At 43.8% G+C, this 97,865-nt stretch carries 99 protein-coding genes and 1 tRNA gene; 50 read left to right on the top strand and 50 right to left on the bottom strand.

From position 1 onward, the window contains the following. Window positions 1–20: 20 nt before the first annotated feature. Entirely contained in the window at window positions 21–416 is a 396-nt protein-coding gene (locus WG943_RS19490) for a VOC family protein (RefSeq protein WP_340411541.1), read from the bottom strand. A 138-nt stretch (window positions 417–554) separates the two neighbouring features. On the opposite strand from WG943_RS19490, the gene WG943_RS19485 reads away from it, so the two are divergent. Then, window positions 555–1,406 carry a hypothetical protein gene (locus WG943_RS19485; RefSeq protein ID WP_340411540.1) on the top strand — a complete coding sequence of 284 codons (852 nt, stop codon included), beginning with the start codon at window positions 555–557 and terminating at the stop codon, window positions 1,404–1,406. 60 nt (window positions 1,407–1,466) lie between these two features. Here WG943_RS19485 and lgt read toward each other — a convergent pair whose 3' ends face one another. The 5 genes from lgt to WG943_RS19460 form a co-directional block, all read right to left on the bottom strand. After that, window positions 1,467–2,306 (bottom strand): prolipoprotein diacylglyceryl transferase, encoded by an 840-nt coding sequence (gene lgt / locus WG943_RS19480; protein WP_340411546.1) that lies wholly within the window; start codon window positions 2,304–2,306, stop codon window positions 1,467–1,469. 149 nt (window positions 2,307–2,455) lie between these two features. Further along, window positions 2,456–4,342 carry an NAD(+) synthase gene (gene nadE, locus WG943_RS19475; protein ID WP_340411539.1) on the bottom strand — a complete coding sequence of 629 codons (1,887 nt, stop codon included), beginning with the start codon at window positions 4,340–4,342 and terminating at the stop codon, window positions 2,456–2,458. A gap of 291 nt (window positions 4,343–4,633) precedes the next feature. Continuing rightward, window positions 4,634–5,374, bottom strand: coding sequence for a ribonuclease III (gene rnc / locus WG943_RS19470; RefSeq protein WP_340411538.1), 741 nt, complete (start codon window positions 5,372–5,374; stop codon window positions 4,634–4,636). A gap of 3 nt (window positions 5,375–5,377) precedes the next feature. Then, a complete protein-coding gene (gene fabF, locus WG943_RS19465; RefSeq protein ID WP_340411537.1) occupies window positions 5,378–6,631 on the bottom strand; it encodes a beta-ketoacyl-ACP synthase II in 1,254 nt (417 codons plus the stop codon). 59 nt (window positions 6,632–6,690) lie between these two features. After that, a complete protein-coding gene (locus WG943_RS19460; protein WP_025609494.1) occupies window positions 6,691–6,927 on the bottom strand; it encodes an acyl carrier protein in 237 nt (78 codons plus the stop codon). Between the two features lie 157 nt (window positions 6,928–7,084). Here WG943_RS19460 and WG943_RS19455 point away from each other — a divergent pair, with 157 nt between their 5' ends. Next, on the top strand, window positions 7,085–7,513 hold the full coding sequence (locus WG943_RS19455) for an IPExxxVDY family protein (RefSeq protein WP_340411533.1): 429 nt from the start codon (window positions 7,085–7,087) through the stop codon (window positions 7,511–7,513). 2 nt (window positions 7,514–7,515) lie between these two features. Next, window positions 7,516–8,943: a pyruvate kinase gene (pyk, locus tag WG943_RS19450; protein WP_340411531.1), complete on the top strand. Its 1,428-nt coding sequence runs from the start codon at window positions 7,516–7,518 to the stop codon at window positions 8,941–8,943. Window positions 8,944–9,222: 279 nt separating this feature from the next. On the opposite strand, the gene rpsT is transcribed toward pyk, so the two are convergent. Next, window positions 9,223–9,483 (bottom strand): 30S ribosomal protein S20, encoded by a 261-nt coding sequence (rpsT, locus tag WG943_RS19445; protein WP_340411529.1) that lies wholly within the window; start codon window positions 9,481–9,483, stop codon window positions 9,223–9,225. Window positions 9,484–9,766: 283 nt separating this feature from the next. Beyond that, complete coding sequence (locus tag WG943_RS19440) at window positions 9,767–10,180, bottom strand: hypothetical protein (protein ID WP_340411528.1); 414 nt, start codon at window positions 10,178–10,180, stop codon at window positions 9,767–9,769. Window positions 10,181–10,310: 130 nt separating this feature from the next. Here WG943_RS19440 and WG943_RS19435 point away from each other — a divergent pair, with 130 nt between their 5' ends. Next, window positions 10,311–11,261 carry a YheT family hydrolase gene (locus tag WG943_RS19435; RefSeq protein WP_340411526.1) on the top strand — a complete coding sequence of 317 codons (951 nt, stop codon included), beginning with the start codon at window positions 10,311–10,313 and terminating at the stop codon, window positions 11,259–11,261. Between the two features lie 134 nt (window positions 11,262–11,395). On the opposite strand, the gene rsmG is transcribed toward WG943_RS19435, so the two are convergent. The 4 genes from rsmG to WG943_RS19415 all read right to left on the bottom strand — a co-directional run bounded on the left by rsmG (window position 11,396) and on the right by WG943_RS19415 (window position 14,178). Beyond that, window positions 11,396–12,034 (bottom strand): 16S rRNA (guanine(527)-N(7))-methyltransferase RsmG, encoded by a 639-nt coding sequence (gene rsmG / locus WG943_RS19430; protein WP_340411525.1) that lies wholly within the window; start codon window positions 12,032–12,034, stop codon window positions 11,396–11,398. A gap of 44 nt (window positions 12,035–12,078) precedes the next feature. Further along, window positions 12,079–12,300: a hypothetical protein gene (locus WG943_RS19425; RefSeq protein ID WP_340411523.1), complete on the bottom strand. Its 222-nt coding sequence runs from the start codon at window positions 12,298–12,300 to the stop codon at window positions 12,079–12,081. A gap of 175 nt (window positions 12,301–12,475) precedes the next feature. Beyond that, entirely contained in the window at window positions 12,476–13,084 is a 609-nt protein-coding gene (locus WG943_RS19420) for an RNA polymerase sigma factor (protein WP_007659731.1), read from the bottom strand. Beyond that, window positions 13,075–14,178 carry a glycosyltransferase gene (locus WG943_RS19415; protein WP_340411519.1) on the bottom strand — a complete coding sequence of 368 codons (1,104 nt, stop codon included), beginning with the start codon at window positions 14,176–14,178 and terminating at the stop codon, window positions 13,075–13,077. The genes WG943_RS19420 and WG943_RS19415 overlap by 10 nt, the downstream gene beginning before the upstream one ends. A 316-nt stretch (window positions 14,179–14,494) precedes the next feature. On the opposite strand from WG943_RS19415, the gene tgt reads away from it, so the two are divergent. From tgt to WG943_RS19400, 3 genes are all read left to right on the top strand, one after another. Continuing rightward, complete coding sequence (gene tgt / locus WG943_RS19410) at window positions 14,495–15,625, top strand: tRNA guanosine(34) transglycosylase Tgt (RefSeq protein ID WP_340411518.1); 1,131 nt, start codon at window positions 14,495–14,497, stop codon at window positions 15,623–15,625. 65 nt (window positions 15,626–15,690) lie between these two features. Beyond that, on the top strand, window positions 15,691–16,767 hold the full coding sequence (locus tag WG943_RS19405) for an LptF/LptG family permease (protein WP_340411516.1): 1,077 nt from the start codon (window positions 15,691–15,693) through the stop codon (window positions 16,765–16,767). 1 nt (window position 16,768) lies between these two features. Beyond that, window positions 16,769–17,710, top strand: coding sequence for a DMT family transporter (locus tag WG943_RS19400; protein ID WP_340411514.1), 942 nt, complete (start codon window positions 16,769–16,771; stop codon window positions 17,708–17,710). Here the strand turns inward: WG943_RS19400 and ispE are convergent. After that, window positions 17,666–18,472: a 4-(cytidine 5'-diphospho)-2-C-methyl-D-erythritol kinase gene (gene ispE / locus WG943_RS19395; RefSeq protein WP_445323655.1), complete on the bottom strand. Its 807-nt coding sequence runs from the start codon at window positions 18,470–18,472 to the stop codon at window positions 17,666–17,668. The two genes, WG943_RS19400 and ispE, sit on opposite strands and share 45 nt — an antisense overlap. 239 nt (window positions 18,473–18,711) lie before the next feature. Here ispE and WG943_RS19390 point away from each other — a divergent pair, with 239 nt between their 5' ends. After that, window positions 18,712–19,845, top strand: coding sequence for a DegT/DnrJ/EryC1/StrS family aminotransferase (locus WG943_RS19390; protein WP_340411511.1), 1,134 nt, complete (start codon window positions 18,712–18,714; stop codon window positions 19,843–19,845). A gap of 264 nt (window positions 19,846–20,109) precedes the next feature. On the opposite strand, the gene WG943_RS19385 is transcribed toward WG943_RS19390, so the two are convergent. After that, window positions 20,110–21,240 (bottom strand): trans-sulfuration enzyme family protein, encoded by a 1,131-nt coding sequence (locus tag WG943_RS19385; protein ID WP_340411510.1) that lies wholly within the window; start codon window positions 21,238–21,240, stop codon window positions 20,110–20,112. Window positions 21,241–21,726: 486 nt separating this feature from the next. Between WG943_RS19385 and WG943_RS19380 the strand changes: the two genes are divergently transcribed. Both WG943_RS19380 and WG943_RS19375 read left to right on the top strand, forming a co-directional pair. Beyond that, the gene (locus WG943_RS19380; protein ID WP_340411508.1) at window positions 21,727–22,113 is read left to right on the top strand and encodes a hypothetical protein; all 387 of its coding nucleotides are present in this window, start codon (window positions 21,727–21,729) and stop codon (window positions 22,111–22,113) included. Between the two features lie 232 nt (window positions 22,114–22,345). After that, entirely contained in the window at window positions 22,346–22,852 is a 507-nt protein-coding gene (locus WG943_RS19375; RefSeq protein ID WP_340411506.1) for a GNAT family N-acetyltransferase, read from the top strand. Window positions 22,853–22,940: 88 nt separating this feature from the next. On the opposite strand, the gene atpC is transcribed toward WG943_RS19375, so the two are convergent. The 4 genes from atpC to WG943_RS19355 form a co-directional block, all read right to left on the bottom strand. Then, entirely contained in the window at window positions 22,941–23,186 is a 246-nt protein-coding gene (gene atpC / locus WG943_RS19370) for an ATP synthase F1 subunit epsilon (protein ID WP_219877637.1), read from the bottom strand. A gap of 93 nt (window positions 23,187–23,279) precedes the next feature. Further along, the gene (gene atpD / locus WG943_RS19365; RefSeq protein ID WP_340411504.1) at window positions 23,280–24,791 is read right to left on the bottom strand and encodes a F0F1 ATP synthase subunit beta; all 1,512 of its coding nucleotides are present in this window, start codon (window positions 24,789–24,791) and stop codon (window positions 23,280–23,282) included. A gap of 480 nt (window positions 24,792–25,271) precedes the next feature. After that, window positions 25,272–25,781: a hypothetical protein gene (locus WG943_RS19360; protein WP_340411503.1), complete on the bottom strand. Its 510-nt coding sequence runs from the start codon at window positions 25,779–25,781 to the stop codon at window positions 25,272–25,274. Between the two features lie 272 nt (window positions 25,782–26,053). Beyond that, window positions 26,054–26,284 carry a hypothetical protein gene (locus tag WG943_RS19355; RefSeq protein WP_340411502.1) on the bottom strand — a complete coding sequence of 77 codons (231 nt, stop codon included), beginning with the start codon at window positions 26,282–26,284 and terminating at the stop codon, window positions 26,054–26,056. Window positions 26,285–27,069: 785 nt separating this feature from the next. Between WG943_RS19355 and WG943_RS19350 the strand changes: the two genes are divergently transcribed. From WG943_RS19350 to WG943_RS19330, 5 genes are all read left to right on the top strand, one after another. Next, window positions 27,070–27,142 (top strand) — tRNA-Gln (locus WG943_RS19350). A gap of 163 nt (window positions 27,143–27,305) precedes the next feature. Further along, window positions 27,306–28,235: a ribose-phosphate pyrophosphokinase gene (locus tag WG943_RS19345; RefSeq protein WP_340411501.1), complete on the top strand. Its 930-nt coding sequence runs from the start codon at window positions 27,306–27,308 to the stop codon at window positions 28,233–28,235. 198 nt (window positions 28,236–28,433) lie between these two features. Next, window positions 28,434–29,018 carry a 50S ribosomal protein L25/general stress protein Ctc gene (locus WG943_RS19340; RefSeq protein ID WP_340411500.1) on the top strand — a complete coding sequence of 195 codons (585 nt, stop codon included), beginning with the start codon at window positions 28,434–28,436 and terminating at the stop codon, window positions 29,016–29,018. Between the two features lie 306 nt (window positions 29,019–29,324). Then, window positions 29,325–29,888, top strand: coding sequence for an aminoacyl-tRNA hydrolase (gene pth, locus WG943_RS19335; RefSeq protein WP_340411545.1), 564 nt, complete (start codon window positions 29,325–29,327; stop codon window positions 29,886–29,888). A 147-nt stretch (window positions 29,889–30,035) separates the two neighbouring features. Further along, a complete protein-coding gene (locus WG943_RS19330) occupies window positions 30,036–31,292 on the top strand; it encodes an MFS transporter (protein ID WP_340411499.1) in 1,257 nt (418 codons plus the stop codon). Between the two features lie 6 nt (window positions 31,293–31,298). Here WG943_RS19330 and WG943_RS19325 read toward each other — a convergent pair whose 3' ends face one another. Together WG943_RS19325 and metG are read right to left on the bottom strand one after the other, a co-directional pair. Next, on the bottom strand, window positions 31,299–32,486 hold the full coding sequence (locus WG943_RS19325) for a sensor histidine kinase (RefSeq protein ID WP_340411498.1): 1,188 nt from the start codon (window positions 32,484–32,486) through the stop codon (window positions 31,299–31,301). Window positions 32,487–32,697: 211 nt separating this feature from the next. Beyond that, on the bottom strand, window positions 32,698–34,740 hold the full coding sequence (gene metG / locus WG943_RS19320; RefSeq protein ID WP_340411497.1) for a methionine--tRNA ligase: 2,043 nt from the start codon (window positions 34,738–34,740) through the stop codon (window positions 32,698–32,700). A 139-nt stretch (window positions 34,741–34,879) separates the two neighbouring features. Between metG and WG943_RS19315 the strand changes: the two genes are divergently transcribed. Continuing rightward, window positions 34,880–35,104: a hypothetical protein gene (locus WG943_RS19315; protein ID WP_340411496.1), complete on the top strand. Its 225-nt coding sequence runs from the start codon at window positions 34,880–34,882 to the stop codon at window positions 35,102–35,104. A gap of 38 nt (window positions 35,105–35,142) precedes the next feature. Here the strand turns inward: WG943_RS19315 and WG943_RS19310 are convergent, their stop codons facing one another. The 4 genes from WG943_RS19310 to msrB form a co-directional block, all read right to left on the bottom strand. Then, the gene (locus WG943_RS19310; RefSeq protein ID WP_340411495.1) at window positions 35,143–35,484 is read right to left on the bottom strand and encodes a hypothetical protein; all 342 of its coding nucleotides are present in this window, start codon (window positions 35,482–35,484) and stop codon (window positions 35,143–35,145) included. 164 nt (window positions 35,485–35,648) lie between these two features. Continuing rightward, window positions 35,649–35,912 (bottom strand): hypothetical protein, encoded by a 264-nt coding sequence (locus WG943_RS19305; RefSeq protein WP_340411494.1) that lies wholly within the window; start codon window positions 35,910–35,912, stop codon window positions 35,649–35,651. Between the two features lie 178 nt (window positions 35,913–36,090). Then, window positions 36,091–36,873, bottom strand: a complete 783-nt coding sequence (locus tag WG943_RS19300; RefSeq protein ID WP_340411493.1) for a DUF3050 domain-containing protein — start codon at window positions 36,871–36,873, stop codon at window positions 36,091–36,093. A 96-nt stretch (window positions 36,874–36,969) separates the two neighbouring features. Further along, window positions 36,970–37,515, bottom strand: coding sequence for a peptide-methionine (R)-S-oxide reductase MsrB (gene msrB, locus WG943_RS19295; protein WP_340411492.1), 546 nt, complete (start codon window positions 37,513–37,515; stop codon window positions 36,970–36,972). 218 nt (window positions 37,516–37,733) lie between these two features. On the opposite strand from msrB, the gene typA reads away from it, so the two are divergent. Together typA and WG943_RS19285 are read left to right on the top strand one after the other, a co-directional pair. Continuing rightward, the gene (gene typA, locus WG943_RS19290; RefSeq protein WP_340411490.1) at window positions 37,734–39,545 is read left to right on the top strand and encodes a translational GTPase TypA; all 1,812 of its coding nucleotides are present in this window, start codon (window positions 37,734–37,736) and stop codon (window positions 39,543–39,545) included. Window positions 39,546–39,814: 269 nt separating this feature from the next. Beyond that, window positions 39,815–41,008, top strand: coding sequence for an OmpA family protein (locus WG943_RS19285; RefSeq protein ID WP_340411489.1), 1,194 nt, complete (start codon window positions 39,815–39,817; stop codon window positions 41,006–41,008). 94 nt (window positions 41,009–41,102) lie between these two features. On the opposite strand, the gene WG943_RS19280 is transcribed toward WG943_RS19285, so the two are convergent. Then, window positions 41,103–43,592, bottom strand: a complete 2,490-nt coding sequence (locus WG943_RS19280; RefSeq protein WP_340411487.1) for a DUF5686 and carboxypeptidase-like regulatory domain-containing protein — start codon at window positions 43,590–43,592, stop codon at window positions 41,103–41,105. 218 nt (window positions 43,593–43,810) lie between these two features. On the opposite strand from WG943_RS19280, the gene WG943_RS19275 reads away from it, so the two are divergent. The 3 genes from WG943_RS19275 (at window position 43,811) to WG943_RS19265 (ending at window position 47,911) form a co-directional block, all read left to right on the top strand. Further along, window positions 43,811–45,406 (top strand): hypothetical protein, encoded by a 1,596-nt coding sequence (locus tag WG943_RS19275; RefSeq protein WP_340411486.1) that lies wholly within the window; start codon window positions 43,811–43,813, stop codon window positions 45,404–45,406. Window positions 45,407–45,480: 74 nt separating this feature from the next. Then, a complete protein-coding gene (locus WG943_RS19270) occupies window positions 45,481–47,109 on the top strand; it encodes a hypothetical protein (protein ID WP_340411485.1) in 1,629 nt (542 codons plus the stop codon). A gap of 196 nt (window positions 47,110–47,305) precedes the next feature. Then, entirely contained in the window at window positions 47,306–47,911 is a 606-nt protein-coding gene (locus WG943_RS19265) for a toxin-antitoxin system YwqK family antitoxin (protein ID WP_340411484.1), read from the top strand. A gap of 130 nt (window positions 47,912–48,041) precedes the next feature. Here the strand turns inward: WG943_RS19265 and WG943_RS19260 are convergent, their stop codons facing one another. The 5 genes from WG943_RS19260 to WG943_RS19240 all read right to left on the bottom strand — a co-directional run bounded on the left by WG943_RS19260 (window position 48,042) and on the right by WG943_RS19240 (window position 54,145). Further along, the gene (locus WG943_RS19260; protein WP_340411483.1) at window positions 48,042–48,791 is read right to left on the bottom strand and encodes an SDR family NAD(P)-dependent oxidoreductase; all 750 of its coding nucleotides are present in this window, start codon (window positions 48,789–48,791) and stop codon (window positions 48,042–48,044) included. A 3-nt stretch (window positions 48,792–48,794) separates the two neighbouring features. After that, entirely contained in the window at window positions 48,795–49,568 is a 774-nt protein-coding gene (porT, locus tag WG943_RS19255; protein WP_340411482.1) for a type IX secretion/gliding motility protein PorT/SprT, read from the bottom strand. Continuing rightward, window positions 49,517–50,239 carry a bifunctional demethylmenaquinone methyltransferase/2-methoxy-6-polyprenyl-1,4-benzoquinol methylase UbiE gene (ubiE, locus tag WG943_RS19250; protein ID WP_340411480.1) on the bottom strand — a complete coding sequence of 241 codons (723 nt, stop codon included), beginning with the start codon at window positions 50,237–50,239 and terminating at the stop codon, window positions 49,517–49,519. The genes porT and ubiE overlap by 52 nt, the downstream gene beginning before the upstream one ends. A gap of 148 nt (window positions 50,240–50,387) precedes the next feature. Beyond that, window positions 50,388–52,379: an OmpA family protein gene (locus tag WG943_RS19245; protein ID WP_340411478.1), complete on the bottom strand. Its 1,992-nt coding sequence runs from the start codon at window positions 52,377–52,379 to the stop codon at window positions 50,388–50,390. Window positions 52,380–52,804: 425 nt separating this feature from the next. After that, window positions 52,805–54,145: a tetratricopeptide repeat protein gene (locus WG943_RS19240; protein WP_340411476.1), complete on the bottom strand. Its 1,341-nt coding sequence runs from the start codon at window positions 54,143–54,145 to the stop codon at window positions 52,805–52,807. Window positions 54,146–54,268: 123 nt separating this feature from the next. Between WG943_RS19240 and yihA the strand changes: the two genes are divergently transcribed. The 4 genes from yihA (at window position 54,269) to WG943_RS19220 (ending at window position 56,321) form a co-directional block, all read left to right on the top strand. Continuing rightward, a complete protein-coding gene (gene yihA, locus WG943_RS19235) occupies window positions 54,269–54,889 on the top strand; it encodes a ribosome biogenesis GTP-binding protein YihA/YsxC (RefSeq protein ID WP_340411475.1) in 621 nt (206 codons plus the stop codon). 68 nt (window positions 54,890–54,957) lie between these two features. Then, window positions 54,958–55,368: an energy transducer TonB gene (locus WG943_RS19230; protein WP_340411473.1), complete on the top strand. Its 411-nt coding sequence runs from the start codon at window positions 54,958–54,960 to the stop codon at window positions 55,366–55,368. 21 nt (window positions 55,369–55,389) lie between these two features. Next, window positions 55,390–55,923, top strand: a complete 534-nt coding sequence (locus WG943_RS19225; RefSeq protein WP_340411471.1) for a DUF5606 family protein — start codon at window positions 55,390–55,392, stop codon at window positions 55,921–55,923. A gap of 89 nt (window positions 55,924–56,012) precedes the next feature. Next, window positions 56,013–56,321, top strand: a complete 309-nt coding sequence (locus WG943_RS19220; protein WP_340411470.1) for a hypothetical protein — start codon at window positions 56,013–56,015, stop codon at window positions 56,319–56,321. A gap of 110 nt (window positions 56,322–56,431) precedes the next feature. On the opposite strand, the gene fbp is transcribed toward WG943_RS19220, so the two are convergent. Further along, window positions 56,432–57,439, bottom strand: a complete 1,008-nt coding sequence (gene fbp, locus WG943_RS19215) for a class 1 fructose-bisphosphatase (protein WP_340411468.1) — start codon at window positions 57,437–57,439, stop codon at window positions 56,432–56,434. An 89-nt stretch (window positions 57,440–57,528) separates the two neighbouring features. On the opposite strand from fbp, the gene WG943_RS19210 reads away from it, so the two are divergent. The 5 genes from WG943_RS19210 (at window position 57,529) to WG943_RS19190 (ending at window position 61,350) form a co-directional block, all read left to right on the top strand. Further along, window positions 57,529–58,788 carry an aspartate kinase gene (locus WG943_RS19210; protein WP_340411466.1) on the top strand — a complete coding sequence of 420 codons (1,260 nt, stop codon included), beginning with the start codon at window positions 57,529–57,531 and terminating at the stop codon, window positions 58,786–58,788. Between the two features lie 130 nt (window positions 58,789–58,918). After that, complete coding sequence (locus WG943_RS19205; RefSeq protein WP_340411465.1) at window positions 58,919–59,137, top strand: hypothetical protein; 219 nt, start codon at window positions 58,919–58,921, stop codon at window positions 59,135–59,137. Window positions 59,138–59,228: 91 nt separating this feature from the next. Continuing rightward, on the top strand, window positions 59,229–60,002 hold the full coding sequence (locus tag WG943_RS19200; protein ID WP_340411543.1) for an enoyl-CoA hydratase-related protein: 774 nt from the start codon (window positions 59,229–59,231) through the stop codon (window positions 60,000–60,002). 222 nt (window positions 60,003–60,224) lie between these two features. Continuing rightward, window positions 60,225–60,692 carry a Fur family transcriptional regulator gene (locus tag WG943_RS19195; RefSeq protein ID WP_340411463.1) on the top strand — a complete coding sequence of 156 codons (468 nt, stop codon included), beginning with the start codon at window positions 60,225–60,227 and terminating at the stop codon, window positions 60,690–60,692. Between the two features lie 28 nt (window positions 60,693–60,720). Further along, window positions 60,721–61,350 (top strand): peroxiredoxin, encoded by a 630-nt coding sequence (locus WG943_RS19190; protein WP_340411462.1) that lies wholly within the window; start codon window positions 60,721–60,723, stop codon window positions 61,348–61,350. A 72-nt stretch (window positions 61,351–61,422) separates the two neighbouring features. Here the strand turns inward: WG943_RS19190 and crcB are convergent, their stop codons facing one another. Genes crcB through WG943_RS19175 form a run of 3 tightly spaced genes read right to left on the bottom strand, consistent with a single transcriptional unit; the run spans window position 61,423 to window position 62,735 of the window. After that, window positions 61,423–61,794, bottom strand: a complete 372-nt coding sequence (crcB, locus tag WG943_RS19185; protein WP_340411460.1) for a fluoride efflux transporter CrcB — start codon at window positions 61,792–61,794, stop codon at window positions 61,423–61,425. Window positions 61,795–61,841: 47 nt separating this feature from the next. Then, the gene (locus WG943_RS19180; protein ID WP_340411458.1) at window positions 61,842–62,468 is read right to left on the bottom strand and encodes a class I SAM-dependent methyltransferase; all 627 of its coding nucleotides are present in this window, start codon (window positions 62,466–62,468) and stop codon (window positions 61,842–61,844) included. Window positions 62,469–62,498: 30 nt separating this feature from the next. Then, window positions 62,499–62,735, bottom strand: a complete 237-nt coding sequence (locus WG943_RS19175) for a hypothetical protein (RefSeq protein ID WP_340411457.1) — start codon at window positions 62,733–62,735, stop codon at window positions 62,499–62,501. Window positions 62,736–63,101: 366 nt separating this feature from the next. On the opposite strand from WG943_RS19175, the gene WG943_RS19170 reads away from it, so the two are divergent. The 3 genes from WG943_RS19170 (at window position 63,102) to WG943_RS19160 (ending at window position 66,117) form a co-directional block, all read left to right on the top strand. Next, window positions 63,102–64,355 carry a 3-deoxy-D-manno-octulosonic acid transferase gene (locus WG943_RS19170; protein ID WP_340411455.1) on the top strand — a complete coding sequence of 418 codons (1,254 nt, stop codon included), beginning with the start codon at window positions 63,102–63,104 and terminating at the stop codon, window positions 64,353–64,355. After that, window positions 64,352–65,275, top strand: a complete 924-nt coding sequence (rsgA, locus tag WG943_RS19165) for a ribosome small subunit-dependent GTPase A (RefSeq protein ID WP_340411453.1) — start codon at window positions 64,352–64,354, stop codon at window positions 65,273–65,275. The genes WG943_RS19170 and rsgA overlap by 4 nt, the downstream gene beginning before the upstream one ends. Before the next feature lie 140 nt (window positions 65,276–65,415). Then, window positions 65,416–66,117 (top strand): SDR family oxidoreductase, encoded by a 702-nt coding sequence (locus WG943_RS19160; protein ID WP_340411451.1) that lies wholly within the window; start codon window positions 65,416–65,418, stop codon window positions 66,115–66,117. 60 nt (window positions 66,118–66,177) lie between these two features. On the opposite strand, the gene WG943_RS19155 is transcribed toward WG943_RS19160, so the two are convergent. Further along, window positions 66,178–66,858 (bottom strand): fasciclin domain-containing protein, encoded by a 681-nt coding sequence (locus WG943_RS19155; protein ID WP_340411450.1) that lies wholly within the window; start codon window positions 66,856–66,858, stop codon window positions 66,178–66,180. A gap of 115 nt (window positions 66,859–66,973) precedes the next feature. On the opposite strand from WG943_RS19155, the gene WG943_RS19150 reads away from it, so the two are divergent. From WG943_RS19150 to WG943_RS19120, 7 genes are all read left to right on the top strand, one after another. Beyond that, window positions 66,974–67,432 carry a peptidylprolyl isomerase gene (locus WG943_RS19150; protein ID WP_340411448.1) on the top strand — a complete coding sequence of 153 codons (459 nt, stop codon included), beginning with the start codon at window positions 66,974–66,976 and terminating at the stop codon, window positions 67,430–67,432. 344 nt (window positions 67,433–67,776) lie between these two features. Continuing rightward, window positions 67,777–69,078 (top strand): dicarboxylate/amino acid:cation symporter, encoded by a 1,302-nt coding sequence (locus WG943_RS19145; RefSeq protein WP_340411447.1) that lies wholly within the window; start codon window positions 67,777–67,779, stop codon window positions 69,076–69,078. A gap of 412 nt (window positions 69,079–69,490) precedes the next feature. Then, window positions 69,491–70,327 (top strand): hypothetical protein, encoded by an 837-nt coding sequence (locus tag WG943_RS19140; RefSeq protein ID WP_340411446.1) that lies wholly within the window; start codon window positions 69,491–69,493, stop codon window positions 70,325–70,327. 104 nt (window positions 70,328–70,431) lie between these two features. Next, window positions 70,432–72,084 carry a S8 family peptidase gene (locus WG943_RS19135; protein ID WP_340411445.1) on the top strand — a complete coding sequence of 551 codons (1,653 nt, stop codon included), beginning with the start codon at window positions 70,432–70,434 and terminating at the stop codon, window positions 72,082–72,084. 156 nt (window positions 72,085–72,240) lie between these two features. Continuing rightward, window positions 72,241–73,071: a type II CAAX endopeptidase family protein gene (locus tag WG943_RS19130; RefSeq protein ID WP_340411444.1), complete on the top strand. Its 831-nt coding sequence runs from the start codon at window positions 72,241–72,243 to the stop codon at window positions 73,069–73,071. 71 nt (window positions 73,072–73,142) lie between these two features. After that, complete coding sequence (locus tag WG943_RS19125; protein WP_340411442.1) at window positions 73,143–74,063, top strand: ketopantoate reductase family protein; 921 nt, start codon at window positions 73,143–73,145, stop codon at window positions 74,061–74,063. Window positions 74,064–74,087: 24 nt separating this feature from the next. After that, window positions 74,088–74,381, top strand: coding sequence for a hypothetical protein (locus tag WG943_RS19120; RefSeq protein WP_340411441.1), 294 nt, complete (start codon window positions 74,088–74,090; stop codon window positions 74,379–74,381). A 95-nt stretch (window positions 74,382–74,476) separates the two neighbouring features. On the opposite strand, the gene WG943_RS19115 is transcribed toward WG943_RS19120, so the two are convergent. Next, complete coding sequence (locus WG943_RS19115; RefSeq protein ID WP_340411440.1) at window positions 74,477–75,994, bottom strand: sigma 54-interacting transcriptional regulator; 1,518 nt, start codon at window positions 75,992–75,994, stop codon at window positions 74,477–74,479. A gap of 76 nt (window positions 75,995–76,070) precedes the next feature. On the opposite strand from WG943_RS19115, the gene WG943_RS19110 reads away from it, so the two are divergent. Then, on the top strand, window positions 76,071–76,250 hold the full coding sequence (locus WG943_RS19110; protein ID WP_340411438.1) for a hypothetical protein: 180 nt from the start codon (window positions 76,071–76,073) through the stop codon (window positions 76,248–76,250). An 18-nt stretch (window positions 76,251–76,268) separates the two neighbouring features. Here WG943_RS19110 and WG943_RS19105 read toward each other — a convergent pair whose 3' ends face one another. Continuing rightward, complete coding sequence (locus WG943_RS19105) at window positions 76,269–77,369, bottom strand: vWA domain-containing protein (RefSeq protein WP_340411437.1); 1,101 nt, start codon at window positions 77,367–77,369, stop codon at window positions 76,269–76,271. Between the two features lie 132 nt (window positions 77,370–77,501). Between WG943_RS19105 and WG943_RS19100 the strand changes: the two genes are divergently transcribed. Continuing rightward, window positions 77,502–77,783 (top strand): DUF427 domain-containing protein, encoded by a 282-nt coding sequence (locus WG943_RS19100; RefSeq protein WP_340411435.1) that lies wholly within the window; start codon window positions 77,502–77,504, stop codon window positions 77,781–77,783. 88 nt (window positions 77,784–77,871) lie between these two features. Here the strand turns inward: WG943_RS19100 and WG943_RS19095 are convergent, their stop codons facing one another. After that, on the bottom strand, window positions 77,872–78,852 hold the full coding sequence (locus WG943_RS19095; protein WP_340411433.1) for an acyl-ACP desaturase: 981 nt from the start codon (window positions 78,850–78,852) through the stop codon (window positions 77,872–77,874). A 409-nt stretch (window positions 78,853–79,261) separates the two neighbouring features. On the opposite strand from WG943_RS19095, the gene WG943_RS19090 reads away from it, so the two are divergent. Further along, entirely contained in the window at window positions 79,262–80,053 is a 792-nt protein-coding gene (locus WG943_RS19090; protein ID WP_340411431.1) for a phytanoyl-CoA dioxygenase family protein, read from the top strand. A gap of 1 nt (window position 80,054) precedes the next feature. Here the strand turns inward: WG943_RS19090 and WG943_RS19085 are convergent, their stop codons facing one another. The 4 genes from WG943_RS19085 to WG943_RS19070 all read right to left on the bottom strand — a co-directional run bounded on the left by WG943_RS19085 (window position 80,055) and on the right by WG943_RS19070 (window position 83,980). Further along, window positions 80,055–81,005, bottom strand: a complete 951-nt coding sequence (locus tag WG943_RS19085) for a glycosyltransferase (RefSeq protein ID WP_340411429.1) — start codon at window positions 81,003–81,005, stop codon at window positions 80,055–80,057. Next, the gene (locus WG943_RS19080; protein ID WP_340411427.1) at window positions 81,002–82,261 is read right to left on the bottom strand and encodes a hypothetical protein; all 1,260 of its coding nucleotides are present in this window, start codon (window positions 82,259–82,261) and stop codon (window positions 81,002–81,004) included. The genes WG943_RS19085 and WG943_RS19080 overlap by 4 nt, the downstream gene beginning before the upstream one ends. Before the next feature lie 186 nt (window positions 82,262–82,447). Next, entirely contained in the window at window positions 82,448–83,560 is a 1,113-nt protein-coding gene (locus tag WG943_RS19075; RefSeq protein ID WP_340411425.1) for a DegT/DnrJ/EryC1/StrS family aminotransferase, read from the bottom strand. 3 nt (window positions 83,561–83,563) lie between these two features. Beyond that, the gene (locus WG943_RS19070) at window positions 83,564–83,980 is read right to left on the bottom strand and encodes a sugar 3,4-ketoisomerase (RefSeq protein ID WP_340411423.1); all 417 of its coding nucleotides are present in this window, start codon (window positions 83,978–83,980) and stop codon (window positions 83,564–83,566) included. 119 nt (window positions 83,981–84,099) lie between these two features. Here WG943_RS19070 and WG943_RS19065 point away from each other — a divergent pair, with 119 nt between their 5' ends. The 3 genes from WG943_RS19065 to corA all read left to right on the top strand — a co-directional run bounded on the left by WG943_RS19065 (window position 84,100) and on the right by corA (window position 86,847). Beyond that, window positions 84,100–85,008 carry a hypothetical protein gene (locus tag WG943_RS19065; protein WP_340411422.1) on the top strand — a complete coding sequence of 303 codons (909 nt, stop codon included), beginning with the start codon at window positions 84,100–84,102 and terminating at the stop codon, window positions 85,006–85,008. A 3-nt stretch (window positions 85,009–85,011) separates the two neighbouring features. Beyond that, the gene (locus WG943_RS19060) at window positions 85,012–85,614 is read left to right on the top strand and encodes an IMPACT family protein (RefSeq protein WP_340411420.1); all 603 of its coding nucleotides are present in this window, start codon (window positions 85,012–85,014) and stop codon (window positions 85,612–85,614) included. A gap of 102 nt (window positions 85,615–85,716) precedes the next feature. Then, window positions 85,717–86,847 carry a magnesium/cobalt transporter CorA gene (gene corA / locus WG943_RS19055; RefSeq protein ID WP_340411418.1) on the top strand — a complete coding sequence of 377 codons (1,131 nt, stop codon included), beginning with the start codon at window positions 85,717–85,719 and terminating at the stop codon, window positions 86,845–86,847. A gap of 115 nt (window positions 86,848–86,962) precedes the next feature. Here corA and WG943_RS19050 read toward each other — a convergent pair whose 3' ends face one another. From WG943_RS19050 to WG943_RS19020, 7 genes are all read right to left on the bottom strand, one after another. Continuing rightward, a complete protein-coding gene (locus tag WG943_RS19050) occupies window positions 86,963–87,127 on the bottom strand; it encodes a hypothetical protein (protein WP_340411417.1) in 165 nt (54 codons plus the stop codon). A 79-nt stretch (window positions 87,128–87,206) separates the two neighbouring features. After that, window positions 87,207–87,710 carry a DUF2306 domain-containing protein gene (locus WG943_RS19045; RefSeq protein WP_340411415.1) on the bottom strand — a complete coding sequence of 168 codons (504 nt, stop codon included), beginning with the start codon at window positions 87,708–87,710 and terminating at the stop codon, window positions 87,207–87,209. A 158-nt stretch (window positions 87,711–87,868) separates the two neighbouring features. Further along, window positions 87,869–88,615, bottom strand: coding sequence for a CPBP family intramembrane glutamic endopeptidase (locus WG943_RS19040; protein WP_340411414.1), 747 nt, complete (start codon window positions 88,613–88,615; stop codon window positions 87,869–87,871). Between the two features lie 130 nt (window positions 88,616–88,745). Next, the gene (locus WG943_RS19035) at window positions 88,746–89,246 is read right to left on the bottom strand and encodes a hypothetical protein (protein ID WP_340411412.1); all 501 of its coding nucleotides are present in this window, start codon (window positions 89,244–89,246) and stop codon (window positions 88,746–88,748) included. Window positions 89,247–89,372: 126 nt separating this feature from the next. Further along, window positions 89,373–90,491: a TlpA disulfide reductase family protein gene (locus WG943_RS19030; RefSeq protein ID WP_340411410.1), complete on the bottom strand. Its 1,119-nt coding sequence runs from the start codon at window positions 90,489–90,491 to the stop codon at window positions 89,373–89,375. A gap of 77 nt (window positions 90,492–90,568) precedes the next feature. Next, window positions 90,569–90,925, bottom strand: coding sequence for a hypothetical protein (locus WG943_RS19025; RefSeq protein WP_340411408.1), 357 nt, complete (start codon window positions 90,923–90,925; stop codon window positions 90,569–90,571). 396 nt (window positions 90,926–91,321) lie between these two features. Then, the gene (locus WG943_RS19020) at window positions 91,322–94,048 is read right to left on the bottom strand and encodes a hypothetical protein (RefSeq protein ID WP_340411407.1); all 2,727 of its coding nucleotides are present in this window, start codon (window positions 94,046–94,048) and stop codon (window positions 91,322–91,324) included. A 161-nt stretch (window positions 94,049–94,209) separates the two neighbouring features. Between WG943_RS19020 and WG943_RS19015 the strand changes: the two genes are divergently transcribed. After that, window positions 94,210–95,091, top strand: a complete 882-nt coding sequence (locus WG943_RS19015) for a universal stress protein (protein WP_340411406.1) — start codon at window positions 94,210–94,212, stop codon at window positions 95,089–95,091. Between the two features lies 1 nt (window position 95,092). Here the strand turns inward: WG943_RS19015 and WG943_RS19010 are convergent, their stop codons facing one another. Next, the gene (locus WG943_RS19010) at window positions 95,093–95,983 is read right to left on the bottom strand and encodes an ATP-grasp domain-containing protein (RefSeq protein ID WP_340411405.1); all 891 of its coding nucleotides are present in this window, start codon (window positions 95,981–95,983) and stop codon (window positions 95,093–95,095) included. Window positions 95,984–96,119: 136 nt separating this feature from the next. On the opposite strand from WG943_RS19010, the gene WG943_RS19005 reads away from it, so the two are divergent. The 3 genes from WG943_RS19005 (at window position 96,120) to WG943_RS18995 (ending at window position 97,698) form a co-directional block, all read left to right on the top strand. Beyond that, window positions 96,120–96,761 carry a hypothetical protein gene (locus WG943_RS19005; RefSeq protein WP_340411404.1) on the top strand — a complete coding sequence of 214 codons (642 nt, stop codon included), beginning with the start codon at window positions 96,120–96,122 and terminating at the stop codon, window positions 96,759–96,761. A 150-nt stretch (window positions 96,762–96,911) separates the two neighbouring features. Next, window positions 96,912–97,370 carry a D-aminoacyl-tRNA deacylase gene (gene dtd, locus WG943_RS19000; RefSeq protein WP_340411403.1) on the top strand — a complete coding sequence of 153 codons (459 nt, stop codon included), beginning with the start codon at window positions 96,912–96,914 and terminating at the stop codon, window positions 97,368–97,370. A 1-nt stretch (window position 97,371) separates the two neighbouring features. Further along, window positions 97,372–97,698 (top strand): nucleotide pyrophosphohydrolase, encoded by a 327-nt coding sequence (locus WG943_RS18995; RefSeq protein ID WP_340411402.1) that lies wholly within the window; start codon window positions 97,372–97,374, stop codon window positions 97,696–97,698. The last annotated feature ends 167 nt before the right edge of the window (window positions 97,699–97,865 follow it).

The following is a 97,865-nucleotide window of genomic DNA, read 5'->3' as shown; positions in this document are numbered from 1 at the left end:
AGTAGGCTTTTGCGGGCAGCTTATTTTCTCTCCCACATCCCCTCCATCACCACCTCCAGCAGGTGCTTATCCGGGTCACGGAAATAGAACGACAGGTAACCGCCGCCCCAGTCAAACTCCTGCTCAATGGGTATACTAAATTTAGCTATTTTCTCCTTCCAAGTGGGATAATCTGCCTTACTTACCTCAAAGGCCAGGTGCAACTGACCTGCGCCAAAGTGTGGCGGTAAGTTGCCTCCTTTACTAGATGCCTCTGCTATAAAACACAGCAGCACCGACTCGCCTGCTCTGAAAAAAATATGCCGATCCTTTACCTCCCCTATCACCTCAAAGCCCAGTTGGTTATGATAAAAGGCTTTACACTTTTTCAGATCATTTACATACAGGCAAGTTTCTTTAATTTTCTTGATCGTCATGGGGCGGTCTGGTTTATACTTATGGTTACAACAACATCATCAGAAATTTTGCTGAATAAATGTTCTAACGTCTGTTAAAACTTCTCGTTAAGTAAAGTACTGTAACATATGACCTCTCGAAAACAAACTATGAAGCTTATGATCAAAGTTTTAACTGTATTTGTGGTGGCTATAGCCGCTATGCTATACTTTTTACGTCCTCATTTTTTTGCTACAGATGCTGTACCTGCATCAGAAAATAGCCGCACCAGCAGCCTCCAGAGAATAGCCTCGCTACCCAGTGAAATAAGCGAAAGCTCTGGCGTAGTAGTGCTAAAACCTAATAGCTACCTTACCCACAACGATGCTGGCAATAAACCACACCTATACCGGCTAAACAATAAAGCCCAGGTAGAACAAACCTATAAACTGAACCTGCCTAATGTAGACTGGGAAGATTTAGCTAAAGACAAAGAAGGTAACATCTACATTGCCGATACAGGTAATAACGACAATAAGCGTAAAGAACTGGCAGTATATAAAGTTAATTTAAACAACCCGGAGCAGGTGCAGGCTATACGGTATACTTACGAAGATCAGAAGAAATACCCGCCAGCTAAAAAGGAAAGAAACTTCGACTGCGAAGCCATTTTCTGGCACGGCGGCAACATATACTTGGTATCAAAAGACAGAGGCCAGGGAGCGACTGCAAAAGTATACCGCTTACCTGATAAGCCCGGAAATTATAAGGCAAAGCTTATTGGCAGCCATAAACTTAAAGCAGAGGTAACAGGAGCTGCCATTAGCCCGAACACGCAAACTGTATTGCTTATAAGCGAAGGGCAGCTTCACCTCTTTACAGACTATACTTCTGTAGATGCTTTTTATGAAGGAAAGTATCAAAATATAAGCCTGAAAGAAGCCGGCCAAACAGAGGCAGTAGCTTTTGAAGATGATCAAACACTGATTATAACCAGCGAAGGTGGCAATTTGTACCGGTACACCTTATAAAAGCGAAAGCCTCTCTGCCAGTCAGGCAAAGAGGCTTTACAAGCTTTAGTATTTACTATTTTATACTTTAGATTTTTCTTCCAGTCTGCCTCCTGGCAACGCAGGTTTAGGGTTGCGCCATACTTTAAAAAGTATAAACAGCCCGATCAGGATAAGCGGAATACTCAGTTGCTGACCAATATTAAGCGCCATTGTCGCCTCTTTCTCCACCTGATCTTCTTTTAAAAACTCCACAAAGAAACGGAAAGTAAACAAAGCTGTAACGAAAATACCGAAAAGCAAGCCCTTTGGCAGCGCACTTTTATACTTCTTCCAAAGCCAATAAAGCAGCACAAACAGCAGGAAAACACTCAATGATTCGTATAGCTGCGTTGGGTGGCGTGGTACTGTCGGGTTTTCGCCGAGGCGTTCGAACAAGAATGCCCATGGCACGGTGGTCTGGTGTCCGATAATCTCAGAGTTCATCAGGTTGCCTAAACGGATCAAAGCTCCGCCCAATGCAACTACAATTACAATACGATCCAGTACCCACAGGTAATCGAACTTTTGTTTGCGGCTAAACAACCATAACGCTAAAAGTATACCAATGGTGGCGCCGTGGCTGGCTAATCCACCTTCCCATATCTTCAATATCTCGATCGGGTTGCTTAGGTAATATTCTGGCGAGTAAAATAAAGTATGTCCAAGGCGTGCGCCAATTACCGTACCTATAATCATGTACAGCGTGATCACGTCTACGTCGCCTTCGGTGCGGCCCTCAGCTACATATATTTTTGTAAGGATGCGTTGCCCAAATATAAAGGCTAGGGCAAACAGCAAACCGTACCAGCGTACACTTACGGGGCCAATACTGAATATTTCCGGATCAACGTTCCAGGTAATGTAGTTCAGTAGATTCATTAGGGTGATGCTCATGTAGCCAAAGTTACAACAAATCAGATATGGAAAAAACTTGAAGCCTTTCGGGTGCAGCTAATTTGAAACCTACAAGCATAATAATACTTTATAAGAAAGGCGTTGCAATACTTACAACGCCTTTCTTTGTATTTCTATTGCTGGTTTAATGCAGCTAACTCTTCCTTAAACCCTCCACTCAGGATCGGGAAGCGGAGCCAGCTGCGCGGGTCAACGTTATAATCATCAAGATGGAAAGATGGTGCATAGCGTTCACGTTTCCACTGGTTTCTGGACCACAATGTATAAAACTTATTTATCCAGTTTTGTAACTGCTCCGGCGCTGCAACCTTTTGTTCGTTAAGTATGGCAAATACCTCCTTAGGCGAGTACCTGTTATAAAAAGCAAGACGTTCAATCTGATTGAGTACCGGGTAAGGCATCAGGTCTTTCTCGTCGGTCTGCTCCTCAGAAGATGGCCTTAGCTCTGCGGTTGGTTGCAGATTATTTACGTACTGCAACCCTTCATATCCCAGTTCCTGCTGCGCCCAGATCAGGAACTGCCTGATAAAGCTTTTGTCGATGCCTGCTATTGGAGATATACTACCCGCTGTGTCACCATCCATGGTTGCATAGCCCACAGAAGCCTCGCTTCGGTTAGATGTAGCCAAAAGCAGCGCGTTATTAATATTGGCCAGCATCCAGATAGCTGGTGCACGTACCCTGGCTTGTATGTTTTGCAGTGTGATATCATCTTGCTCCCAAGTTAAAGGGCGCTCCAAGGCAGCCTCTATTTTAGAAGTATAACCTATCACTTCATTGTCTATAGTCCAGCTGTAAAACTTTGCCCCTATACTTTCAGCAAGTTGTTTAGCAGAATTAAAGGTATCGTCTGATGAATTGACAGTTCCCTGGTAAGCACAGGTAAGCAGCCTGTTTACTAGTTCCTTCTGCGCATTTTCTGGAGATTGATCCTCAATATAAGCGGCATCACGAATAGAGAACATCTGAAGCTTTGCTACAAAGCCAAGCAAGCCTAAGCTCTCTACACCACGGCGCACCATCTCAGCCACAGCCACAGCACACAACGATGAATCAGCCCCACCACTTAATGAAAGCACAAACCCACGGCTACGGCTCTTGCGCATGTAATCAAACAATCCCAAACTCAGGGCTGCAATCAATTCTTTATTTTCATCAATGGGCGGCAGATAATCAATAACCTCAGCTATTTCAGGTTTGTCGGAAAAACATACTTCGGCATACTCCAGGTCTACATTCTTAAAGCACAGCAACTCATTCCTACGTATTAATTTGCCGTTCTGCGCAATTAGCACCTCTCCGTCGTAGATCACACGGCCTGCTTCGTTGCCTAGCAGGTTCGCGTACATGTAAGCGCACTGGTATTTTTTAGAGGCATCCACCACTAACCTATAACGGACATCGGTTTTGCTTAAGGCAAAGTGACTGGCACTTGGGTTAAGTATAAGCTGTACACCTTTGGGCATGTGGCGTTCTGCTGGTCGGTTAGGTCGCCAGGCATCCTCACATATTTCGAAGGCATACTTTACCCCTTGCTCCTCATAAATGATATCGCCAATCTGGTACGTCTGCCCCTGCATTTCGAACTGCTTTACCTCATTTGCAGGCCAGGGCGTAAACCAACGCGGCTCGTAATGCAGGCCATCGTTTGCTAAGAACTGCTTTGCCGTAAAGCCTTTAATTTCTTTGTTCTTTATGACACAGGCTGTATTGTATACTTTCCCTTCCAGAAAAACAGGTAAGCTAACTGCCACTGTTATGTTCTCGCACCACTCCTTTACTTGCAGTAGCTTCTCAAAAGCCACCTCAGATAACCACGGACTCAGGAACATGTCTTCGCAGCCATAACCGGTAATGCAAAGCTCAGGCAGTAATAGTAGCTGTATCTTGTTGTTTATCGCCTCTGTGATGGCATCCTTTATATTCTGCAGGTTGTTGTCCCAATCCATCGGAGTCTGATTGAGCGCAGCAGCTGCCAGCATTAATCTGGTTTCTTTCATGGAGTTTAATAACGCAAGTAACAGCTGGCAAGTTAATTCTTATTGCTGTATTGTTTGTTGTTCGCCATCAGTTATTCACTGCCAGAAGTTAACTATGGGTTTTTAGAGAGGTATTAGGAAGGTGTTATGGGGAGACGATTTTGAAATAACCAGCAGATGGGGAAGTGATTACTATTCGGAGCAGCACATAATCTATACTTTATACTTAGCACATAATTCTAATGTACTGCATAATAACAAAAAAGACGCGGTATCGCGTCCTTACATGTTCATGCGGTAAGCAAAGATCAACTAAGAAAGGTTCAGGTGAGCAAGGCCTTTCTCAGCAGCAGCCTGATCAGCCTTCTTTTTTGACAGTCCTACGCCAACTGCTATAGGTTCGTCGTTAAGATATACTTCTGATGTAAATTCGGTTGTATTACCGTGCTGTTTGCGCTTTACAATCTCAAATCGAATTTCTTTGTTCTGGCTCTGGGCCCATTCAATCAGCTTACTTTTAAAATTAGCTGTTGTGTTCAGGATGCTGTGCAGGTCAACATGTGGCCTAATAAGCTTCTTAAGTATAAAGTGGCGGGTTCTGTCGTAACCTTTATCTAGGTACACGGCACCTACCAAGGCCTCTAGTGCATTACCGTTTACAGATTTATGCCGCATGCTATGGTTAGAGGTATCTACCTTAACCAGCAGGTTTAAGCCAATTTTAAGGGCAATATGATTCAGCGACTCACGATTTACAATGCGTGAGCGGATCTCTGTTAAAAAGCCTTCGTCTTCGTAAGGAAACTTATTAAAAAGGTGTTCTGCCACTACAGCACCAAGTATAGCATCTCCTAAAAATTCTAGCCGCTCGTTCGTCTCATGTTTGCCAGCAGATGTTTGGCGCGCAAATGAGGTGTGCGTTAAGGCAAGTTTATAAAGGCGAATATTATCTGGCGTTACACCAATTATCCCAGCAATAGCGCGTACTAATTCTCTGTCTCTGGTAAAAAGCTTATGATAGACGCGCCGAACTGGTTTAATAGGCCCAAACACTAATTAATCCTTGAATTGACGGAATAAAACAGATGTATTGTGACCACCAAAGCCGAAAGTATTGCTTAGGGCAACTTTAACTTCACGTTTTTGTGCTTTGTTGAATGTGAAATTCAGTTTTGGATCGAAGGTCTCGTCGTCGGTAAAGTGGTTGATTGTTGGTGGAACCGTCTGGTTTTGAATCGCCATAATAGAAGCTATGGCTTCTATGGCACCAGCAGCACCAAGCAAGTGGCCTGTCATCGACTTCGTTGAGCTGATGTTAAGCTTGTAGGCATGCTCTCCGAAAATCGTTTGGATAGCCTTTACTTCACTCACATCACCAAGTGGTGTAGAAGTACCGTGCACATTAATGTAATCTACGTCTTCCGGCTGTATGCCAGCATCACGAAGCGCATTCTTCATTACGTTCAAGGCACCTAATCCTTCAGGGTGTGGAGCAGTAATATGATAAGCATCAGCAGACATACCGCCACCGATTACCTCAGCATAAATTTTGGCACCACGTGCTTTCGCATGCTCATACTCTTCCAGTATCAGGGCACCGGCTCCCTCTCCCAACACAAAACCGTCACGATCCTTATCAAACGGACGCGATGCAGTCTCAGGAGAATCGTTACGCTCTGAAAGGGCTTTCAGGGCATTAAAGCCACCAATACCAGCCTCTGTTACGGCAGCCTCAGAACCACCTGTTACAATTACATCGGCTATACCCAAACGGATATAGTTGTAAGAGTCCAGGATAGCGTTTGTGGCAGACGCACAAGCCGATACGGTTACAAAGTTTGGCCCTCGGAAACCATACTTAATGGAAATATGGCCCGCGCTGATGTCAGCGATCATCTTTGGGATGAAGAACGGGTTAAAGCGCGGCGTACCGTCGCCGTGGGCAAAATTCACACATTCCTCCTGGAACGTGCGTAAACCACCAATGCCAGATCCCCAAATCACACCAACGCGATCAGGATCATAGTTTCCTTCAACCAGGTTTGCATCGGTAACAGCCTCATCGGCCACTACCATCGCAAACTGCGTAAATAAGTCCATTTTGCGGGCCTCTTTACGGTCGAAGTATTTCTCAGCGTCGTATCCTTTTACTTCGCAGGCAAACTGAGTTTTAAATTTGGTCGCATCAAAGCGGGTTATAGGCGCTGCGCCACTCACGCCATTGACCAAGCCGTTCCAGTATTCCGAAACAGTATTTCCAAGTGGCGTGAGTGCGCCAAGCCCAGTAACTACAACTCTCTTAAGCTCCATAAGCTGCTAGTAGAGGATAGATAGGTAGAGATTTATACTAATAGGTTTAAAAGCAAAAATTACTTTGCGTGCTCCTCCAGATAGCTAACAGCCTGACCTACAGTAGAGATGTTTTCTGCCTGATCATCTGGAATAGACACGTTGAATTCTTTTTCGAATTCCATGATAAGCTCAACTGTATCCAGTGAGTCAGCGCCTAGGTCGTTAGTGAAGCTAGCCTCCGGTGTAACCTCTGACTCTTCAACACCAAGCTTATCGATGATGATAGCTTTTACTTTTTCTGCGATTTCTGACATTTTTCTTATAGTTTATTAAAACACTGTGCAAAGAAATATAATTAGGCAGACAATGTCAAAAAAAATTATACTCTTCGCTGTATGTTGAAAGTTTTTCTGCAACCTTTCGGTTTTGCAGCATTAAGGTTTTACATTTGGGATTATCCATTACCTACTCATGAAAACGCTGCGGTTAGACATTGATTACGAATACGACTTTGATGTTTACGGTGTTGTATCTCCTGTAAAGGATTACAAGTTAGCATGGGCACTTAACAACATTTTTGATTTACGTTTAAGCAGGCAAAAGGACTTGTGTTATGATTTTTTCGGTAAGGACAGACTGATCATCTCAAATTACCAACACATTACAGAGCATACAATTGTGCGTTTGCTTCGTAACAAAGCTTTGGTAACAACAACATTAAAAAAGCCCTTTTTGCTACCTGATATAAAAGAGTATGATTATGTTATACAGATATCAGGTGCTATGCAACAGCTGTACCCACAAGAATTTATCAATAAAATTCTTAAAACACAGTTGGTGCAATACGTTAAAAAATTTGATCCACTTACACTAAAATTCAAAGAGAATCTACTTTTCTAAATATGGAAATCTCATTTAACAAGACTAAGATTCTTGCAACTGTAGGCCCGGCGTGTAACTCACACGACCGCTTGCTGGCTTTAATTAAGGAAGGTGTAGATGCCTTCAGACTAAATTTTTCTCATGGTGAGTATGCCGCACACCAGCAGGTTATTGAGCATGTGCGCGAAATTAACCGCCAGCATAACACAAACGTGTGTCTTGTTCAGGATTTACAGGGCCCTAAAATACGTGTTGGAGAAGTTGAGAACGGTGGCGTAGAGATAAAAGAGGGCCAGATAGTCAGGTTAATTTGCGATGGCTCTACCAGCAACTCAGACCACTTGGCTACCGGCTATACCGAACTTGCCAAAGACGTAAACGTGGGCGATGCAATTCTGCTTGATGACGGCAAACTGGAACTAACTGTTCTTACAACCGATAAAGACTGCACCATTGAGGCAAGAGTACGATATGGCGGAGTAGTAAAGCCAAGAAAAGGTATTAACCTACCAGACACCAAGGTTTCTGCACCATCTTTAACTGAAAAAGATATTCGGGACCTACACTTTGGCTTGGATAATGACGTGGAGTGGGTTGCCCTTTCATTTGTGCGCAAGGTAGAAGACATACAGGAGATCAAACGCATCATCAAAGAACGTGGTAAAGACACCCGTGTAATTGCCAAGATAGAAAAACCGGAGGCCATCAAGAACATTGATGAGATTATACATGCAGCTGATGCCCTCATGGTGGCTCGTGGCGACTTAGGCGTGGAAGTGGGTATGGAGAAGGTGCCGATGATCCAGAAGATGCTTGTAGAGAAAGCAAACAAAGCTGCTAAGCCTGTTATCATTGCCACTCAGATGATGGAAAGTATGATAGAGAACCCGCGTCCTACCCGTGCCGAAACAAACGACATTGCTAATGCTGTGATTGATGGTGCCGACTGCCTTATGCTAAGCGCAGAGACTGCTGTAGGCGCTTATCCTATCGAAACAATCAGAAGTATGAGCCTTACCATTAAAACCGTAGAGACGCACTCTGATATCTTTAATAAAACCTATATACTTAACCCGCACTCTGATACATTCTTCAGCGATAGCCTTGTAGCTAATGCCTGCAACCTTGCCCGCGATACAAATGCTCGTGCGATTATTGGCATGACAAAGTCTGGTTATACTGCTTTCCAATTGGCTAAACACCGTCCTAAATCTGACATTTTCATCTTTACTGAAAATATAAAATTGTTGAGCACTTTAAACCTGGTTTGGGGTGTACGTGGCTTCCACTACGATAAGTTTGAGTCTACTGATGCCACTATCTCAGACATTAAGCAGGCGCTTTTAGACGGTAGCTATATTAACAAAGGCGATGTGTTTATTAACACAGCTAGTATGCCTATAAATGAGCAAAAGCGCACAAACATGATCAAGCTAAGTATAGCTTAAAATTATAATTACAATTACAAAAAAATGGAAATGGCGCAGGTATACTTTATACCTGCGCCATTTCCATTTTTTTGTAATGCTGCAAATTACTTACAAGCTATTTTGACAGCCGTAGTTATTATGATAAACTGCAGCTTATCAAGTATAAAGCTTAACACACAATAGACAAAGATTTATAGCAGCCCACAATGCTTTCTAGTTTACAATTATTAAGCTTTAATAAACACAGAAAGCCTTACACTTTCGTATAAGGCTTTCTTGAAACTGCTTCAGCAAAAATTAAGCTGCGGCCAGGCCGTTTACAAACTTAGCAAGTCTAGACTTGTTGTTTGCAGCTTTCTTTTTGTGAATAATGTTTTTCTTGGCAAGACGGTCAAGCATAGAAGAAACTGTCTTGTAAAGCTCTTGCGCCTCGGCCTGATCAGTAAGGTTTTCTAATCTCTTGATAAAAGTACGAGTAGTTTTCGCCTGATATCTGTTACGAAGACGTTTAGCGTTATTCGCTCTGATTCTCTTTAATGCCGACTTATGGTTAGCCATATTATTTTATACTATTATATCTTTCTTTTTATTCCGTTCTCTAATGAGTTTGCAAAGGTAAATCCTTTACTATTAATTTCCAAAGCACCTCACTATATTTTTTTACAGTACACCTTGGTTTGCAAAGGTAACAAACAGAACCTTTTAGTCCTAACATTTATCTCTGTTTACCTAAAGTATAAACAGTCAGGTTCTCGGGATTAAAATGTACTGTTGCACTGAAATAAAATGGCCACCAAGATTTAACCTAGTGGCCATTTTATAATGAACGGATGTAAGCTAGTTAGTTTTTGTCTACATCAACATCTACGTCTACATCTTCAATATTTCCTAAACGCTGTTGTACCTTGTTTTCAAAGTCGTTCCAGTCAGCCTTTACTTCTTCCCATTCTCTGCGGGTTTCTTCATCCCAGTTGCTGCTTTCAGCTTCCAGTTCAGCGGAACGGCGGTTATATTCGGTACGCATTTCACGGTACTCATCAGCTGTTACTGTCTCGGCACGTTCTGTATTGGTGCTTACCCATGTGGTAAAGTCATTATACTCACGGTCCATTTCATTGCCTGCCTCTGTCATTTCAGCTTGTGCCTCATCAATTTCAGCGTTAGTTTCGTTCTGAGTTTCCTGAGAACAGGCGAAAGTAAACAGACCTATTGTTAATGCTAATGCTATTGTTTTAAACTTTGGTGCAATTTTCATAGTTATAATAATTGATACTGCTATTAATACGCACAAAAGAATAATATTGATATATAAGAAGTTAATAATAGCTTAATTTCGCATCAAGTCGTATATATAACTACAACAGTAGCCATAAATTTCTTTAGCCATGCCTATTGTTCCTTCTAAACACAAAGCGCCCTTTTATCTTTTCAATGGCCATTTGCAAACCATAATTCCCAGTTTGTTCAGGCAAGTGGATGGTGTTTTGTATGAGCGCGAACGTCTGATAACTCCCGATGATGATTTTATTGACATAGACTGGTCCAGGATAGGATCGTCGGACCTGGTTATACTTTCTCATGGACTGGAAGGCGACACAAGCAGGCCTTATATACAAGGCATGGTGAAAGCCTTCAATAAAGAAGGTGTAGATGCACTTGCCTGGAACTACCGCAGCTGTAGTGGTGAGCCAAATAAGCTGCTCCGCTCCTACCACCTGGGCGCCTCCGACGATTTGGATTTTGTAGTGCGCCATGCTTTAGACGCCGGCAATTACGACAATGTGTATTTAGTTGGCTTTAGCGCAGGCGGCAACATTACACTAAAATATCTTGGTGAGTCTCCGGAGCAAGTACCTTCAGAAGTTAGGCGATCAGCTGTCTTTTCTGTTCCAGTAGATCTTAAATCGTCGGCTCAACAAATATCCAGAATATATACACAGCGTTTCTTAAAAACTTTAGGTGCAAAACTGGAGCAGAAAAGACAAATGTATCCCGATGAGGTTGATCTAACGGACTATAGTATACTTTGGTCTTTCCCCGAGTTTGATAACCGTTACACAGCCCCTTTACACGGATTTAAAGATGCTGAAGACTATTATGCACGCGTTAGTTCGCGGCAGTTCATACCAAATATCCAAGTACCAACGCTGCTAGTAAACGCTAAAAACGATCCGTTTTTGGGTAAGCCTTGCTACCCAATGCAGGAAGCAGAAGCAAACCCATACTTCTTTTTTGAGATTCCGGAGGAAGGAGGCCACGTAGGATTTATAGAAGATTTCAGAAAAGATTACTACTACTCTGAAACCCGGGCTGTACGGTTTATACTTGAAGACTAATACTCTACAGAGTATATGCTTTATCATTGCCTACAAGCATTGGCGTATTAATTAGAAGAAGCAGCCTCCATAATAAAAAGAGACGCAAAACATTGCGCCTCTAAGGTAAACTCCATTCATTCTAAAACTTGATTCTACTTTAGCGGCACGTATACCACTTTTTTCGTTTCAAAGAACTCCTCTGTAAAGTAATCTGATAGAGTGTGCACTTTTGTGATCAACCCAGATTCTGCGATCTCTTCTTCCAAATCGCCTCCTTTCAGGTAATACAAGCCTTCTATTGGCAAGCCGGTTTTCTTGAAGCTATTCATAATCCAGGGCCAGAAATTGGCTAGGCGGGTAACAGCACGACTCACAACGAAGTCATACTTGTCGCGCACCTGCTCTGCGCGTGCGTGGCTGGCTGTAACATTATGCAAATGCAGCTCTCTTGCAATTTCCTGCACTACGTGTATTTTTTTACCTATGGAGTCTACCAGGTGAAATTTAACCTCCGGAAACATAACAGCTAATGGCAAACCCGGCAAACCGCCGCCAGTGCCTACATCCATTACCGAAGTATGACCCGGAAACTGCACAACTTTGGCAATGCCCAGCGAATGTAAGATGTGGTGCACCCCCAGTTGGTCCATGTCTTTGCGCGAGATTACGTTTATCTTCTGGTTCCACTCCTGGTACAGTTCTCCCATGTGCTCATACTTTTGCAACTGGTCTTCGGTAAGCTCTGGAAAGTAACCTGACAAAAGTGTGCGGATGGCAGTAGAATGAGGCATATATTCTAAATTATGAATTACGAATTAGAAATTATAAATGAATGTTAAGCGGCAAACAAGTATAAAGTAACTGCAAGTATAGCCACAGCAACTACAACGGCTATTGCCATAAACACATCGAAAAGCAGCGTTAAGCCGGCATTTCGGTACTGCCCTTCATACTTTATACTTAGCTCCCGCTCTATTTTTTCAGGGGTGCGCAGGCGCATCTGCAGGTATAACCTCCCTGTCAGCTCCAGCCACCTCTCTTTCGAAAAAAATCTCATCCCAATATAAAATAGCAGGCTGCAAAAGTATAAAATAAGTACGGTATATGGTGTAAAAGTATAAAACCCCTGCTGCTTACGGGCAACAGGGGTTTCTAACGTAATCAATATTCAACCTTAATTTATACTTTAGTAAGCACTATTTAATCAGGTAATCAATTTTGTGATCAGGCAATTAAATAAGGTGCTTTTTGTTTTTTACCATATCATAGAGCAACTCGCGGGCGCGGTGCAGTTGGGCTTTTACAGTACCTAGCGGTGCGTTAAGTTCTGTGGCAATCTCTTCGTAGCTAAGCTCATTAAAGTAACGCAGTGTAACTAGGCGCTGGTACTTCTCCGGCAACTTAGCCACTACATACTGCATAATCTCGATCTTCTGGTTTTTGATCGCCTCTTCCTGTGGGTTAAGGTTTTTGTCTTTGAAGTCGATGGTAATCTCGTCGCCGTTATCAATTTTAATGGCAGAATCGATAGACATGGTCTTGATCCTGTTTTTGCGGATAAAATCGATACAGTTATTGGTAGCGATTCGGAAAAGCCAGGTACTGAACGCGTACTCCGGGTTAAACTTATGCAGGTTACGGAAAGCTTTGGCAAAAGCCTCTATCGTTAAGTCCTCTGCATCATCAGCGTTGCGCACCATTTTCAGAACCACGTGGTAAACTGGTTTCTTGTAAATGCTCATCAGTTCGGCGTACGCTTTTTCGTCGTTTTCTTCTACCGCTGCCTGAATAAGCTTAAAGTCGTGCTTCGCTTTTGCAGAGAATTGTTTGTTTACTTCCATCTGAGTCGTTTATACATTAATACAGATACCCCAAGAAAGACATAGGTAAAAAAGTACACTACGTCCAGCACAGGCAATAATGGCAGGGATACTGTTTCGTCGAGTCTTCGTGCGGCCAGCACATATACCGGAAACACCGATAAGTAACGTACGCCCACAAGCGCACCTAATATAGCTAAATGGCTATTCAAAACAAGAAGAATAATGAGAAGGATGTAGAAAAAAACGTTTGATGCTACAAATGCTCCTAATCTTCTTCTGTCTGCCGCTTTATAACGTCCCCCGACGGACATATGCCTACGTTTTTGCACAACCCATTCCCAAAACGTCTTTTTAGGAATGCTTACTGTTTGCGCCTCCTTGTCGATAACAATGCTAACCTTACTATTGTTGGCGGCATCACGAACAAAAAGATCGTCATCGCCGCCCATTGTTTTGATGTGAGATGCAAACCCTTTGTTTTTAAAGAAACAAGTTTTTGTGTAAGATAAGTTTCTGCCGACCCCCATGTAGGGTTTCCCTAGGTTTGCAAGAGACAAATACTGAATTCCGGTCAGCAAGGTTTCATATCTGATCAAGCTATTTAAAAAACCTTTAAGCTGTGTGTACGGAGAGTACCCCAATACTACCTCAGCGCCAGTTTCATAGCCACTCTGCATTTTTTCTATCCAATTTAAACTGCAAGGGCGGCAGTCGGCATCTGTGAACAGCATATGCTCATACTTGGCTGCTCTTATGCCAAGAGCTACCGCATATTTTTTAGGGTTTAGATAATCGGGAGTCTTTTTAACCGTTACTACCTTAAAATGCGGAAATTGCTTCTCCAGCTCGAACAGGTAAAATTCAGTATCGTCATCAGAGCGGTCATTTACCACAATCACCTCATACTCCGGATACTCCTGGTCTAGTAGCATGGGCAGCAGTTCGTACAGGTTATCCTGCTCGTTATGCGCCGCTACAATAACCGAAACCGGCCGCTTTGATTCCGACTGCGGATCTGCGTGCCTGGTAAGCGGCAAAAAATAAATAAGCGTAAAATAAAGCTGCACCAGCACACAAAGCCCGAGCAGCACCAGGAGTATAGTTGTAATCAAATTTGTATTGTTAAATAGTTGGACTGCTGAATTGTTGTACTATAAAATTGCCAAAGCCTCTCCTCCCTTTACTGGAAACAACAAATTAGCTAACTAGCAATTAAACAATTCACCTAAAGCCTCCTCAAAAATAACCATTAAAAAGGCATTTCCGAAGCATCGTTGCATTAAAAAAATTGTATGGTTTGTGGCATTACTCTTTGTATCTTTGCCGGTTCTTTTAGAAGTATAAATAAACGCTGAGCTATAGGTTTTTAGCCCTTTGCGCAGCACCTGGTCCTGTTCTTGTTAAAGCCCAGGACTATAAACTACAGATATGCAATTTTCATTAGTAGCCAAAGATCCACAATCTAAAGCCCGTGCCGGTGTAGTGCAAACTGATCACGGAGCCATCGAAACGCCAATCTTTATGCCGGTAGGTACAGCCGGCACTGTAAAAGCAGTACACCAACGTGAGCTAAAGGATGATATCAAAGCTGAAATCATACTTGGCAACACTTACCACCTATACCTGCGCCCCGGTTTAGATGTGCTGGAAAAAGCTGGCGGCTTACATAAATTTAACGGTTGGGACAGGCCTATACTTACCGATAGTGGTGGCTATCAGGTTTTCTCACTCGCTGGTACACGTAAGATAAAAGAAGAGGGCGTAAAGTTTAAATCCCATATTGATGGCTCTACGTTAAACTTCACTCCCGAAAACGTGATGGACACTCAGCGCACTATTGGCGCCGACATTATCATGGCTTTTGATGAGTGCACCCCCTACCCCTGCGACCACACCTATGCCAAGTACTCGATGGAGCGCACACACCGCTGGCTGCAGCGTTGTGTTGATAGGTTTGACAGTACTGAACCAAAGTATGGCTATAACCAGACGCTATTCCCGATTGTGCAGGGCAGTACCTACAAAGATTTACGCATACAGTCTGCTGAGACCATTGCCAGCTTTAACCGTGAAGGCAATGCCATTGGTGGCCTTTCGGTAGGCGAGCCCGCTGAGATGATGTATGAAATGACCGAACTGGTGTGCGATATACTTCCGGCAGACAAGCCACGCTATTTGATGGGGGTAGGTACGCCTGCCAATATACTTGAAAATATCGCTTTGGGTGTAGATATGTTCGACTGCGTGCTACCAACGCGTAATGCCCGAAATGGCATGTTGTTCACCACACAGGGTGTCATTAACATTAAAAACCAAAAGTGGGCAAACGACCACACCCCGATAGATACGGAACTGGGAGGCTATGTAAGCACGTTCTACACCAAGGCTTATTTACGCCACCTGATTCACAGCGGTGAGTACCTGGCCGGGCAAATTGCCAGCGTGCACAACCTTACATTTTACCTGTGGCTGGTAAAGCAAGCCCGTCAGCACATCCTGAACGGAACTTTCCGCGACTGGAAAGATGTGATGGTAAAGAAATTAATGACAAGATTGTAAAGAGTTAGAGAGTTATATTCCTCTAAGCTCTCCAACTCTCTAACTTTTTAACTCGCTAACTTAAGTTGAAGCTCCTCGATAAGTACATATTAAAGAAGTTCCTGACCACATTTGTGTTTGTGGTGCTGATACTTGTATCTGTAATTCTGGTAATTGATTTTACAGAAAAGAACGACGACTTTATCAAGCATAATGTGGCTATTGGTGAGATCATCTTTGATTATTACCTAAACCTGATCCCATACTACGCCAACATGCTTAGCCCGATTACGGTGTTTATTGCGACCGTATTTGTAACGGCTAAGCTGGCATCTCATACCGAGATCGTAGCTATACTTGGCAGTGGCGTAAGCTTTAGAAGGCTGCTGGTACCGTACCTGATCGGTTCTTCGATTATCGCTGCGGTTATCTTTGTGCTTATCGGTTGGGTAATACCTAATGCAAACAAGGAGAGTGTTGCTTTCCAAATAAAGTATACCAAAAGTACCTTTACTTACGATAGCCGTAACATTCATATTAAAGTAGCTCCTGAAACCTACGTGTACATGGAGAGCTACAACGTCACAGCCCACGTTGGGTACAATTTTGCGATTGAGTCTATTGATAAGACCAACCTTAAAAGCAAGCTTACCTCTAATAATGTGCGGTGGGACCCGGAAAAAGAAAAGTGGCACATGGATAACTATGTTCTGCGCACTTTTAACGGCGAGAAGGAGACTATACACAAAGGAGGAGCTTTAGATACTACACTTAACCTCACTCCCAAAGACTTTGAAAGTACCTATAAACTGGAGCAGACCATGACGCTTACAGAACTGAACCGGTTTATTGATGAGAAAAAATCACGGGGAGCAGATGACCTGGAAACATACCTTATCGAAAAGTATGAGCGTTTCAGCTATCCATTCGCTATTATCATACTTACTATAATCGGAGTAATTGTAAGTGCCCGTAAAGCGCGTGGTGGGGTTGGTTTCCAGATTGCACTGGGGTTCTTTCTGGCATTCATCTTTATTATTTTCGTAATCACCAGCCGCAGCCTGGCACAGGTAGGCGATATACCTCCTTCCATAGCCGCCTGGATTCCGACGATCGTATTTACAGGCATAGGTTTTATTTTATACCGTTACGTACCGCGCTAACATGCCCCGGCTTAAAGACTTTATCGAGCTCCATTTTATTGTTTTCCTGTGGGGCTTCACAGCCATACTTGGTAAGCTGATCTCTATACCTGCTGTAGAACTGGTTGCTTTGCGCACTTCAATTACAGCAGTGGCTATAGGAGCCATCATTTACCAGCGCGGCACACCGTTCTGGATGGGCAGAGAACAAGCTCTCAAGCTACTAGGTGTCGGATTTATTATTGCAGCACATTGGATCCTGTTTTTTGCGGCCGCCAGGGTTTCGTCTGTTTCTATTACGTTAGTGGGCATTGCCACCTGTAGTCTCTGGACCGCTTTACTAGACCCACTCTTCAGCAAAAGCAAAATCAAACCGCATGAGGTACTGCTTGCCCTACTGGTGATTTTCGGCTTGTATATTATTTTCCAAAACGAGACAGAATTCGATAGCATACTTGGCATTACTATGGCTATTGGCTCTGCGCTAATGGGCTCCATCTTTACCATCATCAATGCAAAGCTGGTAAAGAAGATACCATCTACCACTATCACAACTTACGAAATGACTGGCGCCTGCCTTGCCACAGTGCTGTTCTTCCCGATTTATACAACCTATTTTGCCGAGGGAGGATCACTTAACTTTAGTATGGGCGCCATGGATTGGGTGTACCTGCTGGTATTGGCGTTGGCTTGTACAGTGTATGCCTACACTGCCTCTGTTAGGCTAATGCAGCGCATCACTGCTTACACCATGAACCTGACTGTAAACCTGGAACCGATCTACGGTATTATACTTGCTCTGTTAATCTTTAAGGAAGATGAGCAAATGTCGTCGGGCTTTTACCTGGGTGCAGCCATTATTCTCCTGAGCGTGTTTATCTACCCCGTTCTAGATGCTTACGACAAGCGCCGCAAAAAACTAAAGCAAGCCTTTCCAGAGCAGGTAGTGGTCGGGGAAGATTAATTCGGCTGGTTCTTCTTTAAATACTCCGTATACAGCCGAGCCCGAGCCCGTCATGGAAGCATATACAGCACCCGCTGCGTAAAGTTTTTCTTTGATCTGCGGCAGCTCAGGGTATTTGGGAAAAAGCGCTTCTTCAAAATCGTTTTTCATCACCTCTTTCCAGGCATGTATATCCTGTTTCAGGAGCATCTCCATGGTGTAGGTTGGCTGCTGCGGTTTTATATTACCGTAAGCCTCTGCGGTAGTTATGTGTATGCCTGGGTACACCACCACACAAGTATAGCCTGATAAATCTAAGTTGGCTGGCGAGAATATATCTCCCTTTTCAGTGGCAATTACAGGCTTGTTTCGAATGAAGAAAGCGCAGTCACTGCCCAGTTGGCGGGCATATTCTTCCAGCTTATCATCCGAAAGGTTTAGTTCGAACAGCTTATTAAGGCTTTTAAGTGTAAAGGCAGCGTCTGCAGAGCCACCTCCCAAACCGGCTCCCATTGGTATTACCTTGTGCAAGTGCATGTGTACCGGCGGCAATTTAAAATCACTCTGAAGAAGCTTATAGGCTTTCAGGCAAAGGTTAGTATCTGGATTTCCGGGCACTGGCAGGCCTGTCATATCAAAGCGTTCTTCTACAGCAGGCAAAATCTCCAGCGCGTCGCACCATTTTACAGGGTAAAAGCAAGACTGCAAGTTATGGAAACCATCAGGTCTTTTAGAAGTAACAAATAAACCTAAGTTGATCTTTGCGTTCGGGAAATCCAGCATCTGTTTGTACAAGAACCGTTGTTAAAGCTGCAATCTATAAAAATGCCCGCAAACCTTTGCGCTATCGCAGCATATTCCAAGCTACTACGTAGAAGGCTCAGATTTAGTAAAGTCTTTTTACTATATTGATTAACATACGTATAGCCTACTTGATATACTGTTACGCTGTACTTTACCGTTGTAGGTAGTAACCGCAGCACTTAAGCATTACAATAACATCACCCTAAAAAAGCAAAGACATGTTGTACAGGCCAGGGCGAATTTTCCTTTCTGTTCCGCATATGGGCGGGCACGAGAAAAACTATGTGCAGAAAGCAATTGAGGACAACTGGGTATCTGCGGTTGGCCCTAACATACCTGGCTTTGAGCACGACATCTGCCAACACACTAATTCTCGCTATGGCGTTGCTCTAAGTTCTGGCACCGCTGCCATTCACCTGGCGCTGCGCCTGCTGGGTATTGGCCCCGGAGATGAGGTGCTGTGTTCTACGTTTACCTTTGTAGCCTCTGCCAACCCAATTTTATACTTAGGAGCTACTCCTGTTTTTATAGAAAGCGAAGCCGAGACCTGGAGTATGTGTCCTGATACACTTCGTGCCGGAATAGAAGAACGTTTGAAGCAAGGCAAAAAGCCTGCTGCCATACTTTTAGTGCATTCGTACGGCATGCCAGCTAAGCTAAAGGAGATTATGGCTATCTCAGAAGAGTTTGCTATACCCGTTATAGAAGATGCAGCAGAGGCTCTAGGATCACGCTATGCTGGCCATCAGGTTGGCACTTTTGGGCTTATGGGTATTTTCTCCTTCAACGGCAACAAGATTATTACTACATCAGCTGGCGGCGCTATCATAACTAATGAGGAAGGCTTGGCTGAAAAGGCAAGATTCCTAGCTACACAAGCTAAAGACCCTGCACCGTACTACCAGCACTCCGAAATGGGCTACAACTATCGCTTGAGCAATATTAGCGCGGGTATTGGCCGTGGCCAGATAGAAGTGCTGGAAATGCGTGTAAAGCAGCGCCGGGAGATCTTTAATTACTATCGTAAACAGCTACAAAGTATAGAAGGTCTTGAATTCGTAACCGAACCCAAAACTAGCTTTGCTAACCGTTGGCTCACGACCATACTTCTACCCGAAGGGCACGGCCCGGAAAGCATAAGACAGGATTTAGAAGAAGAGAACATCGAAACAAGATTACTCTGGAAACCTATGCACCTGCAACCACTGTATGCTAACAATTTATACTTTGGAGATAATTTGAGTGAACGCCTATTCAAACGCGGCCTCTGCCTGCCAAGTAGCAGCAGTTTGCAAGAAGAAGAACTGGAGAAAGTAGTAAAGAACCTGAAGAAGTTGCTGGAGGTGGTGTAAGTTTATACTTTCCAGCTGCCGTACTCCAACCACCCTTAACCAAGGCGGGAAACTATGGCACTACTTTATTAAAAGCGTTAGCACTGTAGCTTGTGCTTAACTTCCCATCCACCAAGATCCTTTCAGGATGACAAAATAAAGGTGCTACTAAAAAGGTAAGAGTATAGCTAAATTGATGGCAGTAGAAGCAGTAAGTACATTTCCCCGCCTTGGTTAAGGAGGGGTTAAGGGTGGTTAGACTACGGCAGCTTTAAAACTAAAAACCTACACCTGTGCCAAAGCTTGCTTCAGATCAGCGATCAACTCCTCCGGCTCCTCTATACCCACCGACAAACGAATAACTCCAGTCGTAATACCCAACTTTTGTTGCTGCTCCCGGCTTAGCGAGCGGTGCGAGGTACCTAACGGATAGGAAATAGAAGTATTCACCCCAGCCAGCGAAGGCGCGAAAGGTATACTTTTTAGTCCCTGCATAAAACGATTCACTGCTTCTGTATCATCTTTTATCCTGAAACTGAGCATACCGCCAAACATACTTTGGCCCTGCTCCTTTGCAAGATTGTGTTGCGGATGCGTTTGTAAACCAGGATACCATACTTGTTCTACCTTCGGGTGCTGCTCCAGAAGCTGTGCTATAGCCATAGCATTGCTGCAGTGCTGCTTCATGCGCAGGTGCAGTGTCTTAAGACCACGCGCAGCCAACCAACCTTCAAACGGACTAAGATTTAAGCCATACGTTCTCATTACCGCTTGCACGCGTTGCAGGTCCTGCTCCTGCTGGCAAACTACCACACCGGCTGTAACATCGCTGTGCCCTGACAGGTATTTGGTTACGCTGTGCATCACCATATCGGCACCTAGTTCAAGTGGCTTAGTAAGTATGGGCGTGGCAAAAGTATTATCAATTACTAGTTTTATACTTTGCTTCTTTGTTTCCCGGGCAAGCCTTGCAACATCCAGCACTTGCAGCAAGGGGTTGCTCATGGTTTCTGCCAGCATCAGGCGGGTATTTGGCTTGATATACTTTGCTAAAGTATAAATATCAGCAGAGGGCACGTAAGTTACTTCTATTCCTATGCGTGTTAGCTCCTGGCTTAGCAGCGCCGCCGATCCTCCGTAAATTTCCTCGGCACATAGCACATGATCGCCGGCCTTGCAAACCGCCAACACTGCCGCCAGTATCGCCGACATACCCGAGGAAGTTACCACTCCTCCTGTACCACCTTCGAGCTTATTTATCTCCTGTGCTAGCTCCTCTGTGTTAGGGTTGCCATAGCGGGTATACATATAGTTCTGTCCCGGCTCCTCAAAGTATAGCTCAAGTGCATTTAGGTCTTCAAACGTAAAAACTGAGGTTTGATAAATCGGGGTAGTTTTAGGGTGGATGTTTGCCATGAGTATTCAGGTTAATCAGCCTAAAGATAAACAGGATTTAGGAATAGATAGAATACGACGATATTTTCTATTAAACATACATTTATTTAGCAACAATAATTTGTTACTTATAACCTGCTTATCATTCTGTAAAATGCCAGAAGGTAGGTGCTAAACTCTTTTAAAGCTGCAAAACAGGTACGTGTGGCAACTCTCTTGTCAGAATATTAAGAGGCAAAGTTTAGGTTTTATACAACGAGATACTAACGAAGCAGGATCTGGAGTAAAGCCTTACTCTTACTTTTGTGGGTTATTCTGTGTGTGAAAATGTGGAGTTGGAAGTTTTATAAAGGTTAAGAGTACTCCTGCTCTATTAGAACTGCTATATTGTTAAAAGATTTTAAATTATATAGTTACTTTCTCTTCGCATAGCTGATAGCAGTTCCATATATAGTGCTGGCAGTAAAAGTAAACACATACTAGCTGGCCGCTCTCATTATAGAAAGTATGAACTTTGAACCTCCAATAGCAGAACGAGAAACAGGCGAACTCATTCAAATAGCCAATTTCCCAGATGATTGGAATCCGTTGGCTATTGAGCAAGCAAAAAAAGAGCTTCTTGTTCGTAATGTCCCAGTAGAATACGAGAATAAGAAAGTAGAGGCTTTAAAACGTTTCAAAAAGAAGAAGAATACGATATCTTCTAAAAGAAGAGCAGACGAAGCTTTTGAATGGCACGAGTTTATTTTTAATTTTTCTGATGTTCTTGTTGTCATGCTCTTTGATTGGGACATGAAGAAGGATGGTTATTTAAGGAAACACAGGCAGAGAAAGTACGTGCTGTCCATCGTCATACTTTTGATCCTGTTGATTTATATTCTTTCAAAACTTTAAAACAAATGCTTAGAACATGATACAACTAGGCTGCGTCTCATTCACAGCCTTTATTAAAAGATGAATGCAATGTAATTTAAACTAGTAGTGTAATACGAATAGCAAGCGTAAACTACTTCTAAAACTGGTTAAGCAGTATGGTAATGAAGCACTACTGACAATTTCATCTCCTGATTTAGTCCTGAAAATTTTATCAAATCCATGTATCCACTGTTCGCCATATAACCTACCTATGAACCAAATTCTAGAAACTGAAAGACTAAAACTGCGTGAGTTCACTATTCATGATACTGGTTTTATCATCGAACTTCTCAACAGCCCCGGATGGCTGCAGTTTATTGGTGACAAAGGCATTAAAACAGAAGAGCAAGCTAAGGCTTATTTAGAGAATGGCCCCTTAAAAAGCTATAGGCATAATGGCTTTGGCTTATTTTTGGTAGAAACAAAAGAGAATAGTCAAGCTATTGGCATGTGCGGGATCATTAGAAGAGATAATTTAGAGAATCCTGACATAGGATTTGCTCTTCTGCCAGCGTACAACGGTAAAGGCTATGCCTATGAAATAGCTAGTGCTACACTAGCTTATGCACACAACCAGCTGGCACTACGCAAGATCTCTGCTATCACCTTACCAAATAACATCAGATCAATTCAGCTATTGGAAAAGCTAGGACTAAGTTATCTGGAAACCATTATCTTACCAGGCAGCGAGGAGGAGTTACTGCTGTACAGTAATTAAAGTATAAAGAACACCTGTCTAAAAAAAGCAAAATCCCCTCCTGCTCATACAAACAGGAGGGGATTTTTTATACTTGTTATACTTACTGTTACTCTATTACAGACTCAGCTAGTACAATAATTTTGTTGTTCAGTACTTCTACCACACCACCGTCAACGGTAAAGAATTCCTGGCTTTTGTTGGTAGTGACACGGATTCTGCCTTGTTCCAGGGTGCTGATAAGTGGAGCGTGAGAATCCAGAACCTCGAACGAACCGTTGGCTCCCGGAAACTGGGCTGATGTTACCTCACCGGCAAAAACCTTTTTATCAGGTGTGATTATTTCTAAATACATCTTTATTAGTTAAGAGTTTAGAGTTAAGAGTTAAAAGCTAAGTGGTAAAACCAACTCTTAACTTTCAACTCTTAACTTTTAACTAATTAAAACTTATTTTGCTTCAGCAAGCATTTTCTCACCTTTCGCAACAGCATCTTCAATAGTACCTACAAGGTTGAAGGCTGCTTCTGGCAGGTGGTCATACTTACCTTCCATGATCTCGTTAAAGCCTTTGATTGTGTCTTTGATATCAACAAGAACACCTTTAAGGCCTGTAAACTGCTCTGCTACGTGGAATGGCTGAGACAGGAAACGCTGCACACGGCGCGCTCTGTGTACTACCATTTTATCTTCGTCAGATAGTTCGTCCATACCAAGGATGGCGATGATATCCTGAAGTTCTTTGTAACGCTGCAGAATCTCTTTCACACGCTGTGCTGTGTTGTAGTGCTCCTCGCCTACTACATCTGGCGTAAGGATACGCGAAGTAGAGTCAAGAGGGTCTACTGCTGGGTAAATACCAAGCTCAGAGATTTTACGTGAAAGTACTGTAGTTGCGTCCAAGTGAGCAAACGTTGTCGCTGGAGCAGGGTCAGTTAAGTCGTCGGCAGGTACGTAAACGGCCTGTACCGATGTAATTGAACCACGCTTTGTAGACGTGATACGCTCTTGCATGGCACCCATTTCAGTTGCCAGCGTTGGCTGGTAACCTACCGCAGATGGCATACGACCAAGAAGGGCTGATACTTCAGAACCTGCCTGCGTGAAACGGAAAATGTTATCCACGAAGAAAAGGATGTCACGACCTGCGTCGCTAGAACCCGGCTCACCATCGCGGTAGTATTCCGCCATAGTCAAACCAGAAAGTGCTACACGTGCACGCGCCCCAGGAGGCTCATTCATCTGACCGAACACGAAGGTAGCCTTAGACTCCTTCAGTTCTTCCTGATCTACTTTAGAAAGATCCCAGCCACCGTGCTCAAGAGACTCTAAGAACTCAGCACCGTAACGTACGATACCAGCCTCAATCATCTCACGAAGAAGGTCGTTACCCTCACGAGTACGCTCACCTACACCGGCAAATACAGAAAGACCACCGTGTGCTTTCGCGATGTTGTTGATCAGTTCCTGGATCAATACAGTTTTACCTACACCGGCACCACCGAAAAGACCAATTTTACCACCTTTTGCATAAGGCTCGATAAGGTCGATTACTTTGATACCTGTGAATAATACTTCAGAAGAAGTAGCAAGATCTTCGAAACGCGGAGCAGGTCTGTGGATTGGCAAACCACCCGTGCTCACAGGCTGCGGAATACCGTCAATGGCTTCGCCGATTACGTTGAAAAGGCGACCTTTGATGCCTTCGCCTGTTGGCATTTTGATCGGGCCTTCCAAGTCAACTACTTCAGCGCCACGAGTAAGACCTTCTGTAGAGTCCATTGCAATGGTACGTACACGGTCCTCGCCAAGGTGCTGCTGACACTCCAGTACTACTACCTGGCCGTTGTCTTTCGTCACTTGTAGGGCATCCAAGATATTTGGTAGCTTAGAGTTTTCACCCGCAAAGCTAACGTCCACAACCGGACCGATAACCTGGGTAATTCTGCCAATATTCGCCATCTGACTTAATTATATTGATTAACTTTTGTTACGGAGTTATTTCAGGGTGCAAAACTAATGTATAAATCTCTTATATCCATACAAGATGTTAAAAAGTTTTGCCCTATGTAGCTTATACAGATGCAGGTTGCTATAAACTGCATCTAAATTGTCTGTAACCACATCTATATCACTGAAATACAACCTGAGATTGTATAACTTAAAAACGTGCGGCTGCAGCTGCCGGAGCAAACTATGCGAAAATATTTTCCAGTTGTAGAGGCTTCAAACAATTATCCTGCTGCACTGAGGCAAACCGCTTTGATTATATGATAATTTACTATTGCCTCTCTGACTCGGAACCAAAGTACTAAGCTTAGCACAACCACGTGCACATGCCTGCAAGTCTCCTGTAACTATAATTTTATACTTGCCATCATACAAACAAAAAGGGCGGCTATTGATAATTTGGCTGCCCTTTTGTTTACTCTAGGTTCAGAACTAGAGATCTATTCTTAATACCCATTTGCCTTCTTCCATTACCGTAAAACGTACTTCACGATCATATGAAACAGTACCAAGCTTATTAGTTGCCTTAAACCGTATAGAGCCTTCGAAGGGAACCGAAATATTCTCAAAACCTATAAATCTGTTGTTGGATAACTGATTACCGCTGTTCCCTACCAATTGCAAATCTTCTAAGTTACGCACAATCTGCCCGGACTGCATCACGATTATATCAACCTGATTACCCTCGGTACTCTGCTTAGATAAGGCTGCACGTTGCACATCTCGTTTAAAGTTTACTCTAGTGGTTTTCACTCGAGCTTTCTTTTTCGTCTTTGGATCATCCTCACGCACATAAGACACCTTAACAGTGTCCTGAGGTGCTATTTGAGAGCTAAAAGCAGAAAACATATCAACCTGCGCCTTGCAGGTTACAGCGCTTTCAAGAGCTCCGGCTCCGGAAAAAGCGCAAAGCAATAGGGGCATTAGTAATACCTGTTTCATAGCCGCACTTTTAAGTTATTATGTATTTGTTATTATTGTATAAACATAATAAAATATTGCATGATCAACAACAAAGGCAGGCACTATTTTACTGAGAACCAAGCATTAATATACAAAAGCAATTCTACAGATTTTGCACTGCAGCATTTCTCAGCACATAAGTTTAGATTTGGAGATTTACCTTACAAGATCTGACTCCAAACTGCTAAGAATAATTTACAAAAAACGAGCTTAATCATTACCTAAAAACTTGACTTCAGCTTAAAACAAAATTAAAGATTTTTCAGCATCTCAATCTGCTCATCGTTAAGCAGGATGTAACGGTTATTGAATGGATTGGCATAAAACTTTTCGCAGATTACATATTCACCTGTCTTAAGTTTGTGAATATTGTAGCTAAAAAGGCTGTTGGATCGTTCAATTACCAACTCAGTAGAACTAAGATCTAGCTGTTGTCCACAGGTGGTAATTATAATATCAGGGTTGAGGGTTGAGGTTGGCATAAACATAATTAATGTATAGAACTCTCATTACGTACAAAGTCAGCTAGAGTGACACTCCCACAGCAGAAAAAGCATTATTTTTTTCTGTGTATATACATAGTGTTACTTTACATGTAAAGCCGAAAATAGTAAGTCCCATTTATACCTTATTTATATAACGTAAAATCCAATCGATATAACCCAAGCCTCATCAAGCGCTACAGAAAACATTATTCAAACCTACACGAAAGCCTAACCTCTAAAAAGAGTACATTAATATACCTTAGCTGATTTCAGAGCTTAGCTATGTTTATACTTTACCCGTTATTTTGCTTTTACCATTTTTCTATCATAGGCTGACTCAGCATACTAATTATATTAATAATTCATACTTGTTGTTGTGCAGATAGCCGTGAATCTTGCATAAAGGCGTTTGAGATAAACGAGATCATCAACTCAGCAACAAACAAATTACTTAATAGCTAATTTTTTATTTAATGATAGCCAGATGCGCGTGTAATTTTTGCAGTACAGGAAAAGTGAGCTAATATTTTCTAAACTCCCAAAAATAACCGAGTGAAATTCACATAATTAGGATACAAAACAGGGTATAACTCTTATCCTTAGAAAGCTATTGCTATTATGTTGCTCTACTCAAAAAACACTATGACACGGCCCTGAAGCAGATTTTATCCTAATATTTTATAAAAAAATTTGCAGCAATTGTTTGCAGTTTAAAATCGTCTCTCTATATTTGCATCACCAAACGACAATAGCACGCAAGTTCTTAAGTCTAGTAGGGAAATTGTCCGATGGTGTAACTGGCAACACGTCTGATTTTGGTTCAGAAGAGTCCAGGTTCGAGCCCTGGTCGGACAACTTAAGAAGAACAATCTGCGATAAGCGGGTTGTTCTTTTTTGCTTTTACACCAGATGTAAGTAATTTAAAATCAGGAATATCTACTACCTATATCAGGATTATTTGGTAGCTTTGCGGGCATAATAACTAAATCTAAACCCTCAATTAGCTTTTAGCACCATTATGCCACAAGTAAAAATATTCTCTGGTTCCGCATCTAAGTACCTAGCGGAGAAGATTGCAGCCGCATACGGCACTACCCTCGGCGACTTAAGCATTTCACGATTCAGCGATGGCGAGATAGGAGTGCACTTTAATGAGTCAGTTCGCGGCGCAGAGGTTTTCATTGTGCAGTCTACATTTCCGCCGGCAGACAACCTGATGGAACTGATGCTGTTAGTAGACGCGGCAAAGCGTGCTTCGGCTCATAAAGTAATTGTGGTGATGCCATACTACGGCTATGCCCGCCAAGACAGGAAAGACAAACCACGTGTATCGATTGGATCTAAAGTATTGGCAAACGCCATTCAGTCTGTTGGTGCCGACCGCCTGATGACCTGCGACCTTCATGCCGGCCAGATACAAGGCTTCTTCGACATTCCAGTGGATCATCTGGATGGTTCTGCCATTTTTGTGCCTTACCTGCGTAGCCTGAACCTAGGCTCTAACCTTATCTTTGCCTCACCAGACGTTGGCGGTGTTGTAAGAACTAGATCGTTTGCTAAGAACTTCGGAGCTGAAATGGTTGTTTGCGACAAACATCGTAAACGCGCTAATGAGATTGCCTCTATGCAGGTAATCGGTGATGTTGAAGGGATGGACGTTGTGTTGGTAGACGACATGGTAGATACAGCAGGCACAATTACAAAAGCAGCTGCACTGTTAAAGGAAAAAGGAGCTAAATCTGTTCGTGCTATTGCTACACACCCAGTGTTATCCGGCCCGGCTTATGAGCGCATAGAAGAGTCTGTACTTGAGGAGTTGGTTGTATCGGATACTATTCCGTTAAAGCAAGAGTGCTCTAAGATTAAAGTACTTTCCTTCTCCGACCTTTTTGCCAGAGCAATAAACAACGTAGTAACACACGAGTCAATCAGCTCGCTGTTTATTTAATTTAATTGCTGGTTGTCAATTGCCTTACTAATTAATTGAAAACCAGCAATTCATACATTCCTAAAGCAGGTCTGGAGATTGTTTTAAAGTTAATTGTCTCAATTGCTTGTACAACGCAAGAAAAAACAATCAACAATTTAACAATCAACAATTAAATCCATACCTTTGTGGCTTCAAAATTTTAACAAATTCATTTATATGAAAACTTTAGAGATTATAGGGTTTAAAAGAGCAAATCTCGGCAAAGCGCAAACAAAAGAATTGCGTAATGAGTCTTATGTACCAGGTGTACTTTATGGCGGTGCTGAGCAAGTTCACTTCTACGCACCAGCTATCCTGTTCAGAGACTTAGTTTATTCTCCAGAAGTATACGAAGTAGACTTGAATATCGAAGGTACGCACTACAGAGCAATCATGCAGGACGTACAGTTCCACCCGGTAAACGAAATGCTGCTGCACGTTGATTTCCTTCAGCTTCAGGAAGACAAGCCAGTAAAAATCGATATCCCGGTTAAAATGGTTGGTAACTCTCCAGGTGTTATGCTAGGTGGTAAGCTTGTTACTAAGCTACGTAAGCTTAAAGTAAAAGCACTTCCAGCTAACCTTCCAGATTATATCGAAGTTGATATCTCTGAGCTTGAGCTTGGTAAATCTATCAAAGTTAGCAAGATCAAAGGTGGTGACTACGAAATCTTAACTAACCCACTTGCACCAGTAGCTACAGTTACTATTCCTCGTGCTCTTAAGAGTGCACAGGCTGAAGAAGCTCGTGGAAAAAAATAAGCTGATACAGCTTTATACATCAAATCCTGTCCTGCCTAAAAGTGGGGCAGGATTTTTTGTTTAAGGTACAAGGCCTTTTTAAATTGGTGGTTGTTAATCGCTTTTAAAATTAAGTATCAGAAGCACCTGACATGATATGAATAACCTAATGTCAGCACTTAATAAGTATCTAGTTATTGCGCTAGATATACTCTGTAAAGGCAGTAACCAAACACAACAACTACATTGGGCAATCTAACAATAACTAAATTGAGACAATGGCTGGGCATGGCTCCTAAAGCTCCTGCCCTACCCGAAGATACAAGTATGAAATACCTTATTGTGGGCCTCGGAAACATTGGCCCAGAGTATGCAGAAACACGCCACAATATTGGCTTTATGGTGCTCGATTACCTTGCTAAAAAGTATGAAGCCAGTTTCGACTCAGGCCGCCATGCATTTGTTGCTGAAATCAAAACAAAGGGCAGAACTTACGTGCTGGTAAAACCCACCACTTACATGAACCTGAGCGGCAAAGCTGTAAGCCATTGGCTAAATTCTTTAAAATTGCCAGTAGAGCAAATGATGGTAATTACAGACGATATTGCCTTACCTTACGGTAAAATTCGCATTAGAACTAAAGGCAGTGCCGGCGGACACAATGGATTAAAGCACATTGAGCAAACGTTGGGGCATAACAATTACCCACGCCTGCGCTTCGGTGTTGGAGATACGTTTCATAAAGGCAAACAGGTAGATTATGTGCTAGGTAAGTTTAGTGAAGACGAGCAAATAGACCTGCAAGGCCTGATTGAGAAAACTGCTGACTCTATAATTGCCTTCGGCACCATAGGATTGGAGCGCACGATGAACCAGTATAATACAAAATAAGCATACTGCACCCGATACGGCATAAAAACTTATTTAATTGTAAATAAAGTACAAAGAGGCGCAAAAGTTTGCGCCTCTTTGTTTATAATGCAATCAGTAAAGTATACTTTTACCTTCTCGCAACCGCTTACCAATGCCCCAACACCTATGAAAAAAATATTACTGCTCTACGGCAATGCCTTTGGAGGCCTTTCTAAACCAGCCTGGATGCTCTCCCTGATCATGTTTATTAACAGAAGCGGGGCTATGGTAATACCATTTTTAGGGGTGTACCTGACGGAGGCATTAAACTGTACTTTAAAAGAGGCTGGCATTATACTTAGCATCTATGGCCTGGGTTCAGTTTGCGGCTCTTTCCTGGGTGGCTGGCTTACAGATAAAATCGGGCATTTTAAGGTGCAGTTTTTTAGCCTTACAGTTGGAGGCAGCTTATACTTTATGTTCCTTTTCCTGGAGCAGTTCACATATATGGCAGCGGCAGTCTTTATACTTAGCCTGATAAATGATATGCTTCGGCCAGCCAATGCCTCTTCGGTTGCCTCTTACGCCAAGCCAGAGAACGTTACCCGTGCCTTCTCCTTAAACCGTATGGCATTAAACCTAGGTTTTTCTGTTGGCCCTGCGCTGGGTGGTTTGTTAGCCGCTATCTCTTATAAGTGGTTATTTATTGCTGATGGCTTTACCTGCATCATGGCTGGCTTGTTCTTTTTTGCGTACTTCAGGAATAGGCAAGGCCATAAGCCAAAAAGAAAAGATGCCGCCGCAGTAGCCCAGACAAAAAAGGCGAAATCTCCCTACTCAGATAGCTTGTTTATACTTTTTGTGATACTGAACTGCGGTTTTGCCATTATTTTTTTCCAGCTGCTCTCTACGTTGCCATTATATTATCGGCAGGTATACATTTTACCCGAAGAGCGGATTGGAGTTTTACTTGCGCTTAACGGATTTATAGTTTTCCTATTCGAGATGATACTGGTGTACGTGCTCGGAGAAAATATCAAGAAGTCGTGGCTAATACCGGTAGGAGTTTTAATAATGGGCTTTTCTTTTGCGGTGTTGAACGTGGGAGAGCATGTAGTTCTGCTTTATATAGCTATGGCGCTTCTGAGTTTTTCGGAAATTTTGGTAATGCCTTTTATGGCAACTATTACCGTAGAACGCTCCAACGATAGTAACCGTGGCTCCTATATGGGCCTTTATACTATATCTTATGCAGCAGCACATGTAATTGCCCCCTACCTTGGCACCACGCTTGCCTCCAGGTATGGCTTCGACACCTTATGGTGGGCATTGGTGGCTTTTTCAGTAGTGGTTGCTGCTGCCTTATACTTTGTAGTTAAAAGAGTTGAGTTTCTGGCTTCTAAACCTACTGTTGCAGCCGGCGAACCTGTTATAATGAGTTAGTTTATACTATACAGGCCATGTAAAATAGAAAGTAGCCCCATTTCCTACTTCTGACTCTACCCAGATTTTGCCGCCTCTTTCCTCCACAATTTTCTTGACAGTGGCGAGGCCAATACCAGAGCCTTCTTTCCTGGAATCACGAACAAGACGCTCAAATAAAGTAAATATCTTCTGATGTGAGTCTGCTGGTATACCAGGGCCGTTGTCTTTTACATAAAACATGTAGCCACCTTGCTTGGCAACTGCGCCTGCTTCTATTTTACCCCGGCCTGTGTGGTGATATTTTATTGCATTGGTTAGTAGATTGGCAAATACCTGCTTTAGTAGCACCCGCTCAGTTTTTATAACCGGCATATCCTGGGCTATGGTGATCTCGAAATGCTCAGCTCCACGTAGTTCGCTTTTGATTTCTTGAAGTAAATCACCTGCGGCTACCTGTTCTTTAGGAAGGCTTTGTACTTGCATGCCTGCATACTCCAGCAAACCTGTCACTAAAGCGTCCATGGCATTTGCTCTTTCTTTTAAAAGTGCCACATTCCCAGCAACATTAGCCACATCACCAGTTGCCAGGTCTTCTTCTATCCATTCGGCAATAGCACTTATGTTGTGAATAGGCTCCCGAAGATCATGCGAGACCATATGCGTAAATCTGTCTAACTTATCGTTTACCAGCAGCAGTTGCTTTTTCTCATTCTCCAGTTGTTGCTTCTTTAGCCGCAGCTCAAACTGCACCATTACCTGTTTAGAGAGCGTTACCAGGGCCTTCTTCTGTTCTTTTGTAAGCTTTTTAGCTACCGCATCAATAACACATAAAGTACCTAACCGATGTCCGTTTTGAGTTATAAGTGGAGCTCCAGCATAAAATCTGATGTTAGGATCTTCTGTAACCAAGGGGTTCTCCCGAAATATTTCTGTCTGTTTGGCGTCAGGCACCTCGTATACATCTTCCTGCTTTATAGCATGATGGCAAAAAGAGATGGAGCGTGGCGTTTCAGAAACAGACAAACCTTTCTTTGACTTAAACCATTGCCGGTTATGAGTAAGAAGTGTTATTAGAGAGATAGGTGTATTACAAATAACAGAAGCTAGCTCGGTAATATCATCAAAATCTTTTTCTGCCTCAGTATCCAACATATGATACCCATATAAAGCTTTTAATCGTGCCTGCTCAACTTTTTCCTGAATTGATTGCATGTTCTATCAGCGTTCAACTAGTGATACAGTTTTGGTTTACTCCCTGCCCTGGCTCAATTTACTTTGATTAGTATAACCAGGACTCCTATAGTATACTTAATTAGAAAATAAACGTCGAATTAAAATTTAGTGTAATGCCATTAAACAAAATTGCCTCTCCTGCTTTTAACAGGAGAGGCAACTAATTTACTTTAAAGCAGACTCTATACTTTTAAGATACAGTGCCGCCATTCGTAATTTGTTTGCTTGGCTGTACAAAGGCTAATGAACCGTCTGCATTTTCTGCCATCAAGATCATTCCCTGGCTAGTGATGCCTTTGATATCACGCGGTGCAAGGTTTACAAGTATACTTACCTGCTGCCCGATGATCTCCTCCGGATTAAAAAACTCAGCAATGCCACTAACCACAGTACGTTGGTCAATGCCTGTGTCAATCTTCAGCTTCAGGAGCTTTTTCGTTTTAGCCACTTTCTCCGCTTCCAAAATAGTACCGATGCGGATATCCATTTTAGTAAACTCATCAAAAGAGATGTTCTCTTTTGCAGGCTCTACTACAGCGTTTGCCATTTCGTTAGCTTTTTTTGTGTCTAGTAATTTCTGCACCTGCGCTTCTACGGCAGCATCTTCTACCTTCTCAAACAGCAGCTCTGGTTTACCGATTACATGCCCTTCCTTCAGGAGATCAGCGGCACCAGCGTCTGACCAACTGTTACCTAAGGCCATGTTAAGCATGTCGCGCAGCTTATCAGCAGATGTAGGCAGGAACGGCTCCATGAGTATAGCCAGGCTACCAGATATCTGCAGCGCTATGTTCATGATAGTTTTTACACGCTCCTCGTCTGTCTTGATTAGCTTCCAAGGCTCTGTATCGGCCAGGTACTTGTTACCCAGGCGTGCCAGGTTCATCAGTTCACTAAGTGCATCCCTGAAGCGGTAGCGCTCGATGTAAGTTGCAATTACCATTGGCATACCCTCCAGCACGCCTAGCACCTCTTTATCATAATCGGTTAACTCACCACGGGTTGGTACAGCACCTTCGTAGTATTTCTGGGTAAGCACCACCGCGCGGTTAATAAAGTTGCCAAGTATGGCCAGTAGTTCGTTGTTGTTGCGGGCCTGGTAATCTTTCCAGGTAAAGTCGTTGTCTTTTGTTTCTGGGGCGTTAGCGCACAAAGTATAACGCAACACGTCGCCTTTGCCCGGGAAGTCCTGCAGGAACTCGTGCAGCCATACTGCCCAGTTACGTGAGGTAGAAATTTTGTCGCCCTCCAAATTCAGAAACTCGTTTGCAGGCACATTGTCCGGAAGTATAAAATCACCATGCGCTTTTAGCATACTCGGGAAGATGATGCAGTGGAACACGATGTTATCCTTACCGATAAAGTGCACCAGCTTCGTGTCTTCGTCTTTCCAGTACTTCTCCCAATCATCTGTAAGCGCTTTGGTGGCCGAGATGTAACCTATTGGCGCATCGAACCATACGTACAGCACTTTGCCTTCTGCACCTTCAACAGGCACCGGCACACCCCAGTCCAGATCGCGGGTTACGGCGCGTGGCTGCAGGCCCTGGTCTATCCACGATTTGCATTGCCCATATACATTCGATTTCCAGTCGCTTTTATGGCCCTCTACAATCCACTCGCGCAGCCATGGTTCATACTCGTTAAGCGGCAAGTACCAGTGCTTTGTTTCGCGCATTACCGGTACGGCTCCGCTTAGTGTACTTTTAGGGTTGATCAGATCAGTGGCGTTAAGGGAGGTACCACAGCTTTCGCACTGATCGCCGTAGGCATTCTCGTTGCCGCACTTAGGGCAGGTGCCCACAATGTAGCGGTCGGCCAGGAATTGCTGCGCCTTCTCATCATAGTACTGCTGCGTTGTCTGCTCTATAAACTTGCCATCCTCGTACAGCTTTTTAAAAAATTCAGAGGCCGTTTCGTGGTGTATCTTCGAAGAAGTGCGGTCATATACATCAAACGATACCTTAAAGTCTTCGAAGGATTCTTTGATTAGTTCATGATACTTATCCACGGCTTGTTGTGGCGTTATACCTTCTTTCTTGGCACGAATAGTAATCGGCACCCCATGCTCATCAGATCCGCAGATAAACTTTACGTCGCGGCCCTGCAGGCGCAGGTAGCGCACATAGATATCGGCTGGCAGGTATACCCCAGCCAGGTGACCGATGTGAACAGGTCCGTTGGCGTAAGGCAAAGCAGCCGTAACAGTATAGCGTTTTGGTGTAGTGGTCATGTTTTGTCTTAAAAATACAAATATACAAATACAGCTCGATTGCACCGCACCTGACAGGTAAATGGCAAAATCAGCACTCTTGCCCGACTTAGGCTAATTTTTCTCGTAAGACAGAGCATCACCTTACCTATACTTTGAGATGAAGAATAAAGATAACTTTAGAACTACAAAACACGACGGAGATAAGCTTGGCGAAAGCGAAAACCACAAAGAGATTGCCAAAAACCCTGCACCCAAAGAAGCAGACCGTGAATCTATGAACACACCCAAGGAAAATGAAGTGTACGTGGACTTGGAGCCGGATGAACTGCATTTAGGTGATGAGCAACCTGAAGAAGTGAAAGAGAAGAAAGAAAAGAAGTAAACAAAAATCCCTGCCGCAATTATGAGGCAGGGATTTTACTATTGCTCAATGCGAATAGGCCTTACAACTGGCCTTATCGGCCAATAAATAGTATGCCGTGTAGAGTCAATAGGTGAGAAAGGCAGCATCCGCGGCCTTAGCGCATTTGGCGTCATTCCTGGTTCATTCCTGTCAAACTCTTCAATATTACGTTTACGGTTAATTTCGCTGGCTTGCTCATTCATGCGTACCCGTACGTCTGTGTTCAATCCTGCTTTATAGCTTACTCTTTGCTGGGTTACTACCCCTGGCGGCAAGTTCTCCTGCCCCTCCGAAAGCGAGGTGCAACCAGCCATACTTAACCAAAGTAAGCCAATTATATAAGTTATGCTTGTCTTCATATCATTAGGTATCATACTTAAAGTTTATTCACTTTGCCTCTGGCCTATAAGTATATACGTAGTATAACAGGAGTTAAATGAAAGTATAACCGCTAAAACAGCAGAGGCGACAAGTATAAATCACCTGCCGCCTCTGCCCTAGTTTACTATTAAATCAGGATGCTCTACTGATTGTTATAAAGATTTGCAGCCCCTACTTGTGTCAGCATTAATCCATCGGGGGCAGGGTTTACAAAACCAGTTTTTGTCAGGTGCTGCTCTGCTTCCTTCTGCACATCCTTGTAATGCGGGTAGTGCTCCTGCAGGTAGGGGTACATTTCCTGGTATTGCAGAATTTCACCCTCTTGTATGTTCTTGGATTTGAAGGCATCCATGATGCACTGCGCCGTGTTCTCTATATTATCAGCTTCGGAATGTAGTTCTACCATCTTTCTATACTTTTATGTTAGTAAGAAGTAGTACGGGAGGCTTTTATTAATTGTTGGTTGGCAATTGTTGCTTTGACCTCGACATGAAAAAGTATAAACTAGCTAAGCCTGCCTGCTAAGTGCCACTACAGCCAATTTACATGTGCCTCCTCAACAATCCATAATCAGCAACCAACAATCAAATTGCTTCTGTTGGTAAAATATTCCGGATTCCGTCCCATAGTGCGATACGCTGCTCAATGCAAGCAATTGACACATCAAGAGCCTCCTGCCATTTCTCATCGTCGTCACCGCAAAGTTCACTAACCATTTGCAGAGCCAGAGGCGTATGCACTTCCTCATCAAGTTGTACATGGCGATCCAGGTAGTACATAAAAGTATCCAATTTACCCGGGAAGCGTTCGTTTAAGTCGGCAATCAGATTACGAAACATGTCTGGGATAAGGTCTTCTCTGCCAAAGGTAAAAGCAGCTGCCAGCGCATGTGTTTTGCCAGAGTTGATGATGCTGAACGTATTTCTTACAAAAAATTTAACAGAGGCATCAACAAGCACATGATCAAGGGCTCCGTTTACGCTCATCCCGCCAGTTATACTTTCGAGCAAAGAGTTTATTTGTGCTCTATCGGCCCCACATTCATCCATAGCACGGATGTACAGTTCAAAATGACTTACTGGGTTACCCTGCTGGTCAACGTCTGTCTCCTCTTCCAGCACAATCTCGTTTATCAGGCGGCGTGTAACAGGACTTCCTTTAGGCATCCAAGGTAATTCTACACTTGTCAGGTCGCGCTGCAGGCCTTTTAGTAAACTCATAAAATCCCATACCGCAAATACATGGTGCTGCATAAACAGCTTCAGATCGTCAAGCGTCTCCAGCGACTGGTAAATGTTGTGCTTCAGTAATTTTTTACGATGGCCGCGTAGCGCATGCTGCAACGCCTCAATGCGAAGGTTATTCATAAAATCGTGTATGGGTTACGATAAAAAAGGTTGCCGCACTGCATATAGCGCAGTACGGCAACCGCAAAAGTATAACAGCAGAAGCTATGAACCGGTTTATTTTTTTTCGAAAATAAGGGCAGCAGAATTAAGGCAATAACGCAGGCCGGTGGGCTCTGGTCCATCTGGAAAAACATGCCCGATATGAGAGCCACATCTGGCACACTCCACCTCTGTTCGTACCATGCCCATAGTTCTGTCTTGTACCTCTTTTACACGTTTTTTATCTACTGGCGCATAGAAGCTGGGCCAGCCGGTGCCGGATTCGAACTTAGTTTCTGAACTAAACATAGGATTACGGCAGGCCGCACAGTAGTAAAGGCCACTCTGTTTGTTATCGTTATACTTGTTGTCAAAAGGTTTTTCAGTGCCCTCTTCACGCAATACATAATATTGCTCGGGTGTCAGGACCTTACGCCACTCCGCTTCCGTTTTCACAACCGTATCTTGTAACGATTCTCTGTTAAGGGCCTCCTGCACATAAGCTGGCAGAGGAGCATCGCCTGCGGCGGCAGTAGTATATTCTGTGCCTGTAGTGTTTTCCTGCTGGGTGCAAGCAGTAATGCTTACCATTACTGTTGCTATAAAATAAATTGCTTTCATACTTATACTTACGGTTACACTTTGCAACCGGCTTTTGCTTAAATAAAAATTCCTAAGTACTTAGGAAACAAACTACAACCCATTTGTGTTTGCCCTTTTAACCTGCCATAATTCTTGGCGTGTAAATAAAATAATAGTAACATAACCTGTTTATTTCGAGCGATCTAGTGAAAATCTAATCCCTTTTTCGTACTTTTGCGGCTCGAAAAACCAATTCAATGCAGAACATTCGTAATATCGCGATTATCGCACACGTAGACCACGGCAAGACAACGCTCGTGGACAAGATCATTCACGCTTCAAAGCTTTTTGCTGATCACCAGCAGTTTGACGACCTTATTCTGGACAACAACGACCTGGAGCGCGAGCGCGGTATCACGATCGTTTCCAAAAACGTATCTGTTCGTTATAAAGACGTTAAGATCAACATCATAGACACTCCTGGTCACGCCGACTTCGGTGGTGAGGTAGAGCGTGTACTAAAGATGGCTGATGGTGTACTACTGCTTGTAGACGCTTTTGAAGGTGCCATGCCACAGACACGTTTCGTACTGGGCAAAGCCATTCAGCTTGGCCTGAAGCCAATTGTAGTGGTAAACAAAGTAGACAAAGAGAACTGCCGCCCAGACGAGGTACACGAGCAGGTTTTCGACCTGATGTTTAACCTGGACGCTACAGAAGACCAGTTGGACTTCACTACGCTATACGGTTCTTCTAAGCAGGGCTGGATGAGCACCGACTGGACTCAGCCAACGGACAACATCACGCCTCTTTTGGATGCTATCATTGATGTGATTCCTGCTGCTCCTTACCGAGAAGGTACGCCGCAAATGCAGATCACGTCGCTTGACTATTCTTCTTTCGTGGGTCGTATTGCGATCGGTCGCGTTCATCGTGGTACACTTAAAGAAGGTATGCCAATCGCACTTTGCAAAGCAGACGGCACTATCAAGAAAGGTCGTATTAAAGAACTTCAGGTGTTTGAAGGTCTTGGCAAGAAAACAGTTCAGGAAGTATCAGCCGGCGAAATTTGCGCTGTAACTGGTATTGAAGGTTTTGACATTGGTGATACCATCGCTGATGCAGAGAACCCAGAGCCACTTACCCGTATCTCTATCGACGAGCCAACGATGAACATGTTGTTCACGATCAACAACTCTCCTTTCTTCGGTAAAGAGGGCAAGTTCGTAACATCACGTCACCTTAGAGATCGTCTGTTTAAAGAAACTGAGAAAAACCTGGCCCTGCGCGTACAGGAAACTGACCGTGAGGATACTTTCTTAGTATTTGGTCGTGGTATCCTGCACTTGTCTGTACTTATCGAGACCATGCGCCGCGAAGGCTATGAGTTACAGGTAGGTCAGCCACAGGTAATTTATAAAGAAATTGACGGCCAGCGCCACGAGCCAATCGAGCACCTGGTAGTTGATGTTCCGGAAGAAACAGCTGGTAAAGTTATTGAGCTTGTAACGCAGCGTAAAGGTGAGCTTACAATTATGGAGCCTAAGGGAGACCTGCAGCACCTGGAGTTCAACATCCCTGCACGTGGCCTTATCGGTCTGCGTAATAACGTTCTTACTGCAACAGCTGGTGAGGCGATCATGAACCACCGTTTCCAGAGCTACGAGCCATACAAAGGTGCTATCCCTGGACGTAACAACGGTTCTATCATCTCTATGGAGACTGGTCCTGGTACTGCATATTCTATCGATAAGCTGCAGGATAGAGGTGTGTTCTTCGTTGATCCGGGTATAGATGTATACATGGGTCAGGTAATCGGTGAGCACAACCGCCAGAATGATATTACAGTGAATATCCAGAAAGGCAAGAAGCTAACAAACATGCGTGCTTCCGGTTCTGATGATAACACCAAGATCGCTCCTGCTAAAAACTTCTCGCTGGAAGAAGCCATGGAATACATCCAAAAGGATGAGTACCTGGAGGTAACGCCTAAGAGCCTGCGTATGCGCAAGATCTACTTAGACGAGAATGAGCGTAACCGTATGCGTAATAAAGAAGAAGTAGCGTAAGCTATACTTTAGCATATTAAAAGCCCCAACCGGTTAATTCTGGTTGGGGCTTTTTGTTTATAATTAAGATGGCCTATACCATTTGATATCGTCTGAGCCCTCTTCCTAATAGTACAATGTGGTTGCCTTATGCTTATCCAAACAGCAGCCTTACCCTTCACTTTATACTTTTCGCTAAAGAGCAAAAGAATCAGATGATTACAAAAGTGCAATTTTATACTTTCATAATTTCATTTTATACTTTTATACTTCAAATTCTTTTTACTGCTATGAAAAAAACAGTACTAACATGTGCCTGCGCTTGCATGCTGGCACTTTTTGCTTTTCCTGCCCATGCACAGTTCGACATCGGCAACAAAATAAAAAACAAGGTAAACCAGAAAGTCGATCAGAAAATTGATAAATCAATTGATGAGACATTAGACGGTAAAAAACCTACAGCTGCCGGCAAAGCTACTGCTGTCGGAACTGCTGCCGGTGAAGAGAAAAGTACGGAGAAAATGAAAGCCTGGACAAAGTATGACTTTGTAGCCGGAGATAAAGTCATGTTTTCAGACAACCTGGCCGGTGAAGAAGTCGGAGAGTTTCCGTCTCGCTGGGACCTAAACAAGGGCAACGCAGAGGTGGCTGTTTTTGGTGATGAGCGGGTGATAAACCTGGTGCAAACGGGCACAAGTATAAAACCGCTGATGAAAGGCGAAAATTGGCTGCCAGAAACCTTCACTATTGAGATGGACCTGTTCTTCGAAAGCGACAATGGAAACGTAGCCTATGAAATATACCTGGTAGATGAGATAAATACCTACAAAGAAGAGGTGCATGGAGACTATTGGGAGCCTATTGATATAAGAGCCAACCAGGCAAGATTTAAGACCTTTGGTTCTGAGTCGGAGGAGCTGGCTGCAAAAGAGGTGAAGGGTGTGTGGCGCCATGTGGCTATCTCGTTCAACAAGCGCAGCATGAAAGTATACTTAGATGAGCACCGCCTGATCAACATCCCGAATGTAAATGGCAAACCAACAGGTTTGCGCATTGAGGTAGATAAACGCATTGATGCCAACACCTTAGTTAAAAATGTAATGATAGCAGAGGGAGGCAAAAAGCTTTACGACCAGGTAATGGCTGACGGTAAGATTATAACCTATGGAATTAAATTTGATATAAACAAAGCCACTATAAAACCAGAGTCAGTTGGTACACTTAACAGCATTGCGAAACTGATGCAAGAGCAAGCCAACCTTAAATTTAGCGTGGAAGGCCACACCGACAGCGATGGTGATGATAAAACTAACCTTAAGCTTAGCCAGCAACGCGCCGAAGCCGTGAAGCAATATTTAACAGAACAAGGCATTGCTGCAGACAGATTACAGGCCAAAGGTATGGGCGAAACAAAACCTATCGATAAGAACAGCACACCAGAAGCAAAATCTAATAACAGACGTGTGGAATTTATAAAAATCTAACAAGGTATTATACTTATATAGCTAGCCCCCTTCTTTTTAAGCTTTAAAGCTAAAGAGAAGGGGGCTATGTCATACTGCACTATCTGGAAACCTGCTAAAGTTTAAACTGCACCGAAAACTTAAGACCAAACTTGCGGGTACTTGGTTCGTTCAGATGCGTAAGTCTGTGGAAAGCATCAACACGCAGCACCTTAAAAATATTTTCTATACCATACCCCACTTCTGCATAAGGAGTATTGCCAAGCACTTTAAAATTATCCTGAGGGGCTCCGTCTGCACCGGTTGTTGGCATTAGCTCCAAATTCTTTTGGCTCAACTGCCCGTAAAGTATATTGCTGGTAGCCAGCAAGCGCCATTTCAACTTTTTGATAAGTGGCAGGTGGTTGAGCAGCAGTCCCTCAAAATACTGTTCATAGTGTAACGAGGCGTACGTATCGCTGGCGAACTCAAAATAATCCATCAGGTTAAAGGTAGCATCGTAGTAAAAAGGGGTTTCATTACCTGTGTGAATCTCCAGCAACGGGTATGGCACAGCAGCAAACACTTTACCTGCTTCCAGCCTGTACAAGGCATTACCAAGCCTGCCCATCGGAAACTCCTGCCCCAAGCCTAAATCTACACGTTGGTAGTTTACAGTAGCCCCTAACACCTGATTAAGACCTATAGTATACTTTAGCTGCAGTACAGGCCAGTTGCCGTTGCCCAGGCTAATACGCTCGTTATCGTTTTGCACGTACACCTCGTTATTGGCATAGCGGGTTAAAAAACTTATTTCGGTGGTTGTAAACCTGGAGGAGATCTTATCCAGCTCGGCTGGACCGGCAGCATAGTAGGAGAAGTTATACTGCGGGTCAAAGCGTCGGTTACTAACACTGATGCGTTGCGTCATACCCCGGAACAGGTCGCGTTGCAGATAAGCACTTGTTTCCTGCACCAGCACCGGCCTTCGTAGCTCTCCAAATCTTGCAAAACCCATAAAAAATGGACTAGCGACTAATTTATCAGACATCAGCCCCACCTGTTGCAAATCGTTTTGGTGCTTGACTCCGACTTCGCTCCAGCGCTTTCTGGAGAGAATGTGTCGGGCAGCTATGCTATACTTTAGTTGCTCGTCGTGGGTACCATAGGCAGTGTAGCCGCTAAATTCCCACTTATCACTAAAGCTATAGTTGGTTTTGCCGCCCAGCTGCAAACGGTGGCCTTCTACGTTATTGTAGGCGTAAGTATAGGGCCATGGCCCCCAACTCACTTTACCCAGGTTCTTATACCCAGTACCCAATACGGTTACCAGCTCTGTAAAATTGGCCACCCTTGGTGTAGCTTTGATCGAATCTATAGTGGCATATACTTTTTTATCGGCTATACTTAGCGTGTCGTGGCGACTGCTTTGCCAGAAGCTTTCTTGTTTGTTGCGTGCATCGGCTTGTAGTTCTATCGGCATATCAAAGAAGTTGTTTCGCTGCGGCTGATTTACCTCCACATTACGGTACGAAGTATAAACTTTGGCCAATATGCCTGGTCGGGTCTTGCTCAGCCCTGATATCTTTATGTTAACTTCTGTTTTAGAAGGCATCCATGCAATGGCTTTTACAGGCTCCAGCTCTTGCCGTAGCTGTATACTTTCTATAAAGTTTATGTTGGCCGATTTACTAACTGTGGCATCAATTTTACGAAGTGCATAAGACGTAGAACTAACCCAGATGGCTCCGTTAAAGGCCAAATCCTGTGCACGTTTCTGCTTAAACAGTATCTTATAGCACCAGTCGTCGCCAATGTATAAACTATCGTCAAGTTCATAAGTATAGTAGGCTTTCCAGCCGTCTGCTATCGGACTTATGAAATCTTTCTGCAGCACACTAACCCAATTCTGGTAAAAATTATAGTCCTGGTAAGAGCTTCCGATAACCTGCGACACTAGGCTTCCATCTTGCAGACCTATACCAGTAACTTTGGTAGCTTTGATAACCTCCTTGTTTTTTTTCGGGTCGCGGTTAATGTAGTAATCTGATATTGTTTCGGAGATAAAGAAGGGCAGCACCTTTTTTCCGTTTTCGCCAGCCAAATACATGCTTGTATCTACCAATGATGAGATTGTTTTGCCTATCACACCCCTACCCTTCTTCTGACCAAGGTTATCTACATCAAACTGCATTTTAGTGTAGGCTTCATACTGATAAGCTGAAAGCTTGCGTCGGTCGTTGGCTTTTTTGTGTTCTATCACCTGTCGCATAATGGGCCATGCCGGGTTTTCCCCTGGCCTTATCACCACCTCCTGCAGCTTTTGTGCATTAGTTTCCAGTTTAAAATCTATTACCTGTGCAGCCACACCTTTCTTAACAGCTATGGTTTGTGGTATGTATCCTACATAAGAAGCAGTAACAGAATCTGGGGCAGAGTTCAGCCGGATGGCATAGGCGCCGTTTACATCGGTAGAGGTACCTAGGGAGGTATTTTTAACGAAGATGCTTACAAATGGGAGCGTTTCACCTGTTGCAGCATCAGTAACTTGTCCGGATATACGTACCTGCGCCTGGCAAATAGTTACGGCAAGTATGCTTATTAATACAGAAAATAACGTTTTCAAGGCTATGAATTTAACGGCCGCAAAGGTACGTTCTTTTAGTCAATAGATGTATAAACATATATTAATCTATTAATAAGATATTTGCTATTCTAACTGCAGCCACGGCCTCTCCTCTACTCATGCACTGTTGACTCTGCCTATGTTTTTAGAGCATTTCACGTGAAAACATTATAGCCAGATTACGTTAGATAGGTAAGTTAAAGCAGACATACCACTATATGAATATACGCTTAGGGCATCTTGTACTTTTAGTTGCCATATTGCTCTTCTCCGGATGCGTAAGAAAGAATTTCTTCGCTACAACACCTCTTACCGACCCAGAAGTACGCCAGAAAATCGAAAATAATCCTGAGGCAGTAGATTCTGTGCTAGTTCAGGCAGGCAAACATTACAATAGAAAGGGATTTGTGCACCGCATTTTCTGGGGAACTCATTATCGTCCGGTTTGGGGAGCACCTGTTAAAGTGCCTGTATTTGATATGGATACTACAAAAGGTGGACTGGAAATAGAAAAGCTGGGTGGCGGTTATCAGACCACTAGCCTCACACTTGTTGATAAGGATGGGTTTACATACGCATTGCGCTCTCTTGATAAAGACCCAAAAGAGGTATTGCCTAAATTATGGAGAAATACTTTTGTGCTCAATATCCTGCGCGACCAGATATCAGCTATCAACCCTTACGGAGCCTTAATTTTACCACCTATGGCAAAGGCTGCAGGCATTCCACACTCATCTCCTGAGCTGGTGTATGTGCGGCCTAACGATTCTTCTTTCGGAGAGTATGAAGATGAATTCAGCGACAGGCTTTTTGCTATCGAAGAAAAGTATAACGATAAAAATGCTATCACTCCTGCACTTGGCAACGCCACAGACATAGTAGGTTCTGGTAAAATGCTTAACAATCGCTTCGAAGACGATGATCATTTTGTGGATCAGTTAGCGTTTGCCAAGGCCCGCCTTTTTGACCTGCTAGTACATGACTGGGACCGGCACGAGGGGCAGTGGGAATGGGCAAAGTATGAGAAAGGCGACGAGAACTATTATCGTCCTATACCTAAAGACAGAGACAACGTATTTTACCGGTTTCAGGACGGTATCATCCCCTGGATCTTTAGCAGGAACTGGGCCATACGTAAGTTCGAGTCTTTTGATGATGAGTTTAACGACGTGTATGCTCTGATGATCAACTCCAGGTTTATCGATGAGAGGGCGCTCTCGCAGGTAACACGTGCACAGTTTGATTCGCTGGCAAAAGAGCTGCAGACGGCTATTACAGATGATGTGATTGCAAAAGGCGTACAGAGTTTCCCGGATTCCGTTTACCAGTTGATTGGAGAAAACACACAGCGAAAACTCATAAACCGCCGCGACAAACTACATGAGGCTGCCAATAAGTTTTATGAAATACTAGCCAAAGAGGTACTGGTAATCGGCACCGACAAAGAAGATGAATTTGAGGTAAACCGCCTCGACGACGAAAGAACAGAAGTAGTTGTTAAGCGGGAATCTGATGAAAATGTGATATACCGCCGTACGTTTTACCGTTCCGAAACGGAGTTGATAACCCTACATGGCCTAGCTGAGGACGACAAGTTCAAGATAAAAGGTAAAGTGAAGCATGGCATTAAAGTTAAGATTGTAGGTGGCCGTGGCGAAGATGAGATTGAGGATGAATCGGATGTAAAACGAGGCGGAAAGAAAACTTGGGTTTACGACACCAAGCGCGGCACAGAATTGAAGGCTGGCCCTACAACAAAAGATAAACGCACAAGCGATGTACGTGTACATGCCTTCGATAGGGAAGGATTTTAAAAGCAACTGCACATACTATAACACGACACCCAAAAGATACAGATAGGCCTTGCCTTTACTGTACCTTATTATATATGATCAGAACTAACATTTATACTTTTATCCTGTTACTGCTTTTGCTACAATTTACAAGCAGCTGCAGCAACAGATTTATACATACCGTACAGCAGGTTCCTCCTCCAGCTGGAGCACCTGGCACAGTTCCAGACTTCTCTGACAGTACCATTATACTGGCAGCCGGCCCACACTACGACAGAGGCTGGATCCATACTTTTTTCTATGGCGACCACTATCGCGCTATCTGGAAAGCACCCGTAGAGGCAAAGGTGCTGGATATTGGCACAGTAAAAGGAGGCTTAAAACCGCTGCAGATGGGAGGCAGCAGGCAAACCATTAACATACGCCTGCAAAACCCTGACGGTGTAGAATATGTGGTTCGATCTTTAGACAAGGAGCCAGCCAGTGTATTCTCTGAGAGAATGCAGCGCAGCTACATTGCCTATATTGTACGCGATGCTACCTTTGCCGGTAACCCGTATGGCGATCTTACCATACCTCCTATGGCAAAGGCCTTGAATATGTACTATGTAGAGCCGGAGCTGGTATATGTGCCTCACGACCCGCGTTTGGGTGCCTACAGCGACAGCATTGGCGGCACATTGGGCTTGCTGGAACGAAGGCCGGATGGCGATCAGTCTAAAAACCCTTTGGCTGGTTATGCTCCCAAAGTTAAAAGCACACGTTCGGCCATAACAGAACGCCTTATGGACAACGACTCTAAGTTTGATGCACGTTTTTACCTGCGGGCCCGCCTGCTCGACATGCTGGTAGGTGACTGGAGCCGCCACGAAGACAACTGGCGCTGGGCAGAACTTGAGCACGCAGACAAAGCCTATACTTACCGTGCCATCCCCCGCGACCGCGATAATGTATACTATAAATTTGAAGACGGCATCATTCCTTGGTTCTTTAAAAGGCTCGGCTTTAAACCGCACTTCCAGACTTTCCGGAAGAACCTGAAGCAGGTAGAAAAGCTCAACCTGAGTGGCCGTAACCTGGACGAGCTTATACTTTCGGAACTAGAGTGGCAGGATTGGCAGGAAGTAACAGATAGCGTGTTCACTGCCCTAAACGACCAGGTACTGGAAGAAGCCATGCGTGCCATGCCTGACACAGTTTATAAACTAACCGGCCAGGAAACCCTGCGAAAGCTGAAAAGCAGAAGAGACCAACTCCACAGCATCTCCAGCCGCTACTTTGCCATACTTGCAGAAGAGGTAGTAATAACAGGAACCGACAAGCACGAACTTTTTACTATAGAGGTACTCTCTGAAGACAAGGTAAAAGTTAATGTTTACAAAACCGATAAAGGCGGCGAAGTAAAACAATTACTTTTCTCCCGTACCGTGCATGCTAAAACCACTAAAGCTATTAAAGTATACGGCTTGAATGGAGATGACCATTTCGAGATAAAAGGCAGCACTAAGCCTAAAGTAAATGTTTATATCTGGGGTGGTGCAGGTGCAGATAGCTACCATGTCATAAGCAACGGCAGCAAGCTGGGCAAAAAAGTATACATCACCGACTCTACCTACAGCAACACCTACAAAACAGACAAACATACTACCGTTAAAATAAACGACGACCTGCCTGCAAAAGAGTTTGATGCTGAAGGATGGCTACTTAGGTATTACCTGGATTAAAATTTTAGGTTTGCCACTATATCGAAGCTGATCATTTCAAAGTCAGTAGTTGAAGCGTTGAAGCAACCCTAAAAATTTCTATATTAGTTGCATAAAAAATTACCAACTTTAGTATGGGGCGGTTCTACTATATACATAGTGCCAATAACCGTATGTTTACGCATAGCTACTAGTTATGGCAAATAGAAATCAATGAATGAGAGTCCCCTTAATCATAGCATTTTTATTGTTTGTATTGGCTTCCTGTAGCCCTAAAACTTATGTCTTTGTAGGAAATGAGCACAGGTTTGGCGACTTATCTGATGGCTTGCCAGATTTAGATTCCACAGCAACTACATACTATGAAGGCGGAAGTATAAAGTTCGAAGGGAAGTATGCTGTGACTTTAGACAAACAGTTGAGCAACATCAAAGCAGGGGAATGGAAGCAATACTATGAGAATGGGCAATTGAAAAGTGAAGGCAACTATAAGATTAGCTCCTACCTTAATTGTTGTGTGAGTGGAGCATGTAGGGAGTACTATTCTTATAAAGATGGTTTATGGAAGTACTATAGTGAAAAAGGCATTTTAGAGTATGAAGTAGAGTTTAAACCTGACAAACTACATGTTAACACAAACTGTGAAGGTGGAGATTCTGTGACATTCGGAATAGTCAAAACTATACCGCTTAAATATAAAGGTACATTGACACCAGACAATATCTTTGAACTACAAAAGGTGGTATTAGAAGAAGAAGTTGGTTATCTGACCTATACACCCTTAAACGGAGAATTATACATTACATTTGAGCCAAAAAAGTAGAACAACTAGCCATAACCACACCTAAACTTTAGCTACGCCACAGCCTGTACCAAACGTTGTAAATTAGAAAGCCCCGGCCCCTGAAAGTATAAACCAGGAGCCGGGGCTTTTTAAATACGCTATTTATACTTTACTCCTTCACCACTGTAGTAGCTGATGCCTGGGCAGCTGGTAGTATAAGCACCTCCGCCAGGTTTACGTGTGCAGGGCGTGTAACTATAAAGCTGATTAGTTCTGCGATATCCTCGGCCTGTAAAGCTTTGTAGCCTTGGTAAACAGTGGCAGCCCTGTCTTTGTCGCCTTTAAAGCGTACTTCTGAGAACTCTGTTTCTACCAGGCCAGGATTTACTTCCGATACTTTTATACCATCGTGCACCAAGTCCAAACGCATGGCTTTGGAGAGAGCATCTACAGCAAACTTGGAGGCACAGTACACATTACCATTGGCGTATACTTCTTTACCGGCTATAGAGCCAATGTTTATGATATGTCCTTTTTTGTGCTTCAGCATCAGGGGCAGTACGGCACGGGTTATATACAGCAGGCCTTTCACGTTAATGTCCAGCATCGCGTCCCAGTCGTCTACATCACCGGTTTGTATCGGAGAAAGTCCGTGCGCGTTACCGGCGTTGTTTACCAACACTTCTATCTGTCGCCAGGCCTCAGGCAGAGAATCAATGGCTTCCTCAATGGCAACTTTATCACGTACATCAAAGGTCATAGTATAAACTGGCACTTCGGTTATCAGGTTCTTCAGCTCCTCCAGTCGCTCTTCGCGGCGGCCGGTGGCAATTATCTGGTATCCTTTTTTAGCGAGCTCCAGGGCAGTGGCGCGGCCAATCCCAGAAGTAGCGCCGGTAATCAATGCAGTCTTGGTCATTTTTTACTCGAAGAAAAGTATAAATGAAACGTTGTGGTTTGTCAGCTTCTGTATGCTGTTGTTATAAAGGCTCTCGTTAGGCACATGCTGGTTTAGCAAACCATGAGAGAAGCGGATCTCTGGGGCAAACTTAAAGTATGGGTAGAAGATATCCAGTCCAAACCCATACTCCAGAGCAAGATCAAAGTTATCTACCAACAGCTCGCTTGTATTATCGTCGCCGCTGCGGGTACTGCCTAGGTCTATGCCGGGCTTAATGCCTCCTACCATATACATCCTAAAGTTGCCACGTCGCTTAGCTTTATACTTTAGCAACAGGGGCATTTCGATCATGGTAGAGCTTATCGTTTTTGCTACATCCTGGCGTTCACCGGTTTCTGATGGGGCATTGGCAAACTCTATGGTGCGGCCGTAAAAGCCAACTCCCGGCACAAAGCGTGCACTCAGGTACTCTGCTAGCCGTACATCAAGCACCAAGCCAGTATAAAAGCCTGGAGATACTTTGGCATTAATGGCCATACTTCCTGCGCCACCAGGGTCGTTAGCCAATTGGTCGGCGTATTCCTGCGAGTGCTGTACGTTATACTTTGTAAGGGGCGCGGCCAGGTAAAAGCCGTAGTGTACAACTTTATCGTCGTAACCGGGCTTGTTTTGCTGCTTAATTTTTTTCTGTGCCTGTGCTGCCTGACTGCCGAGCAGCATCACCAGTACAAAGCCTAGAAATATTACTTTTTGCCAGTGTAAATCGAACTGATGCCGAATGTGAGTGAATGCCATTTGGTGTTTTTAAATCCAACTTCTTCAAATATGCTGATAAAGTCCTTGCCATCCGGAAAAGCCTGTACAGACTCGGGCAGGTAAGTATACGCAGCATTATCCTTTGAAACGATCTTACCTACCACTGGTAGTATATTCTTGAAATAAAATTGGTAAAGCTGTTTCATTGGGAAGCTGCGCGGCTTCGAAAACTCCAGCACAACGGCTGTGCCACCCGGCTTAAGCACACGGTTCATCTCCGAAAGACCCTTTTTCAGGTTCTCGAAGTTACGCACACCAAAAGCCACGGTGATCGCATCAAAGGTATTATCCTCGAATGGCAGGTTTTCAGAATCGCCATACTTTAGCTCGATCTTATTTGTAAGACCTTTTTTTACCAGCTTCTCACGTCCTACGGCTAACATACCCTCCGAGATGTCTACACCCACAATTTTATCTGGGTTAAGTCGCAAGGTTTCTATGGCGAAGTCGGCGGTGCCGGTGGCAATGTCTAAAACAAACTTTGGTTTTTCAGGAGCCAGCAGGCTAACAGCTTTCTTTCTCCAGATAATATCGATGCCAGCGCTCAAGAAATGGTTCAGGAAGTCATACTTGCCGGCAATGTTGTTAAACATTGTGGCCACCTGCGATTTCTTATCGTCGTTCTGGTCTTTGTAGGGTACTACCGCCATGGGTTAAATGTAGATTATAATAAGGCAAAAATACTGTTCCTAAAACTATAATCCGCAGTTTATGTTCCGAAATATAAAAAAACAGGCCAGACATATTGCCTGGCCTGTTTCAAAAGTAGTTTTAAAGTGGGCTCAATGGCCCTTTACTTTAGTTCTGGTTCATCTGGTTATTGATGCGCTGATTCTGCTGCTGATCGTCGCCCTGACGAGGAATCACTCTGAACTCTGTTCTTCTGTTCAGCTGCATGTTTTCTGCAGAATCGTTTGCGACAGCTGGTCTGCGCTCGCCGTAGCTAACTGTTACCAGGCGTCTAGGAGAGATACCTTGCTTTACCAGGTAATCGTAAGCGGCACCTGCACGGTTTTCGCCCAGCGTCATGTTATATGATTCACTGGCACGTGAGTCGGTGTGGCCTTCTATACTTACGTTGATGCCCGGATTCTGCTTCATTATACGAACAATGTTGTCCAACTCTCTGATAGACTCCGGACGCAGGTTAAACTTATCTGTATCATAGTAGATGTTCTGCATTGCAAACTTACCTGTTGTTGCAGGCGTGGCAGTTGTATCAACAAAAGCGATGTAGAAGTTTTGGGTAATGCTTGTAGTATCGTTTAGCGATACTGGCACATCTACTTCTTCTGTCGTAATTAAGTTACCATCTCTGGATATCTGCACCTGGTACTTACGACCAGACAAGATATTTACAGCATAGGTAGCAGAGTCTGGCTTTGTTACATCACGATAAGAAATAGGACGCTTATCAGCCTGAGTAGAGTTAAACACCAGTTCCACACCAGAGATCAACGTACTATCTACATTAGAGAAAACCTGACCTTTAACCTCTGCGTTGCGCAGGTAGTTAATAGTATAAATATCTTTTTCGCCGTAGCCACCAATGCGGTACGAAGACAGGTAAGCATAACTGCCATCAGGCGCAAGGCGATAATAAGTATCATCGTCAGGTGTGTTAATCGGTGAACCTAAGTTTACAGGGCGTGCCCAGCGTCTGGCTACAGAGTCAAACTTAGCTGAGAATATATCATAGCCGCCCATAGAGTTATGGCCTCTGGATGCAAAGAACAAAGTACCATCGCTTGCTAAGTATGGGCTGTCATCATCAAAAGAAGTATTAATGGTTCTGCCCAGGTTACGTGGTGTTCCCCAGCTGCCGTTCTTATTGCGCTGCACTACATAAATATCAAGGTCGCCGTTCTCAGAGTAGTTGTTTGTAGAGTAGTATAAAGTATTGCCATCTGGAGTGATGTAAGCATCAGACTCGAAATTTCTTGTGTTTACCTTATCGCTGATGCTCACAGGCGCGCCCCAGCTTCCGTCTGCCTGGCGCTCCGAAACAAGAATGTCGCCACCATTAACAGAAGAGTATAGCAGCATCTTCGTGTCGTTGTCGAACAACTGAATTGAAGCATCGTGGCCAGGGCTATTAAGGGCACCAGGTACTCTGCGGGTTGGCTCCCATTCATCGTCGCCAATTCTTCTTGTCTCAAAAATATCTTCATAAAACTCACCATCACGGGCAGCCTTGCCACCTGTTGCCTGCTCACCTCTCGATGTAAACAGCAGGTAGTTAAAGTCAGAAGAAATTACTGGGCTGTGCTCAGAGTAAGCTGTGTTGATAGTGCCTCCCAGGTTTTTAACAAAAACATCTTTTGGGTTAGCTACTTCTTTTTTAGCGTTTTGAGCATACTTAATAAGCTGTGCTACTTCCTCCTGGCGCTCGTAGTTTCTTTTCTTGATGTTTTTCTGATAGTTCTTAAAATGATCTACTGCGCTATCAAAACGGTAGTTGATGTGATCTGTGCGACCTAGCCAGTACTCCAGTTCTTTGTCCACGTTTGGTTTTAGCTTCTGGGCACGGTACAGGTAATCAGCAGATTTCTCCTTATCAAAGGTCATATAGCTGATACCTGCACGGTATAAAGCTTTTGCGTTATCAGGATCGTTTGCCAGTACTTGCTCATAATAAGGAATTGCCTCCCTATAGTTTTCTTTATTAAAAAACTTGTTAGCTGTACGCAGCTGCTTTCTGGTGCTCTGTGCCGATACTGAGATCGTAAACAGAAGCATCAGGGCTAGCAACAACGAGAACCGAGATAACAATTTGGCTAAATGATTCATATAGTAAAGGGTTTGTTATAATGTTTCCTATTTAAGTTTGTAAATGCTAATAGCTTATATTTATCTGGAGCTTATATATAGCTTGTTTTACATATACACCAGCATCTATACGTATAATAGCTTAATTGGTATATGCCATTATTTGATTAAATGTTTAAGCGCTGTAAACGCAACAGGAATTGTTACGGGTTATTGCTATACTGCCATCTGTTAGTTTATAATAGAACTAACATAAAATTGACATATTCGCAAATATATGAAATTAATAATATTTAAGTATAGATTTACTTAAAGATTCATTTTTATTAAATGGCACCTTTAAATAATATTATGCTGTAGCAGGTAATTTATTTAAGCTACTTAAAAGATGTAATTTACCCTTTAACTCTTTACTAAGATTAAGCCTAAATTAATGTGCAGAATGATCACTTTACAGAAAACAACACTTGGTAAATATCCTTACCACCAAAGCCACCTGCACGGTTAGAGGAGAAAAAAGCGCTGGTACGGCTGCGGTTAAGCACAAAGTATAAATCGTCGTGTGTAGAGTTGATCGGGTATCCCAAGTTATATGCTTTGGACCACTCCCCGTTCTCCAGCCTTGAACTGAAAATATCAAAGCCTCCCATGGTGTTGTGCCCCAGAGAGCTAAAGTATAATGTGTTAGTTGCCGGGTCTACAAAAGGAGCATCATCGTCGAAAGCAGTATTTACGTTTGGACCAAGGTTTAGGGCATCTCCCCAGCTACCATCTTCCTGCCGGGCAGTTATGTATAGATCTAACCCACCAAAACCTCCGTTACGGTTACTAGAGAAAAAAGCGTATTTTCCATCAGGAGTTATAAAAACAGACACGTTAAGCTGCCCTTCGTCAAATGGGTACTCTAACTGCTGCGGCTCTCCCCATACCCCCTGCTCCAGTTGAGACACATGCAGTCCCTTTGTAGTATGAAAAGTATAAAGCTTATGCCCCTGAGGCCCGATGTTTACCAACCCGTGCTCTTGTTTGGTTTTAAAAGAACCCAAGGAGTGTGCAGTTTGCTGCCAACCATCTTTGCTTAAATAGGCATACTTTAGCTTCTCCTCATCGGAAAGTAAACCGTTTTTGTCACCGTGTCTGTAGCGTGTAGTATACAGCATAGCGCTGTCTCCGGGCAAGAAAACCGGGATATGATCTGAGAAAGATGTATTTACACCCCTGCCCAGATTAATAACCTCTGCAACTGAAGGCTTGTTTATCAGCATCGCACCTGCAGCACACTCATCAATTCTCTTCTGCAAAAACTGCAGGTAAGGCTTATCAGTGCGAGGGGTTTTGGCCATTTCCTGCTGGTAATATTTGCGGGCCTCCTCAAACTCATAATCCTGATGATATGCTTGAGCAAGATAAAAAGTAATAAGGTAATCAGAAAAGGTAGGTGTTATATCAAAAGCTCTCTTAAAGTATACTTTTGCCTTTTTGGGCTCGTGCAGCTCCATGTAGCAATACCCAGCTTTATAATTAGCCTTAACGTTCTTGGGGTTTATCTCCAGTGCTTTGTTGTAAAGCTCCAGCGCCAGCATGAAGTTATTTAAGTCAAAAGCTACATCGGCGCGGCGTATATACTTCCCCTCCCCTCCGGACATGGCTGCACCGCTCAAAACTAATAACACAGCCAGCGCAAATAAAAGAATGCCCCCTCTTTTAGCCGGTATTAGAAAATACTGCCTAAGAAGATTTGCCGTTATACAAAAACCAGCGCCCAGGATAGTACCTGATAACTTCATGTTTGAAAAAATAAGCGTAACTTTGAGGAGCAAATCAGCATCAACTGCCTTTGAAGAGGTTAAGGTAGTAAATATACTACTCAACTCATATTTAACACAAAAGTAAGCAGCCAGATATTACGCATGGATATAAAAGAAGCAAAGTTTTTAATGAGCAACACCAAGGTAGAGCTATGCCCGGCACCTGATAAGCCGGAGTATGCTTTTATCGGCCGCTCAAATGTGGGGAAGTCATCTTTGATAAACATGCTTACCGGCCAAAAAGGCCTTGCCAAAACGTCATCCTCGCCTGGCAAAACACAGCTGATCAATCATTTCTTGATAAATGACCGCTGGTACCTGGTAGATTTACCTGGTTATGGGTATGCTAAGGTTAGTAAAAAGTCGCGTGAAGAGTGGCGCCGCATGATCAACTTCTATTTACAGAAACGCGAGAACCTAACCTGCGTATTTGTACTGATAGATTCCAGGCACGAGCCACTGAAACAGGACCTGGAATTTATTGACTACCTGGGCAACATGGGCGTTCCTTTTGCAATTGTGTTCACCAAGCTTGATAAACAGTCGGCGCTTAAAACAGAGGCAAACGTATCTGCTTTTACAAAGAAACTAAATGAAACCTGGGAGGAGTTACCTCCAATGTTTAAGACCTCATCTGAAAAACGAGTTGGACGTGATGAGTTGCTGGCGTATATTGAGGAGATAAATGTACAGGTAGAGCAACAGCAAAAACAAAATATATAATACAAAGTATAAATTTGCACCGTCAGCCCTGTTGGCTAACAAAGAATATTTTTTAATACTTACCCTTTATGAAAATCAAGTTCACATTTTTGTTTATTTTGTTTGCCTTTACAGCACTAACCGCTTCTGCACAAAGCACAGCAACAAAGGCAGAAGCAGCTCAGAGCGAAGAGAAGAAAGTATGGATGCCTGAGAAAACCCCGCCTGTGGCAGAGTATTACGAAGGTGGTGTAGAGGCCATGTACAAAGCTATATATAAAGAGCTTAACTACCCGCCGCTTGCAAAGCGTAACCGTGTTCAGGGCGATTGCATTATCAGCTTTACTCTGAATGAAGATGGTTCTCTTTCTGGTTTTAAAGTGCTGCGCAACGCAGGTGCTGGTACTGGCGAAGAAGCACTGCGTGTTGCTAGGTTGTTAAAGTTTAATGCACCTGGCTTTGCGGTAAATGCTAGCATTCCGATTATGTTTAAACTATAAAACAACAGTTTATACTTTACTATGCCTATTGATTTAAGACAAGTTGCGGCCATATCTGGCCAAAGCGGCCTTTACCAGATCGTAAAGCCAACACGTACAGGTGTAATTGTGCAGAGCCTGGAGGATACTCCTAAAACAATGGTTGCGCAGGCACGCCACCGTATGTCTATCCTGGATGAAATCTCTATTTACACAACCGACGAAGAAGGCACTGTGCCCTTAGCCGATGTGTTTGAGCGCATCCATGAGAAGTATGGCGACCAACTGCCGCTTAGCGAGAAGCCAAGCAACGAGGATTATAAGCAGTTTATGAGCGATGTGCTGCCAAACTACGATGAGGACAGAGTGTATACTTCTGATATGAAGAAACTGGCAAGCTGGTACCTGATCGTAAACAAGCACATTGGCTTTGCAAAGGCAGAGAACGAGGCTCCTGCAGCGGAAAAAACTTCTGACAACAAAGAAGCAGCTCCAAAAGAAAAGAAAGCAGCAGCTGATAAAAAAGAAAAAACGGCAGAAGCCAAACCTAAAAAGAGCAAGACAGATAAAGAATAAGCTCCATCTGCCTTATATAATAAAAAACGCCCTCACATACACGAGGGCGTTTTGCTTTGTATCCTGCTTCTGTTTTTATACTTTTAGCCATGCAGTACCCTCCCACTATTATCTCAAGCGCCACTACCCGTTTACAGTCTCTTTTCGAAGTAGAGAACCTACCGGTTTCTAACCTGGAGAGCCTGCACTTTAAACTTGCCAGAGTAGTGCTACACCTGCTAAATACCGATCTGGCCAAACTGCTGCAGATACTTTACCGCATCGATGTAGAAGAAAAAGCTGTGAAGGAGGCTATGATTGCCGATGACCAGGAAATGATTGCCGAACGTATTGCACGACTTATACTTAAACGCGAACTACAAAAAGCTGAACTCCGCCAAAAGTATAGCAGTAGATAAACAGACGTTATTTACTACCAAACTTACAGAGAGGTCAAATTTTTAAGATAAGAAAAGAGGGCAGAAATCTTTACAGACTCCTGCCCTCTTTTAGTTTTAGTATGATAGCCTTAGCTAACCAAAGCTTCTGATTTAATAAACTCCTCTACTTTCTCTACCATTTCAGCAGATCCGATTACAAGTGGAGAACGCTGGTGAAGCTCTGTCGGCTCAATTTCCATAATACGCTGTGAGCCTGTTGTAGCCTTGCCTCCTGCCTGCTCTACAATAAAAGCAAGCGAGTTGCACTCATACATCAGGCGCAGCTTTCCGTTAGGCGCTTTTGCAGTAGATGGATAAATGTACACACCGCCTTTTAACAGGTTACGGTGGAAATCAGCTACAAGAGAGCCAATGTAACGAGCCGAATAGCCGTTGTCTCTGCAGTAGTTGATGTAATTTCTTATACCCTCCGGGAAGCTATTTAAGCCACCCTCATTGCAAGAGTAAACAGTACCTGTGAGTGGTGTTACAATGTTAGGGTGAGACAGGAAGAACTCGCCTAAAGATGGCTCATAGGTAAAGCCGTTAACACCGTGCCCAGTTGTATAAACCAGCATGGTAGACGAGCCATAGATTACATACCCTGCCGCTATCTGGCGTGTACCATTTTGCAGGCAGTCTTCCAAGGTTCCGTCGCAGCCAGCTTCTGATGTTCTTCTGTAAATAGAGAAAATCGTACCAATAGAAACGTTTACATCGATGTTAGAAGACCCATCTAGCGGATCGATAGCAACGACATACTTTCCTTTGGTATTACCCGTCTGGATAATTTCTTCTTCCTCTTCAGAGATTATGGCGCAAACCTCACCACCATTGCGTAGGGCTCTGATGAAACGAATGTTAGCAATAACATCTAGCTTCTGCTGCTCTTCACCCTGTATGTTCTGGTTGCCATAGGCACCTGTTACATCCAGTAGGCCGGCACGGTTGATTTCTCTGTTAACAATCTTAGCTGCCAACGCAATATCGCGCAGCAACTGCGATAACTCTCCGGTGGCATACGGAAAGTCTTCTTGTTTTCTCATGATGAACCTGTCAAGGGTGGTGCCTACAGGTAACGCCAGTTTGTCATTCATAAAGTAAAGATTTAACCTAGTACAAAAGTATCAATTTTAGTTAATATAACGAAGTATACATATTTTTACGGCAAACGTACTTAGTTCGGATGAAAGTATACAAATTTGGCGGCGCATCAGTTAAAAGTGCTGAGGCGTTTCGAAACATAGCACATATCATTAAAACCTTTGGTGGCGATAAGCAGCTTTTGCTGGTAGTATCGGCAATGGGTAAAACAACCAATGCGCTGGAGCATATCTTTGATTTGGCCCACAAAGGCGAGCCTTTTGATAAAGAATACCAGCAGTGCCTTGCTTACCATCGTGAGGTGGTAGAGGAGCTATTTGCCAGTGAGAGCAACCCTGTGCATGAGCGCCTGGAGCATTTATTTTTACAACTGCAGCAGAGCTTACAAACTGTTCCATCCGGGGCTTCATACGATAAATTTTACGATCAGGTGGTAAGTTTCGGAGAATTATTTTCGTCTACTATACTCCATTATTTTTTAACAAACCAAAGTTTACAAAACACCTGGATTGACAGCCGCAAGTACATTAATACAGATACCTCGTGGCGCGAAGGCAGAGTAGACTGGAATTGGACGGAGCGTACCATAAAACGTGACCTGCCGGAGATATTGCAGAACCAGCTGATTGTAACACAAGGCTTTTTAGGTGGCACTAATAACGGCTTTACTACTACACTGGGGCGTGAGGGTTCAGACTTTAGTGCTGCCATATTTGCCTACTGTCTGGATGCAGAGGCTATGTACATCTGGAAAGATGTAGAAGGACTATTAAATGCTGACCCTAAATATTTTACTGATACAATACGCTATCCTGAAATATCGTACCAGGAAACTGTAGAGATGGCCTATTATGGCGCCTCTGTGATACACCCGAAAACTATAAAGCCTTTAGCAAATAAGCTTATCCCTCTTTATGTAAAATCTTTTCTGAACCCTGCTGCTGAGGGCACTAAAATTTGTAATTGCCGCTTTGAAGTGCTTGCTCCTGCTTATATCATCAAAGAAAACCAGTGCCTGATATCATTTAGCGTGAAGGATTTTACGTTTATATCTGAAAAAAACTTGGGCACTATATTTAATGCATTATCTGAGTTGCGCCTTAAAATTAACCTAATGCAAAACTCAGCTATCTCGTTTTCTATTTGCACAGACTACAATCAAGAGCGGCTGCACCGCCTTATTCAAACGCTAAACGATCAGTTTGTTATTCATTATAACACAGGACTAAGGCTGTTTACCGTTAAAAACTATGATAACAATAGCATAAATAAGCTATCAGCCGATAAGGAAATATTACTAGAACAACGCACTAGAACTACATTCCAATTAGTTTGCAGATAAATTTAATACAATTAAACATAAACTTCATTAAAATTTTATTTTAAAAATATAATTATATTACCAAAACTTTATATTTACTTTGCGTATACATAGGCCTGTTATAAAGATCCGAAACCCTGTTAGTATGCAAATGGCTGAAAAACTTACACCCTCATTTATCTTTAAACTTATACTTTTGTTCGCTCTTCTGTTAACAAGCGTTTTTTTAAGATCAAATAAGGTTGTGCTACCTGCAAATGCGAAAAACGTACAGCAGTACAGTCCATCTGCCACAACAGATAACGTACAGGAACAGGATACTTACTACAGGGTAGTTAGCCAAAAGAAAACAGGTAAAACTTCTATTTAAAATATAAGCCCACTAGTTGGGCTTTTTTTATGGTTGAGCTAAAACCTGTAACTTAAGGCTTTCTTTAATGCTTGATCACAAAATAAAATCCATGGAATTTATACTTGTAACGCCAGAGGCACAGCCACACGTAGCCTTAATCCAGTTAAACAGACCAAAAGAGCTTAATGCGCTTAACCTACAATTGATGGGAGAATTGCGCGATGCTCTTAAAGAACTAGACGATAACGACCAAGTACGTGCTATTATCATCACAGGGAATGAACGTGCTTTTGCCGCCGGTGCAGATATTAAACAGATGGCCGGTAAAACTGCCATTGATATGCTCAACATCGACCAGTTCTCTACCTGGGACCAGATACGCAAAACGAAAAAACCAATTATTGCAGCCGTTTCAGGCTTCGCTTTGGGTGGAGGTTGCGAACTAGCTATGACCTGCGACATGATTGTAGCCTCTGAGACGGCACAGTTTGGCCAGCCCGAAATTAAAATAGGTGTAATGCCGGGAGCAGGTGGTACGCAGCGCTTAACAAAAGCCATAGGCAAAGCAAAAGCCATGGAGATGGTGCTAACAGGTAAATTTATGACTGCGGACGAGGCAGAGAGGCATGGCCTTGTAAACCGTGTGGTGCCCGTTGAGCTTTATTTAGACGAAGCCTTTAAGCTAGCAGGCGAGATTGCCAAAATGTCGCCGGTAGCAGCTAAACTGGCTAAAGAGGCTGTAAACCGCTCTTTTGAAACTAACTTAGATGAAGGCTTATACTTTGAGCGCAAGAACTTCTACCTCTGCTTCGCCTCCGAAGATCAAACTGAAGGTATGAACGCTTTTGTAGAAAAACGTAAACCTGAGTTTAAGGGAAGATAAATTAAGTTCAGGAAGTCTGTATTTGATTTTCCTGTTAACTGCTCTCAGCTGCCCTCCTTGGTTTAGGAGGGCAGCTTTTTTATTATGCGGCAGACATTCATTCTCTTCCACACCTAAAGTTCCTTAATTCACTAATAACCTTTATGCTTTACCTTTCAAAGTTTAATTAATCCTTTTACCTTTGCAGGAACTATTCCTAGTTAAGAAACATTCTTATCTGGTATGCAACAAAACCTGACACGAGACGAATTACGGCAGCGCCTTTTAGATGGTGGCTTAAAGGCTACACATCAGCGCATTGTTGTGTTCGAGTCGGTAATGGAGTTGCATGGGCACCACCCTACCGCCGAAGATGTGTTTCAGCGCCTGAAGCCGGCAAACCCAAGTATATCGCTGGGTACGGTTTACAAAACGCTGGACACATTTGTAGAAACTGGTCTCATAAAACGCGCGCTTTCCCAAGAAGGCGGCAAGCGTTATGATGCCAATACTCACACGCACAACCACATCTTTTGCAGCAAAACAAAAGAGATTGTTGACTTTGAGGATGCGGAACTGGAGCAGCTTTTACAAGACTTCTTTAGCAAACGAAAGCTGGAGAACTTTGAGATTAAGGGTTTTTCGGTACAGCTAACGGGTAATAAGGTGGAGCCTGATAAGCAAATAAGTATAACACGAGTATCTAAATAGAATTTTTAACCAAAAACTAAATAAACACATGGCAGTATTAGTAGGTAAAAAAGCACCTTCTTTTAAAGCAACAGCCGTTGAAAACGGAGAATTTGTAGAGAACTTCTCACTGGAGCAGTACATTGGCAAGAAGCACGTATTATTCTACTTCTACCCTATGGATTTCACGTTTGTGTGCCCAACTGAGATCATCGCTTTCCAGGACAGAATGGAAGAGTTTGAGCGCAAAGGTGTAGCTGTAGTAGGTTGCTCTACCGACACGCATTTCTCTCACTTCGCATGGCTGAACACTCCGCGCGAGCAGGGTGGTATTTCAGGTGTAAACTACCCACTTGTAGCAGACGCTTCTAAAACTATCGCTCAGAATTACGACGTTTTAGCTGGCTATTACGATTACAACGAAGAAGGCGAGTCTGTATTTGTTGGCGAGCCGGTTGCTTACCGCGGCCTGTTCCTGATCGATAAAGAAGGTGTAGTACGCCACCAGGTTGTAAACGACCTTCCGCTTGGCCGTTCTATCGACGAGGCTCTTCGTATGGTAGATGCGCTGCAGTACTTTGAAGAGAAAGGCGAAGTTTGCCCTGCAAACTGGTCTGAAGGCAAAGAGGCAATGCAGGCTACTAAAGAAGGTGTATCTAACTACCTTGCAAAGCACTAGGCTTTAATAGCTTCTTAAATAACAGAAAAGCCCCGGCATGTGTCGGGGCTTTTTATTTTATACTTTTTATACTTATACCAGCTTAACCAACCATAAGCCGGCAAACGTAGCAAGTAACCCTAAAAGCACACTCGCTAGAATATATGTAAGTGCACTCCCTACCTGCCCGCTCTGCAGCATGTTAACTGATTCGTAAGAAAACGCCGAGAAGGTAGTAAAACCACCAAGTATACCTGTGGCCAGAAACAAGCGCCACTCCGGCGATATGTTGCCTTTAACTCCCAATCCAAAAACTAACCCTATCAAAAAGCAGCCTACAATATTTACTGTAAGTGTAGCAAAAGGGAATGCAACAGCAGATCTATTCTGGATAAGTAGTGCCAGCAGGTACCTAAAAGAGCCGCCAATAAAACTACCTGCTCCTACTGCTAATAACATTTTCATTTAGTTAAATTTTGTTCTGAAGTATAAAATTAAGAAAATAGATTGCACTACACCTTCTGCAAAAGTACAGTAAGTATGCGTGGGATGCTGGTTCTGTCGTTGTCGTCGAAGTACTCGTTCAGGTCTATCATTTTCAGGCGGTACTTTCTGGCTGCCAGTATAAAATCAGAAATGTTATGGGTATAGCATTCTGCCTCCTGCCTGCCCTCTTCGGTATCAAATCTAGCTTTGGTGCCGCTGTACTGCTTAAAGGGATGAAGTTCGCCGATGTAAACATGACCACCAAGTTTTAGAGCACCAGCTACCTCTTTAAAAGTATGATTTAAATCCTGTATGTGCTCCAGTACCAGGCTAAAGCTTACCAAGTCGTACTGCCCGGTTTTAAAGCTCCAATCTTTTGTGATGTCTGCTTGGATGAACTCTACTTTATTAGAGTTTACCTTTTTCTTTGCCCGCTCCAGCATCTCCTCTGATAGGTCCACCGCTGTTACATGCAGCGCCTTTCGCACCAGCCACTCTGTGTTTTTGCCTGTGCCGCAGCCAATCTCTAAGCAGGTTTCGAAAGGTATAGTTGATAAGGTAGTGCGTAAAGCCACAGCCTCCAGATCACGGGTTCTGTTTTTGTTTGTGTCGTACTGCGAGGCCCAGCTGTTATAGGCTTTTTGGATACTCATGGTTATTTAGTAGTAAGCTTCAGCAATTTTCTATTCAAACTCAGCAATACACCTGAACCCAATATAGATGTTAGGGGCATCATACTTTATAATTTGTGTAAGATTATTCTCTAACTCTGTTAGTTGATAGTTATTGGCTCCCATGGCAATAGATTTCGCCTGGGTCATCTCGCTTACATTATCAAATAGGTTATATAGCCGTTTTTTATCTTTCTTACTTTCTTCCAGGTAGTATTGTTCTTTGTGTTTTTTGATCCTCTCCCGCATGCCGGTGAGCTCCCATTCATATCTCTTACGATCTTCCAGCAACTCAGCCTGTTCGTATGAATAAGCACTACGGGCTTAAAGAAGTTCTCAGACCTCTTGTACCAGACGTTCGTACTGTGCGGCAGAAGCAGCTGTACATCAGTAGAGTCAAATTGCTGCTTATACTTGTATATAGTCGAAACTTTAAAACAATGTATTATCAATATATTATAAATCTACCAGCTATTAAAGCAGTAATGTAATTGTTCCCACAAACTACTTCACATCCAACAACTATCCCTCCGTAATCCACTATATTTGTAGCACCAGACGCTCGCAGGACCTCCGGACGCTGCGAGGTCTTTGTATTACAACAAAGTATAACATTTGAAGTTACTTTACGACATCGGCTTAAAAGCTTACCAGGCTGCCATTGCGCTTGCTTCTCCTTTTAACGAGAAAGCTAAACTAATGCGGCAGGGGCGTGAGCAGCAGTTCCAGAAGCTAAAGCAAGCTTTTGCTGGTAACCAGGCGCCTGTGGCATGGTTTCATTGTGCTTCGCTAGGCGAGTTTGAGCAGGGTCGCCCTGTGATGGAGGCTTTCAAAGAGGTGCACCCGGAGTATAAGATTCTGCTTACTTTCTTCTCTCCTTCTGGGTACGAAATTCGCAAGAATTACCCCGGTGCCGATTACATCTTTTACCTGCCCCTAGATAGCGAACAAAATGCGAAACAGTTTTTAGAGGTTACGGAACCAGAGCTGGCTATTTTTGTAAAGTATGAGTTCTGGCACTACTACCTGCAGGAGCTACAGCAGCGCAACATACCTATACTTTCTATCTCAGCTATTTTTCGGGGAGACCAGGTTTTCTTTAAGCCATATGGTGAGTTTAACCGTAACATGCTGCGGCGCTTCACACACATTTATACTCAGAACAAAACATCTTTACAGCTGCTAAAGCGCATTGGTATTGCACAGGCAAGTATAGCCGGCGACACCCGTTTTGATAGAGTTTTGCAAACTGCGGCAAGTGTAAAAACCATGCCAGTGGTAGAGGCTTTTGCAGCCGGCAAAGAGGTGTTTATGGTAGGCAGCAGTTGGCCAGCTGATATGGAAGTGTTGTTGCCGCTCATACAAAAGTATAACCAACGCATAAAATTCATCATTGCACCGCACGAGGTAAATGAGGCAAGTATAACTGCTGTCATGCAAGGCCTCGGCGATGTTAGTGCAATACGCTTCTCAAAAGTGAATGAGGCAGACGCCGCCGAGTATAACGTGCTGGTAATTGATAACATTGGCATGCTTTCGTCGCTATACAGTTATGGTACTTATGCCTACATTGGCGGTGCTTTTGGCAAAGGGCTGCATAATACTTTAGAGGCTGCTGTGTTTGGATTGCCGTTATTCTTCGGCCCGAAGTATAGCAAGTTTCAGGAGGCAATAGATTTAGTAGATATTGGCTGTGCTTTCCCGGTAAATAACAGTCAGGAGTTGTTGCAGGTGTTTGAGGAGGTACATACCACACCGGGCCTTCGCCAAAGTATAACCAGCAATGAAAAAACATACGTACAAGAGCAAGCCGGCGCTACTGCCAAAATTATGGCCGATGTAAGTGCACTGCTTAAAAAGAATACATGAAAGGAGTTGTAGTAAAATCAACGGGATCGTGGTACTTGGTACGCGACGAGGAAGGTAAGTTGCACCGTGCCCGCCTGCGCGGCAAGTTTAAACTAAAAGGCATGAAGGTAAGCAACCCGCTTGCTGTTGGCGACAAAGTAGCGTTTGACCTGGAAGAAACCGGAGAGGACACTGCCGTCATCAATACAATACAAGACCGCGAGAACTACATCATCCGCCAGAGCACCCACAAAACGGCTTATTCACATATTATAGCCGCCAACCTGGATCTAGCCATGCTCATTGTTACGTTGGTGTCGCCTAGAACTTCTTTCGGCTTTATAGATCGTTTCCTGGTAACTGCCGAAGCTTACGACATCCCAACTATCATCGTGTACAACAAAACCGATATGTACGACGACGAGATGCGGGATTATCAGCGCCAGATCAGCTACATGTATGAGCAAATAGGCTATAAAACACTGGCTGTTTCTGCAAAAACAAAAGAAGGTTTAGACGAGTTAAAAAAACTGCTGCACAGTAAAACAACCTTGCTCTCTGGCCACTCCGGTGTAGGCAAGTCCACACTTATCAACCTGATTGTGCCTGACCTGGAGCTTAAAACTTCTGAGATTTCTGACTTTTCTGATAAAGGCGTACATACCACCACTTTCGCAGAAATGTTTGAGGTAGATAAGGATACTTATATTATTGATACTCCTGGCATAAAAGAGCTAGGCATTGTAGACATCCCTGCAACGGAACTAAGCCATTATTTCCCGGAGATGCGCGAAAGATTAAATCAATGCCGCTTTAACAACTGCACCCACTTTAACGAACCGGGTTGCGCCGTAATAGAAGCCGTACGCCATAACGAAATTTCACTTACCCGCTACGAAAGCTACCTGAGCATGCTACACGGCCAGGACAATAGGAAATAGTTTGGGAGTTATAGAAGTATAAATGTAGAGACGCAATATTTTGCGTCTTTTTTTTGCCGCACCGGGTCCAAAACCCAACAATCAACAATTCCTCACCACCTGCGTTAGTCTAAGCTAAACCTAACACCTTACCTCCTACTATGAAACTCAACAACGCGAACATCCTGATTACAGGCGGCACCTTAGGCATTGGCCATGCCACAGCTAAACTACTAATAGAAAGCGGAGCCAACGTAGCTATTACAGGCCGCGACGAAAAGCGTACCTTAAAAGCAGCCCGGGATATTGGGGCTATGCCTATAACTGCAGACGTAGCCAACCCCGATGATGTACGCCATACTTTCCAGACATTTATGGAGGAGTTCGGCCGGCTGGATGTGCTGATAAATAATGCTGGAATAGGTCTGTCTAAGCCACTAGAAGAACTGACAGTAGAGGATTTTGAGCAAGTATACCGTGTTAATGTATTTGGTGCAGCCATGATGGCGGCAAGAGCAGCTAAGATATTTAAAAAGCAGAACTACGGCAACATCATCAACATTGGTTCTACAGCCAGCGGTAATGGCTACGAGGGAGGCTCAGTTTATGCCTCGTCTAAAGCAGCCCTTAAAAGTATGACCCAGAGCTGGCAAAAAGAGCTGCGACGCCACAACGTACGTGTTATGCTAATAAACCCAAGCGAAGTAACCACAGCATTCGGCAACCCCGACAGAGAAGAACGCGACAGCCAGCCTAATAAACTTAGAGGAGAAGAAATAGCCTGGGCTATAAAAAGTGTTCTGAAGATGGATGACCGTGGCTTTATACCGGAATTGGCCGTTTGGGCAACTAACCCATTCTAATAAAACAGCAAGGGCAGGTAAATTTAGTTTACCTGCCCTTGCAATAGTATTGTTTATACTTTACTGCGCCTGTACTGGCTGTAGTACCTTATTTATTACATGCACTACCCCGTTTTCGCTCATATTGTTGGGCATCGTAACTTTAGCTCCTTCAACCATAATATCCTGCCCACGTTTCGACACCTTTAACTGCTGCCCGCCTATAGTTTTTAGCATGGCTCCATCCTGAAGATTATCGGCAGTAAGTTTACCGGCAATTATGTGGTTATTTATCAGGTTTACCAACTCCTTTCTATTCTCATCTTTCATCAGGCCATCTAGCACATCTTTCTGTAAAGCCTCAAAAGAGTCGTTATCAGGCGCAAAAACAGTGTAAGGTCCGGTTCCATTCAATGTTCTTACTAATTCGGCCTTGCGAACAACAGATGCAAACGTAACCAGGTTTGGTGATGATGAGATATTTTCAACAATGTTTTGAGTAGGCATCATTTCTCTGCCACCAAGTTCAGAGCCTGTTGCAGTTGGGTCTACACGCTCTCCTCCCATCTGGCCCTCTCCTGCCTGCCTGCCATCTGTATTTTGCTCTGTTCCCCTTGCTTCGGGCTGCGACCCTAGGTTTGGCCTGCTCCGTTCTTCCTGCATCGGATTTTCATTTCTACTGTCGTCGGCACCGCCACAGCCCAGCAACAGTAGGCTGCACAACAAAGCGCCTGTAAGTACATACATGTTTATTCTTCTCATAGCTATCAGGTTTTACTTAATCTCGCGTTAGCGCATATACAGCGCCAGATAATTTTCTTAAACTATAAAATCCGTACTTTTGTTATCAACATTGTTTTACAAAAAAGAATAAACCATGAAAACTGCAGAAATCCATACTGGCAAGGGTGTTATGAAAGTAGAGTTCTACGAGAAAGACGCTCCTAAAACAGTACAGAACTTTATAGATCTTGCCAACAAAGGCTTTTACGACGGCCTTACGTTCCATCGTGTTATTCCGGATTTCGTGATCCAGGGAGGATGCCCTAACTCACGTGAAGGTGCTAAAGGAGTAGCAGGCACAGGTGGCCCAGGCTATAAAATTGACTGTGAGCTTACTGGCGAAAACCAGTTTCACGATCGTGGTGTGCTAAGTATGGCACATGCTGGCCGCAATACTGGCGGGTCTCAGTTCTTTATTTGCCACAGCCGCAAAAACACTGCACACCTAGACCGTAACCACACTTGTTTTGGTAAAGTAGTGGAAGGCCTGGATGTAATCGACCAGATCAAAGCCAACGACAAGATTGAGAAAATCGTCGTGAACGAGGAATAGTGATTTATTTGATGTTGGTTATTAGCTGATCGCGCTCCTGATTATAAGATCATTGGCCGATAACCTAAAATCAACAAGCAACAAAAAAGCCGCTTTAACAGCGGCTTTTTTGTTGTATACCTCGCAAAAAGCGCTGCACTTTTAGCAGGTTATAAGGCAACTTTCTAACAATACCCTTCAATCCTGAGTAATTATCTTTAAATTTACCCTAAGGCCTATTGGGGTTTGCTGAGGAGATTCCTGCTTCGCTTGTCCCACTTTTGTATTATCAGGCTTTGTTTTATCATACTTACACATAATATTATCAGAGGCTACTACTATCAACTAGCCCTCACTCTGGCAACATGAAAAAACTTGCGCTACATTGGCAGATCCTCATCGGCATGACACTTGGTGTGCTGTGGGGCATACTCGCCAGTTCCTACGGCCTTGTCGAGTTCACCCTGGACTGGCTCAAGCCTTTCGGCACCATCTTTATCAACCTGCTAAAGCTTATTGCTGTACCACTTGTACTTGTATCGCTTATTACCGGCGTATCCAGCCTCAGCGACATTAGTAAGCTTTCGCGCATTGGCTCTAAAACCGTAGGCATTTACCTCGGCACTACTGTATTGGCCGTAACCATGGGTTTGGTACTGGTAAACATTTTTGAGCCTGGCAAAGCCTTCTCTCCAGAAAAGCGCGAAGAATTTAAAGAACAGTTTGCCACTACCACCACCGAAAAATCAAGCAACGCCGCTGCCATGGAACAACAGGGGCCGCTGCAACCGCTTATCGATATTGTGCCTGATAATATTTTTGGTGCACTCTCGAATAACGGCAGTATGCTGCAGGTAATCTTTTTTGCGTTGCTCTTTGGTATTGCGCTCATTATGATACCCTCTGATAAGGCTTCTCCCGTCAACGCCTTCTTTGAAGGAGTAAATATGGTGATCCTGAAGATAGTGGACATCATCATGAAATTTGCACCTTATGGCGTGTTTGCATTGTTAGCTGGCCTTGTGGTAGAGTTTGCAGGCAACGACCCAGGAGCGGCCGTAGAACTACTGATGGTGCTCGGTTACTACTGCGTTGTCGTGCTGATAGGCCTTGCCTTGATGATTACAGTAGCTTACCCGCTGTTAGTTACTACAGTTGGCAAAACTAAGTACAAAGACTTTTTCAGAGGGATTTTTCCGGCCCAAATGCTGGCTTTCTCCACCTCATCCAGTGCTGCCACTCTACCCGTTACGATGGAGCGTTGCGAGCAGAACCTTGGCATCAACAAAGAAATTACCAGTTTTGTATTGCCCCTGGGTGCAACCATTAACATGGATGGCACCAGCCTCTACCAAGCTGTAGCTGCCGTTTTTATTGCTCAAGCCTATGGTATGGACCTCGACCTGATGACACAGATTGGGATAGTGCTAACCGCAACACTTGCCTCTATTGGAGCAGCCGCAGTGCCAGGTGCCGGCACTATTATGCTGGTAATCGTGCTACAGCAGGCAGGAATACCCGTAGAAGGCATCGCGCTTATACTTGCCCCTGACCGCCTCCTTGATATGTGCCGTACGGTAGTGAATGTTACTGGCGATGCCACAGTAGCCATGATGGTAGCCAGAACTGAAAATCAGCTGCACCCACCTGTACAAGAACCAGCATAGTATAGCACTTTATCTATTTTGAAGCCCCGTTAAATTTAGTTTTAGCGGGGCTTTTTATATTATAAGCATTATGACCTTATTCCCTTTATCAGAGAATCTGCTCGTTTCATACAAAAGAAATAGATTGATTTTTATTCTTAATTAATAAAATATTAACAAATTGGCATATTTAATGCTGCACAAAAAAGAATACAGGATGATAATCTAATAAGAAAAGCAAAAGTGTTCTACTGTTGTTTTTTTCTGTTTGCCTTAGAGCTTATTAATAATTTACTAACTACCATATTAATCATTCTTTATACTATATAAGCCAACGAACTTAATACTCTTACTAATGCTTAAAACCCTTCTTATAAGTTCACTATTACTTCTGCTAAAAACAAGTTGCTTTGGTCAAATTGACTTAATTTGGATGAAGGATAAGAATTATGAAAGCTTTAGATCAGCAAATCATATCCAGTCCATTAAGATGCTTGTTAGCATTCCTAATAAAAATAAAAATGTAGATTTTGAGCTTAAAGCGGAGGCATTTTATACCTCTAAAGGCAATCTGATCAAATACAGAACCTATAACCCTTTTTACCATATATACACAGATCGTAACGCGATTAAAATTGATGAATATAATTATGACGGGCAGGGGAAGTTGATATCAATTGACAGTAAAGGAGTATCTAAAAATATTACGGGGTACTATTTTCATCAGGAAATAATATACACCTATGATGAATTCGGAAATAGAGTAGATCTTAGAATGTATAATAGACAGACTGATTTGAAAGCAATAAAGGTAGAATTCCTTAAACCAAAAATTACTTCCACAGTTAACACACTTCAGGATGAAAGTATAAAACCCAACAATGTTGTATTACCTTATGCATCCTCCTCAAGCACTGCATTGTTTAATTATTCTGAGGCTAATTCATCAGAAAAATTACAAATAATAAGGATATTCGATGAAGTAAGTAATAAGCTCAGGTTAGAAGAAACTATAATGAAGAACACTAACAACCTGGTGGAGCATACAATTCTCAAGGATATGCTAAACAATAGAAAAACAATAATTGCTTTTAAGTATGATGAACAGGGAAATGAAACGGAAAGGATTGACTATAACGGGAGAGGTAGGTTATTATATAAATATGTAAACACTTTCAACGAAAAAGGTGAAATTAGTCAGGTAGAAGTTTGGGAGCGTAAAAAGAAAAGACCAATACAAATTATCAGATATCAGTACGAATATTATTAAAAGCAAACCTTCTGTATAGTACGTATCATAACTTTAGCATCAATATCAGTGAATATATGATTACTATACAGCTTTAAGTTATTTAAATAAAGTCATAATAAAGTATGAGAACAAACCTTATTCGCCACATAAGAGCAACTGCTGCCCTCTTTTTACTTAGTGGTTCGCTGGCCTTTGCCCAGGATGGCGTATCGTCGGTTTCTGAAATAGACAAGGCCTACCACAACTGGTATAACTTGGATGCCATGCTGGATAAAGTACCTGGTGTTAGCGTAAACCGTGCTTATAACGAACTACTGGCATCTAAACAACCTAAGAAAAAAGTAGTGGTAGCTGTAATTGATAGCGGCACCGATATAAACCACGAAGAGTTGCAGGGCAGGATCTGGGTAAATAAAAATGAAATTGCCGGTAATGGCATTGATGATGATAACAACGGCTACGTTGATGATGTACACGGCTGGGGCTTTTTGGGCAATGCTGCTGGCGAGAACATAGAGTTCGAAACGTACGAGTATGTGCGTATGCTGCGCAAACTGGCACCAAAGTATAACACTGTAACTTCTGCACAAGGCCTTTCTGAGGCAGAGCAAAAGGAATATAACACTTACCTTACTACCCGCAAAAATTACGAGAAAGAGCTAACCGAACGCCTAAAAACGAAGGAGAACCTGGATGCATTTGCCGAAGTGTTAGAGCATTGCGAGAATTTGGTTACAAAACACCTGGGCAAAGATACTTATACGGTGCAAGAACTAAAGGCAATCTCAACTCAGAACCAAGACCTGGCACGTGCGAAAGGCTGGCTGGTGCAAAAGTATAACCAGGGCTTTACACCAGAATCGTTTAAAGCATATAAGGATCATATTGATAAGTATGTTAACTATCACCTAAACCCTGAGTTCGACCCAAGATCAGAAATACTAGCCGATAACCCTGAAGATATTAACGACACAATGTATGGCAACAGCGATGTGATTGGCCCAAGAGCTGACCACGGCACACCTGTTTCTGGCATCATTGCAGGTATCAGAGGCAACGGAATAGGCATAGATGGTATTGCCGAACATGCAGAGATAATGGCGCTGCGCGCTGTACCAAGCGGCGATGAACGCGACAAAGACATTGCTCTGGCCATACGCTATGCAGTAGATAACGGTGCTCATATTATTAACATGAGTTTTGGCAAAGACTTTTCGCCGCAGAAGCACTTTGTAGATGAGGCTGTAAAGTATGCAGAGTCTAAAAACGTGCTACTAGTACATGCAGCTGGTAACGACGCCAAAAACATCGACAACACCGATAATTTCCCGACAAAGCAACTTCAGGACGGTACCCGTGCCAGCACCTGGCTAGAGGTTGGCGCCACCTCTAAAAACCTTGATAAAACGTTTGTAGGGGATTTCTCAAACTACGGGAAGGATAATGTAGACATATTTGCACCTGGCGTAGACTTAGTGCTGTTGGCTCCTGGGAATAAGTATGATAAAATGGATGGCACCAGCTTCGCTAGCCCTGTTGTATCGGGTGTTGCCGCGTTGGTTTGGTCGTATTATCCTGAGCTAACTGCCGCCGAACTGAAAGATGTGCTGCTTCAGTCATCTACAAAGTATCCGAAGCTAAAAGTATACTACCCAACTGAAGAGAAGGGTAAAAAGACAACTAAATTCTCTACTTTGTCTGCCACCGGCGGTGTTGTAAATGCGTACGACGCGCTTAAGCTAGCCGAAAAGGTGGTAAAGGAAAAGAGCCTATAAAAGCTGTAAAATATTGAGCCCACAAAAAAACAGGGAACATGATGTTCCCTGTTTTTTTGTGTACATGCAGCAAAAGCAAAATTATAACACCGCACTGTTTACGTGCTAAAGTATGTAGCTTTCGCTATATTGTAGTTCAACCTAAGCTATTGCATCATGGAAAAGCCACTTATACAGCATACTGCCCTATCTAGTATTTGGGGATTCTTTACGCTTAGCTTCGCTTTGTCGTGGGTTGTGTGGGGGGCAATGCTAGCGCTGCCATTACCCGGTTACCTGTTGCTGCCGCTACTTATACTTGGTGCGTTTGGGCCAACTTTTGCTGCTATTTACCTGGTGCACCGCTACGGCAACCCTGCAGCCAAACAAGACTTCTGGAACCGTGTGATCAGCTTTAAACGAATAACTTGGGGGTGGTATTTAGTCATACTTTTTTTCTTCCCGGCCATTTATTTGCTTGGCTACTTTATCTATTCATACTTTGGAGGCACACAACCCCCGGTTGCAAGCCTGTTTAGCGGCCTCGATTCATTTTCGGCTGTACTGCTGTTTGCCTTTGTTATGGTTATGGCCGGACCTGTTTCTGAAGAGCTTGGCTGGCGCGGCTACGTACTCGACCCACTGCAGCAAAAGTATGGCGCTATAGGCGGCAGCATCGTTCTTGGCATTTTTTGGATTCTCTGGCACCTGCCACTGTTCTTTATAGAGGGCACCTCGCAACATGCTAAGGGCTTTGGCTATCAGTTCTGGTCTTGGTCTTTCCAGTTGATCATGCTTTCGTTTGTGTTTACCTGGGTATATAACAACACCAACCGAAGTATACTTGGCGCCATACTTTTGCACCTAATGGCCAACTTGGCTTATCCTGCTAACTTAGAACCTACCGGTGAATTAATATTTACAGCTATTCGCGTGTTAATAGTACTGACAATTGTTTTAGCATGGAAGCGAAAAGCCGGCATCAGGGAAAACCTGGTTGTGGTATAAGCGTTTCAGGTAATTTCTCTAAAAAAGACATATAAGCTATCTATAGTAGCTTAAACAAGAAAGACAAACTCATGAAGATTGCAATTATTGGCACAGGCGGCGTAGGCGGATATTTTGGTGCTAAATTGGCACAGGCCGGACACGACGTTACTTTTCTGGCAAGAGGTAAACACCTGCAGGCTATGCAAACAAATGGCCTCACAGTTAAAAGTATAAACGGTGATCTGAAACTTGACAAGGTAAATATCACTGATAAAATACGAGCTATTGGACCCGTAGACTTGGTGATGGTGTGCGTTAAAGCATGGCAGGTAAAAGAAACTGCAGCAGAGCTAAAAGCAATTGTTACCGAAAATACACTTGTCTTACCCATGCAGAATGGTGTGCTTGCCGCAGAGGAGTTGGCCGAACACCTGCCCCAGCAAAACATACTTGGCGGACTTTGCCGCATCATCAGTAAAATAGAAGCACCGGGTGTTATCAACCATTTCGGCGTAGAGCCGACTATCATTTTCGGGGAGCTGGATAATACACAAACAGATCGGGTACAACAACTGCAGCAAACACTGGAACAGGCAGGAATCACAGCCAAAGCAACCACCAATATACAAGCTGAGCTCTGGAAAAAGTTTATAGGGATTTGTGTGAGCGGTTTACTTGCAGTAACGCGATCTACTTATGATCAGGTGCTGGAGGTACCTCAAACAAGACAGCTGATGGTAGAGTTGCTAACCGAGATTTATACTTTGTCGCAACGTATTGGCATCAGTATAGAGCCTGACCTGGTGGCTAACATCATGTTTAGCTTCGAATCGCTGCCACCTAACTCTACTGCCTCGCTTACTAGGGATGTATGGGAAGGCAAACCTTCTGAGATCGAGTACCAGAATGGCACCGTGGTGAGGCTAGCTCAAAAGTATAACGTTGCTGTGCCAGTAAACCGCTTTGTATACTTCTGCATCTTACCCATGGAAAATCGGGCCCGTATGTAAGTATGAATTAAGCTAAATAATTCCATGAACCTGCAAACCTTTAAACAAAGCTTAACTAATGCAACTCCTCCGGCTGGTGTACCGGTGTACCTGCAGGCGCTGTGGCACGAGGCAAATGGTAACTGGGATAAAGCACATGTACTGATACAGGACCTGCCTGATAAAAACGCCGCTTGGATACACGCCTACCTACACCATAAAGAAGGAGACACCTGGAATGCAGATTACTGGTACAGCAGAGCAGGCAAGAAAAGGCCGCAGCAAACGCTGGAAGAGGAATGGGAAAGTATAACTGCTGCACTTGTAGAGGAAGTATAAAGTATGGTGAAAACAAAAAAAGAGGCGCAAAATATTGCGCCTCTACATAATACGGAGTCAGTCCTAAACTCTCTAACTCACAAACTCTCTAACTCCTAATAGTCTTCTTCCTCTTCGTCTCCGAAGGTGGGCATCGAAAACATACCACTGAGCAGGTCTTTAAACTGCAGGCCGGTACTGAGGCGATTCTTACTAAGCTGGCTGTGCTCGGCCAGGCCGTGCAACGCAAACTCCATCAAAAAAAGCTTTTCGTCGCCTTTAGCTTTAGACTGATGCTTCTCTACTAACTCTTGCAGACCCGGCACTTTGTATAATGCTTTTTTATAATCTGCTGTGGAGGCATCATTAAGAATATCAACTGTATTCCCATCGCCAAACCAATCGGTAATCGCTTTGTAAGTATTGCCTTCTTTTGCTTTTTTAGCTTTGTCTGGGTCAGGGAAGTACTTCAGAAACTGTGTACGGATGGCTTTACCCATCAGCACCTGCGCCACATGGCCTGCCCCCTCCTGCTCTCCTTCATACACAAGCTCTACTTTACCGGTTACCGCAGGTATAGTGTTCAGGAAATCGGCTACTCTTACATAAGTTTTGTTTTCACCATTTAATAATGCCCGGCGTTCGGCAGCACTCAACAGGTTTTCGTATGCTGATATGGTTAACCTGGCAGAAACACCGCTTTTAGCATCTACATATTCACTCTCACGCGCCTCGAATGCTACCTGTTCTATCAGGTCACCGATAATGTCGTTGGTTTGCACCAGCTGTTGCTGCTCGGCTTTGATGTGTGCCTCCTGACTGGTTATCTTTTTGCCTGTTTCTATTGTTTTCGGGTAGTGCGTGATGATCTGTGAATCAATACGGTCTTTTAGCGGCGTTACAATGGAGCCACGGTTAGTATAGTCTTCTGGGTTGGCTGTGAATACAAACTGAATATCCAACGGCAAACGCACTTTGAAGCCGCGTATCTGTATATCGCCTTCCTGCAGAATGTTAAACAGCGACACCTGGATACGCGCTTGCAAATCTGGTAGCTCGTTTATAACAAAAATGCCTCTGTGCGAACGCGGAATCAATCCAAAATGGATAACACGCTCATCAGAGTAAGGCAGTTTCATGGTCGCTGCTTTTATTGGGTCAGCGTCGCCAATTAAGTCCGCTACGGATACATCGGGTGTAGCAAGTTTTTCGGTGTAGCGGTCTGAGCGGTGCAGCCAGGTAATAGGGGTGTCGTCGCCGTGTTCGTGTACCATATCTTTGGCAAAACGCGACAGCGGCTGCATGGGGTCATCGTTCAGTTCAGAGCCTTGCACTACGGGTATGTACTCATCCAGCAGGTCTATCATCTGGCGGGCAATTCGTGTTTTGGCCTGCCCACGTAAACCCAACAGGTTTATATGGTGCATCGAAAGTATGGCACGCTGCATATCCGGAATCACTGTTTCCTCATAGCCCCAGATACCCGGAAAAATCTCTTCTTTACTCTGCAGTTTTTTAATCAGGTTCTGACGAAGTTCCTGCTTCACACTCTGTGGCTCATAGCCGGCACCTTTCAATTGGCCCAGCGTTTTTATCTTCAATAAGTTTTCGGCTGGTATGTCTCTGTAGTTCATTCTTTATAGCTCAATGACTAGAAAATATTATATATTAATAGAAGGTTGATCTTATCAAAACCTTTATATTTAATCCATGAAAACAATCTCTTATAAGGATATCCTTTTGGGAATTCAAGCATTAATCGTTATTGTAGCAGCTTTTCTAAGAATTAACCACATAATTAGCTCTACCGCAATGCAGCTGATTTTTATCGGTTCACTCCTTTTCTATTTTATAGTGCGCAGGCTTAAGCTTGAGCGCAAAAATCAATAAGCTTGCCGAGCTTTCCTCTTAAAAGCTTTTCTTTCGATTGCGGCCGTAGTCTTTAAACACCAGATGGCCCAATCCTTTCAGGCTGCTGTAGTAGGCCTGGCCGTTATTTACTTTTGTAAATTCATCTACGAATTGCTGTAAGTATGGGTCTGATGCGATCATGAAAGTAGTGATGGGAATTTTGAGGCGACGGCACTGCGCAGCGAGGTTCAGCGTTTTGTTAACTACCTTTCTATCCAACCCGAAGCTGTTTTTATAGTATCGCAGCCCTTCTTTCAAGCAAGTTGGCTTTCCGTCGGTTATCATGAAGATCTGCTTGTTCGGGGTTTTGCGTTTGCGCAGGATATCCATGGCAAGCTCTAAACCAGCAACGGTGTTGGTGTGATATGGCCCTACCTCTAAGTATGGCAGGTCTTTAATCTCTATCTGCCAGGCATCATTCCCAAACACAATCACATCCAGCGTATCTTTCGGGTATTTCTGCTTCACCAGCTCAGCCAGCGCCATGGCTACTTTCTTGGCAGGTGTAATGCGGTCTTCGCCATACAGAATCATGGAGTGCGAAATATCGATCATCAGCACCGTAGAAGACTGTGTTTTGTGTTCTGTCTCGGTTACCTCCAGGTCCTGCTCTGTTAGCCATAGGTCGCCTATGCCGTGGTTTATCTGGGCATTCCGGATAGAGTCTGTCATGGAGATCTGCTCCAGCGCATCTCCGAAACGGTACTCGCGGCGGTCTGTGCTGGCTTCGTCGCCGATGCCAGTATGTGGAGTAGCATGGCTGCCTTTGCTGCCTTTCTTCAGTTTGCCAAAAATTTCTTCTAAAGCACTCTTTCGTATACTTTGCTCGCTCCTGGCTGTCAGCTGGAATGAACCTTTCTCCTGCGGGTTCTCATCAAGATAGCCTTTCTTTTTCAGGTCCTCAACAAAATCGCCGATGCCATACTCATCGCCGGTCAGGTTATATTGTTTATCCAGCGAACTAAGCCAATTAAGCGCCTCTCCCACATCACCGGAACTGATGGTAACCAGTTGCAGGAAGATCTTCAGCAGCGACTCAAAACCAGGCTTATCGTCCTGCGGCGGCACATACTCTGTAAATCGATATCCTAAAGCCATAAAAAGGAATTATATTAATTACAACAAGTACATGGTGTACATTGTTCTTTAACTGGTGCAGGTATTATTAGCACACATTTTATTTACTCTCTCTTATCTAGAGAACTCATACTTACTAAAAACGAAGAATCTATGAAAGCGATATGGAATGACACCGTAATTGCTGAAAGTGACCAAACTATAGTCATTGAGGGCAATCATTATTTTCCGCCAGATGGCATCAATAAAAAATACTTTGAACAAAGCGACACCAACACTTCATGCCATTGGAAAGGCGAGGCATGTTATTACCATCTTCAGGTTGATGGAGAAGTGAACCCGGATGCTGCCTGGTATTACCCTTCGCCCAAAGACGCAGCAGAAAACATTAAGGACTATGTTGCCTTTTGGAAAGGAGTAAAAGTGCAGGAGTAGAACTGAAGAGTCCTCACAACTAAAGTATAAAGTACAAAAAAGGGTTAGCTTTTGGCCAACCCTTCTTCTTTATGCTTTAGCTTACAGCTTAGTCAATCCAACGGAACTTGTACTCTAACTGTGGCACTTTCATACGCTCAGCTACGCGCTTTAAACGATTTGGCAGGGCCATTACATAATCACGGGCACGCTCACCGGCTTCGTTAAGGCCTGTAAGAGTTTCCACTTTCCACTCTTTAATCAGGCCATCCAGAATGTCGGTATAGTCTGCAGAAGTATAAACACCGATACGCTGTGCTGCATCTGTAAAGTGACCGAACGTTTTACCCAAATCCACACCTAGCTCACGCATGTAATGGGCAGGCATTACGATTTTCTTGCGCATCATGTCTTCAAAAGCCAGCATCATCTCGTTCGGGTCAGCTTCGAAAATTTTTCCAACAAACGATTTATAAGCTTTGGCGTGTCTTGCCTCATCGGCGGCAACGTGGCCACAAAGCTTCGCCAGCATGTTATCGCCTTCTTTTTTAGCAATCTGGGCAACACGGCGGTGCGATATGTTTGTAGCTGTTTCCTGGAAAGAAGTATACACAAACGAACGGTAAGGATCGTTATCTGTTTGCAGATCAAAACCATCTGCGATCAGGTACTGCGTAGAGGCCTCCATTTCGCGCATGTTGATGCGGCCAGTTAAGTATAAGTAACGGTTCAGTACGTCGCCGTGGCGGTTTTCTTCGGCAGTCCAGGCACGGTTCCAGCGCATCCATGGCCCCTTCGGGTCGCTTGGCAGACCTTCAATGGTCATCAGCCAGCTTTCGTAAGTAGGCAGCGCCTCTTCTGTGATGGTATCGCCTACCAGTACAGCTAATAGATCATAACTCAGGTCACGGGCACGCTCACGCAGTTCCTTTACTTCACTAAAAAAGGTATCAAGGGTAGCATCAGGTAAAAGGTCGGCTGGTTGCCAGCTGTCTTCTACAGACTTTAGGAACTCAGACATTTTCTCGTTTACGAAATCTTCCATCCACTTGATGACTTCTGCGCGGGAAGCGGTTACTGCTGTGATCATTTGTTCTAATTTATTATGAAAGGTCAAATATACTTATAAATGCCAATAAAGCACCCTTACCTGTTAACAATTTGGAAACACGTCGTCTGGAAACTCACCATGGTGCCTTATCAAACTATTGCTTACGAAATTATAGGAGTAAAGTATGTATTGCACTGCATGCATACTTCTAACTAACAGAAAAAGAACGAAATAAAACTATATTTCCCAGCAAACCGCACCGTTAGCCACGGAAACCGAAAGCTGCTCTTTACCAATTTATACTGTAACCCACAGATACGAATATGTGGCGAAAAGGAAGTATGAAGTTCAGCTACGCAGCCAGAAATTAGTGCAAAATGGCGGGTTGCGTATCTATTCGACTTATCTTTGTAGAGCGTATAATCAGCACAAGCTTTTAGCTACGAATATGTTACAGCAACCTTTTAAAATAGACGGACCGCGTGCTTACGGAGAACAGTTGGTGTTGGCAAACCAGCACGATAATCTAGTAGCGCAGGTAAGCTGGAGGGATGTTGGCTATACTGTGGTACCTTTCCTGGGAGACAGCCAGTTCAGCCTACTGAAGCAGGGCCTTAAAAAGCTATTTGTTAAGGCTTTAGCCAAAGAAGGCATAGCTGTACCAGAGAGCTTTAGCATAGACCAGTACCACCAGCTGGTAAACGGAAACCAGGAGCTGCATCTGAAAGTGCTGGAGCATACGAAGGCCATTGATTATGCTCATTTCCCGATTTATCCAGAAACAATGACGGCACGCATAACCGAAGAATTACAACTGCCACTAACTACCCGCAACCCCAACACTGGCGAAAATATTTTCCACCTGCGTGTGGTACGACCGCATGTTTCGGACTTTAACCCGCTGCACCGCGACGCCTGGCTCGACGAACTAAAGGGAAGTATAAACTTGTATGTGCCTCTGGCGGGCAGTACAGAACGCTCCGCACTTGTGGTGGTACCGGGAAGCCACTACTGGCCAGAGTCTGATGTAGAACGAACCCTTGCAGGTGCTGTTATGAACGGTGCTAAGTATAACGTGCCGGGGCTTACCGACACTAAAAAACAACTTAACCAGGTAAGGCCAAATCCATCGGAAAACGAGGTGCTAATCTTTTCTCCGTACCTCATTCACGGAGGCGCTACAAACGAAAACCCTGATACAACACGGGTGTCGCTGGAGGTAAGGTTGTGGCGTGGCTAAATCAGGGGTTGCGATAACGCAGCCGGTAATACAGCTTCCTTAGTACCGAGAGGTTAACTTTATACTTATTCAGGAGCTCCATGCACCTGTAAGGCGCAGGCAGGTTTGGCAGTACCTGGTGCAGCAGCAAGAGCATCTGGGCCGCCTGCTTAAAATTACCAGAGAAATATGTTTGTCTTACTTCATACTTCAACCTAGTTATCATGGCCGCCTTCTCTTCCGGTGTTTGAATCAGTTCCAGGGCTTTTTCCAGTATCAGCACATGAGAAGCTAAATGCCTGTCGCCTTTCGAGTACCACTTACTGGACATAGAACTGCTGTGGATGCGGCGCCTTGTTGTAACCTCCGCCATGTAGTGATATTTATACTTCCTGGCAGACCTCACCCAGAAATCAAAGTCTTCATAATACAGGTTTTCGTCATAGCCACCCAGGAAGTCAAAAACGCTGCGACGCACCATCATGGTAGGCGAGCAAATAAAGTATCGCCGTAACACCTCGCTAAAAACATCACCATTTGGGGCTGGCTTATACTTTTGGCTATGGTAGTATAAATGCTCAGAATCATCTGAAATGTACTCTGCATCCGAGTAAACTATGCCGTAGCTTTTGTCTAGTTTTTGGAAGGTTGCAACCTGCTGCGCCACCCGTTCTGGCAGCAGTACATCATCTGTTGCGAAGTCTATAATATACTCTCCCAAACTGGCTTGTAACCCTATGTTGAATGCAGTACAATTGCCCCTGTTGTGCCCGGTGCTGATGAACTTGAGTTGCGGGTGCTTTTGCAGGTTAGCTTCTATGATTGCCATACTCCCGTCGGTGCTGCAGTCATCTACTACAATTACCTCTATGTTTTGGTACGTCTGAGCTAGCACCGAGTCCAGCGCTTCCTGCAAAAAGCGCTCATGGTTGTAGCACAGGCAGATGATGGAAACTAGTGGCTGCGTAGTCATGGGCGAATGTATTTGTTATAATAGAGCATAGCAAAGCCAAGCGTAGCGACATAACGTAAAGCATGGGCCATGGTAATGCCTTCCAGTCCGAAGGGCTCTATGAGTATACTTACCAGCGCTATATAAAGTATAGCCGACGCTACCTGCCAGCCAATGTAAAGCTTTACGTGTGCCCGCACTACAATCAGGTTTGTTAGCACAATGCTCCACATCCTGAAGAAGTCGCCCAGCAGCTGGTAATCGAAAAGATATTCGGCCTTTACAAAATCCTGGTTAAAGAGCAGCAGCAGTACCCACTCCCGCAGCAGGTACACCACCAGCAAAGCCAACAGCAAGCCCGGCAATACCAGATAAAAAGTGCTACGCACAAACTTACGCAAAGCATCCTCTTCGTTAACCATAGCCGCCATGCGCGGGTACACCAGCATGCCAATTACGGCAGTATACACGGTGCTGTAATTTTCAGAAACTTTAACCACCGCCTGCCAAAGCCCCGTCTGGTACAAATCAAAGCGTGCGATAACGTAGTCCCGGATAAAAAAGTCTGTAAGCCTGAGGCAAACCACAGCGCTAAGCGCCATCAGAATATATTTCCAGAGGTCTTTGTAAATGCTTCGGGGGATACTGACTTTTTTAAGAGGCGGTAGCAGGCGCTTAACGTACAAAATGCCCAACGTCAGGAAAAAAGCCAGCGACTGCGCCCCTAGTACCCATAATAGTACCTGGCTTACTTGCAATCTGCCTTGGCTCAGAAACACTACAACCATAGCTGAAAGCGTCATGAACGCTACGCTTAGCACATGCCACTTTAGTTGCTGCCTTGCCAGCAGGATAGCCAACAGCATAAGGTTTAAGGTTAGGAGAGTGCTCCCAATACCAAAAAGTATAATCCAAATCCATACTTCGCCAACTCCTAAATTTGCCGTAAAAGCCTCTAAGTAGTATCCCGGAAAGCTAAAAAACATACTTAGTACCGCTACTGCGCAAAGTATATTAAATATGGCTCCAGCCCAGAAGTAACGCCTGTAGTTTCGGCTTGCGGCACTTCCTTTTGCCAAGAATTTTATTAATCCGATGTTGGTGCCGCCATCCGGAACGGTGGTTATAATAGCCAGCAGGTTTTGAAAATGGGCGTAAAGCGTGATACCGTTAGGGCCATAGTATATGGCAAACAGCTTGTTAATAGCAATGCTGGATACGGCACGTATCAGAACCGACAGAAAAGACCAGAAGGATGATTTTAGTAGTCGCAGCATTTATTTGGCCAAAGCTACTGCAAAATAAGGTTTTTCTGTGGAGGATGGGTGGTTAGGCAAAAGATTATTGGGCGAATTGCAAAGGATACAACCGATGGTGCGAGCATCTTTGCCGGCGACTAGCTTTAGCGTATTTTGATTTACATTGCTAGTGAAAGCAATAACACTGGCAGAAGCTTTAGCTTTTCACTTATAAAACACCTGCACAGCCTGTATCACCTGCTCCTGCTCTGCCTCGGTTAGCCCCGGGTAAAGCGGCAGGCTAAGACTGGTTTGCGCCCACTCCTCTGCCACCGGAAAATCACCTGTTTTGTGGCCCAGAAAAGTATAGGCAGGCTGCAAGTGCACCGGCACGGGGTAATGAATAGCTGTACTTATTCCCGGCTCTTTCAAATGTGTTTGCAAAGCATCCCTGTACTTTGTCCGGATATTAAAAATGTGGTAAACATGGCTGCAGTCTTGTGCGGTTACAGGTAATATAAGATCACCTATGTTTTGTAGCTCCTGCAAGTATACTTTTGCCAGCCGCTGCCTTTCTGCGTTGTACTGTTCTAGGTGCTGCAGTTTGATGCGAAGTATGGCCGCCTGTATTTCGTCAAGGCGGGAGTTTACACCAACCAGCTGGCCTATATACTTCTGCTTCTGGCCATAGTTGCGGTACTGTTTCACGTAATCGGCTACCATAGCATTGTGTGTTACCACAGCACCGCCATCACCCATGGCTCCCAGGTTCTTGGTAGGGTAAAAACTAAAAGCAGCCGCATCACCAAAAGTGCCAACTTTCTGACTGTTGTAAGTTGCTCCATGGGCCTGGGCGCAATCTTCAATTACACTTAAATTATACTTTTGTGCCAGTTGCAGCAGTTCGTTCATGTGGCAAGCCTGCCCATAGAGGTGCACCGGAAGTATGGCTTTGGTACTTGGCTTGATGGCGTTTTCTGCGTTGGCAGCTGTTATGTTATACGAATGGGCATCGGGCTCCACCAGCACTGGTCTTGCCCCCACGTGCAGCACAGCGTTTACTGTGGCCATGTAGCTGTTGGAGGGCACCAGCACCTCTGATCCTGCTCCTATACCAAGTGCCTTTAAGGAAATCACCAATGCATCATATCCGTTTCCGACACCTAAAGCTGTTGCTCCCTCTGCCAAGTAAGCCGCAAATTCCTGTTCAAAGAGTTGTACCTCCTCGCCAAGTATAAAATTACCTCGCTGCGCCGCCTGCACCAGTGCCTGCTCCAGTTGTTGCTGCACACCCGGCACAAAATTCCGGAAAGCAAAAAACGGTACTTGCTCCTGCATAGCTTATACGTTAGGATCCTGTGCTTTTTGTAAAAACGTTTGGTAGTCTCTTATGTAATCTGCCTCGTCAAAATCAGAGGAGGTAAGGCTTAAAAGTATGGCCCCTTCCGAAAAGTATAAGTTTGCCCAATGCATTGCCGGCAAGTATAAGCCTTGGTCTGCCTTGGATAATGTAAACGTTTCGGTGTAATCTCTGCCATTGTCTGCCTCTACTTTTATTTGTCCGGTAATAGCAACCAGCACCTGCTCGGTTGCCACGTGGGCATGCCTGCCTCGCACCACCAGCGGAGGTGTATTATATGTCCAGAAAACACGCATAACGGTAAAGGGTAACGTTTTAGCAAATTGGGTAGAGCTGATATAACCCTCGGCAGGACTGCCTGTAACATTAAACGGAATAAGGTATGGCTGTTGCGGCAAAGTATGTAAAGTATAGTTTCTGTAGAACGAATATAGGGCTAATTCTTTTTACCTGCTTGCCTGCGGCTATAGTTACGCTAAATTTGTAACACTGGCAGCTAAGCCACAGAATCCGTTTTATGCTTTACCTCATACTTAGCGTTTTAGTAAGCGCCTCCCTTATTTTTATCTTCAAGCTGTTCCAGAAGTATAATGTGCATACGTTTCAGGCTATTGCGATAAATTATGCTGTTTGCGTGGCGGTGGGTTTTATGTTTCCGGGTGGTACAGATGTGCTACAACCCCAAACGTTTGGCTATACTTGGGCTTATGCCGCTATGGCGCTGGGCACTATTTTTATACTTACATTTTACTTAATGGCCCTCAGCACGCACAAGGTAGGTGTAACGGCAACTTCGGTGGCAGCCAAAATATCATTGGTGATACCGGTACTTTTCAGTTTGCTCGTGCTCAAAACCAGTTTAAAAGAGTATAACATCATCAACTACCTAGGCATGGCGGCTGCGTTAGTGGCTATTGTGCTTTCATCTATCCGGCCACGGCAAAATGGCGGTATAAAAACTTCAGCAGCAGTATCTTTCCTGTTGCCTTTCATCATCTTTATAAATGGCGGCATTGCCGATTCGCTTATCAACTACACCAACCAGCACTACCTGCAACCACACCAGGCCAGCCAGTTTACTATGTTAACCTTTGCCACTTCGGCTGCTGTTGGTTTGCTGGCCTTGCTGGTACTGCTCCTGCTCCGTAAAGTAAGGCTGAATTTAAAAAGTGTACTAGCTGGTGTTCTGCTGGGCGTGCCTAATTATTTTTCCATTTATTTCCTGCTGCTGGCTCTCACTGCTTTTGGCAACGACGGTGCTTTTCTGTACCCCATCAACAACATTGGCATTATACTTACTGGTGCAATAGGAGCAGTGATTTTTTTTAACGAAAAGCTTACCAGACTCAACCTTTTTGGTATTGCCGTGGCCGTTTTGGCTATTATACTTATCTCGTATCAGGAAATTTTAGCTAACTTACACTAGCCTATGCAGGATACTTACAGAACCATAGCAGCACCCACCGAAGCACTCTACAAAGAGAAAGGAAGCAAGTTTATAGCTCTGGCCTACCCTGTTTACACAGAAGAGGAAATAAAGGAGATACTGGCGGAGGTAAAGAAGAAGTACTACGACGCCCGCCACCATTGCTACGCCTATACGTTAGGAGCTGATAAAAGCCGCTACCGTGCCAACGACGATGGAGAGCCCAACCACTCTGCCGGAGACCCTATACTTGGCCAGATCCGCTCTGCCGACCTAAGCAATGTGCTTGTAATTGTAGTGCGTTACTTTGGTGGCACGAAACTAGGCGTCAGTGGTTTAATTACTGCCTACAAAACCGCCACTGCCGATGCCCTGGAGCAAGCCACTATTTTGGAAAAGCACGAAACCGTTTTGCTACAGGCACACTATGGCTACCCTCAGATGAACGATGTGATGAGCCTGGTAAAAGAATACGACCTGCCCGTGCGCGACCAGCAGTTTGAACTGGATTGTAAACTAACCATTGAGGTGAGGAAGGCACTGCAAGAGGAAGTTACTGCTAAGCTGCAAGATGTAGAGGGCGTTGAGGTAAAATTGCTGGAGTAATTCTACAAAGTTCTAAAGTTGATATAAAATGAGGTCATGTCCTGCTCCGGTAGTTTTAAAGTATAAATTCAGCAATACCGCTATACTTTATTATATTGCCGCATGGCCAAACTTAAGCTGCAACGTAAGCGCGAAAAAATACTCGAACGCAAAGCCGGCATTAAACCGGGCTCTTTAGTTATACCCAAAGAGGCATACAAACCACGTTTCTTCCTGATTTCTTTCTCCGAAACCCTTTTTGAAGAAAAAGAATTGGGTAGTTACCAGGAGTTGATGCAGCAGGTAAAGGCCAAACCAGAAGCTCGCCATTGGATCGATATTAGGGGGTATGCTGATCAAGGTATGCTGGAGCAGCTGATTATTGATTTTAACCTGCACCCGCTGCAGCTGGAAGACGTAGTTAATGACTATCAGCGACCTAAAGTAGAAGAGTTTGGAAACAACAGGCTCTTTGTGATTACACGTATGCTGCGCTGGTCTGCTGAGTTTAAATCACTGCTTGATGTGCAGCTTTCCCTGTTTACTGGCGAGAACTACGTGCTAACGCTGCAAAGCGACTACGGTGATTGCCTGGACCCGCTGCGTGAGCGCATTCGTTTGGGTAAAGGTGTTATCCGCACCCGCCCTACCGCCTACCTTGTTTATGCTATACTTGATGTGGTGCTGGATTACTACTTTCCGGTAATCGCAGAGATTGGGCAGTACATGGAAGACCTGGAACAGAAGGTGCTGCAACAGCCATCAAAATCTACTTTAACCGACATCCTAAACCTTAAAAGCGAACTTGTAAAACTGCGCCGCATTACCTGGCCACAACGCGACGTTCTAAATGAACTTCTGCGCATGGATGAAACCACTATACCTGAAAATATGAGGGTATACTTTAGAGATGCCTATGACCACGCTGTGCAGCTAATCGACCTGATCGAAAACCACCGGGACATGTCTTCGAGTTTGGTAGAGCTGTATATGTCTACGGTGAGCAACCGCATGAACGAGATCATGAAAGTGCTTACGATCATTTCCAGCATCTTTATCCCGCTCAGCTTTATTGTAGGGCTTTACGGCATGAACTTCTCCCGCGAAAATCCTGAAACAGGTGAGATTCTACGGCACAACATGCCAGAACTGTATGAACCATACTCTTACCCTATTCTGCTTGCATTAATGGGTATGCTTATACTTTTGCAGATTTATTTCTTTTACCGGAAGGGATGGTTTAGGAGCTTTTAAGGCTTTACCCTCCAACTACAACTGTCCAGGGGCGCACACTCCACTCTGTAATTAACCCGTTTTTTACATAGGGGTCGTTTTTTGCAAAGTCTTCGGCTACTTTGGGAGAGTCTGCTTAAAAAACCAGCACTGCTCCGTCGGCTGGCTCTGCCAATGCCCCTGCCATAACAATATGGCCGCTCTCTTTTGCTTTTTGGGCAAGCGCTAAATGCTCGGCGCGGTATTGAGTGCGTCGCTCAATGTAATCTGCTACTGTTTTGTAGAATAGAATGTAGTACATGGGGTTAAATTCTTTCAGTGAGTGTTTTAGAGGAATGTGCTGGTGCTATAATATGGGTTTGGCGTAGACGAAGTCTGAATTATGCACTTTGTTGGCAGTAGAGCTTCTGCTCAAAGTATTTGGTCCAGATTTTTTCTTTCTTCAGGATAAAAGCAGTTCCCACTCCGAATATTGTAGCAGTTGCAATTCCAACCATGGCAAAAAAAGGCTTATCTGGAATTCGCACACTTAACTCTGATGCAAATGCTGCATAGAGCCCTAGGACCGAATAGTACATAAACCAAACATGAACAGCTTTATACTTTCTTGGTTGATTCCTAAGAAGCAAGGGCATCATCCCCAATACCAATGTCAGGGAGCTAACAATAGCCATTATATGAAACACCCCAAATCTTCCAGTCAGATTGTAGATACCAAGTGCAGACCCACAAACTAAAACCATGGCAAAAACATAAACATAGCCTACCCTTTTATGCCGCACTGTACCTTTATTAACAGCCAGGACAAAAGCACCAGCTATCATCGCCAATAAGGCAGTAGCCAAATGGAACCAGCCTAAATTGGAATTTACAAAGTCATACATTTTCGATTACTTTTAGTTATTACCTATTTTAAGCTCGACTGGATAATTAAAATCTTGTGTTACTATCAATTAGCATTGTTGCCAACGCTCTCGTCCATGAGGCGTGCTAGGCTGTCGGCCGTAACATATCTTATGCACCATGTTGGTGGCTGTATTTTTTACAATTGATAAAAAATGAAATATATCATAGCTAAATTAAAACCTGCATGACTAGCAATGGCACCTAATATAGAGCCTGATTTCTTCTTACACTGGATAAAAATTAAACTTGTTATAAACATTCCTACTACCCATAGGATGGATGGAATAAAGAGAAACTCCCACCTGCCAGAAATGTAGACAATACCAAAGTGGGCTAGATGTATTAAGGCAAACGAGAGGCTATCTATTATGGAGGCTTTGTTCTCTCCTAAACTTGAGCTGAAGCATGAATGTACAATTCCTCTAAAAAATAACTCCTCCCCAATGGGGCTAAAGCACATCCCGGTAACGGCAAAAACTATAAAATAAATTAGCTTGTCCTGGGCATTTAAGTCTGTAGCGATATTGTAGGACTTCCCGATATATACGTACCAATTATTAATGGTATCCATGTATAGCAGATAGCCCAACGTAAATATTACTGTGCTAATTGCAATACCTTCCAGAAAGGAATACAGAATCCAAACATAATTTGCCGGCTTGGTAATCCCTATCTGTTTTCGTCCTGCTTTAGACAAAAAAATGAAAGGAATAAGGGCAGAAACGGCCATAATAGCACCTATGCTACCATAGTTTCCGGTTAGGTTTGCATTCAGGACCAACCAAAACCTAGGTACACAAATGGCTACTAACAGAATCAATCCGAACACCCAGTTGAATTGTAATAATCTATTCCTAGTAAGTCTAAGTTCAGTATTGACCATTCTTTTTAATTATTTCCATCAACGGTTAGTATAAACAGCGAGCAAGGCCGTCGGATGTAGTTTAATGTTTATGCAGTGTTAGGTCTAGTCTTTTCTTTCAAGCATGATTTTGTTATTTATTACAAATCCACTAACCAAGAATTGAACTGGGGTCAAGTTTGGCTGTCCTAAGTATAAGCTGATATGCTTTAAGGAAATTACTCAGTCTTCTTTTTTCTGTATCGTGGTTAGGCGTATTTACCTGATAGGAAATAGATGAACCAACTGTTCCATAGGAAATGGAGCAGGCTTCACCGTCCAACAGTTTAGGGTGTGGTCCGCCGATAATTTCTACCTGATTTATACTTTGTATAGCGTCAACAAGCTTTGAGAATTGCTCAGCCGTGATTATGATTTCTTTATCAATAGATTTAGAGGGATCTACTTTCTGCAGGGAGACTGATTCGACCTTTAATTTATATGAATCGTCTGAGTTAGGGTATATTGTAACCTTTACCGTTGCATTCACTGGTTTGACAGCGGTGCTGTACATTAAATTTATGAATTTAATGTCTTGGCTCTGTGCTGTTAGTGGTATAACAGTACAGAAAACAATAAACAATGCCGCTTTAACTTTTAAAAGACTATTCATAACATTTAAATCACCATAAAATCAGACCCAACGGACTTGGCCATAAGGCGGCGTAGCTGGCTTATGGGTTTGGTTAGCACTATGTTATACTTATTATTTTTCCCATGGAAGCAGTAACTTTATCCTTCAACTGCCTGAGAGTTGTTGGGTAATAGCCACTTTCAATCTAGCTACGTTGTCTTTGCTATAGCCGCTTATTCTCTTAATCTCCTTACCATTGCTGTCAGTCAGAAGCATAAGGGGTATAGAGGAGAAATTAAACTGCTGTTTTATCAACTCGGCTTTGTCCTTCTCAACTATAAATTGCTGCCACTCCATCTGCTCCTTGTCTAAGGCTTTGTGCCAGTTGCTTTGCTCTTCATCGATGGATATACTGACCATGTTAAGTCCCCTTTCTTTAAAGGATAAGTTCACCTCCTTCAACTCGGGAATTTCTTTTCTGCACGGCCCGCACCAGCTGGCCCAGAACACAAGCAAGTTAACTCTGGCACTAGTGTTGAGAATTCTCTGCCTCTCATTCTGGGGTGTGCTGAGCTGCAAGTTGGGGTAAGGCCTATCAGGGTCAGTCCTGTTGGCAAGGTAGCTGCGTACGCTTTTAGCGGACCTCGACCCTTGAACCTCTTGGTTGAAGTGGGTCAAAAGGTTGCTCAGCTCCCTTTTGGTGTAGTCTTCTCTGTTAAGGTATACTTCGCTGAGCAGGAAGTAAGAATCGGGGTTTTGCTTTATTTCCTTTTCATAGTACTTGAGCCTTGCTGCTCTCTTGGTTGAGTCGGAGATGTGCAGATAGCCAAACCCCTTGTTCATGAACCTTTCTGACAGTAGATTGTCTTTACCTGATTGGATATGGTGCAGCCTCGGTAGATCAGGATTGACTTTGATCGTGGTGCTTGTTTTCCCTTGAAAGAAAGAGTCTGAGCCGGACTTTGTTTTCTCAGTTGATTGTTGGGAGTTCAAGTAAAGTATTCTCCTGATATAGTTGTTCTCGGCAAATGTACTGTCCCGGTAGTGAATACTAGCCCTGAACGGTACGAAAGTGGAATCAAGCTTTATTGCAAATCTGAAATGGTTGTCAATGACCTCAGCAGAATCAAGGAATTCCTTGGGGTCGTGCGAGTGCGTGAGGTATACGGTTCCGTCAGGCACGTCGTTTACAAAACCCTCTATAAATATTTCTTCAGGAACCTCTCGCTTAGCGCAGGACATCAGAAGCAAAACAAGCACAACCAGTTTGGGTATTGCTTTCATATTTTATGATTTAAATAGGTGCTAACGGGCTTGGCCATATGGCGGCGTAGCTGGCTTATGGGTGTGGTTGGCAACAGTTATTTTATTTTTTCATAATAATACTCCAAGTCACTGTTTAAAGCTATTCTTATTGTCTGCCCAAATAAAGGTCTATCAATGGTAGTTGAATAACTTGCTTCACCATATTCATATTTATAACTGAAGGTTATTCTATCACCAGCTAATCTATAAGTTCCTTTTCCCCAAGTATTATTCTCAAAGGTAAAGTCACTATTGATTTTTAAAGTATCTACTTCTGCACTGGGTCCTTCTAAAACAGGGGCTTTATTATTATTTATATAGAGTCCTTCAATAGAACTTGATGAAAAATAATTCGCACGATACAACCAAAACACGGTTAAACAGATTAATGTTAAAATTGCGAGTTTTTTCATTTTAATTAATGCCAACTACTGTGTATACGTCATTATGACGTTTATCTGCACTATGTGCGTAAGTGTATCCACTTAATCTGAAAATCGCTTTCCGAAGTAGTAATATAGTGCATCCACTATACAAGATACTGCTAAAATATATACTTAACAAATCTGTTACCTGGCTATAGTAACCTATAGTTAATACACTGACAATTAGATATTTGCATCTGACATTAAGTTTACTTTGGAAAAAGTAAACTTATGAAGGGTAAACGAGTAAAGAAGCCGGGAAGCTCTAAGCCGTATTATGAAACGCATAGTTACGTTTACAAACGGAAGTAATACGGATGTTGAAATGAGATTTCTCTGCCGTTCCCTTTAAGAAGGATTATTTAAATTTCACACCCACAGTGTCTAATTCACCAACCTAAAGCTAATCTTCTGCAGTTCTCTTCGGAAGGCTTTGTATAAAGTATAATCGTTAGAGGCCTCGTTGTGGTAAATGATGACGGGTTTGTTGTTGTCAAGGGTGCTGTTGCCTACTAGTTTGCCTCTGCTGGTGTAGAGATAGGTTTTCTGGGGGCCGGTTTCTGTGACGGCGTATACCCTGTTGTCGCCACCGAAGTGGAAGTACTGTACAATTTTAGGTGCAGAGGTAACATAACGCTTTTCAAACTGCAGGTTCAGGTCCTGGTCAAAAATGCCGACTCTGCCCTGCTCCTGCCGCACAATAACAAACGACTTTGCATTATTTCCCTCCGGCACCAGATCAAAGAAAGCGCTCTTGCTTGGTCTTTCTAACTGCTCCCGGTTTAGTAACTTACCCTGCAGGTTAAAAGTAGTAACATTGCCATACTTTGTAACAATGGTCACTTCGGTTTTGCGTAGATCGGCGCCGGCTTTAACAAAGGCACCAGAGGTGATCGGGGACTTCAGGTTCATCGGGAAGCCGGGATAAGTCTCTCCACGCTGGTTAAGAGCATAAACATAGCCATTCTCCAGCAGCACCAGTATAACATCTCGGCCTCCTACACGCAGGTGCTGCGGTTCGGTTGCCAGGCGGTAGTCCATGCGGCGTGGCTGCCAGCCCTCAATGGCATTGCCCCGGATGTCGTACATGTACAGGTTGCCCAGGTAATCGTCTACCAGTAGGCGGTAGTTCTGGTTTTTTTCGTAATCGAACACAGCCAGGTGCTGTATGTTAAGCGTATCGCCAATGTTAAACGGAAAGTTCTCGAGGCTCTGCCCCTGGTTGTTTACAGCATGTATGCGGCTGGAAGTGGCAAACAGGTAACGCAATTTGTTTTCCGGACCCAGCTCCACTTGTTTTATACTTCCCCTAAGGGCAGTGCTTAACGTATCTGTCCAGCCGCGTTTACCGGCGGCAGTTATATTCACCAGCACATTGGCAGAGTCTTGCACTACTACTTCGCGGCTGCGGTCTACGGCATTCTGAATAGCAATCGGCCTGGAGGTAATGCGGGAGTCTAGTGGTATGGTTAACTCATTTGTAAAAACATCGTCGCCGGTAGTAGCCCCGCTGCTTTGCTTCCTGAAAATAAAACTAGTGTAATACTGCTTACCCGCGTTAGCAAACTGAAAACTAACCTGGTTAAAACGCTTGATCAAAGTAGCATTCTGCAGCAGGTCTTCGCGGCTGTTGTCGGTCATGTAGCGGCTTAGCACATACCATGCGTTTACAGTGTTAAGGTAAAGGCTAAAGTTACCTTCCTGCAGCGTTTCCTCTAAAAAGGCTTTTTGCGCCACCGATTTTCCCCAAACGTTCTCTTCCGATATATCATCCAGCAAATCACGAATAGTAGCAACCTCATCCGAAAATATTAAAAAGCCATCAACCTCTACCACAAAACTCTGCTCAAACCCTGCGAATAGGCTTCCAAATAGCTTTGCAGGCAATTCTGGCACCTCCACCATTTCGATAGTAAAGCTTCCATACTTTTCGGTATAAGGCTTCTTGTTTTTAGACTTCAGCACTTGCTGGTTAAGCTGCCTCAACATTCTGGCTGCATCACCGGGTCTTGCTGTGTAGGCAAATGTTACTTTCTCAGGGCTAGTGCTTATCGAGTTAGATTCCATATAAGCCAAAGCCACCTCATCAGTGAACACGGCGGCCAGGCTATCCAATGTGGCTCCATACACAGAGCCAGCTGCTGATTTGTTTGGCTGCCTTTTGAGCTTTGCCACCTCATCCAAACCAAAGTGCATCAGCATGGCGGTTCGGTTTGGCAGGTAATTTTTAACATTTAGCGGCTTGGGCAGTGCAGGCGCAATGTTGCTATGGAAGGAGTTTTGAGCATTACTAGGTTCCGAAAAACCGTTCAGGAATATCTTGTCTTTTTCCAGCTTTAGCTCCAGCATAGCAGAGCGGCCAAGGCTACACAGGTAACGCACCTGCGGCATCAGGTTTTCCTGTAAAAACAGCCCAAACACATCGGGTAAGGCTCGGTAATTTATAAATACGTTGGCATACACATCAGGCTGAGCAAGGTAATTTGTACTTTTAAAATTATCCGCTACCGATGTTAACTTTCCACGGGCAATACGGCGCACAATTTCCTCTATTAGTACCGGCGATTGGCTAAGTATGATGTTGTTATGATAGGTGAAGTATGTAAAACTGGTTTCCAGGCGAGTGTTCGTAACATCGGTTAAAAGTATATCCTGGTACTGCCTGCTTTCCTGCTCAAACAAGTCGCTTTTACTGATATTCTCGGTAAGGTTACGTAAAAACCGGTGTTCCCCTACCGAGCTTACCGGAATGTAGTATACAAACTCAACGTTAGTTTTACCCACCACATGCATGGAGGTAAGTATGTTCTTTTTATCTAAGAAGCGTTCTAGACGTGTACTACCCGGTGATATACTATCGAGGTAAGCCATGTTTTCCTCAAAGCTACGGTAAGCAGCTAAGGCAGAGAAACTCTCCAACAGGTTAGTTTCCTCCAGATGCTCCAGCAGGGCACTGTGGTTATTGGTCTCTACCACAAAGGCGGCATCTTCTGGTACAAGAGCCCATAAATCAACCTTTTCGCGGGAGTCTTGCCAGCGGTTAAAGCCATAGTAGGCTAGCGATGCCAGCACAACAAACCCAATAAAGTAGAATACAATGCGTTTAGGCATGTTTAACAATTAGGGACTACAAACTTAGGCTTTTTTTCGGACACTGACAGCTTTACCCGATTGTAATGCTACTTCAGGTTAGGTTGGCTTATACTTTGTATCCTTGCTTCACAACTCTAAAACAGCTACACGTATAAATAGCCATACACCATCAGAGGCTTATGTTCAGAATACTTGTACCGGTAGATTTTACCACAGACTCCATTAACGCCAGCCACTATGCCCTGGCTCTGGCTACCGCTGCTCCACAGGCGCAACTACTGCTGCTGCACTGCTTCCAGGATTATCTTGCCGATGCCGACACAGATGCTTCGGCATGGGAGATAACTCCATCCGAAGCAGTAACAGAACGAGTAATAAACAGGAATGTAACAGAAGCAGAGAACGAACTGGAAGAACTCTATCAGCTCCTGCGTTCACAGGCTGCCTCCCGTAATGCACACACACGGCTAGAGCGTGCGTTTATACATGGCCTGCCAGAGGATGTGATCGTGGATGAAACCAAGCGATTTAAGCCAAACCTTGTTATAATGGGCACCAAAGGAGAAGCTAATATCTCCCGGTCTTTTTTCGGAACAGTTACTACCAAGGTAGTGCAGGAGCTAAACATACCTGTGCTAACCATACCAGGCTCCTACACCGGCACACAGTTAACTAAAGTTGCCTATGCCTCCAACTTCGATCAAGCCGATGGCAGGGCTATTATTCAGCTGCAGCAGCTACTGGAGCCTTTTAACCCGCAGCTTCTGTGCGTGCACATCAGTAAAACAAATAAGCAGCAAGACCAGGAAAAGCTTAACGCACTCAAGGAAAAACTCGCAAAACACCACTCACAGGCAAGTATAAACTTTACCCTACAGGAAGGCGATAACGTAGCTGATGCCCTGCAAACTTATGTGAAGGAGCAGCAGGTAAACCTGCTTGCCCTTACCACACACAAACGTAGTGGCCTTGGCTCAATCTTTAACCCAAGCCTGTCACAAAAGATGGTACTGGAGTCGGAGGTGCCTTTACTGGTGTTTCATACTTCCGACGAAGTATAGCTTAAGCCGTAACCTGCAGGTGCTCCAGCACAGCCTGGTAGTAACGCTCCACGGCGCCCTCGCTGGTAGCCATAAACAAGAAAGGCTCTATCAGCTCCAACTCCATCAGGTGCAGCTCACCGTTTATCTCCACACCGTCTACTCGGGCATACAGGCAGCCTTGGGCAAAGTCGTCGGCAATATTATGGGCAGCCTCCAGTAAAACAGCCGGTGGCTCAGGAGTATGTATGGTGCCTCCGAAAAAGTGCTGCACCCGGAAATCACCTGGTTTTACTGTTTTAAGCACCGTATGGCTGTACTCGCCGTTAAAGAACAGGAACGACCACTCTCCTTTTGTTTTAATCTCCTCTACGAAGGGCTGCACCAGAAAAGCTTCCTGTTGCAGCAGCGTATTTATACTTTCGGCCTCGTCTTCGGCAGCGGCTGGCGTTAAGGCAAAGGTATTCTTCGCTCCGCCGCTTACGCTTGGCTTTACAATAATTTTCTCAGAGCCCAATGCGGCAAATGCCTCAGCAGGATTGAACTTACTGCCTTTCTCTAGCCATACTGTTGGCACAATTTTATGGCCTTTATCCTTTATGTCTTTCAAATAGCGTTTGTCGGCATTCCATCTAACTGTCTGCACGGGGTTAAGTACACGGCAACCTAATTGCTCCAGCTTATCCAGCCAGGCATAAAAGGCATCTATTTTATCAAAGTAATCCCACGGTGATTTAAGGATGATCAGCTCAAACTTTGTCCAGTCTACTTCAGGATCATCCCATATCTGGTAAGAAACAGAAAGGCCTTTTTCGGTCAGGTAAGTATACAGATCGTCGTTTTCCTGATCGGAAATTCCGCTAAAATTGCCTGTATTAAAATAAGTTATAAGCGCTATTTGTTGGATATTCATATTTATGCAATCTTTGCCGCAAAATTATGCTTTTACAGCCGCAGATACTACTGGCTAAAGATCTTTTAGTCAAAACTTTTAAGCAGGCAGCACTCGTATGTAAGGTATAGTTTCGCTACACCCTACATCGTTTACCATGTCCACGTTATACTTCATCAGCTGCCGCTGGAAATACAGCCTTACTTTACGGCTGCTGATCCTGTTGTTACTGGTAAACACCATTGCCTCCGCCTGCACTTCTGATTCTTCTACCGAAGAGCAAGGGCCGCTGGAGCATGAAACAAGTATAGCCACAGACACCACCTCTGCCAGAAAAAACGAGATACCCTCTACAGTTAGCTTACTGGGCAACCCTTTTGTGGCCAGCCGCAGCAAAGGCAATTTTTTAAGCTCATACTACGATCGTATCAACTCTGATTTTACCATTGATGCCGATCCGATTGAGAACATACATAACTCATCTGTTACAGATACGCTTTATACCATCCGCTTTGGCAGCTCCATGCTGGAGTTTTATGCACCAAGCCAAACCGGTGACTTGTTTTTGCAGGTAGCCGATATCCGCAGCAGCAACATGACCTTACGAAACAACATGCGGGTAGGTATGTCGCAGGGCGAGCTTATGAGCAAACTAAAGTCTTTTGGCAAGGATATTAGAGTGACCCAAAGTCCTAACCAGGTGGTTGCCTCTAATTATGATGGTGCCCCTATCTCGCTACACTTCTACCTGAAGAACGGCAAAGTAAGCCGCATCTTATATGAAGGGTATGTAGATTAACTGCTGACTTGTTAATCGTTGATTCGCAGAGTATATCCACTCACCCCATCTTATAGAGCAGGAGTAGTTGTTCCCGTTATTGCAAACCAACAACAAACAATTAACGATCAATACCTACCTTTGCACTTTAACTAAAGTGTAGTATAAAGTATGCGCGTAGTAATTCAGAGGGTAACGCAGGCATCTGTAGAGATCGATAAAAACATAAAAGGACAGATTGGAAAAGGCTTGTTGCTTTTGGTTGGCATTTGCCCCGACGACTCGGAAGAAGACCTGAAGTGGCTGGCAACAAAAGTGGCCCAGCTCCGGATATTCAGCGACGAAAATGATAAGATGAACCTGAGTGTGCAGGATGTGCAAGGCGATATACTGGTAATCAGTCAGTTTACACTTTATGCCAACACCAAAAAAGGTAACCGTCCGTCTTACGTTAATGCTGCCCCTCCTGCCATTGCCATACCGCTATACGAACGCTTTGTAGCCATACTGGAAGGCGTTATGGGCAAGCCTGTACAAACCAGCGAGTTTGGTGCCGACATGAAAGTATCGCTGCTAAACGACGGACCAGTAACCATTATCATGGACACAAAGAACAAAGACATTTTTTAACATGACCATAGCAGAAGCCCAGACTATAGTAGATAACTGGATTAAAGAGAATGGGGTGCGTTACTTTAACGAACTCACCAACATGGCCATACTTACCGAAGAGGTAGGCGAAGTGGCACGCATCATCGCCAGACAATACGGCGAACAGTCATTCAAGAAAAGCGACGAAGGCAAACAACTGTCTGATGAGCTGGCTGATGTGTTATTCGTGCTGATATGCCTTGCAAACCAAACTGGTATCAACCTGACAGAAGCTCTACAAAAAAACCTGGAGAAAAAGACCAACCGCGACAGCCAACGCCATAAGGAAAACGAGAAACTGAAATGAGTTTGGGAGTTAGAGGGTTGGGGAGTTAGAGGGTTGGGGAGTTAGAGGGTTGGGGAGTTAGAGGGTTGGGGAGTTAGAGAGGTAGAAATGTAGAGACGCAAAGTGTTGCGTCTCTACATTTCTACCACAAGTTTAGCGGCAAAGTAAGCCTAAAATAAAAAGGGGAA

It is taken from the genome of Pontibacter sp. H249, assembly GCF_037892465.1.
Classification (GTDB): domain Bacteria; phylum Bacteroidota; class Bacteroidia; order Cytophagales; family Hymenobacteraceae; genus Pontibacter.
Note: the sequence above shows the minus strand (reverse complement) of the source record. Positions and strands in the feature narration are given on the sequence as shown.

What these genes read in the sequence shown, in the direction of transcription:
- WG943_RS19490 (WP_340411541.1), bottom strand. Translation starts at nt 416, where the DNA reads ATGACGATCAAGAAAATTAAAGAAACTTGCCTGTATGTAAATGATCTG.
- WG943_RS19485 (WP_340411540.1), top strand. Translation starts at nt 555, where the DNA reads ATGATCAAAGTTTTAACTGTATTTGTGGTGGCTATAGCCGCTATGCTA.
- lgt (WP_340411546.1), bottom strand. Translation starts at nt 2,306, where the DNA reads ATGAATCTACTGAACTACATTACCTGGAACGTTGATCCGGAAATATTC.
- nadE (WP_340411539.1), bottom strand. Translation starts at nt 4,342, where the DNA reads ATGAAAGAAACCAGATTAATGCTGGCAGCTGCTGCGCTCAATCAGACT.
- fabF (WP_340411537.1), bottom strand. Translation starts at nt 6,631, where the DNA reads ATGGAGCTTAAGAGAGTTGTAGTTACTGGGCTTGGCGCACTCACGCCA.
- WG943_RS19460 (WP_025609494.1), bottom strand. Translation starts at nt 6,927, where the DNA reads ATGTCAGAAATCGCAGAAAAAGTAAAAGCTATCATCATCGATAAGCTT.
- WG943_RS19455 (WP_340411533.1), top strand. Translation starts at nt 7,085, where the DNA reads ATGAAAACGCTGCGGTTAGACATTGATTACGAATACGACTTTGATGTT.
- pyk (WP_340411531.1), top strand. Translation starts at nt 7,516, where the DNA reads ATGGAAATCTCATTTAACAAGACTAAGATTCTTGCAACTGTAGGCCCG.
- rpsT (WP_340411529.1), bottom strand. Translation starts at nt 9,483, where the DNA reads ATGGCTAACCATAAGTCGGCATTAAAGAGAATCAGAGCGAATAACGCT.
- WG943_RS19440 (WP_340411528.1), bottom strand. Translation starts at nt 10,180, where the DNA reads ATGAAAATTGCACCAAAGTTTAAAACAATAGCATTAGCATTAACAATA.
- WG943_RS19435 (WP_340411526.1), top strand. Translation starts at nt 10,311, where the DNA reads ATGCCTATTGTTCCTTCTAAACACAAAGCGCCCTTTTATCTTTTCAAT.
- rsmG (WP_340411525.1), bottom strand. Translation starts at nt 12,034, where the DNA reads ATGCCTCATTCTACTGCCATCCGCACACTTTTGTCAGGTTACTTTCCA.
- WG943_RS19425 (WP_340411523.1), bottom strand. Translation starts at nt 12,300, where the DNA reads ATGAGATTTTTTTCGAAAGAGAGGTGGCTGGAGCTGACAGGGAGGTTA.
- WG943_RS19420 (WP_007659731.1), bottom strand. Translation starts at nt 13,084, where the DNA reads ATGGAAGTAAACAAACAATTCTCTGCAAAAGCGAAGCACGACTTTAAG.
- tgt (WP_340411518.1), top strand. Translation starts at nt 14,495, where the DNA reads ATGCAATTTTCATTAGTAGCCAAAGATCCACAATCTAAAGCCCGTGCC.
- WG943_RS19400 (WP_340411514.1), top strand. Translation starts at nt 16,769, where the DNA reads ATGCCCCGGCTTAAAGACTTTATCGAGCTCCATTTTATTGTTTTCCTG.
- ispE (WP_445323655.1), bottom strand. Translation starts at nt 18,472, where the DNA reads ATGCTGGATTTCCCGAACGCAAAGATCAACTTAGGTTTATTTGTTACT.
- WG943_RS19390 (WP_340411511.1), top strand. Translation starts at nt 18,712, where the DNA reads ATGTTGTACAGGCCAGGGCGAATTTTCCTTTCTGTTCCGCATATGGGC.
- WG943_RS19385 (WP_340411510.1), bottom strand. Translation starts at nt 21,240, where the DNA reads ATGGCAAACATCCACCCTAAAACTACCCCGATTTATCAAACCTCAGTT.
- WG943_RS19380 (WP_340411508.1), top strand. Translation starts at nt 21,727, where the DNA reads ATGAACTTTGAACCTCCAATAGCAGAACGAGAAACAGGCGAACTCATT.
- WG943_RS19375 (WP_340411506.1), top strand. Translation starts at nt 22,346, where the DNA reads ATGAACCAAATTCTAGAAACTGAAAGACTAAAACTGCGTGAGTTCACT.
- atpC (WP_219877637.1), bottom strand. Translation starts at nt 23,186, where the DNA reads ATGTATTTAGAAATAATCACACCTGATAAAAAGGTTTTTGCCGGTGAG.
- atpD (WP_340411504.1), bottom strand. Translation starts at nt 24,791, where the DNA reads ATGGCGAATATTGGCAGAATTACCCAGGTTATCGGTCCGGTTGTGGAC.
- WG943_RS19360 (WP_340411503.1), bottom strand. Translation starts at nt 25,781, where the DNA reads ATGAAACAGGTATTACTAATGCCCCTATTGCTTTGCGCTTTTTCCGGA.
- WG943_RS19355 (WP_340411502.1), bottom strand. Translation starts at nt 26,284, where the DNA reads ATGCCAACCTCAACCCTCAACCCTGATATTATAATTACCACCTGTGGA.
- WG943_RS19345 (WP_340411501.1), top strand. Translation starts at nt 27,306, where the DNA reads ATGCCACAAGTAAAAATATTCTCTGGTTCCGCATCTAAGTACCTAGCG.
- WG943_RS19340 (WP_340411500.1), top strand. Translation starts at nt 28,434, where the DNA reads ATGAAAACTTTAGAGATTATAGGGTTTAAAAGAGCAAATCTCGGCAAA.
- pth (WP_340411545.1), top strand. Translation starts at nt 29,325, where the DNA reads ATGAAATACCTTATTGTGGGCCTCGGAAACATTGGCCCAGAGTATGCA.
- WG943_RS19330 (WP_340411499.1), top strand. Translation starts at nt 30,036, where the DNA reads ATGAAAAAAATATTACTGCTCTACGGCAATGCCTTTGGAGGCCTTTCT.
- WG943_RS19325 (WP_340411498.1), bottom strand. Translation starts at nt 32,486, where the DNA reads ATGCAATCAATTCAGGAAAAAGTTGAGCAGGCACGATTAAAAGCTTTA.
- metG (WP_340411497.1), bottom strand. Translation starts at nt 34,740, where the DNA reads ATGACCACTACACCAAAACGCTATACTGTTACGGCTGCTTTGCCTTAC.
- WG943_RS19315 (WP_340411496.1), top strand. Translation starts at nt 34,880, where the DNA reads ATGAAGAATAAAGATAACTTTAGAACTACAAAACACGACGGAGATAAG.
- WG943_RS19310 (WP_340411495.1), bottom strand. Translation starts at nt 35,484, where the DNA reads ATGAAGACAAGCATAACTTATATAATTGGCTTACTTTGGTTAAGTATG.
- WG943_RS19305 (WP_340411494.1), bottom strand. Translation starts at nt 35,912, where the DNA reads ATGGTAGAACTACATTCCGAAGCTGATAATATAGAGAACACGGCGCAG.
- WG943_RS19300 (WP_340411493.1), bottom strand. Translation starts at nt 36,873, where the DNA reads ATGAATAACCTTCGCATTGAGGCGTTGCAGCATGCGCTACGCGGCCAT.
- msrB (WP_340411492.1), bottom strand. Translation starts at nt 37,515, where the DNA reads ATGAAAGCAATTTATTTTATAGCAACAGTAATGGTAAGCATTACTGCT.
- typA (WP_340411490.1), top strand. Translation starts at nt 37,734, where the DNA reads ATGCAGAACATTCGTAATATCGCGATTATCGCACACGTAGACCACGGC.
- WG943_RS19285 (WP_340411489.1), top strand. Translation starts at nt 39,815, where the DNA reads ATGAAAAAAACAGTACTAACATGTGCCTGCGCTTGCATGCTGGCACTT.
- WG943_RS19275 (WP_340411486.1), top strand. Translation starts at nt 43,811, where the DNA reads ATGAATATACGCTTAGGGCATCTTGTACTTTTAGTTGCCATATTGCTC.
- WG943_RS19270 (WP_340411485.1), top strand. Translation starts at nt 45,481, where the DNA reads ATGATCAGAACTAACATTTATACTTTTATCCTGTTACTGCTTTTGCTA.
- WG943_RS19265 (WP_340411484.1), top strand. Translation starts at nt 47,306, where the DNA reads ATGAGAGTCCCCTTAATCATAGCATTTTTATTGTTTGTATTGGCTTCC.
- WG943_RS19260 (WP_340411483.1), bottom strand. Translation starts at nt 48,791, where the DNA reads ATGACCAAGACTGCATTGATTACCGGCGCTACTTCTGGGATTGGCCGC.
- porT (WP_340411482.1), bottom strand. Translation starts at nt 49,568, where the DNA reads ATGGCATTCACTCACATTCGGCATCAGTTCGATTTACACTGGCAAAAA.
- ubiE (WP_340411480.1), bottom strand. Translation starts at nt 50,239, where the DNA reads ATGGCGGTAGTACCCTACAAAGACCAGAACGACGATAAGAAATCGCAG.
- WG943_RS19245 (WP_340411478.1), bottom strand. Translation starts at nt 52,379, where the DNA reads ATGAATCATTTAGCCAAATTGTTATCTCGGTTCTCGTTGTTGCTAGCC.
- WG943_RS19240 (WP_340411476.1), bottom strand. Translation starts at nt 54,145, where the DNA reads ATGAAGTTATCAGGTACTATCCTGGGCGCTGGTTTTTGTATAACGGCA.
- yihA (WP_340411475.1), top strand. Translation starts at nt 54,269, where the DNA reads ATGGATATAAAAGAAGCAAAGTTTTTAATGAGCAACACCAAGGTAGAG.
- WG943_RS19230 (WP_340411473.1), top strand. Translation starts at nt 54,958, where the DNA reads ATGAAAATCAAGTTCACATTTTTGTTTATTTTGTTTGCCTTTACAGCA.
- WG943_RS19225 (WP_340411471.1), top strand. Translation starts at nt 55,390, where the DNA reads ATGCCTATTGATTTAAGACAAGTTGCGGCCATATCTGGCCAAAGCGGC.
- WG943_RS19220 (WP_340411470.1), top strand. Translation starts at nt 56,013, where the DNA reads ATGCAGTACCCTCCCACTATTATCTCAAGCGCCACTACCCGTTTACAG.
- fbp (WP_340411468.1), bottom strand. Translation starts at nt 57,439, where the DNA reads ATGAATGACAAACTGGCGTTACCTGTAGGCACCACCCTTGACAGGTTC.
- WG943_RS19210 (WP_340411466.1), top strand. Translation starts at nt 57,529, where the DNA reads ATGAAAGTATACAAATTTGGCGGCGCATCAGTTAAAAGTGCTGAGGCG.
- WG943_RS19205 (WP_340411465.1), top strand. Translation starts at nt 58,919, where the DNA reads ATGGCTGAAAAACTTACACCCTCATTTATCTTTAAACTTATACTTTTG.
- WG943_RS19200 (WP_340411543.1), top strand. Translation starts at nt 59,229, where the DNA reads ATGGAATTTATACTTGTAACGCCAGAGGCACAGCCACACGTAGCCTTA.
- WG943_RS19195 (WP_340411463.1), top strand. Translation starts at nt 60,225, where the DNA reads ATGCAACAAAACCTGACACGAGACGAATTACGGCAGCGCCTTTTAGAT.
- WG943_RS19190 (WP_340411462.1), top strand. Translation starts at nt 60,721, where the DNA reads ATGGCAGTATTAGTAGGTAAAAAAGCACCTTCTTTTAAAGCAACAGCC.
- crcB (WP_340411460.1), bottom strand. Translation starts at nt 61,794, where the DNA reads ATGAAAATGTTATTAGCAGTAGGAGCAGGTAGTTTTATTGGCGGCTCT.
- WG943_RS19180 (WP_340411458.1), bottom strand. Translation starts at nt 62,468, where the DNA reads ATGAGTATCCAAAAAGCCTATAACAGCTGGGCCTCGCAGTACGACACA.
- WG943_RS19175 (WP_340411457.1), bottom strand. Translation starts at nt 62,735, where the DNA reads ATGCGGGAGAGGATCAAAAAACACAAAGAACAATACTACCTGGAAGAA.
- rsgA (WP_340411453.1), top strand. Translation starts at nt 64,352, where the DNA reads ATGAAAGGAGTTGTAGTAAAATCAACGGGATCGTGGTACTTGGTACGC.
- WG943_RS19160 (WP_340411451.1), top strand. Translation starts at nt 65,416, where the DNA reads ATGAAACTCAACAACGCGAACATCCTGATTACAGGCGGCACCTTAGGC.
- WG943_RS19155 (WP_340411450.1), bottom strand. Translation starts at nt 66,858, where the DNA reads ATGAGAAGAATAAACATGTATGTACTTACAGGCGCTTTGTTGTGCAGC.
- WG943_RS19150 (WP_340411448.1), top strand. Translation starts at nt 66,974, where the DNA reads ATGAAAACTGCAGAAATCCATACTGGCAAGGGTGTTATGAAAGTAGAG.
- WG943_RS19145 (WP_340411447.1), top strand. Translation starts at nt 67,777, where the DNA reads ATGAAAAAACTTGCGCTACATTGGCAGATCCTCATCGGCATGACACTT.
- WG943_RS19140 (WP_340411446.1), top strand. Translation starts at nt 69,491, where the DNA reads ATGAAGGATAAGAATTATGAAAGCTTTAGATCAGCAAATCATATCCAG.
- WG943_RS19135 (WP_340411445.1), top strand. Translation starts at nt 70,432, where the DNA reads ATGAGAACAAACCTTATTCGCCACATAAGAGCAACTGCTGCCCTCTTT.
- WG943_RS19130 (WP_340411444.1), top strand. Translation starts at nt 72,241, where the DNA reads ATGGAAAAGCCACTTATACAGCATACTGCCCTATCTAGTATTTGGGGA.
- WG943_RS19125 (WP_340411442.1), top strand. Translation starts at nt 73,143, where the DNA reads ATGAAGATTGCAATTATTGGCACAGGCGGCGTAGGCGGATATTTTGGT.
- WG943_RS19120 (WP_340411441.1), top strand. Translation starts at nt 74,088, where the DNA reads ATGAACCTGCAAACCTTTAAACAAAGCTTAACTAATGCAACTCCTCCG.
- WG943_RS19115 (WP_340411440.1), bottom strand. Translation starts at nt 75,994, where the DNA reads ATGAACTACAGAGACATACCAGCCGAAAACTTATTGAAGATAAAAACG.
- WG943_RS19110 (WP_340411438.1), top strand. Translation starts at nt 76,071, where the DNA reads ATGAAAACAATCTCTTATAAGGATATCCTTTTGGGAATTCAAGCATTA.
- WG943_RS19105 (WP_340411437.1), bottom strand. Translation starts at nt 77,369, where the DNA reads ATGGCTTTAGGATATCGATTTACAGAGTATGTGCCGCCGCAGGACGAT.
- WG943_RS19100 (WP_340411435.1), top strand. Translation starts at nt 77,502, where the DNA reads ATGAAAGCGATATGGAATGACACCGTAATTGCTGAAAGTGACCAAACT.
- WG943_RS19095 (WP_340411433.1), bottom strand. Translation starts at nt 78,852, where the DNA reads ATGATCACAGCAGTAACCGCTTCCCGCGCAGAAGTCATCAAGTGGATG.
- WG943_RS19090 (WP_340411431.1), top strand. Translation starts at nt 79,262, where the DNA reads ATGTTACAGCAACCTTTTAAAATAGACGGACCGCGTGCTTACGGAGAA.
- WG943_RS19085 (WP_340411429.1), bottom strand. Translation starts at nt 81,005, where the DNA reads ATGACTACGCAGCCACTAGTTTCCATCATCTGCCTGTGCTACAACCAT.
- WG943_RS19080 (WP_340411427.1), bottom strand. Translation starts at nt 82,261, where the DNA reads ATGCTGCGACTACTAAAATCATCCTTCTGGTCTTTTCTGTCGGTTCTG.
- WG943_RS19075 (WP_340411425.1), bottom strand. Translation starts at nt 83,560, where the DNA reads ATGCAGGAGCAAGTACCGTTTTTTGCTTTCCGGAATTTTGTGCCGGGT.
- WG943_RS19065 (WP_340411422.1), top strand. Translation starts at nt 84,100, where the DNA reads ATGCTTTACCTCATACTTAGCGTTTTAGTAAGCGCCTCCCTTATTTTT.
- WG943_RS19060 (WP_340411420.1), top strand. Translation starts at nt 85,012, where the DNA reads ATGCAGGATACTTACAGAACCATAGCAGCACCCACCGAAGCACTCTAC.
- corA (WP_340411418.1), top strand. Translation starts at nt 85,717, where the DNA reads ATGGCCAAACTTAAGCTGCAACGTAAGCGCGAAAAAATACTCGAACGC.
- WG943_RS19050 (WP_340411417.1), bottom strand. Translation starts at nt 87,127, where the DNA reads ATGTACTACATTCTATTCTACAAAACAGTAGCAGATTACATTGAGCGA.
- WG943_RS19045 (WP_340411415.1), bottom strand. Translation starts at nt 87,710, where the DNA reads ATGTATGACTTTGTAAATTCCAATTTAGGCTGGTTCCATTTGGCTACT.
- WG943_RS19040 (WP_340411414.1), bottom strand. Translation starts at nt 88,615, where the DNA reads ATGGTCAATACTGAACTTAGACTTACTAGGAATAGATTATTACAATTC.
- WG943_RS19035 (WP_340411412.1), bottom strand. Translation starts at nt 89,246, where the DNA reads ATGAATAGTCTTTTAAAAGTTAAAGCGGCATTGTTTATTGTTTTCTGT.
- WG943_RS19030 (WP_340411410.1), bottom strand. Translation starts at nt 90,491, where the DNA reads ATGAAAGCAATACCCAAACTGGTTGTGCTTGTTTTGCTTCTGATGTCC.
- WG943_RS19025 (WP_340411408.1), bottom strand. Translation starts at nt 90,925, where the DNA reads ATGAAAAAACTCGCAATTTTAACATTAATCTGTTTAACCGTGTTTTGG.
- WG943_RS19020 (WP_340411407.1), bottom strand. Translation starts at nt 94,048, where the DNA reads ATGCCTAAACGCATTGTATTCTACTTTATTGGGTTTGTTGTGCTGGCA.
- WG943_RS19015 (WP_340411406.1), top strand. Translation starts at nt 94,210, where the DNA reads ATGTTCAGAATACTTGTACCGGTAGATTTTACCACAGACTCCATTAAC.
- WG943_RS19010 (WP_340411405.1), bottom strand. Translation starts at nt 95,983, where the DNA reads ATGAATATCCAACAAATAGCGCTTATAACTTATTTTAATACAGGCAAT.
- WG943_RS19005 (WP_340411404.1), top strand. Translation starts at nt 96,120, where the DNA reads ATGTCCACGTTATACTTCATCAGCTGCCGCTGGAAATACAGCCTTACT.
- dtd (WP_340411403.1), top strand. Translation starts at nt 96,912, where the DNA reads ATGCGCGTAGTAATTCAGAGGGTAACGCAGGCATCTGTAGAGATCGAT.
- WG943_RS18995 (WP_340411402.1), top strand. Translation starts at nt 97,372, where the DNA reads ATGACCATAGCAGAAGCCCAGACTATAGTAGATAACTGGATTAAAGAG.